Origin of the sequence: Klebsiella sp. Lac1, from assembly GCF_009825425.1 — a bacterium.
GTDB classification, from domain to species: domain Bacteria; phylum Pseudomonadota; class Gammaproteobacteria; order Enterobacterales; family Enterobacteriaceae; genus Klebsiella; species Klebsiella electrica.
Window position 1 is genome coordinate 171633 of record NZ_VJZJ01000002.1, and the last position, 112890, is coordinate 284522.

Annotated in this window: 110 protein-coding genes and 3 tRNA genes (1 of these 113 cut by a window edge); 68 read left to right on the top strand and 45 right to left on the bottom strand. The window is 57.1% G+C overall.

Annotated elements, in window-relative coordinates:
- Positions 1-336 precede the first annotated feature (336 nt).
- Positions 337-807: an FxsA family protein gene (locus FNY10_RS16210; protein WP_131049377.1), complete on the top strand. Its 471-nt coding sequence runs from the start codon at positions 337-339 to the stop codon at positions 805-807.
- 84 nt (positions 808-891) lie between these two features.
- Here the strand turns inward: FNY10_RS16210 and yjeH are convergent, their stop codons facing one another.
- Positions 892-2154: an L-methionine/branched-chain amino acid transporter gene (yjeH, locus tag FNY10_RS16215; RefSeq protein ID WP_160702517.1), complete on the bottom strand. Its 1263-nt coding sequence runs from the start codon at positions 2152-2154 to the stop codon at positions 892-894.
- Positions 2155-2384: 230 nt separating this feature from the next.
- Between yjeH and FNY10_RS16220 the strand changes: the two genes are divergently transcribed.
- The 3 genes from FNY10_RS16220 to FNY10_RS16230 all read left to right on the top strand — a co-directional run bounded on the left by FNY10_RS16220 (position 2385) and on the right by FNY10_RS16230 (position 4970).
- Positions 2385-2678: a co-chaperone GroES gene (locus FNY10_RS16220; protein WP_003855929.1), complete on the top strand. Its 294-nt coding sequence runs from the start codon at positions 2385-2387 to the stop codon at positions 2676-2678.
- Positions 2679-2717: 39 nt separating this feature from the next.
- Entirely contained in the window at positions 2718-4364 is a 1647-nt protein-coding gene (groL, locus tag FNY10_RS16225) for a chaperonin GroEL (protein ID WP_100685757.1), read from the top strand.
- 252 nt (positions 4365-4616) lie between these two features.
- The gene (locus FNY10_RS16230) at positions 4617-4970 is read left to right on the top strand and encodes a DUF4156 domain-containing protein (protein WP_100685756.1); all 354 of its coding nucleotides are present in this window, start codon (positions 4617-4619) and stop codon (positions 4968-4970) included.
- A gap of 107 nt (positions 4971-5077) precedes the next feature.
- Here the strand turns inward: FNY10_RS16230 and epmB are convergent, their stop codons facing one another.
- A complete protein-coding gene (gene epmB / locus FNY10_RS16235; protein ID WP_160702515.1) occupies positions 5078-6109 on the bottom strand; it encodes an EF-P beta-lysylation protein EpmB in 1032 nt (343 codons plus the stop codon).
- A gap of 40 nt (positions 6110-6149) precedes the next feature.
- On the opposite strand from epmB, the gene efp reads away from it, so the two are divergent.
- The 4 genes from efp to sugE all read left to right on the top strand — a co-directional run bounded on the left by efp (position 6150) and on the right by sugE (position 7702).
- The gene (efp, locus tag FNY10_RS16240) at positions 6150-6716 is read left to right on the top strand and encodes an elongation factor P (RefSeq protein WP_100685754.1); all 567 of its coding nucleotides are present in this window, start codon (positions 6150-6152) and stop codon (positions 6714-6716) included.
- A gap of 75 nt (positions 6717-6791) precedes the next feature.
- Positions 6792-6923 carry an entericidin A/B family lipoprotein gene (locus FNY10_RS16245; protein WP_100685753.1) on the top strand — a complete coding sequence of 44 codons (132 nt, stop codon included), beginning with the start codon at positions 6792-6794 and terminating at the stop codon, positions 6921-6923.
- A gap of 174 nt (positions 6924-7097) precedes the next feature.
- On the top strand, positions 7098-7244 hold the full coding sequence (gene ecnB / locus FNY10_RS16250) for a lipoprotein toxin entericidin B (protein ID WP_004097935.1): 147 nt from the start codon (positions 7098-7100) through the stop codon (positions 7242-7244).
- A gap of 140 nt (positions 7245-7384) precedes the next feature.
- Positions 7385-7702, top strand: a complete 318-nt coding sequence (sugE, locus tag FNY10_RS16255; protein WP_100685752.1) for a quaternary ammonium compound efflux SMR transporter SugE — start codon at positions 7385-7387, stop codon at positions 7700-7702.
- Here the strand turns inward: sugE and FNY10_RS16260 are convergent, their stop codons facing one another.
- The 5 genes from FNY10_RS16260 to frdA form a co-directional block, all read right to left on the bottom strand.
- On the bottom strand, positions 7703-8233 hold the full coding sequence (locus FNY10_RS16260) for a lipocalin family protein (RefSeq protein ID WP_100685751.1): 531 nt from the start codon (positions 8231-8233) through the stop codon (positions 7703-7705).
- 113 nt (positions 8234-8346) lie between these two features.
- Positions 8347-8706: a fumarate reductase subunit FrdD gene (gene frdD / locus FNY10_RS16265; protein WP_100685750.1), complete on the bottom strand. Its 360-nt coding sequence runs from the start codon at positions 8704-8706 to the stop codon at positions 8347-8349.
- 10 nt (positions 8707-8716) lie between these two features.
- Positions 8717-9112 carry a fumarate reductase subunit FrdC gene (frdC, locus tag FNY10_RS16270; protein ID WP_100685749.1) on the bottom strand — a complete coding sequence of 132 codons (396 nt, stop codon included), beginning with the start codon at positions 9110-9112 and terminating at the stop codon, positions 8717-8719.
- Between the two features lie 10 nt (positions 9113-9122).
- Positions 9123-9857, bottom strand: coding sequence for a fumarate reductase iron-sulfur protein (gene frdB / locus FNY10_RS16275; RefSeq protein WP_131049381.1), 735 nt, complete (start codon positions 9855-9857; stop codon positions 9123-9125).
- On the bottom strand, positions 9850-11640 hold the full coding sequence (gene frdA / locus FNY10_RS16280; protein ID WP_131049382.1) for a fumarate reductase (quinol) flavoprotein subunit: 1791 nt from the start codon (positions 11638-11640) through the stop codon (positions 9850-9852). The genes frdB and frdA overlap by 8 nt, the downstream gene beginning before the upstream one ends.
- 276 nt (positions 11641-11916) lie before the next feature.
- Here frdA and epmA point away from each other — a divergent pair, with 276 nt between their 5' ends.
- Complete coding sequence (gene epmA, locus FNY10_RS16285; protein ID WP_131049383.1) at positions 11917-12894, top strand: elongation factor P--(R)-beta-lysine ligase; 978 nt, start codon at positions 11917-11919, stop codon at positions 12892-12894.
- An 87-nt stretch (positions 12895-12981) separates the two neighbouring features.
- Here the strand turns inward: epmA and mscM are convergent, their stop codons facing one another.
- The 3 genes from mscM to rsgA all read right to left on the bottom strand — a co-directional run bounded on the left by mscM (position 12982) and on the right by rsgA (position 18415).
- Positions 12982-16308, bottom strand: a complete 3327-nt coding sequence (gene mscM / locus FNY10_RS16290) for a miniconductance mechanosensitive channel MscM (protein ID WP_131049384.1) — start codon at positions 16306-16308, stop codon at positions 12982-12984.
- A 24-nt stretch (positions 16309-16332) separates the two neighbouring features.
- A complete protein-coding gene (asd, locus tag FNY10_RS16295; RefSeq protein WP_131049385.1) occupies positions 16333-17259 on the bottom strand; it encodes an archaetidylserine decarboxylase in 927 nt (308 codons plus the stop codon).
- A 94-nt stretch (positions 17260-17353) separates the two neighbouring features.
- Complete coding sequence (gene rsgA / locus FNY10_RS16300) at positions 17354-18415, bottom strand: small ribosomal subunit biogenesis GTPase RsgA (protein ID WP_100685745.1); 1062 nt, start codon at positions 18413-18415, stop codon at positions 17354-17356.
- A gap of 160 nt (positions 18416-18575) precedes the next feature.
- Here rsgA and orn point away from each other — a divergent pair, with 160 nt between their 5' ends.
- The gene (orn, locus tag FNY10_RS16305) at positions 18576-19121 is read left to right on the top strand and encodes an oligoribonuclease (RefSeq protein ID WP_100685744.1); all 546 of its coding nucleotides are present in this window, start codon (positions 18576-18578) and stop codon (positions 19119-19121) included.
- Between the two features lie 38 nt (positions 19122-19159).
- Here the strand turns inward: orn and FNY10_RS16310 are convergent, their stop codons facing one another.
- Positions 19160-19894, bottom strand: coding sequence for a transporter substrate-binding domain-containing protein (locus FNY10_RS16310; protein ID WP_160702513.1), 735 nt, complete (start codon positions 19892-19894; stop codon positions 19160-19162).
- A gap of 285 nt (positions 19895-20179) precedes the next feature.
- Between FNY10_RS16310 and FNY10_RS16315 the strand changes: the two genes are divergently transcribed.
- The 3 genes from FNY10_RS16315 (at position 20180) to FNY10_RS16325 (ending at position 20454) form a co-directional block, all read left to right on the top strand.
- Positions 20180-20255: transfer RNA gene (locus FNY10_RS16315), tRNA-Gly, on the top strand.
- Positions 20256-20278: 23 nt separating this feature from the next.
- Positions 20279-20354 (top strand) — tRNA-Gly (locus FNY10_RS16320).
- Positions 20355-20378: 24 nt separating this feature from the next.
- Positions 20379-20454: transfer RNA gene (locus tag FNY10_RS16325), tRNA-Gly, on the top strand.
- A gap of 129 nt (positions 20455-20583) precedes the next feature.
- On the opposite strand, the gene FNY10_RS16330 is transcribed toward FNY10_RS16325, so the two are convergent.
- From FNY10_RS16330 to queG, 7 genes are all read right to left on the bottom strand, one after another.
- Positions 20584-21717, bottom strand: a complete 1134-nt coding sequence (locus tag FNY10_RS16330; protein ID WP_160702511.1) for a zinc-binding dehydrogenase — start codon at positions 21715-21717, stop codon at positions 20584-20586.
- 21 nt (positions 21718-21738) lie between these two features.
- Positions 21739-23211 carry a benzaldehyde dehydrogenase gene (locus FNY10_RS16335; protein WP_160702509.1) on the bottom strand — a complete coding sequence of 491 codons (1473 nt, stop codon included), beginning with the start codon at positions 23209-23211 and terminating at the stop codon, positions 21739-21741.
- Positions 23212-23318: 107 nt separating this feature from the next.
- Positions 23319-24332 (bottom strand): SphA family protein, encoded by a 1014-nt coding sequence (locus FNY10_RS16340; RefSeq protein ID WP_131049388.1) that lies wholly within the window; start codon positions 24330-24332, stop codon positions 23319-23321.
- Positions 24333-24375: 43 nt separating this feature from the next.
- The gene (locus FNY10_RS16345; protein ID WP_160702507.1) at positions 24376-25860 is read right to left on the bottom strand and encodes an AMP-binding protein; all 1485 of its coding nucleotides are present in this window, start codon (positions 25858-25860) and stop codon (positions 24376-24378) included.
- A gap of 98 nt (positions 25861-25958) precedes the next feature.
- On the bottom strand, positions 25959-26789 hold the full coding sequence (locus FNY10_RS16350) for a p-hydroxycinnamoyl CoA hydratase/lyase (RefSeq protein WP_100685549.1): 831 nt from the start codon (positions 26787-26789) through the stop codon (positions 25959-25961).
- 14 nt (positions 26790-26803) lie between these two features.
- The gene (locus FNY10_RS16355; RefSeq protein ID WP_131049390.1) at positions 26804-27289 is read right to left on the bottom strand and encodes a MarR family winged helix-turn-helix transcriptional regulator; all 486 of its coding nucleotides are present in this window, start codon (positions 27287-27289) and stop codon (positions 26804-26806) included.
- Positions 27290-27867: 578 nt separating this feature from the next.
- Positions 27868-29007, bottom strand: a complete 1140-nt coding sequence (gene queG / locus FNY10_RS16360) for a tRNA epoxyqueuosine(34) reductase QueG (protein WP_100685550.1) — start codon at positions 29005-29007, stop codon at positions 27868-27870.
- A gap of 13 nt (positions 29008-29020) precedes the next feature.
- Between queG and nnr the strand changes: the two genes are divergently transcribed.
- The 19 genes from nnr to rlmB all read left to right on the top strand — a co-directional run bounded on the left by nnr (position 29021) and on the right by rlmB (position 49896).
- Positions 29021-30532 (top strand): bifunctional ADP-dependent NAD(P)H-hydrate dehydratase/NAD(P)H-hydrate epimerase, encoded by a 1512-nt coding sequence (nnr, locus tag FNY10_RS16365; protein WP_160702505.1) that lies wholly within the window; start codon positions 29021-29023, stop codon positions 30530-30532.
- Positions 30525-30983 (top strand): tRNA (adenosine(37)-N6)-threonylcarbamoyltransferase complex ATPase subunit type 1 TsaE, encoded by a 459-nt coding sequence (gene tsaE, locus FNY10_RS16370; RefSeq protein WP_160702503.1) that lies wholly within the window; start codon positions 30525-30527, stop codon positions 30981-30983. The genes nnr and tsaE overlap by 8 nt, the downstream gene beginning before the upstream one ends.
- 11 nt (positions 30984-30994) lie before the next feature.
- A complete protein-coding gene (amiB, locus tag FNY10_RS16375; protein ID WP_100685553.1) occupies positions 30995-32329 on the top strand; it encodes an N-acetylmuramoyl-L-alanine amidase AmiB in 1335 nt (444 codons plus the stop codon).
- Between the two features lie 10 nt (positions 32330-32339).
- The gene (mutL, locus tag FNY10_RS16380; RefSeq protein WP_160702501.1) at positions 32340-34205 is read left to right on the top strand and encodes a DNA mismatch repair endonuclease MutL; all 1866 of its coding nucleotides are present in this window, start codon (positions 32340-32342) and stop codon (positions 34203-34205) included.
- The gene (gene miaA, locus FNY10_RS16385; protein ID WP_131049395.1) at positions 34198-35148 is read left to right on the top strand and encodes a tRNA (adenosine(37)-N6)-dimethylallyltransferase MiaA; all 951 of its coding nucleotides are present in this window, start codon (positions 34198-34200) and stop codon (positions 35146-35148) included. Before mutL ends, miaA begins: the two co-directional genes overlap by 8 nt.
- A gap of 92 nt (positions 35149-35240) precedes the next feature.
- Complete coding sequence (gene hfq / locus FNY10_RS16390; RefSeq protein WP_100685556.1) at positions 35241-35549, top strand: RNA chaperone Hfq; 309 nt, start codon at positions 35241-35243, stop codon at positions 35547-35549.
- A gap of 254 nt (positions 35550-35803) precedes the next feature.
- Positions 35804-37084 (top strand): ribosome rescue GTPase HflX, encoded by a 1281-nt coding sequence (hflX, locus tag FNY10_RS16395; RefSeq protein ID WP_100685557.1) that lies wholly within the window; start codon positions 35804-35806, stop codon positions 37082-37084.
- Positions 37085-37149: 65 nt separating this feature from the next.
- A complete protein-coding gene (gene hflK, locus FNY10_RS16400; RefSeq protein WP_141965508.1) occupies positions 37150-38403 on the top strand; it encodes an FtsH protease activity modulator HflK in 1254 nt (417 codons plus the stop codon).
- Positions 38404-38405: 2 nt separating this feature from the next.
- A complete protein-coding gene (gene hflC, locus FNY10_RS16405) occupies positions 38406-39410 on the top strand; it encodes a protease modulator HflC (protein ID WP_160702499.1) in 1005 nt (334 codons plus the stop codon).
- 219 nt (positions 39411-39629) lie between these two features.
- Positions 39630-39827 carry a DUF2065 domain-containing protein gene (locus tag FNY10_RS16410; RefSeq protein ID WP_004857046.1) on the top strand — a complete coding sequence of 66 codons (198 nt, stop codon included), beginning with the start codon at positions 39630-39632 and terminating at the stop codon, positions 39825-39827.
- Positions 39828-39929: 102 nt separating this feature from the next.
- A complete protein-coding gene (locus FNY10_RS16415; RefSeq protein ID WP_131049398.1) occupies positions 39930-41228 on the top strand; it encodes an adenylosuccinate synthase in 1299 nt (432 codons plus the stop codon).
- Between the two features lie 228 nt (positions 41229-41456).
- Complete coding sequence (gene nsrR / locus FNY10_RS16420; protein WP_100685597.1) at positions 41457-41882, top strand: nitric oxide-sensing transcriptional repressor NsrR; 426 nt, start codon at positions 41457-41459, stop codon at positions 41880-41882.
- A gap of 38 nt (positions 41883-41920) precedes the next feature.
- Entirely contained in the window at positions 41921-44377 is a 2457-nt protein-coding gene (gene rnr, locus FNY10_RS16425; protein ID WP_131049399.1) for a ribonuclease R, read from the top strand.
- 313 nt (positions 44378-44690) lie between these two features.
- Positions 44691-45707, top strand: a complete 1017-nt coding sequence (locus tag FNY10_RS16430; RefSeq protein ID WP_141965505.1) for a D-cysteine desulfhydrase — start codon at positions 44691-44693, stop codon at positions 45705-45707.
- The gene (locus FNY10_RS16435) at positions 45700-46407 is read left to right on the top strand and encodes an aspartate/glutamate racemase family protein (protein ID WP_160702497.1); all 708 of its coding nucleotides are present in this window, start codon (positions 45700-45702) and stop codon (positions 46405-46407) included. The genes FNY10_RS16430 and FNY10_RS16435 overlap by 8 nt, the downstream gene beginning before the upstream one ends.
- 73 nt (positions 46408-46480) lie before the next feature.
- Positions 46481-47488: a glycine betaine ABC transporter substrate-binding protein gene (locus FNY10_RS16440; protein ID WP_160702495.1), complete on the top strand. Its 1008-nt coding sequence runs from the start codon at positions 46481-46483 to the stop codon at positions 47486-47488.
- Positions 47485-48255 carry an ABC transporter permease gene (locus FNY10_RS16445; RefSeq protein ID WP_160702493.1) on the top strand — a complete coding sequence of 257 codons (771 nt, stop codon included), beginning with the start codon at positions 47485-47487 and terminating at the stop codon, positions 48253-48255. The genes FNY10_RS16440 and FNY10_RS16445 overlap by 4 nt, the downstream gene beginning before the upstream one ends.
- Entirely contained in the window at positions 48255-49031 is a 777-nt protein-coding gene (locus tag FNY10_RS16450; RefSeq protein WP_160702491.1) for an ABC transporter ATP-binding protein, read from the top strand. The genes FNY10_RS16445 and FNY10_RS16450 overlap by 1 nt, the downstream gene beginning before the upstream one ends.
- 133 nt (positions 49032-49164) lie before the next feature.
- A complete protein-coding gene (rlmB, locus tag FNY10_RS16455) occupies positions 49165-49896 on the top strand; it encodes a 23S rRNA (guanosine(2251)-2'-O)-methyltransferase RlmB (protein ID WP_160702489.1) in 732 nt (243 codons plus the stop codon).
- 81 nt (positions 49897-49977) lie between these two features.
- Here the strand turns inward: rlmB and FNY10_RS16460 are convergent, their stop codons facing one another.
- Positions 49978-51276 (bottom strand): MFS transporter, encoded by a 1299-nt coding sequence (locus tag FNY10_RS16460; RefSeq protein WP_131049405.1) that lies wholly within the window; start codon positions 51274-51276, stop codon positions 49978-49980.
- Between the two features lie 197 nt (positions 51277-51473).
- Here FNY10_RS16460 and FNY10_RS16465 point away from each other — a divergent pair, with 197 nt between their 5' ends.
- Positions 51474-53111 (top strand): isovaleryl-CoA dehydrogenase, encoded by a 1638-nt coding sequence (locus FNY10_RS16465; protein ID WP_160702487.1) that lies wholly within the window; start codon positions 51474-51476, stop codon positions 53109-53111.
- On the opposite strand, the gene yjfN is transcribed toward FNY10_RS16465, so the two are convergent.
- Both yjfN and bsmA read right to left on the bottom strand, forming a co-directional pair.
- The gene (gene yjfN / locus FNY10_RS16470) at positions 53102-53377 is read right to left on the bottom strand and encodes a DUF1471 family protease activator YjfN (protein WP_160702485.1); all 276 of its coding nucleotides are present in this window, start codon (positions 53375-53377) and stop codon (positions 53102-53104) included. The two genes, FNY10_RS16465 and yjfN, sit on opposite strands and share 10 nt — an antisense overlap.
- A 138-nt stretch (positions 53378-53515) precedes the next feature.
- On the bottom strand, positions 53516-53824 hold the full coding sequence (gene bsmA / locus FNY10_RS16475; RefSeq protein WP_227699445.1) for a biofilm peroxide resistance protein BsmA: 309 nt from the start codon (positions 53822-53824) through the stop codon (positions 53516-53518).
- A gap of 209 nt (positions 53825-54033) precedes the next feature.
- Between bsmA and yjfP the strand changes: the two genes are divergently transcribed.
- Positions 54034-54750: an esterase gene (gene yjfP, locus FNY10_RS16480; RefSeq protein WP_160702479.1), complete on the top strand. Its 717-nt coding sequence runs from the start codon at positions 54034-54036 to the stop codon at positions 54748-54750.
- A gap of 69 nt (positions 54751-54819) precedes the next feature.
- Here yjfP and FNY10_RS16485 read toward each other — a convergent pair whose 3' ends face one another.
- Positions 54820-55095 (bottom strand): DUF1471 domain-containing protein, encoded by a 276-nt coding sequence (locus tag FNY10_RS16485; protein ID WP_131049412.1) that lies wholly within the window; start codon positions 55093-55095, stop codon positions 54820-54822.
- A gap of 348 nt (positions 55096-55443) precedes the next feature.
- Here FNY10_RS16485 and rpsF point away from each other — a divergent pair, with 348 nt between their 5' ends.
- Genes rpsF through rplI form a run of 4 tightly spaced genes read left to right on the top strand, consistent with a single transcriptional unit; the run spans position 55444 to position 56882 of the window.
- The gene (gene rpsF / locus FNY10_RS16490; RefSeq protein ID WP_004098001.1) at positions 55444-55839 is read left to right on the top strand and encodes a 30S ribosomal protein S6; all 396 of its coding nucleotides are present in this window, start codon (positions 55444-55446) and stop codon (positions 55837-55839) included.
- A gap of 5 nt (positions 55840-55844) precedes the next feature.
- Positions 55845-56159: a primosomal replication protein N gene (priB, locus tag FNY10_RS16495; RefSeq protein WP_004857121.1), complete on the top strand. Its 315-nt coding sequence runs from the start codon at positions 55845-55847 to the stop codon at positions 56157-56159.
- 4 nt (positions 56160-56163) lie between these two features.
- Positions 56164-56391, top strand: a complete 228-nt coding sequence (rpsR, locus tag FNY10_RS16500) for a 30S ribosomal protein S18 (RefSeq protein WP_000135199.1) — start codon at positions 56164-56166, stop codon at positions 56389-56391.
- 41 nt (positions 56392-56432) lie between these two features.
- Positions 56433-56882: a 50S ribosomal protein L9 gene (gene rplI / locus FNY10_RS16505; RefSeq protein WP_015368607.1), complete on the top strand. Its 450-nt coding sequence runs from the start codon at positions 56433-56435 to the stop codon at positions 56880-56882.
- A 257-nt stretch (positions 56883-57139) separates the two neighbouring features.
- Here rplI and FNY10_RS16510 read toward each other — a convergent pair whose 3' ends face one another.
- The gene (locus FNY10_RS16510) at positions 57140-57817 is read right to left on the bottom strand and encodes a LysM-like peptidoglycan-binding domain-containing protein (protein WP_100685581.1); all 678 of its coding nucleotides are present in this window, start codon (positions 57815-57817) and stop codon (positions 57140-57142) included.
- Positions 57818-58169: 352 nt separating this feature from the next.
- Between FNY10_RS16510 and fklB the strand changes: the two genes are divergently transcribed.
- Both fklB and cycA read left to right on the top strand, forming a co-directional pair.
- The gene (gene fklB / locus FNY10_RS16515; protein ID WP_015585317.1) at positions 58170-58790 is read left to right on the top strand and encodes an FKBP-type peptidyl-prolyl cis-trans isomerase; all 621 of its coding nucleotides are present in this window, start codon (positions 58170-58172) and stop codon (positions 58788-58790) included.
- A gap of 307 nt (positions 58791-59097) precedes the next feature.
- Positions 59098-60501: a D-serine/D-alanine/glycine transporter gene (cycA, locus tag FNY10_RS16520; RefSeq protein ID WP_160702477.1), complete on the top strand. Its 1404-nt coding sequence runs from the start codon at positions 59098-59100 to the stop codon at positions 60499-60501.
- A gap of 110 nt (positions 60502-60611) precedes the next feature.
- On the opposite strand, the gene ytfE is transcribed toward cycA, so the two are convergent.
- The 4 genes from ytfE to FNY10_RS16540 form a co-directional block, all read right to left on the bottom strand.
- Complete coding sequence (gene ytfE, locus FNY10_RS16525; RefSeq protein ID WP_160702475.1) at positions 60612-61274, bottom strand: iron-sulfur cluster repair protein YtfE; 663 nt, start codon at positions 61272-61274, stop codon at positions 60612-60614.
- Positions 61275-61356: 82 nt separating this feature from the next.
- Positions 61357-62331 (bottom strand): DMT family transporter, encoded by a 975-nt coding sequence (locus FNY10_RS16530; protein WP_160702473.1) that lies wholly within the window; start codon positions 62329-62331, stop codon positions 61357-61359.
- Between the two features lie 75 nt (positions 62332-62406).
- A complete protein-coding gene (locus FNY10_RS16535; RefSeq protein WP_100685585.1) occupies positions 62407-63231 on the bottom strand; it encodes an AraC family transcriptional regulator in 825 nt (274 codons plus the stop codon).
- Between the two features lie 80 nt (positions 63232-63311).
- A complete protein-coding gene (locus FNY10_RS16540; protein WP_160702471.1) occupies positions 63312-64160 on the bottom strand; it encodes an SDR family oxidoreductase in 849 nt (282 codons plus the stop codon).
- Between the two features lie 84 nt (positions 64161-64244).
- Between FNY10_RS16540 and FNY10_RS16545 the strand changes: the two genes are divergently transcribed.
- On the top strand, positions 64245-64631 hold the full coding sequence (locus FNY10_RS16545; RefSeq protein WP_131049416.1) for a winged helix-turn-helix transcriptional regulator: 387 nt from the start codon (positions 64245-64247) through the stop codon (positions 64629-64631).
- Between the two features lie 106 nt (positions 64632-64737).
- Here FNY10_RS16545 and FNY10_RS16550 read toward each other — a convergent pair whose 3' ends face one another.
- Positions 64738-66681 (bottom strand): bifunctional 2',3'-cyclic-nucleotide 2'-phosphodiesterase/3'-nucleotidase, encoded by a 1944-nt coding sequence (locus FNY10_RS16550; RefSeq protein WP_160702469.1) that lies wholly within the window; start codon positions 66679-66681, stop codon positions 64738-64740.
- A 188-nt stretch (positions 66682-66869) separates the two neighbouring features.
- On the opposite strand from FNY10_RS16550, the gene cysQ reads away from it, so the two are divergent.
- The gene (gene cysQ, locus FNY10_RS16555; RefSeq protein ID WP_100685589.1) at positions 66870-67613 is read left to right on the top strand and encodes a 3'(2'),5'-bisphosphate nucleotidase CysQ; all 744 of its coding nucleotides are present in this window, start codon (positions 66870-66872) and stop codon (positions 67611-67613) included.
- Here the strand turns inward: cysQ and FNY10_RS16560 are convergent.
- Positions 67603-68160: a YtfJ family protein gene (locus tag FNY10_RS16560; protein WP_141965471.1), complete on the bottom strand. Its 558-nt coding sequence runs from the start codon at positions 68158-68160 to the stop codon at positions 67603-67605. The genes cysQ and FNY10_RS16560 overlap by 11 nt on opposite strands.
- 319 nt (positions 68161-68479) lie before the next feature.
- On the opposite strand from FNY10_RS16560, the gene FNY10_RS16565 reads away from it, so the two are divergent.
- Positions 68480-68686 carry a DUF1107 domain-containing protein gene (locus tag FNY10_RS16565; RefSeq protein WP_004857160.1) on the top strand — a complete coding sequence of 69 codons (207 nt, stop codon included), beginning with the start codon at positions 68480-68482 and terminating at the stop codon, positions 68684-68686.
- 74 nt (positions 68687-68760) lie between these two features.
- On the opposite strand, the gene FNY10_RS16570 is transcribed toward FNY10_RS16565, so the two are convergent.
- Together FNY10_RS16570 and msrA are read right to left on the bottom strand one after the other, a co-directional pair.
- Positions 68761-70104 (bottom strand): hemolysin family protein, encoded by a 1344-nt coding sequence (locus tag FNY10_RS16570; RefSeq protein WP_100685591.1) that lies wholly within the window; start codon positions 70102-70104, stop codon positions 68761-68763.
- A gap of 172 nt (positions 70105-70276) precedes the next feature.
- Positions 70277-70915, bottom strand: coding sequence for a peptide-methionine (S)-S-oxide reductase MsrA (gene msrA / locus FNY10_RS16575; protein ID WP_160702467.1), 639 nt, complete (start codon positions 70913-70915; stop codon positions 70277-70279).
- A gap of 209 nt (positions 70916-71124) precedes the next feature.
- Between msrA and tamA the strand changes: the two genes are divergently transcribed.
- The 4 genes from tamA (at position 71125) to FNY10_RS16595 (ending at position 78045) form a co-directional block, all read left to right on the top strand.
- On the top strand, positions 71125-72858 hold the full coding sequence (tamA, locus tag FNY10_RS16580) for an autotransporter assembly complex protein TamA (RefSeq protein ID WP_100685593.1): 1734 nt from the start codon (positions 71125-71127) through the stop codon (positions 72856-72858).
- The gene (gene tamB, locus FNY10_RS16585; protein ID WP_160702465.1) at positions 72855-76631 is read left to right on the top strand and encodes an autotransporter assembly complex protein TamB; all 3777 of its coding nucleotides are present in this window, start codon (positions 72855-72857) and stop codon (positions 76629-76631) included. Before tamA ends, tamB begins: the two co-directional genes overlap by 4 nt.
- Before the next feature lie 2 nt (positions 76632-76633).
- Entirely contained in the window at positions 76634-76978 is a 345-nt protein-coding gene (locus tag FNY10_RS16590; protein WP_004857174.1) for a gamma-glutamylcyclotransferase family protein, read from the top strand.
- A 110-nt stretch (positions 76979-77088) separates the two neighbouring features.
- Positions 77089-78045, top strand: coding sequence for a hypothetical protein (locus FNY10_RS16595; RefSeq protein ID WP_160702463.1), 957 nt, complete (start codon positions 77089-77091; stop codon positions 78043-78045).
- An 11-nt stretch (positions 78046-78056) separates the two neighbouring features.
- On the opposite strand, the gene ppa is transcribed toward FNY10_RS16595, so the two are convergent.
- The gene (gene ppa / locus FNY10_RS16600; protein ID WP_004857176.1) at positions 78057-78584 is read right to left on the bottom strand and encodes an inorganic diphosphatase; all 528 of its coding nucleotides are present in this window, start codon (positions 78582-78584) and stop codon (positions 78057-78059) included.
- Positions 78585-78988: 404 nt separating this feature from the next.
- Here ppa and ytfQ point away from each other — a divergent pair, with 404 nt between their 5' ends.
- From ytfQ to yjfF, 4 genes are all read left to right on the top strand, one after another.
- Complete coding sequence (gene ytfQ / locus FNY10_RS16605) at positions 78989-79945, top strand: galactofuranose ABC transporter, galactofuranose-binding protein YtfQ (RefSeq protein ID WP_100685394.1); 957 nt, start codon at positions 78989-78991, stop codon at positions 79943-79945.
- A 96-nt stretch (positions 79946-80041) separates the two neighbouring features.
- Entirely contained in the window at positions 80042-81544 is a 1503-nt protein-coding gene (ytfR, locus tag FNY10_RS16610) for a galactofuranose ABC transporter, ATP-binding protein YtfR (RefSeq protein WP_100685393.1), read from the top strand.
- 10 nt (positions 81545-81554) lie between these two features.
- Positions 81555-82580 (top strand): galactofuranose ABC transporter, ATP-binding protein YtfT, encoded by a 1026-nt coding sequence (gene ytfT, locus FNY10_RS16615; protein WP_100685392.1) that lies wholly within the window; start codon positions 81555-81557, stop codon positions 82578-82580.
- The gene (gene yjfF / locus FNY10_RS16620; protein WP_131049423.1) at positions 82567-83565 is read left to right on the top strand and encodes a galactofuranose ABC transporter, permease protein YjfF; all 999 of its coding nucleotides are present in this window, start codon (positions 82567-82569) and stop codon (positions 83563-83565) included. The genes ytfT and yjfF overlap by 14 nt, the downstream gene beginning before the upstream one ends.
- A 39-nt stretch (positions 83566-83604) precedes the next feature.
- On the opposite strand, the gene fbp is transcribed toward yjfF, so the two are convergent.
- Positions 83605-84603 (bottom strand): class 1 fructose-bisphosphatase, encoded by a 999-nt coding sequence (gene fbp, locus FNY10_RS16625; protein ID WP_131049424.1) that lies wholly within the window; start codon positions 84601-84603, stop codon positions 83605-83607.
- A gap of 174 nt (positions 84604-84777) precedes the next feature.
- Between fbp and mpl the strand changes: the two genes are divergently transcribed.
- Positions 84778-86151 (top strand): UDP-N-acetylmuramate:L-alanyl-gamma-D-glutamyl-meso-diaminopimelate ligase, encoded by a 1374-nt coding sequence (mpl, locus tag FNY10_RS16630; protein WP_100685389.1) that lies wholly within the window; start codon positions 84778-84780, stop codon positions 86149-86151.
- A 108-nt stretch (positions 86152-86259) separates the two neighbouring features.
- Here the strand turns inward: mpl and FNY10_RS16635 are convergent, their stop codons facing one another.
- Positions 86260-87468, bottom strand: coding sequence for an aldose 1-epimerase family protein (locus FNY10_RS16635; protein WP_160702461.1), 1209 nt, complete (start codon positions 87466-87468; stop codon positions 86260-86262).
- A 417-nt stretch (positions 87469-87885) separates the two neighbouring features.
- Entirely contained in the window at positions 87886-88437 is a 552-nt protein-coding gene (yjgA, locus tag FNY10_RS16640) for a ribosome biogenesis factor YjgA (protein ID WP_004857200.1), read from the bottom strand.
- A 95-nt stretch (positions 88438-88532) separates the two neighbouring features.
- On the opposite strand from yjgA, the gene pmbA reads away from it, so the two are divergent.
- The 12 genes from pmbA to FNY10_RS16700 all read left to right on the top strand — a co-directional run bounded on the left by pmbA (position 88533) and on the right by FNY10_RS16700 (position 99333).
- Positions 88533-89885, top strand: coding sequence for a metalloprotease PmbA (gene pmbA, locus FNY10_RS16645; protein WP_160702459.1), 1353 nt, complete (start codon positions 88533-88535; stop codon positions 89883-89885).
- A gap of 106 nt (positions 89886-89991) precedes the next feature.
- The gene (gene cybC / locus FNY10_RS16650) at positions 89992-90381 is read left to right on the top strand and encodes a cytochrome b562 (protein WP_100685385.1); all 390 of its coding nucleotides are present in this window, start codon (positions 89992-89994) and stop codon (positions 90379-90381) included.
- Between the two features lie 311 nt (positions 90382-90692).
- The gene (locus tag FNY10_RS27040; RefSeq protein WP_100685384.1) at positions 90693-91031 is read left to right on the top strand and encodes a glycine dehydrogenase; all 339 of its coding nucleotides are present in this window, start codon (positions 90693-90695) and stop codon (positions 91029-91031) included.
- A gap of 11 nt (positions 91032-91042) precedes the next feature.
- Positions 91043-91405, top strand: coding sequence for an SFCGS family glycine-rich protein (locus FNY10_RS16660; protein ID WP_004098072.1), 363 nt, complete (start codon positions 91043-91045; stop codon positions 91403-91405).
- Positions 91406-91407: 2 nt separating this feature from the next.
- Positions 91408-91707 carry a DUF4312 family protein gene (locus FNY10_RS16665; protein WP_131049426.1) on the top strand — a complete coding sequence of 100 codons (300 nt, stop codon included), beginning with the start codon at positions 91408-91410 and terminating at the stop codon, positions 91705-91707.
- Positions 91708-91728: 21 nt separating this feature from the next.
- The gene (locus FNY10_RS16670; RefSeq protein WP_100685382.1) at positions 91729-92505 is read left to right on the top strand and encodes a DUF4311 domain-containing protein; all 777 of its coding nucleotides are present in this window, start codon (positions 91729-91731) and stop codon (positions 92503-92505) included.
- A 13-nt stretch (positions 92506-92518) separates the two neighbouring features.
- A complete protein-coding gene (locus FNY10_RS16675; RefSeq protein ID WP_100685381.1) occupies positions 92519-93160 on the top strand; it encodes a DUF4310 family protein in 642 nt (213 codons plus the stop codon).
- Positions 93161-93202: 42 nt separating this feature from the next.
- Positions 93203-94336 (top strand): amidohydrolase/deacetylase family metallohydrolase, encoded by a 1134-nt coding sequence (locus FNY10_RS16680; RefSeq protein WP_131049427.1) that lies wholly within the window; start codon positions 93203-93205, stop codon positions 94334-94336.
- A complete protein-coding gene (locus FNY10_RS16685) occupies positions 94320-95438 on the top strand; it encodes a DgaE family pyridoxal phosphate-dependent ammonia lyase (RefSeq protein ID WP_100685379.1) in 1119 nt (372 codons plus the stop codon). Before FNY10_RS16680 ends, FNY10_RS16685 begins: the two co-directional genes overlap by 17 nt.
- Complete coding sequence (dagF, locus tag FNY10_RS16690; protein WP_141965463.1) at positions 95435-96175, top strand: 2-dehydro-3-deoxy-phosphogluconate aldolase; 741 nt, start codon at positions 95435-95437, stop codon at positions 96173-96175. The genes FNY10_RS16685 and dagF overlap by 4 nt, the downstream gene beginning before the upstream one ends.
- A 73-nt stretch (positions 96176-96248) precedes the next feature.
- Complete coding sequence (locus tag FNY10_RS16695) at positions 96249-97400, top strand: lactonase family protein (protein WP_100685377.1); 1152 nt, start codon at positions 96249-96251, stop codon at positions 97398-97400.
- A 22-nt stretch (positions 97401-97422) separates the two neighbouring features.
- Complete coding sequence (locus FNY10_RS16700) at positions 97423-99333, top strand: PRD domain-containing protein (protein ID WP_160702457.1); 1911 nt, start codon at positions 97423-97425, stop codon at positions 99331-99333.
- 6 nt (positions 99334-99339) lie between these two features.
- Here the strand turns inward: FNY10_RS16700 and nrdG are convergent, their stop codons facing one another.
- The 5 genes from nrdG to treR all read right to left on the bottom strand — a co-directional run bounded on the left by nrdG (position 99340) and on the right by treR (position 106830).
- A complete protein-coding gene (gene nrdG / locus FNY10_RS16705) occupies positions 99340-99804 on the bottom strand; it encodes an anaerobic ribonucleoside-triphosphate reductase-activating protein (protein WP_160702455.1) in 465 nt (154 codons plus the stop codon).
- Between the two features lie 195 nt (positions 99805-99999).
- Positions 100000-102135: an anaerobic ribonucleoside-triphosphate reductase gene (nrdD, locus tag FNY10_RS16710; protein WP_160702453.1), complete on the bottom strand. Its 2136-nt coding sequence runs from the start codon at positions 102133-102135 to the stop codon at positions 100000-100002.
- Between the two features lie 491 nt (positions 102136-102626).
- Positions 102627-104282 (bottom strand): alpha,alpha-phosphotrehalase, encoded by a 1656-nt coding sequence (treC, locus tag FNY10_RS16715; protein ID WP_160702451.1) that lies wholly within the window; start codon positions 104280-104282, stop codon positions 102627-102629.
- Positions 104283-104334: 52 nt separating this feature from the next.
- Positions 104335-105753, bottom strand: a complete 1419-nt coding sequence (treB, locus tag FNY10_RS16720) for a PTS trehalose transporter subunit IIBC (RefSeq protein ID WP_100685372.1) — start codon at positions 105751-105753, stop codon at positions 104335-104337.
- Between the two features lie 129 nt (positions 105754-105882).
- A complete protein-coding gene (treR, locus tag FNY10_RS16725; RefSeq protein WP_131049435.1) occupies positions 105883-106830 on the bottom strand; it encodes a trehalose operon repressor TreR in 948 nt (315 codons plus the stop codon).
- A gap of 179 nt (positions 106831-107009) precedes the next feature.
- On the opposite strand from treR, the gene mgtL reads away from it, so the two are divergent.
- The 3 genes from mgtL (at position 107010) to FNY10_RS16740 (ending at position 110463) form a co-directional block, all read left to right on the top strand.
- Complete coding sequence (gene mgtL / locus FNY10_RS27365) at positions 107010-107063, top strand: mgtA regulatory leader peptide MgtL (protein ID WP_155417144.1); 54 nt, start codon at positions 107010-107012, stop codon at positions 107061-107063.
- A gap of 143 nt (positions 107064-107206) precedes the next feature.
- Positions 107207-109915: a magnesium-translocating P-type ATPase gene (gene mgtA, locus FNY10_RS16735; protein ID WP_131049436.1), complete on the top strand. Its 2709-nt coding sequence runs from the start codon at positions 107207-107209 to the stop codon at positions 109913-109915.
- Positions 109916-110208: 293 nt separating this feature from the next.
- Complete coding sequence (locus FNY10_RS16740) at positions 110209-110463, top strand: family 20 glycosylhydrolase (protein WP_416309019.1); 255 nt, start codon at positions 110209-110211, stop codon at positions 110461-110463.
- 57 nt (positions 110464-110520) lie between these two features.
- On the opposite strand, the gene ridA is transcribed toward FNY10_RS16740, so the two are convergent.
- The 5 genes from ridA to FNY10_RS16765 form a co-directional block, all read right to left on the bottom strand.
- Positions 110521-110907, bottom strand: a complete 387-nt coding sequence (ridA, locus tag FNY10_RS16745) for a 2-iminobutanoate/2-iminopropanoate deaminase (protein WP_160702449.1) — start codon at positions 110905-110907, stop codon at positions 110521-110523.
- A gap of 168 nt (positions 110908-111075) precedes the next feature.
- Positions 111076-111537 (bottom strand): aspartate carbamoyltransferase regulatory subunit, encoded by a 462-nt coding sequence (pyrI, locus tag FNY10_RS16750; protein ID WP_100685369.1) that lies wholly within the window; start codon positions 111535-111537, stop codon positions 111076-111078.
- A gap of 13 nt (positions 111538-111550) precedes the next feature.
- Complete coding sequence (pyrB, locus tag FNY10_RS16755; RefSeq protein WP_131049437.1) at positions 111551-112486, bottom strand: aspartate carbamoyltransferase; 936 nt, start codon at positions 112484-112486, stop codon at positions 111551-111553.
- Between the two features lie 2 nt (positions 112487-112488).
- Positions 112489-112548, bottom strand: a complete 60-nt coding sequence (locus FNY10_RS27370) for a pyrBI operon leader peptide (RefSeq protein ID WP_112150686.1) — start codon at positions 112546-112548, stop codon at positions 112489-112491.
- Positions 112523-112627: a pyrBI operon leader peptide gene (locus tag FNY10_RS16765; protein ID WP_100685367.1), complete on the bottom strand. Its 105-nt coding sequence runs from the start codon at positions 112625-112627 to the stop codon at positions 112523-112525. Before FNY10_RS16765 ends, FNY10_RS27370 begins: the two co-directional genes overlap by 26 nt.
- A gap of 193 nt (positions 112628-112820) precedes the next feature.
- Here FNY10_RS16765 and FNY10_RS16770 point away from each other — a divergent pair, with 193 nt between their 5' ends.
- Positions 112821-112890: the start of a YhcH/YjgK/YiaL family protein gene (locus tag FNY10_RS16770; RefSeq protein WP_160702447.1), read on the top strand. Its footprint extends 383 nt past the window's final position; the window shows 70 of its 453 coding nt (coding positions 1-70); the start codon lies at positions 112821-112823; its stop codon lies beyond the right edge, outside the window.

Here is a 112890-nt window from a genome sequence, read left to right on the forward strand (position 1 = left end):
AACCTTCTTTTTCAAGCTGCCAATGAATTCACCAAACACGCAGAATTTATGGGGTTTTGCGCATTTTCTTGCCGAAGATTATTTCCTTAATCGGCCCGGTGCCCACGATCATATGCTGATGATAGCGAATGTCAGCAACCTTGATCACTTATTATGTCGAGAAGAGTATAAGAATTATTAATCTGTGAAATGAGTCACCGCTTTGCCGTTCGTGGAAAAAAATAAGCGTTTCTGCCGATTGAAATGTGCCGTTTTAGCCCAATATTAATGTGATGCGAAAAGCACACCGATGACTGCGGGGGCCGATAGTGAACCCCGCTAATGAAGGAGACGCCAGTGCGTTGGATTCCGTTAATTGCCATTTTTTTATACGTTTACATTGAGATATCGATCTTTATCCAGGTGGCTCACGTGCTCGGCGTTCTGTTGACGCTGATTCTGGTTATCTTCAGCTCGGTGGTCGGTATGTCGCTGGTGCGCAACCAGGGCTTTAAAAACTTTATGCTGATGCAGCAGAAAATGGCGGCGGGTGAAAGCCCGGCGGCAGAAATGATTAAAAGCGTATCGCTGATTATCGCTGGCCTGCTGCTCTTGCTGCCGGGGTTCTTTACCGATTTCCTCGGCCTGCTGCTCCTGCTGCCGCCGGTGCAAAAACACCTGACCCTGAAGCTGATGCCGCACCTGCGCTTTAGCCGGATGCCAGGCGGCGGTTTTAGCGCGGGAACCGGAGGCGGTGAGACCTTTGACGGGGAGTATCAGCGCAAAGATGAAGAGCGCGACCGTCTGGATCACAAAGACGACCGCTAAGCCTGCGGGCCGCGCTGACGCGGCGCTAATTAATAATGATGAGCCGGATTGCGTTGCGCTGTCCGGCTTTTTTTATGGCATGTTTTAGTGACGATGATGGTGGGGAAGCGCCGCCGTACGGCGCTTTGGCAGCCATAGCCACAGCGCCGCCATAACCAGCAGGGCGTAGAGGCTTTTCCAGCCGACCATCGCCAGCAACAGCAGACAGAGCAGGCTCCCGATGAGCGCCAGCATCCGATAGCGTCCCCGCAGCAACCGGCAGCCCGCCAGCATACACAGCAGATAAATCATAATGAAGATGCCGTTGGCATAGACGATCAGCGCATCAAGGTTGATATCCAGCCAGTAGATGCCGAGCGTGCTGATGACACAGCAGCCCAGCACGACGTTGAGCGCATTGCGTGGGATTTGCTGCGGCGAAAGGCGGGCGAGGTAGCTTTCCGGTTTGTACTGCGCCTGCGACCAGACCAGGCGGGCAAAGCTCTGGATATAGATATTGAGGCTGGCGAAGCAGGCGAGATAGCCAATGACGCAGGCGATCCACAGCGCCTGCACACCAAACAGGCGCACCACGATATTAGGCAGCGATGCGGCGGCGGCCATATGGTCGCCGAAGGCGTGAAAATGCAGGACCAGTACGGTACAGGCCCAGTAAACGGAGCCCGCCAGCAGCAGGCCTATCAACAATGCGCGGGGGAAATCGCGCTCCGGGCGTTTAAATTCCGCTGCCAGATGGGCAAAGGCTTCAAGACCGACAAAACACCAGAACATCACCGACAGGGCGGAGAAAAGCTGTGAACTATCGATGTCTTCCGGCGCCGGAAAAGGGATTTGCGCCGGGCTAATCCCGCCGCGCCACCAGATAGCGACGATCAGCGCGACGATGAGGGCCGCGACCAGCGTTTGTAGATTGGCGCTGGAGCTTGCGCCGCGCGACCCGACCCACCAGACGATGGCCAGCGTACCCAGCTCCGCAAGCAGCAGCTGGCTGTCGTGCCAGCCAAATAGCGCCTGGCCGAAGCCAGTAGCGATGTGCAGGGCGGCGGGTAACCCTACCGGGATAACCGACAAAAATAGCCAGCCGGTAACGCGTTCCATACGTGAACCAAACGCCATATTGACGAAGTGCGCCACGCCGCCCGCGCTGGGGAAATGGCGGCCAAGTACGGCAAAGACGATGGCGATCGGGAAGACCAGCAGAATGAGCGCGGGCCAGGCCCACAGACTGTTATCTCCCGCCACCAGCGCGGCAAGAGCGGGAACGGCGAAGACGCCGGTGCCGAGCAGCGACGTAGAAAGCAGCCCCACTCCCTGAGCCAGACCTAACTCCTGTTTTAAACCACTCATAATGCCATCCTGCCCTGACAAAAAAGCAATGGTATCACAATCGTTTTTGCTTATGACGGTGGGCAGACCCGCAGCTGTTTCTGTGCGTCAGCACACAAGGAAAAATTTTTTTTAACTTTCCCCCTTGAAGCGCGAAAACCCACCCCCATCTCTCAGGCACTAGCCGGAAAACCGTATACGGGCCGGTGTCACCCATAACTGATAATGACTTTCTCAAAGGAGAGCTATCAATGAGTATTCGTCCGTTACATGATCGTGTGATCGTCAAACGTAAAGAAGTTGAAACCAAATCTGCAGGCGGCATCGTTCTGACCGGTTCTGCGGCAGCCAAATCAACTCGTGGCGAAATCATCGCTGTCGGTAAGGGCCGCATCCTGGAAAACGGCACTGTGCAGCCGCTGGACGTTAAAGTTGGCGACATCGTTATTTTCAACGACGGCTACGGTGTGAAATCTGAAAAAATCGACAATGAAGAAGTGCTGATCATGTCTGAAAGCGACATTCTGGCAATTGTTGAAGCGTAATTCGCGCGCGAAACTGAACGAATTTGAGGAATAGAAAAAATGGCAGCTAAAGACGTAAAATTCGGTAATGACGCTCGTGTAAAAATGCTGCGCGGCGTGAACGTACTGGCAGATGCAGTGAAAGTGACCCTGGGCCCGAAAGGCCGTAACGTGGTTCTGGATAAATCTTTCGGTGCACCGACCATCACCAAAGATGGTGTTTCCGTAGCGCGTGAAATCGAGCTGGAAGACAAGTTCGAAAACATGGGTGCGCAGATGGTGAAAGAAGTTGCCTCTAAAGCGAACGACGCTGCAGGCGACGGTACCACCACTGCAACCGTACTGGCTCAGGCTATCATCGCAGAAGGTCTGAAAGCCGTTGCTGCTGGCATGAACCCGATGGATCTGAAACGCGGTATCGACAAAGCTGTCGTGGCTGCCGTTGAAGAACTGAAAACTCTGTCCGTACCGTGCTCCGACTCTAAAGCGATTGCCCAGGTGGGTACCATCTCCGCTAACTCCGATGAAACCGTAGGTAAACTGATCGCGGAAGCGATGGACAAAGTCGGTAAAGAAGGCGTGATCACCGTTGAAGACGGTACCGGTCTGGAAGACGAACTGGACGTGGTTGAAGGTATGCAGTTCGACCGCGGCTACCTGTCCCCGTACTTCATCAACAAGCCGGAAACTGGCGCTGTTGAACTGGAAAGCCCGTTCATCCTGCTGGCTGACAAAAAAGTCTCCAACATCCGCGAAATGCTGCCGGTTCTGGAAGCCGTTGCGAAAGCAGGCAAACCGCTGGTTATCATCGCTGAAGACGTTGAAGGCGAAGCGCTGGCAACTCTGGTGGTCAACACCATGCGCGGTATCGTGAAAGTCGCTGCTGTTAAAGCTCCGGGCTTTGGCGACCGTCGTAAAGCGATGCTGCAGGATATCGCGACCCTGACCGGCGGTACCGTTATCTCTGAAGAGATCGGTATGGAGCTGGAAAAAGCGACTCTGGAAGACCTGGGTCAGGCGAAACGCGTTGTCATCAACAAAGACACCACCACCATCATCGATGGCGTGGGTGAAGAAGGCGCAATTCAGGGCCGCGTTGCTCAGATCCGTAAGCAGATCGAAGAAGCGACTTCTGACTACGACCGTGAAAAACTGCAGGAGCGCGTAGCGAAACTGGCTGGCGGTGTTGCGGTAATCAAAGTCGGTGCAGCGACCGAAGTTGAAATGAAAGAGAAAAAAGCGCGCGTTGACGATGCCCTGCACGCAACCCGTGCTGCGGTAGAAGAAGGCGTGGTTGCGGGTGGTGGCGTAGCGCTGGTTCGCGTTGCCGCTAAACTGGCTGGCCTGACCGCTCAGAACGAAGATCAGAACGTCGGTATCAAAGTTGCGCTGCGCGCAATGGAAGCTCCGCTGCGTCAGATCGTGTCCAACGCCGGCGAAGAACCGTCTGTAGTTGCTAACAACGTGAAAGCGGGTGAAGGCAACTACGGTTATAACGCGGCAACTGAAGAATACGGCAACATGATCGACTTCGGTATCCTCGACCCGACTAAAGTGACCCGTTCTGCTCTGCAGTACGCCGCATCCGTTGCTGGTCTGATGATCACCACCGAGTGCATGGTTACTGACCTGCCGAAAAGCGACGCCCCTGACTTAGGCGCTGCTGGCGGTATGGGCGGCATGGGTGGTATGGGCGGCATGATGTAATTTAATCTTCATACTTCAAGCCGCAGGTGCGTTGGCTGCGTTTATTCACCCGGTCACTTACTCATGTAAGCTCCCTGGGAATCATAGACTTGCCGCTTGCCTGCGACCTGAATTATTCGATTAAATCAGCATCGCGCAAAAAATGAGAAACCCCCGGGCAGAAATGCTCGGGGGTTTTTCTTTTTCTCAGCTTTTTAGTATAAGGTGTACATCCGGGCCAGCGCGTCCAGCTCATTGATCATGGGGAATAACATGCAGGTAAGATATTTAGCAGGGATTGTCGGCGCAGCATTATTGTTAGCGGGTTGCAGTTCCAGCAACGAACTGAGCTCAGGCGGACAGAGCGTACGCTTTGTTGAAGATAAGCCGGGTGCGGATTGCCAGCTGTTGGGGACCGCGACGGGCAAGCAGAGCAACTGGCTGTCCGGGCATAACGGTGACGAAGGCGGCTCCATGCGTGGCGCGGCAAACGCGCTGCGCAACCAGGCTGCGGCGATGGGCGGCAACGTGATTTATGGCGTGAGCAGCCCGACGCAGAACCTGCTGTCGAGCTTTGTGCCGACCGACAGCGAAATGAACGGCCAGGTCTATAAGTGCCCGAACTGATTTGATTCCGGGCCTCTCCCGTCGAGGGTAAAAGGGACCCGGGCTATCTCCGCGCGTTCAGTCAGTCTGTGAATCGAAGGTCTGCCAGCTTTCCCCGGCAGACCTTTTCACGCATGTTGCTTTAAGCCCAAATCCAGCGGCGTCTTACTTGACTCACCGCCGATTTCCCGCGCCAGTCTTGGCACCATATAACCTGAAACCAGAGTCAGCAGTTCGCGCATAATCGCCCGGGCCTCTTCGTCTTCGACCATAAAATGGGCCGCGCCCTGGACTTTATCCAGCACATGCAGGTAATAGGGCATGACGCCCGCATCGAACAGGGCATTGCTCAGCGCGGCCAGCGTGTGTGCATTGTCGTTGACGCCGCGCAGCAGAACGCTTTGATTCAACAGCGTGACGCCGGCCTGGCGCAAACTCGCCATCGCGGCGCGGAAATCAGCGTCGATCTCATTGGCGTGGTTGATATGATTGACCAGCAGCACCTGCAGCGAGGAGCTGGCAAAGCGAGCGGCCAGCGCATCGGTAATCCGCGCCGGGATGACCACAGGCAGGCGACTGTGAATGCGCAGACGCTTAATGTGCGGGATCGCTTCCAGCTGGGTGAGCAGCCAGTCCAGCTCATGATCTTTTGCCATCAGCGGATCGCCGCCGGAAAAAATGATCTCATCGAGCTGCGGATGTTCGGCAATGTACGCCAGCGCCGCCTGCCAGTTACGCTTATTGCCTTGATTTTCGGCATAAGGGAAGTGTCTGCGGAAGCAATAGCGGCAATTTACCGCGCAGCCGCCCTTGACCAGCAGCAGCGCCCGGTTGCGGTATTTATGCAGCAGACCGGGTACGACGCTGTGCTGTTCCTCCAGCGGATCGGTGGAAAACCCCGGCGCTGAAATAAACTCATCTTGCGAGGTAAGTACCTGACGAAGCAGGGGATCGTTGGGGTTTCCCGGCTCCATGCGGGCGATAAATGCCCGCGGCACGCGCAGGGCGAAGAGGCGCTTTGCCTCGCGTCCCGCCAGCAAGTTCGCGTCAGCGTCTACATTTAAAAGATGCAGCAGTTCATCGGGACTGGTCACAACATCTGCAAGTTGCGTTAACCAATCTTCTCTGGATGGGGTATTTAGGGTTACAATATGCGCCATTTTGTGGCTTAGCTACCAATTAACAAATTTAGAGGGCCTTATGGCGACTTACTATAGCAACGATTTTCGTGCCGGTCTTAAAATCATGATGGACGGCGAACCTTATGCCGTTGAAGCCAGTGAATTCGTGAAACCAGGCAAAGGCCAGGCTTTTGCGCGCGTTAAGCTGCGCCGTCTGCTGACCGGAACTCGCGTAGAGAAAACCTTCAAATCTACCGATTCCGCCGAAGGCGCAGACGTTGTGGATATGAACCTGACCTACCTGTACAACGACGGTGAGTTCTATCACTTCATGAATAACTCCACTTTCGAGCAGCTGGCTGCCGATGGGAAAGCCGTAGGTGATAACGCAAAATGGCTGCTGGATCAGGCTGAGTGCATCGTGACCCTGTGGAACGGTCAGCCTATCTCCGTCACCCCGCCGAACTTCGTTGAGCTGGAAATCGTGGAAACCGATCCAGGTCTGAAAGGTGATACCGCAGGTACCGGCGGTAAACCGGCGACGCTGTCTACTGGCGCAGTGGTTAAAGTTCCGCTGTTCGTGCAGATTGGCGAAGTCATCAAAGTGGATACCCGCTCTGGCGAATACGTATCCCGCGTGAAGTAATTCATGCCATACAGAGTTGGCGCAGCACGCTGCTGCGCCTGCTATAAGCCGTTAAGCAAACCGCAGGCAGGGAAGATGAACAACGCGATAAAACTGCTGCTGCTGCTCTCTCTGAGCGCAATGTTGCTCACCGGATGCAATACCGCGCGCGGCGTTGGTGAAGACATCCAGGGGCTGGGACATGCGATTTCGCGTGCGGTCAGCTAAGCGCTTTTTTTCCCGTTCTTTTTGCTACATGGCCACCTTGCTGCACCGTTTCGCTTACACCTGCCGTGTCATCTTCTCTTTTTCTCTTAAAAAACGCTGAGATTCCGTCATCCTGGGTCAGGTTGTCTATGCTTATAGGGCACGATAACTAAAACTGGTAATAAGGATGACATTATGGTGAAAAAAGCAATTGCAGCGTTCTTTACGGTTTTGGCCCTCTCTTCTGTGCTGACCGCATGTAATACAACACGTGGTGTGGGCCAGGATATTTCAGAAGGCGGCAGTGCCATTTCTGGGGCTGCGACAAAAGCTCAGCAATAGACCCTGACGGTACGGTGACTGGCCGTACCGTTCTTTTCATCGTTCGTTCTGCTGGCTATAATCTCTGTGCTTTCATCCACACCTTACGGGACGACCTGTAAGCGTATCGCATTCGGGGACGGCCCCATCGAGGGAGTCCTGTGTCCTGGTTTATTTTGTTTATCGCCGGTCTGCTGGAAGTGGTCTGGGCGGTTGGTCTGAAATACACCCACGGTTTTAGCCGCCTGCTGCCAGGCGTGATCACCATTGTGGCTATGGTACTTAGCATGGCGCTGCTGTCATGGGCGATGAAAACGCTGCCTGTCGGCACCGCCTATGCGGTGTGGACGGGAATTGGCGCGGTAGGCGCGGCGCTCGCCGGCATAGTCCTGCTGGGCGAATCCGCCAGCGCCATGCGTATTGCCAGCCTGGCGTGCATCGTTGTCGGTATTATCGGGCTGAAAATCAGCGCGCACTGACTAATAGCGCTGGTTAACCCAGATAAGTTTGCTGACGTCGAAGCCCTGTCGGGTGGCAATGTCCAGCATCTGCTGTTTCACTTCCGGTGCTATTTTCGGCGTGCGCGCCAGCAGCCAGAGATAATCGCGGTCTGGCCCGCAGACCAGCGCATAGCGATAATCTTTATCCAGGGCTATCACGTTGTAGCCGCCGTAGAACGGGCCGAAAAAGGAGACTTTCAGCGCTGCGCGGGTCGGCTGGCCGGTGAAGTAGGCCACGCCATCGGTTTTCTGCCACACACCCCGGTCGGGGTTATAGCCTTTATTCACCACGTCCAGTCCGCCATCGTCGCGCAGGCTGTAGGTGGCGGTCACTTTTTCAAGGCCGCTTTCAAAATGATGGTCGAAGCGGGCTATTTCATACCAGGTGCCAAGATAGCGCTGGGTATCAAATGGACTGACTACCGTCACGCCTGGCGGCGGCGTTGGCGTGCTACAGGCAACAAGCAGAAACGAGGCGGCAACAACCGCAATCATGGGCAGCACACGCATAGCATTTTCCTTGCTGGTTTTTTAGCTAAGTGTAGATTCTGTCGGGAGAAAAGCGGGGGATATTTTCTGCAAAAGAGAGCCCGATAACAGAATGCTATCGGGCTTCAGGGAGGTTAAATAAATAACACGCCAATCAGCGTCACCACGGTCAGGATCGCGGCCAGGCCGTAGAAGACCCACTTACCATTCGGAACGTGAATTTTCAGGTCGTGCATGGCGTGATGGATGCGGTGTAGCCCACACCACAGCGGCAGGACGATCATCAGAAAGATAAACGCGCGGCCCACCAGGCTCTGGGCAAAGCCCAGCACGCGCTCGTAGCTGAATGCATCGCCTGGCGCCAGGCCTAGCGGCAGCAGAATGCCGACCAGCAGCACCATGACCGGCGCAACAATCGCGCCCCACATACCGCCTGCGCCAAACAGCCCCCAGAATACCGGTTCATCGGAACGTTTCGGGTTGGGATTGATCATTTCAGCCTCCTTACCACAACAGGGCAACAAACAGGATCACCACGGTCACCAGCGCGGTCACCACCCAAAGCCCTTTAATCACCGGCTCTGGCCCCATTTTTTCACCCTTAATAATGATACTGGCGGCTTTCGGCGCCAGCTCAAACCAGGTTTTCGTGTGCAGCAGCGCGGCGCCAAGAGTGATCAGATTCAGGATCACCACCACCGGGTTTTGCAGGAAACCGACATAGCCAGCCCAGCTTTCTGCGCCATTTTTCAGGGCAAACAGACCGTAAATCAGCACGATACTGAACCATACCGTTGGCACTGCGGTTCCTTCACGCACCATGTAGAAGCGATAAAACGGCAGTTTTTTCCACCAGGTGGACGTCATCGGCCGCACGTAGGGTTTGCGTTTAGTCGTCATCATGCACTCCTTAGCGTGGTTTCAGGGTCGCGATAAGAAAGTCTTTCGAGCTTTCTACCTTGCCCTGCTGAATGGCGGCTGCCGGATCGACATGCTTCGGACAGACTTCCGAGCAATAGCCTACGAAGGTACAGGTCCAGACGCCGTTCTGACCGTTAAGCTGCGCCATACGCTCCTTCTTGCCATGGTCGCGACTGTCTTCGTTGTAGCGATGGGCGAGGGTGATGGCCGCCGGGCCGATAAACTCCGGATTAAGACCAAACTGCGGGCAGGCGGCGTAGCACAGGCCGCAGTTGATACAGCCAGAAAACTGATGGTATTTGGCCATCTGCGCCGGGGTTTGTTTGTTTGGCCCCTGATCCGGTGTGCGCGGGTTGCCAATAATATAGGGCTTAATGGCCTCCAGACTCTCGATAAAGTGGGTCATATCGACCACCAGATCGCGCTCAATCGGGAAGTTGCCCAGCGCCTCAACCTTAATGCCCCTGGTGTATTCGCGCAGGAAGGTTTTACAGGCCAGCTTCGGCACTTTATTGACCATCATCCCACAGGAACCGCAGATAGCCATGCGGCAGGACCAGCGATAGCTGAGGTCCGGCGCGAGGTTATCTTTGATATAACCCAGTGCGTCGAGCAACGAGGTTTGTTCATCATAAGGCACTTCATAGAACGCGCTGTGCGGTGCGGTGTCCACTTCCGGGTTGTAGCGCACCACTTCAATTTTGAGGTTTTTCATCTCAGCCATTTGCCGTCTCCTTCTTCTCGGCTGCTTCCGCTTCTGCGCCATATACGCGTTTCGCCGGCGGCAGAGAGGTGATTTTCACCTCGCCGTATTGCAGGCGCGTAGTGCCATCCGCATCGCGGAAGGCCAGCGTATGTTTGAGGAAATTGACATCATCACGTTCAGTGCAGCCTTCATCCAGACGCTGGTGCGCACCGCGTGACTCTTTACGTGCAATCGCGGAGTGCGCCATACATTCAGCGACGTTCAGGCCATGGCCCAGTTCGATGGTGTAGAGCAGGTCGGTGTTGAAGACGCTGGAGTTGTCGGTAATGCGCACGCGCTTAAAGCGCTCCTGCAGTTCCGCCAGCTTATCGATGGTTTTCTGCATCAGCTCCGGCGTGCGATAGATACCGCAGCCTTCTTCCATCGACAGTCCCATTTCATCGCGAATTTTCGCCCAGTTTTCGTTACCTTCCTGATTGACGAGATGGTTAAGACGTTTTTCTACATCGGCAGCCTGCGCGTCCAGCGCATTGACGTTGGCTTCCCCGGCTTCTGCTGCACGTTTTATGGCTTGTTCACCGGCGAGGCGACCAAAGACCACCAGTTCCGCCAGCGAGTTGGAGCCGAGGCGGTTGGCGCCATGCAGGCCGACGGAAGAACATTCTCCAACCGCGAACAGGCCTTTAATCCGCGTTTCGCACTGCTGGTCGGTTTCAATGCCGCCCATGGTGTAGTGGGCGGTCGGGCGGACCGGAATCGGCTCTTTCACCGGGTCAACGCCGACATAGGCTTTAGCCAGCTCGCAGATAAACGGCAGGCGTTCAAGCAGTTTTTTCTCACCGAGATGACGCAGGTCGAGATAGACCACGTCGCCGCGCGGCGTCGGGATGGTGTTACCTTTACGCCATTCGTGCCAGAAGGCCTGGGAGACTTTGTCGCGCGGACCGAGCTCCATATATTTGTTTTTAGGCTCGCCCAGCGGCGTTTCCGGACCCATGCCGTAGTCCTGCAGATAGCGGTAGCCATTTTTGTTGACCAGAATACCGCCTTCACCGCGGCAGCCTTCGGTCATCAGAATGCCGGAACCCGGCAGGCCGGTGGGGTGATACTGGACAAACTCCATATCGCGCAGCGGTACGCCGTGGCTCAGCGCCATCCCCATTCCGTCGCCGGTGACGATGCCGCCGTTGGTGTTGTAGCGATAGACACGTCCCGCGCCGCCGGTCGCCAGCACCACCGCGTTGGCGCGGATTTGGACCAGCGAACCTTCCATCATGTTCATCGCCACCAGGCCACGGGCCTGCCCATCGTCGACCAGAATGTCGAGGACGAAGTGTTCATCGAAGCGTTGGATTTGCGGGAACTGGAGGGAGGTCTGGAACAGGGTATGCAGCATATGGAAGCCGGTCTTATCGGCGGCAAACCACGTGCGTTCGATTTTCATCCCCCCGAAGCGGCGCACGTTGACGCTACCATCCGGACGGCGGCTCCACGGACATCCCCACTGCTCAAGCTGGGTCATTTCCGTGGGGCAGTGGTGGACAAAGTAATCGACGACATCCTGCTCGCAGAGCCAGTCGCCGCCGGCGACGGTATCGTGAAAATGGTACTCAAAGCTGTCATGATCCTGTGCAACGGCAGCAGAACCTCCCTCGGCTGCAACGGTATGGCTGCGCATGGGATAGACTTTTGAAATCAGTGCGATTTTGGCATGTGGATTTGCCTGCGCCGCGGCAATAGCGGCGCGAAGACCCGCTCCGCCAGCGCCAATAACAGCAAGATCGGCTTGAAAAGTTTGCACGACATTCCTCCAGTTTTTGTTTATTTCGCCGCCGGACTGGCGAAAAAGTATCACTGCTCCTTTATAGGTAAAGGAGTATAGCCGTAGGGTTGGTGGGGAAAATTGATGTGTTCGATTTTTTTGTCAATATGTACGCTGGTTTATCAGCTCTGGTGATGAATTCTCTTCGGCAACAGGTTTCCCGTCTGCCGCAGGAGCGCCGGTTCGCACAAAATTTGTTTCACCCGACGGTTACGAGTAGACTTCGTGCCCTTGTATGAAATCGGAGAAAGTAACATGAGCGAGACGGCAACCTGGCAGCCGAGCGCGTCCATTCCCAACCTGTTGAAACGCGCGGCGATAATGGCGGAAATTCGCCGTTTCTTTAGCGATCGCGGCGTACTGGAGGTGGAGACGCCTTGCATGAGTCAGGCTACGGTGACGGATATTCACCTGTTTCCGTTCCAGACCCGTTTCGTCGGCCCTGGCTATTCCCAGGGGATGGATCTCTATCTGATGACCAGCCCGGAATACCATATGAAGCGCCTGCTGGCCGCGGGCTGTGGCCCGGTATTCCAGCTGTGTCGTAGCTTCCGCAATGAAGAGATGGGGCGGCACCACAATCCGGAATTCACGATGCTGGAATGGTATCGTCCGTGCTATGACATGTACCGTCTGATTAACGAAGTCGATGACTTGCTGCAGCAGGTACTGGAGTGCCAGCCGGCGGAAAGCCTCTCTTATCAGCAGGCGTTCCTGCGTCACCTTGAGCTTGATCCGCTGTCGGCCGATAAGACGCAGCTGCGCGAGGCGGCGGCGAAGCTCGATCTGAGTAATATTGCCGATACGGAAGAAGACCGGGATACCTTGCTGCAGCTGCTGTTTACCATGGGCGTCGAGCCACATATTGGTAAAGATCGCCCGACCTTTGTCTATCACTTCCCGGCCAGCCAGGCGTCTCTGGCGCAAATCAGCACCGAAGATCACCGCGTGGCGGAGCGTTTTGAGGTCTATTACAAGGGCATTGAGCTGGCGAATGGTTTCCACGAACTGACCGACGCGCGTGAACAGCAGCAGCGTTTCGAGCAGGACAACCGCAAACGCGCCGCTCGCGGTCTGCCGCAGCAGCCTATCGATCGGAATCTGCTGGATGCGCTGGCCGCCGGGCTGCCGGACTGTTCCGGCGTCGCGCTGGGGGTCGATCGCGTGGTGATGCTGGCATTGGGTGCCGAAAGCATCAGCGAAGTGATTGCCTTTACCGTCGATCGCGCCTGATTTGCCCGGCGGCTTCCCTTAGCAAACGGGCTAAGGGAAGCGCGGCGATGGGTTAACGGATAGCGCGCCGCACCGGCGCGATTCGTCTTACAGACTCCCTGCCGTGCGGCTGGATCTCCCTGCCGAGGTCAGCGCGCGGCTGCTTTTTCTGCCATCGATGCTTTCCAGACGCATCTGGAACGGCGGGAACGGCATATCGATACCGTGTTCGCGATAGCCGGCCAGAATCAGCTGGTGTAGCTCGTGGCGCAGCGGCATACGATGCCCCATCTCGGCGGCGTAGATACGCAGCTCGAAAATCTGAATCCCCTGCTGCAGGTCGACGAGGAACGCTTCCGGCGCTGGCGTGTCTATCACCAGCGAACAGCGGTGGGCGGCGGCTATCAGGATCTGCGTGACTTCTTCCGTACTCGCATCTGCCGGTGCCGGGATGGTTAACACCACGCGGGTGACCGAGTCAGAGAGCGACCAGTTGATAAACTGCTCGGTGATAAAGGCCTTGTTAGGCACGATAATTTCTTTACGGTCCCAGTCGCTGATGGTGGTTGCCCGGGTATTGATGCGGGTGACGCTGCCGGTCAGATCGCGGATCGTCACCGTATCGCCAATACGTATCGGCTTTTCAAACAGGATGATCAGGCCGGAGATAAAGTTGGCGAAGATTTCCTGGAGACCAAAGCCCAGCCCCACGCCGAGCGCGGCGACCAGCCACTGCAGCTTCGCCCATTCAATCCCAATCATCGAGAAGCCCATCAGGCCGCCAATCAGCATCAGCAGATATTTGGTAATGGTGGTGATGGCATACCCGGTCCCCGGGGTGAGATCGAGGTGTTGCAGGATAGCCAGCTCCAGCAGCGCCGGGAGGTTTCGCACCAGCTGGGTGGTGATAATCAGCACCAGGATGGCAATCAGCACGGCGCCGAGGGTAATCGGCTCCAGACTTTCAACGCCCTGCACCGTCGAGGTGACGTCCCACAACGAGATATTTTCGAGGAAACCGAAGGCGGAGTGAATTTCTGACCACAGGACGATCACCGAGACCAGCGCGACCAGCATCAGCAGCGAACGGACCAGGCGCAGGGACTGCGTACTGATAGCATCAAGATCGACTTCGCTCACTTCGATTTCCGCAGAACCTTCCGGGCTGCTGGAATGCACCACGTCATCTTCACCGCGAGCGCGCTGGGCAAGGATTTCCGCCCGGCGATGTTTGGCGCGATCGAAGGCCAGCCGGCGGCGCTGAATCAGCATCCAGCGGCGAATGATGTGGTAGACCACCAGCAGCAGGAACCAGATAGCAACGGAGGTTTCCAGCCTGGCCAGCAGCGCCTGAGCGGTGGCCAGATAGCCGATCGCCGCCGCCAGCATGGCGATTAACGGCGCGCCGAGCAGCAGGTTCCACAGCATGCGGTTAACCATATTATCGCCGCTGCCGCTTTTATCGAGATACAGCGGGATGCCGGCATGCTTCAGGCTCAGGGTGACCAGCGCCAGTGCCCCGCAAATCAGCAGGAAGCACAGACGGCCGAGCGAAGCGGAAAACTCGCGGTCGTTGAGATTATCAAACATGATCAGCGCGATAATCAGCGGGACGATCAGGCCGATGCTCATCAGGTAGTAGCGCATGGCTTTGCTGACGCGACTGCGCGGCCAGCCGAAATGCGCGATAAACAGGCCGTTTGGACGCGCGAAGGTGGCGCAAACCATCACCACCCACAGCAGCGGCACCGTGGCGGTGACGCTTTCGCCGATCGCGACCGCCAGCGGGTAGGGCCATGCCGATTGCAGACCGTAGCCCAGCGTCATCCACAGCACGGGGAGGGGAGAGGCCACCAGAATCGACCAGAACACCGTGCGCAGCGTGAGCCAGAAATGATCCTGCGTCACTTTACCGACGCGGGCGCTGGAGCGTTCGAGGAAGCGGGTAAAGTGGCGGCGCGAGCTGATGCTGAAGCCGACCAGGATTAGCGCGCCAAACAGCGGCAGCAGCGTCTCCTTGCTGGTTAACATCATGGCGCTGGCCTTGCCCAGCTGGCTTATCGTATCGAGAGAGACCAGACGGCGCAGATTATGGACGATATCCAGCGGCCATGAAAAATCAATCGGGCTGACATCCGACGTCCAGAACAGATAGCGGTGGGTTGCTTCGTTGATCTCTTTCAGCGCGTCTTCAAGCTGGCCGTTGGAGACTTTCAGCTTGGTCAGTTCCAGGATCAGCGTATCGCCGCCCTGCAGCAGCGAATTAAGCAACTCAGTTTGCGTGCGCAGCTGCGCTTCCAGAATGCGGTTTTGTTCGCTGGTGAGTGGTTCGCCGTCCGCCTGGTGAATCAGGCGTAGCTGCGGCTGGTTGCCAAGCAGATCCTCATAATGCAGACGCTGCACCCGCAGCTGCGCCATCTCGGTATCCAGCTGCTGCGGTTTCGGTATTTCCGGCAGACGGGCCACCTGGGCGCGCAGGGCTTCGCCCAGCAGATTGGAGGAGCCCAGCCACTGCGACTGCTCGCGCAAGGTATTCAGCGCCTGGCGCACCTGCAGCGTCTGGTTGGCCGCCTGACGCTGCTGCGAAGCTACCAGATCCATACGCTGGGCCTGCTGGTTCAGCGCCTGCGAGAGTTCGCGGTTGACTTTAAACTGGGCCACCAGCTCCGGCGGCAGGTTTTCACTGTTCTCCGCCAGCAGCTCGGTGCTTTCCAGCGCTTTTTCCGCTTCACGCTGACGCTGGCTATTAAGCTGATTACGCAGCGCCTGCAGATAGCCGTCGAGCAGCTTGCCCTGCTTCTGCGCCAGATCGCCGCGCATCCGCGACAGCTCCTGACGATTATTCGCTGACAGTTGGGCCAGATCCAGCTCGTTGACCAGCGCTTTCAGGCGCGCAGATTCCGCCTGCAGACCCAGATTCTGGGCCTGTGCCAGCGGCGTATTGCTGGTTTGCGCGCCGACGCGGCGCTCAACCTCATTGAGCTGGCGACGCGCGTCGCTCTGCTGCTGCGGAAGCTGGTTAAGCGAATCGGCGATATCGCGGGCGCGTTCTTGCTCCTGCTGGGCCTGGCGACTGGCTTCGAGCAGTTGACTGCTGACCTGCAGGATTTCCTGGTTCAGCGCATCCGTGGAGAGGCTGGTTGAGACCTGACGCGGTTCATCGGCCAGGTTATTGATTTGCGAACGCAGGGTCTGGAACAGCTTGGGGAAGTTATCAATAACCTGCTGATACTGGCGCGCGCGCTCAAGGGAGGCGCTGCGTTCCTCAAGCGCGTTCAGCGCAGATTGTAACGCTTCAACGGTACCAGGCTGAGCGGGTTTTGCCGCCTTCGCCTGTTCCAGTTCCTGAGCGATCTGTTTCGCATCGGGGGCTGTCGCTGCGTACGCCCCCAGACTGAGGCTCCAGGCCAGCAGGAAAATATATATCAGGCGCACGGCGTAACCTTTTTTTGTCAGCAATTAACCTTCGTCTTGCGTCGCGTCGCTCAGTGGGCTGACGTCGTCTGCGCTCGCGGACATGGTCTCTACGGCCGTCGCCAGCGGCTGGCCGAGTCGGGTAGCGGAGAGGCTGTGCAGCTGTTCAACCAGTTGCACTGTGCCCGGGGCAAACAGGTTGATTACCGTCGAACCGAGCTTAAAGCGGCCCATCTCCTGGCCTTTCAGCAGCGCGACGGAACCTTCGCTGTCGCCCGCCGGCCAGGTCCAGCGTTTGATGACGCCTTCACGCGGCGGGGTCACCGTACCGGACCACACGGTTTCAATGCTGCCAACAATTGTCGCCCCCACCAGAATTTGCACCATCGGGCCAAACTCAGTATCAAACAGGCAGATGACGCGCTCGTTACGGGCAAACAGATTCGGAACGTTCTGTGCGGTCAGGTGGTTAACGGAGAACAGATCCCCCGGAACGTAGATCATTTCACGCAGGATACCGTTGCACGGCATGTGCACGCGGTGGTAGTCACGCGGCGACAGGTAGGTGGTGGCGAAGGTGCCGTTGCGGAACAGATCGGCCATCTGGTAGTTCCCCGCCAGCAGCGCTTCCAGCGTGTAGTTGTGGCCTTTGGCCTGCAAAATTTTGTCGTCTTCGATAGCGCCCAGCTGGCTGATAACGCCATCGGCAGGCATGACCAGCACGTTAGGGTCCGTGTTCAACGGACGGGCATCTTCGCGCAGCGGGCGCACGAAGAAATCGTTAAAGGTACGGTAGCTGGCGGTATCGGGCTTTTGCGCCTCTTTCATATCGACCTTGTAGCATTTCACGAACAGATCGATGACCAGCTTTGTCAGCCAACCCGCCCGTTTGCTCGCACCCCAGCCTGCGAGGCGGGTGAGCCACAGTTTAGGCAGAATGTATTGCAGTGAAAGTTTAAGATCGTTTAACAAGGTAGCCTCCAGGCCATGATTTGTCGTTCCTGACCCCGTCAACGTGCGGGGCCCTGAAAAAAGGGGACGATTCTAACGATGCTCAGCTTAAATGTCAGTCATCGGATGATGAAAAGCTTTTACGCGTTTTTACCTGCACCTGAGTCATGCTTTCCAGAATACGGTGATAGTTTGCAAAACGGCTCTCGGCGATGTGGCCATTTTCTACCGCTTCACGAATGGCGCAGCCCGGATCGGTATCATGCTTGCAGTCGCGATATTTACAACGGCCTAAATAATCATGGAATTCGACAAAGCCGCGGGTAATTTGTTCCGCTTCCAGGTGCCACAGGCCGAATTCGCGAACGCCAGGGGAGTCAATGACATCGCCGCCGTGCGGGAAGTGATAGAGGCGCGCGGCGGTGGTGGTGTGCTGGCCCAGTCCTGAGTTGTCAGACACGTCATTGGTCAGGATCTGATCTTCATGCAGACCCAGCAGCGCGTTCAGCAGACTGGATTTCCCCACCCCGGACTGCCCGGCAAAGATACTGATACGGTCGGTGAGCGCTTCCTCAAGCGGCTTGAGGCCATCCTGAGTACGGCTGGAAACCATCAGTACGCGATAGCCGATGCCGCGGTAGATATCCATCTGCTCGTTCACGAAGGCCATGCCGTCGGCATCCAGCAGGTCGGTCTTATTGAGCACAATCAGCGGTTCAACGTCCAGCGTCTCGCAGGCGACCAGATAGCGGTCGATAATGTTCAGAGACAGCTCGGGCAGGATCGCGGAAACAATCACTATCTGATCGATATTGGCGGCGATAGGCTTAACGCCATCGTAAAAGTCCGGACGAGTCAGGACGGAAGTCCGCTCGTGTACCGCTTCGACAATCCCTTTCACATTGACGCCGTCGGCGGCATCTTTACCGGGTCTCCAGACGACGCGATCGCCGGTGACCAGCGAACGGATCGTGCGGCGAATGTTGCAGCGGTGAACGCTGCCATCGGCGGATTCGACATCGGCATGCATGCCAAAGCGGCTGATGACGATCCCTTCAGAGGTTTCACCAAACAGGTTGTCATCGTAATCGGCCTTCTCCGAAGTCGTTTTCAGGCGGCGCTGGTGGTTGGCCTTCACGCGGCGCTGTTGGCCTTTGGAGAGTTTATTTTTACTCAATCGAACTGGCTCCTGGTCGCCCTGAGTGGGCAAAACCTCTATGATACACGCTATCTAAGATGAATATCGACCCGTCATCTTGCAAGATGCTGGTACGTTGTTTTGCCTGCATCCTGAAGTTTTACGGGCCAGAATTGTAAAATTATGGGTGGAAAATAGCATGAGTGCAGATGAAAACAACCTGATTTGGATCGATCTCGAAATGACCGGGCTGGATCCTGAGCGCGATCGCATTATTGAAATCGCCACTCTGGTGACCGATGCGCACCTGAATATTCTGGCGGAAGGGCCGACGATTGCGGTTCACCAGTCCGATGCGCAGCTGGCGCTGATGGATGAGTGGAACGTGCGCACGCATACCGGAAGCGGACTGGTTGAACGCGTTAAGGCCAGCACCCAGGGCGATCGCGAAGCGGAACTGGCGACGATTGAATTCCTCAAGCAGTGGGTTCCTGCGGGGAAATCACCGATTTGCGGGAATAGCATTGGTCAGGATCGCCGCTTCCTGTTCAAATATATGCCGGAGCTGGAAGCGTATTTCCACTACCGCTACCTTGACGTCAGCACGCTGAAAGAGCTGGCGCGCCGCTGGAAGCCGGAAATCCTTAGTGGTTTTAAAAAGCAGGGTACCCATCAGGCGATGGATGATATCCGCGAGTCGGTAGCGGAGCTGGCCTACTATCGCGAGAACTTTATCAAGCTGTAATACCGGCACCGGGGTCCAATGGCCCCGGCGTCGCTAGCTTATTTAAACCACCTCTGTTCCATCGCCTGGAAGTCAGGCGATGCCTTAACCACCTCCAGCGCAGCGTTCATGGCATTGAGCAGCTCCGGATCGTCTTTACGTACCGCAATGGCATATTGCTTGCCGTAGTATTTCGGGTCGGTCGCGCGTTCATCCATCATGGCGTAATCCGGATTATCCTGCAGCCACGGGGCGAGGGTCGTCTGGTCGCCCATCACGGCATTCACGCTCCCGTCTTTCAACGCGGCCAATGCGCTGGCGTCATTGTCGTACCCGATGACGTTGACCCTTTTTTGTGTATCGTGCAGATAGTGCTGGTGGACAGTACCTTTCACGACGCCGAGTTTCTTGCCCTGCAGATCGGCGAAGCGATGGGCCGCCCCTTTTGCCGTCACCACCACGCCGGAGAGCGTCTGACGATAGGGCTGGGTAAAGGCGACCTGCTTTTCGCGCATGGGAATAACTTCAATGCCGGCAATGATGGCATCGAATTTTTTAAAACGCAGCGCGGGAATCAGGGTATTGAAGTCCTGAGGGGTAAATTTGCATTCGGCCTGAATCTGTTTGCACAGCGCTTTGGCCAGATCGATATCAAATCCCGAGGGCTGGTTTTTCGCATTCACGGTTTCAAAGGGCGGATTGGCCGTCGTGGTGCCGAAATGTAGCGTCGTCGCGGATGCTGCCCCTGCAGCAAGCAGCGTGGTCAGCAGCAGGACGGAAAGCGCTCTTGTCATCTGAATTTCCCTGTATGTCATGGTTATTGACCGTTAGCGGGTAGCGGACCCGCAAATCTGAGCGATTTTGCGCCTTTCGCCCGGCTGGAAAAAGTTATTTTGCCTTGTCAGATGCTTATTTGTACAATTTGGCAGTGTGTCTGGCGATAAAATGTCCATTCAGACAAAAAACGCAAAAAAGTGTTCGCTGGGGGGTTGCAGGTAAATCGAATTCTCGTATAATGCGCCTCCCGTGACGAAGCAGAAATGCACATCACGACGCCATAAAAATATGGCAAGAAGTACGCGGGAATAGCTCAGTTGGTAGAGCACGACCTTGCCAAGGTCGGGGTCGCGAGTTCGAGTCTCGTTTCCCGCTCCAAAATTTGAAAGCACCATACCCAAGCGGGAATAGCTCAGTTGGTAGAGCACGACCTTGCCAAGGTCGGGGTCGCGAGTTCGAGTCTCGTTTCCCGCTCCAAAATTTGAAAGTCACCACACCCAAGCGGGAATAGCTCAGTTGGTAGAGCACGACCTTGCCAAGGTCGGGGTCGCGAGTTCGAGTCTCGTTTCCCGCTCCAGATTTACTTCCATAAAATTCCACACAATCCATAGGCCACTGGAAACAGAGCATAACGCCTCTTTTCATCCATGCTGCGTCGACTAAAAACCCCTGTTCCTGTGATATTTACTATCCATTTTTAAGCTCATCAACACCGATGCGTCGGCACCGCCTGCGTGAAACAGGATGGCATGCGAACGATAGCCTTGACCGTTACGCCTCGTTCGGAATCGTGGATGGCCTGATTGATCTGTTCGAACGGGTAGAACGTCACCAGCTTATCGAACGGAAAACGCCCCTGGCGGTAAAGATCGATCAGGCGAGGGATAAGGACGTCCGGGGTACTTTCGCCCTCAACGATGCCCCGCACGCTGCGACCTGCCGACATCAGCCGGGTCAGGTCTAAGGTGACTTCCTGGTTTGATGCGCCGACAATGCCGCAGACTCCACGCGGAGCCAGTGATTCGACGGCCTGGCGTACGACAAGCGCGTTGCCGGTGGTATCCAGCGCATAATCCACACCGTAGCCGGTAATGGCGCGGATCTCTTCATCGGCATCCTTGTCACCGCCGTTGATCGTGTGGGTCGCCCCCAGTTCCCTCGCTAAGGCGAGACGGCTGTCATGCCGGTCTACAGCGATGATTGTGCCTGCGCCAACCAGCCGACAGGCCATAATCGCACTTAAACCGACGGAACCGACGCCGAACACCGCAATGCGTTCTCCGGCCTGAGGGCGCAATACATTGAGGATTGAACCGGCACCCGTCTGAATCCCACAGGCCAGGGGACCAAGGAGTTCCAGCGGCACATCGGCGGGGACCTTGACGATATTGCGCTCATCGCAGATGGCGAATGTCGCGAAGGAAGATTGACCAAAGAAATTTCCGTGTATCTTCTCGCCTGCGGCCGACAGAGTCGTGCTGCCATCCGGGCGGACGGCGAAGAAGTTCCGTGGAAAGAACTGGTGACAATAGGCCGCGGCATGATCCAGACAACTCGGGCAGTGACCGCAGGAAGCAAAGGTCATGACGACCGGATCGCCGGGCGCGACTTTGCTCACCGCGCTGCCGGTCTTCTCGACAATGCCGGCGCCCTCATGACCGAGGACCACCGGGAAGGGGACCGGTAATTGCCGATCGCGAGCGACCAGATCGGTATGGCAAACGCCAGTGGCCACCACTCGTACGAGGATCTCATTGGCGCGAGGCTCGTCGATAGAGAGGGTTTCCAGCGACAGTTCGCCACCCGGCATGCGGGCGACGGCAGCAAGGATGTCAGGCATAAACATGTCTCCTGGTTCAGGTCAGAACGGATATTGTGGGATCTGGTCCTGGATCGTGACCCATTGCCAGTGGGTATAGAGATCAAGATCCGAGCTCCCGCCGACGCTGGTACCATTACCGGAGGCACCGCTGCCGCCGAAAGGGTTAACCACTTCGTCAACAACGGTCTGGTCGTTGATATGCAGCAAGCCGGTATTCAGACGTTCGCTCAGCGCCAGAGCACGCCCGACCGAGCCGGAAAGAATGCCGACGGACAGACCATATTCAGTGTCATTGGCCAGCGCGATGGCCTCCTCATCGGTATCAAACGGGATAACGCTGACGACAGGCCCAAACACCTCTTCCTGATAGGCCCGCATGCCGGGAGCCACTCCCGACAACACCGTTGGCAGGTAAAATAAGCCTTCATACGTGCCGCCCGCCTCAACCACCGCCCCCTGCGCGACAGAATCACGAACCACCTCAACCACATGTTCGAGCTGACGTTTATCGATGACTGGGCCGAGCGCAGCCTGGCTTGTCGCAGGATCGCCAACGGATAATCGACAGGCTTTTTCGACCAGGCGACGGGTGAGTTCAGCAACCAGCGAGCGCTGTACAAGGACGCGACCGGTAGCCATACAGATCTGCCCTTGATGGAACCATCCGCCAAACGCCACCGCTGATGCCGCGCGATCGATATCCGCATCATCAAGAACAATCAGCGAATTTTTCCCCCCCAGCTCCAGCGAAACCTTCTTCAGGTGGCGACCGGCGAGTTCACCGATCTTGCGTCCTGCCGCCGTTGAACCGGTAAAGGCAATCATCGGGACCCCAGGGGCCTCCACAAGCGCTTGTCCGGCATCGGCTGCGCCGGGCAGCATATGCAGCAGCCCTTTGGGCAGTCCGGCCTGCTCCAGCGCAGCGGCGATCGCGACGCCGCCGCTGAAGGGGGTGCGGGGGTCCGGTTTGAGAATCACCGCGTTGCCAAGCGCCAGCGCTGGCGCGACGGAGCGTAGACCCAATACCAGCGGGAAGTTGAAAGGTGAGATCACGCCAACCACGCCAAGCGGCAGGCGTCGCGCGAGACTCAGCCGCCCCGATCGGCTCGGTAGGACCTCCCCTGATGGCTGCAGCGGAATGGCGGCCGCTTTCTGGAACTGGACGATGGCTTCGGCAACCTCCAGCTGACCCTTGGCGAAAACCCCGCCGGTCTCCCGCGCAATTAAGGCGGCAATTTCCGCGCGTTCGGCGTCGAGGGCCTGGGCGGCACGCAGCATGACCGCCGCGCGTTCACGCGGCGGTGTGGCCGCCCAGTCTCGTTGCGCCGCGCGAGCCGCGATAACGGCAGTTGCGACCTCTTCGGCCCCGGCGCGTCCGACAACATGCAGAGGCTGTCCGGTAGCGGGCTCTTGCACCTGCAGCGTACCGGACCCTGAGGCAATCCACTCGCCGTTGAAAAGGCATCCGTTCCAGCGGGCAACATTAACGATGGTAAGGGCGTGCTGATTCATGCTGATAGCTCCAGTTTTAAACAGGTGGCCAGTAACCCTTCCAGACGGGAAGCCTCTGTCCACGGATCGTATGATTGACCTGTATGCGCCGATCGCAGCGCCATTTTTTAAAAGGTATGAATGTACTGCACGTTCAGGCTGCTACCCGCGCTGGCGTTTTTGACCTCTATAGGGAAATACAGATTGACGTTAAGGAGATCACCGCTCTTCCACTTCCACGACGCCCCCGGCCCCAGGTAGAACCCGCTCTGGCGCGTTCCCTGCACGCGCTGACCGTTGGTTCGGTCATCGTGTAATTGTCTGAGGTAGTAACCGTTTATCCCCAGGCGTACGTCGGGAATGATCTCGCGGGAGGCGGCGAAGTTGACCCATGCCGCGTCGCCGGCCTGACCGTTGTGAAAGCGAAATCCGTTGAGTTCCGGTACATTCGCGGCCTTGCTGGTACGGAAATTGTAGATGTAGTTGAGACGGGTACTCAGTTCCCACTCCGGTGTGGGCAGTACGGTCATGGCCCACACTGCCGATGCCGACCACTGTCCGGAACTCTGGTTGAGGTTGCGGCTACGATCGAAGCTACCGACCGGCGCAATAGCGCTGAGTTCGAAACGCTGTGAAAACACCGGTCTTCCGTCGCGCATCACCGGTAACATCTGAATGTAAGGGCCGAAAGTGAAGTCTCCGACCCCGAAACCGTTATCGCTGAGCTTCGCCGGACTGTCATGGGCAAATGAACTGTCCAGATTCACCAGGGTGCCGATCATATTCAGACCGAGCACTCCGCCGAAGACTTTGCGATCGCTGGCGTAGATGAACTGGACCTGACCTGCCGTGACGTCGATCCGGGGATCGCGAAACGCGGGAGAGTCTTTGCCATCGCGGTCTTTGATCGCATTCGCATGGGTATGCCGCAGGTAAAGGGCCATTCCCCAGCCAGGCGTTGTGCGGGTGAAGCCATCCAGAAAACTGGTCCCTCCTGTGTTGATACCCGTCGGCATGGAGACGGACTGCGGGACGTCCTGGGCAAGCGCCGGGCAGGACGCCAGCGCCAGCGCTGACGGTAACCAGACATGCGGGTGAGGTATCATGGACCGTATCGAGCGGCGGCAGGCTGCTTGTTGCATGACAGAATCCTCCTGAGGCGTGGTGGCCGATCTGGTGTCGGCGTCAATGTTCCGCGTTGCGGAACAATTCTCTGAGCCGCGCTCTCTGTAGTTTTCCGGTCGCCGTGCGCGGGAGTTCGGCTACGATCTGGATATATCGGGGGATCTTGTAGCGGGCCAGACGTGCGCTCAGAAACGCTCGCACCTCGTCTTCCCGTAATTCGGACTGTGCGGCAACGACCGCCAGATACCCGGCCTCTCCCCACTGGGGATCGGGTACGCCGACGACCGCGCATTGGGCGATAGCCGGGTATTGTGCCAGTACCCTCTCGATTTCGGCCGGGTAGACGTTTTCTCCGCCGGAGATGTACATGTCCTTCTTGCGATCGACAATCCAGAAAAAGCCCTCTTCATCGCACAGAACAACGTCGCCAGTGGCAAACCAGCCATGGGCATCAAACGCCCTGTCGGTGGCTTGCGCATCCCGCCAGTAACCGGAAAAAAGATTAGGACCGCGTAGCCATAATTCGCCGGGCGTTCCGGGCGGGCAGTCATGCCCGTCAATGTCGACAATACGCGTCTGAACAGTCGGTCCTGGCAAGCCGACGGATCCAGGGCGGGTGCGAATGACCTCTTTCTCGACCGACATGCCGAATACCGTTCCGGCTTCACTCATGCCAAAGCCGGGTACCATTGCTACGCCGTCGTCCAGCCAGGCAACGAGGCTGTTGACCGGGTGGGGGGCGCCACCGGTCACCACAGCCGTCAGGCGGCGTAATGGGGCCGGGTCGAACTGGGGCTGGCTGCGGAATGCCTCCATCATTTGTGGGACGCCAACATAATGACTGACAGCAAGCTGCGGGTCCGACAGCCAGTTCAGGGTCCGTTCCGGCTCGAATCCATCTGACACAAGGATGGAACCGCCATGCATAAGCGCGGATCGGATATTGATGACCAGGCCAATGACGTGGAACATCGGGGCATCGCATAAAAAGCAGCTATCGGGCCCTACCCGGGTACAGGCGCTGAAATTGATCGCGCTCTGCCGTAGATTGTCTTCGGTCAGCATTACGCCCTTAGGCTGGCCTGATGTCCCGGAAGTAAACAGCAGCACGCTGAGGCGATCGGGCCCGGACGCAAAGCCCTGCGCTAAGGGCGCTCGTAAGCTGGCTTCGCGCACGAAACTGTCCAGCGCAATGGCGGCGGGAAAGCGTGCAGCCATGCCGTCACCCAGCAGCAGCCGGGGTTCAGCAAGCGCTATCAGCGACTGGAGTTCGCTATCGTTGAGTCGCCAGTTCAGCGGGGCATAGATGGCCCCGACACGCGAACAGGCAAAGTGGAGGGCGACCAGTGAAACGGAATTCCGCGCCAGAACCGCCACCCGATCGCCGGGCTGGCAACCCCGTTCACGCAGTTGCGCTGCCAGCAGATCGGTGAGGCCATTGAGGTCAGCATAGGTCCATGTTTGTCCAGTGCTTAGATCGCGCGCTGCCAACCGGGTCGGGGAGAGGCGCGCATGTAGCGAAATTGAATCATCGGGTAGAAACATGGTGCTGAGATCCTCATTATTGAACCACAGACATGGACTGGCGACGCGTCGCCAGGCTTCTGCACCCGCAGGTTTCTGGACACCTGCGGTAGACGGTATTACCCCGGTTTGTTTCTGCTCACGTCGTAGCCGCCGAGCCCCGGCTTGTAACTCTTCTCATCAATGAACTGGCGAATACCTTCCTTGCGGCCATCAGGGTCGAAGCTGTTGGCCGCTTCCTGCAGGCGAACCAGGTAGTCTTCCGCCTCGTCGTAGGTCATGGCACCGACGCGGCGTACCGCATCCTTGGCGTACTTGAGTGTGATCGGGTTTTTCTTCAACAGCAGTTCGGCAACCTCGCGGGTACGTTCCTTCAGCTGTTCCAGCGGTACGCTTTCATTGACCAATCGCCATTCGGCCGCCTTCCTGCCGTCGATTCGTTCTCCTGTGAGGGTCAACCACATCGCGTCGCGAAACGGGAGCAGTTCTACCGCGACTTTGGTGACGCCACCGCCGGGCAAAATTCCCCAGTTGATTTCCGATAAGCCGAACTGGGCTTCATCGGCCGCGATGGCAAGGTCGCATGCGAACAGGGGACCAAAGCCGCCGCCGAAGCACCAGCCGTTAACCATCGCGATGGTCGGTTTCTGAAACCAACGCAGACGGCGGAACCAGCCGTAGGACTCACGCTGGGACTGCCGGGTGCCGCGCAGCCCCTGAGCTTCGGTTTCCCTGAAGTACTCCTTCAGATCCATTCCCGCAGACCAGGCCGACCCCTCACCACCGAGTACAAGCACCCCGATCCGATCGTCGAATTCAATTTCATCAAGTACTTCCATCATGCGGCGGTTGAGCGTTGGACTCATGGCATTGCGCTTGTCGGGGCGGGCGAAATCGACCCAGGCGATACGATCTTCGATACGGACCGACACGACATCTTTCTCGTTCATAGCGTTCTCTCCTGTTACGGCAAGCTGGGAAGGGGGGTGGATACATCCTCAGTCTCCGGGGATTGAGCCATCTCCGACGGTCTTGAGGCATTGAGTTTCTGGAGCAGGTGTAGCAGTTGCTCACGCTCCTCTGCGGTCAAACCTTGACAGGTTCGATCGCTGGCTCGCGCAAGCCGGTGGGTGGCATCGGTGAGCACCTGTTTTCCGTGCGGCGTCAGAGTCAGGCCGCGGCTGCGACGATCGCGCCCTTCACTGCGCTCGATCAGACCGGCTTCAGCGAGTGCGTTTGCTATCTTCATCCCTGCCGCGCGATTAACGAGCAGCCGCTGGCCTAGCTCAGTCTGATCGCAGCCTGGTTGTTCGCGAATATGGACCAGGGCGGTGACGCGAGCGGGGGTCAGTTGTAGATCGACCAGCTCCTGCCTTGCCTCGTGATTGGACGTCAACGTCGCGAGCTGTAGCTGGTAACCGATGTCGTTGTTGAGTTGCGGTGACGGCATTGTGCATTCCCTATATTGTATCCAGTGGATACAATATAGGTGGAGGAAAACGAATATTGCAAGTTTATTTTTTGAACAATTAAGCGGGTTTTCTATCGACGACAGGGACTGCATCCGTCGCTTCTGGATTTGCTGCTGCGGTGGGACCTGTCGTGCGGGGTATCCGCTGGAGGGAAATTTTTCTGGCGTAAGGCTTGCTATCCGCGTGAAGCTAGTCCATAATCCTTACCTCTCTGCCGTCCGTATTTCAAAAAATATCGTGAAATCAAAAGGTTAGAGGCAAGCAGCCCGTTTATTTCCAGCATCCGCATTTCTCCACGAATTGAGTTTATCCACAGTGCAAAGTCGCACAGGGGATGCTTTCCACTGTCGAAAGAAAAATACTGTAAACAGAGTTATCCACAGATTAAACTCTCGCCGTCTGACGTCGAAAAACTTCAGTTTTTGAATGATATAAATATATCTATTTGATATTTAATAATAAAATTTCATTCCAAAGTGTTAATGCGATCACTTGACGAACGTCTGCGTGTTGAAACGCAATGTGTTTTTGTTTTTATTCACAGCCTGTGAATGAATCAGGCATCTCTCGGCAACCCTTTCTCAATCACCCGGACCAGACGCTGTTTCTTCGGCAATTGCACTTCGACGACGTTGGCATTGCGTTTGTCAATTTGTTGCGCCACCGCCCACTCAATGTGTTCATCGAGTAGTGGGTGCTCACCTCGGCGACTTTCCAGCGCGGTAAGATGTGCCTCATCCCAGGCCGCATTGCCCAATGCGACGGCAATATTGCGTAGCCAGCGCAGATGGCCAATCCGGCGGATGGCAGACCCCTCCGTCACCTTCAGAAAATGCGCCTCGCTCCAGGCAAACAGTTCTATCAGCGGCGGCGCATGCAGCGCCTGGCGTGGGCTGAAATCCGCTTCGTCGGTTAACTGCGAGAAGCGGTTCCACGGGCAAATCAGCTGGCAGTCATCGCAGCCGTAGATGCGGTTACCGATAAGCGGGCGAAGCTCCTCGGGAATGGCCCCTTCCAGCTCAATGGTCAGATAAGAGATACAGCGGCGGGCATCAACGGTATAGGGTTCGACAATCGCACCGGTGGGGCAGATAGTCATGCAGGCCACGCAACGGCCGCACTCTTCCGTCACCGGGCTGTCGATGGGCAGCGGAATATCAACGAGCAGTTCGCCGAGAAAAAAGAACGATCCGGCATCGCGGTTAAGGATCAGCGAGTGCTTGCCGGTCCAGCCAAGCCCCGCTTTTTCCGCCAAAGGGCGCTCCAGAATGGGCGCGGAATCGACAAACGGTCTAAAATTGAGCGAAGTACACTGTTCCTGAATCAGCTCTCCAAGTTTTTTCAGGCGGTTACGCAACAGCTTATGATAATCACGCCCGAGGGCATACCGGCTGACGTAACCCAGCGAGGGATCTTTCAGGGTGCGGGCAAAAGCGGCGTTGGCGGGGAGATAGTTCATCCGCACGCTGATCACGCGTAACGTACCGGGCTGGAGCTCATGGGGACGGGCGCGCATCATGCCGTGACGCGCCATCCATTCCATCTCGCCGTGGTATTGTTTATCCAGCCATGCCTGCAGTTTAGGTTCGCTGGCGCTGAGATCGGTATCGGTAATCCCGACCTGCTGGAACCCCAGTTCAGTGCCCCATTGCTTGATTTGCTGCGCTAACTTATTGAGATCGAGGGGCTGAGACATGATGGACCATACAATGACGAAAAACCCTGTAAGTATACCACACTTCATCTGGCTGGCGGATGCGCTGCGGCGCGCGGAAAAAGCGGCGGCGGACAGTCTGGGCCTGACGCTGTTTGAGCTGATGATGCGGGCCGGGGAAGCGGCTTTTCAGCGGGCGCGAGCCGACTATCCTGCCAGCCGGCACTGGCTTATCCTCTGCGGTCATGGCAATAACGGTGGTGACGGCTACGTGGTGGCACGCCTGGCGCAGGCCGACGGCATCGCCGTCACGCTGCTGGCCCTTGAGAGCGAAAAACCGCAGCCGGAAGAAGCCCGCGCCGCGCGTGATGCGTGGCTGAGCGCCGGTGGCACCATTCACGCCGCGGATATTCCCTGGCCACAGGATATCTCTCTGATTATCGACGGGCTGCTTGGCACCGGGCTGCATAGCGCTCCGCGGGAAAATATCGCGACCTTAATCCAGCGTGCGAATGCGCATCCTGCGCCGGTTTTGGCGCTGGATATCCCCTCGGGACTCAATGCGCAAACCGGTAGCACCCCCGGCGCGGTGATAGATGCGGCCTGCACAATCACCTTTATCGGCCTCAAGCCCGGGCTGCTGACGGGTAAAGCCCGGGATGTGGTTGGCCGCCTGTACTACCACGCGCTGGGACTCGAAAACTGGCTGGCCGCGCAGACGGTGCCGCTACGGCGTTTCGATGCGTCACAACTGGCCGACTGGCTCCCTCCCAGGCGTCCGACATCGCATAAGGGCGATCACGGTAAGCTGGTGATTATCGGCGGCGATCGCGGTACCGCCGGCGCTATCCGCATGGCCGGTGAAGCGGCATTACGCGCAGGCGCGGGTTTGGTGCGAGTGCTCACTCACAAAGAAAACATTGCCCCTGTTGTCGCCGCCAGACCTGAATTAATGGTCCACGAGCTGACGGCGCAGAGTGTTGATGACAGTCTGCAATGGGCCGATGTGGTGGCGATTGGCCCCGGCCTTGGGCAAAACGAATGGGGAGCCCAGGCGCTGCGCCAGGTACGGGATTGTCGCAAGCCGATGGTATGGGATGCGGATGCGTTGAACCTGCTGGCAATCAATCCCGATAAACGTCACAATCGTGTGCTGACGCCGCACCCCGGTGAAGCCGCCCGTATGTTGAACTGCAACGTAGCAGAAATTGAAAGCGATCGCTTACTTTCTGCGCAACGTCTGGTAAAACGGTACGGAGGTGTGGTCGTGCTGAAAGGTGCGGGCACGGTAGTGGCCAGCGAAGCAGGCGAGATGGCTATTATCGATGCCGGCAATGCCGGGATGGCCAGCGGCGGAATGGGCGATGTGCTGACCGGTATTATCGCCGCGCTGTCAGGACAACGGCTGACGCCGTATGATGCTGCCTGCGCCGGTTGTGTGGCGCATGGTGAAGCCGCTGATCGCCTGGCTGCCCGTTATGGCAGCCGCGGGATGCTGGCGACCGATCTCTTTTCCACGCTCAGGCGTGTTGTTAACCCGGATGTGATTGACCTGAACCATGATTAACCGAGTGATTTCTTTAGCCGATGAGCAGGCAACTTTAGACCTTGGTGACCGTATTGCGCAGGCCTGTACTGGCGCGACGGTTATCTATCTGTATGGCGATTTAGGGGCGGGGAAAACGACCTTCAGCCGCGGCTTTTTGCACGCGCTCGGCCATCGCGGGAATGTCAAAAGCCCGACCTATACGCTGGTGGAGCCCTACACGCTCGACAATCTGATGGTGTACCACTTTGACCTGTATCGTCTGGCGGACCCTGAAGAGCTCGAATTTATGGGGATCCGTGATTATTTTGCTAACGACGCCATCTGCCTGGTGGAGTGGCCGCAACAAGGTGCGGGTGTCTTGCCTGAGCCGGATGTCGAAATCCATCTTGCGTATCAGGCACAAGGGCGTGAGGCGCGCGTAACGGCGGTCTCTGCATTGGGTGAGTCTTTATTGACGCGTTTAGCCTGAAGGATAACGGGATGATCTATCGCATAACCAGTTGGCTGGCCGCGACGCTGATGCTGTTGAGCATTCAGGCCACAGCGGCAAGTTTATCCGATATCCAGGTTGCCAATGGAGATCAGCAGGCCCGTATTACGATTAGCTTTATCGGCGATCCCGAATACTCGTTCAGTCCGCAGGGCAAGCGTACCGTGGCGCTGGATATTAAGCAGAGCGGTGTGCTGCAGGGGCTGCCGCTGCTGTTTAGCGGCAACAATCTGGTGAAAAGCATTCGCGCGGGAACGCCGCAGGATACCCAGACTCTGCGCCTGCTGGTGGATCTGACGGAAGATGGTAAAACGCGCGCGGTGAAACAGCAAAACGGCTCAAACTACACCGTGGTTTTCACGATTAATGCCGATGCGCCGCCTCCGCCACCACCGCCGCCGCCGGTGGTGGCTAAACGGGTTGAAACGCCGGTGCAGCCATTACGTCCGGCTGAACCCGCGCGCAATCCGTTCAAATCGTCCGGTAGCGAACGACAAACGGCGATGACCAGCAGCCAGGGTACGGCGCGCCCGGTGAGCCGCGCGGTGGCGTCGGATGATAAGGTGATTATCGCCATCGATGCCGGTCACGGTGGGCAGGATCCTGGCGCGATTGGACCGAACGGCACCAAAGAGAAGAATGTCACGATTGCCATCGCCCGCAAACTGCGCGCGCTGTTAAATGCCGATCCGCTATTCAGGCCGGTGTTGACCCGCGATGGGGATTACTTTATTTCGGTGATGGGGCGTTCGGACGTGGCGCGTAAGCAAAACGCTAACTTCCTGGTATCTATTCATGCCGATGCGGCACCGAATCGCGATGCTACCGGCGCGTCGGTATGGGTGCTATCCAACCGTCGTGCGAACAGCGAGATGGCCGGCTGGCTCGAACAGCATGAGAAGCAGTCTGAACTGCTCGGCGGGGCGGGCGATGTGCTGGCGAACAGCCAGTCCGATCCCTACCTCAGCCAGGCGGTGCTGGATTTACAGTTCGGGCATTCTCAGCGCGTTGGCTATGATGTGGCAACGGATGTCTTAAGCCAGCTGCAGCGGGTGGGCGATCTGCATAAACGGCGTCCTGAGCATGCCAGCCTTGGCGTATTGCGCTCGCCGGATATCCCGTCGATCCTGGTGGAAACCGGCTTTATCAGCAATACCGGGGAAGAGCGTCTGTTGGGGAGCGACAATTACCAGCAGCAGATTGCCGAAGCCATTTATAACGGTCTGCGTAACTACTTTACGCAACATCCGCTTCAGTCGGCACCGCGCGGAGAGACAGCCCAGACCGCCAGCGCCACTTCGCCTGGCAGGACGTTGATTAATTAAGGAGTCAGTCATGCCGATTCAGGTTCTACCGCCGCAGCTCGCCAACCAGATTGCCGCAGGTGAGGTGGTGGAACGTCCGGCGTCGGTGGTGAAGGAGCTGGTAGAAAACAGTCTCGACGCTGGCGCGACGCGAATTGATATTGATATCGAGCGCGGCGGCGCAAAGCTTATCCGCATTCGCGATAACGGCTGCGGGATCAAAAAGGACGAGCTGGCTCTGGCGCTGGCCCGTCATGCCACCAGTAAAATTGCCACGCTTGACGATCTGGAAGCGATTATCAGCCTCGGTTTTCGCGGCGAAGCGCTGGCCAGTATCAGCTCGGTCGCCCGGCTGACGCTGACCTCCCGTACCGCGGAGCAGCAGGAGGCCTGGCAGGCCTACGCCGAAGGGCGCGATCAGGCGGTGACCGTCAAACCCGCGGCGCATCCGGTGGGAACCACGCTGGAAGTGCTGGATCTGTTTTACAACACGCCGGCGCGGCGCAAGTTTATGCGCACCGAAAAGACTGAGTTTGGCCACATCGATGAAATCGTCAGACGCATTGCGCTGGCGCGTTTCGACGTCACCATTAACCTCAGCCATAACGGCAAAGCGGTGCGCCAGTATCGTGCGGTGCCTGAGGGCGGCCAGCGCGAACGGCGGCTGGGCGCGATCTGCGGTATGCCGTTTCTCGAACATGCCCTGGCGATCGAGTGGCAGCATGGCGATCTGACCCTGCGCGGCTGGGTGGCCGATCCTTTACATACCAACCCGACGCTGGCGGAAATTCAGTATTGCTACGTCAATGGCCGCATGATGCGCGATCGTTTAATCAATCATGCGATTCGTCAGGCCTGCGAAGATAAGCTGGGGGCCGACCAGCAGCCGGCATTTGTGCTTTACCTGGAGATCGACCCGCACCAGGTGGATGTTAACGTCCACCCGGCGAAGCATGAAGTTCGTTTCCACCAGTCGCGTCTGGTGCATGACTTTATCTATCAGGGCGTATTGAGCGTGCTCCAGCAGCAGCTTAACGTCCCGCTGGCGGAAGAACATGAAGCCGAGCCGCTGCGCCCGACGGTCCCGGAAAACCGGGTGGCGGCGGGGGGGAACCACTTTGCCCAGCCGGCGGTGGCTCGCGAGCCCGCGGCGCCGCGCTATGGCAGCGAGACGCCGCGCCCGTCGTCGGGAGCCGCTGCTGCGGGTGCCGCCAGCTGGCCGCATGCGCAGCCCGGCTATCAGAAACAGCAGGGGGCGCTCTATCGCCAGCTGCTGGAAACACCAGCGGCGGAACGCAAAAGCAGCGTGCCAGCGCCTGCCGCGGACGGGCTATCCGGCCACAGTCAAAGCTTTGGCCGCGTACTGACTATCGTGGCGGGTGATTGCGCGCTGCTGGAGCGAGACGGCAAGCTGGCGCTGCTGTCGCTGCCGGTCGCCGAACGCTGGCTGCGGCAGGTGCAGCTGACGCCGGAGGTTGAAGCGGTGTGCGCTCAGCCGCTGCTGATCCCACTGCGGCTGAAAGCGTCCGCTGCGGAGAAAGCGGCGCTGGATAAAGCGCAGTCGGCGCTGGCGGCGCTGGGTATCGATCTGCAGTCTGACGCGCAACATTTGACGGTTCGCGCCGTGCCTTTACCCTTAAGACAACAAAATTTACAAATCTTGATTCCTGAACTGATAGGCTACCTGGCGCAGCAAAAGGCATTCGACGTCGGCAACATCGCGCAGTGGATCGCGCGTAATCTGGCGAGCGAACATGCGCAGTGGAATATGGCGCAGGCGATTACCGTGCTGGCCGACGTTGAACGTTTGTGCCCGCAGCTGGTAAAAGCGCCGCCGGGTGGTCTGTTACAACCTGTTGATTTACATTCGGCGATGACTGCCCTGAAAGATGAGTGATACCACCACGGCGAGCCTGCCTAAGGCAATATTTTTAATGGGCCCGACGGCCTCCGGTAAAACCGCCTTAGCGATTGCGTTGCGTAAAATTTTACCGGTAGAGTTGATTAGTGTTGATTCCGCCCTTATCTATCGAGGAATGGATATTGGCACTGCCAAGCCAGATGCCGCGGAGCTGAGCGCTGCGCCGCATCGGCTGCTGGACATTCGCGATCCGGCAGAGGCTTATTCCGCGGCGGATTTTCGCCGCGATGCGCTGGCTGAAATGGCGGAGATCGTCGCAGCCGGGCGCATTCCGCTGCTGGTTGGCGGAACAATGTTGTATTTCAAAGCGTTGCTGGAAGGGTTGTCGCCGTTACCGTCGGCGGATCCGCAGGTCAGGGCTAAAATTGAGCAGCAGGCAGCAGAGCAGGGGTGGCACGCGTTGCACCGGCAGCTACAGGAGATCGATCCCGTTGCCGCCGCGCGTATTCATCCAAATGATCCGCAAAGACTTTCCCGGGCACTGGAAGTTTTTTTCATTTCGGGTAAAACTTTAACGGAACTGACGCAAACGTCAGGAGACGCTCTGCCGTACCAGGTGCATCAGTTCGCCATCGCCCCGGCGAGCCGTGAACTGCTCCATCAACGCATAGAACAGCGTTTTCATCAGATGTTGGCTTCGGGTTTTGAAGCAGAAGTACGGGCGCTTTTTGCCCGCGGAGATTTGCATACGGATATGCCTTCCATTCGTTGTGTCGGATACCGCCAGATGTGGTCATATCTTGATGGCGAGATCCCGTATGATGAAATGGTTTATCGAGGTGTTTGCGCCACGAGACAGTTAGCAAAACGTCAGATGACCTGGTTACGCGGCTGGGAAGATATTCACTGGTTAGAGAGTGAACATCCTGAACAGGCGCTCAACAAAGTATTACAGGTAGTTGGTGCGAGCCAGGACTGAACGTGTACAATCAAACGGTATCGTGCGTAATTTTTTTTAAGAATCGTCAGGTTCTGAGTACAAAACAAGCATACATATAAGGAAAAGAGAGAATGGCTAAGGGGCAATCTTTACAAGATCCGTTCCTGAACGCTTTGCGTCGGGAACGCGTTCCGGTTTCTATTTATTTGGTGAATGGTATTAAGCTGCAAGGGCAAATTGAGTCTTTCGATCAGTTCGTGATCCTGTTGAAAAACACGGTCAGCCAGATGGTCTACAAGCACGCAATTTCTACTGTTGTCCCGTCTCGCCCGGTGTCTCACCACAGCAATAATGCTGGCGGCGGTACAAATAACTATCACCACGGTGGTAGCGCGCAGGGTTCATCTGCGCCGCAGCAAGACAGCGAAGACACCGAATAAGGTTGATGCTGTTTTTCCATGCCGGGGAGCCAGGTTCATTCGATGCGTTTCAGGTTGCAGAAAGGCGGCGCGTAGTGACTCCCCAGCCATTTGCGTAAGTAAATGACTGGGGTGAATAACAAATTTGCCAGGGGCAGATTTGAACGACGCGTGTGGCGGCCCGGCCAGAGTCGGGCAAGAAAGCCAACGTCCATGCGGCCTGAAAGACAACGGGTAACTGTGTTCCCCGCTGGTATTTTATAAGGGGTTTACGCTTGTTTGACCGTTATGATGCCGGTGAGCAGGCGGTGCTGGTACACATCTATTTTTCGCAAGACAAAGATATGGAAGACCTTCAGGAGTTTGAATCCCTGGTCTCCTCTGCCGGTGTCGAAGCAATGCAGGTGATTACCGGTAGCCGTAAAGCACCGCATCCAAAATATTTTGTTGGTGAAGGTAAGGCTGTCGAAATTGCGGAAGCCGTAAAAGCGACCGGCGCGTCAGTCGTGCTGTTCGATCATGCCCTGAGCCCGGCTCAGGAACGAAACCTGGAACGCTTATGCGAATGCCGGGTTATCGATCGCACCGGTCTTATTCTGGATATTTTTGCCCAGCGCGCGCGTACCCATGAAGGGAAATTGCAGGTTGAGCTGGCACAGCTGCGCCATATGGCTACGCGGCTGGTTCGCGGCTGGACCCACCTTGAAAGACAGAAAGGCGGAATTGGTTTGCGCGGCCCGGGTGAAACCCAGCTCGAAACTGATCGTCGACTCCTGCGCAACCGGATCATGCAGATCCTGTCGCGGCTGGAGAAAGTGTCAAAACAGCGTGAGCAAGGACGGCGGTCACGAGCCAAAGCCGATATTCCAACCGTCTCGCTGGTAGGCTACACCAACGCCGGAAAATCAACGCTGTTCAACCAGATAACGGAAGCCGAGGTCTACGCTGCGAACCAGCTGTTCGCGACGCTGGATCCGACGCTGCGCCGCATTGATGTTACCGATGTCGGCGAGACCGTACTTGCGGATACCGTTGGCTTTATTCGTCATCTGCCGCACGACCTGGTCGCGGCGTTTAAGGCCACTTTGCAGGAGACGCGTCAGGCGACGCTGCTGCTGCATGTGATTGATGCCGCCGATGTTCGGGTGCAGGAAAACATTGATGCCGTCAATACGGTACTGGCGGAAATTGAGGCCGATGAGATCCCGACGCTGCTGGTGATGAACAAAATCGACATGCTGGATGATTTTGAACCGCGTATCGACAGAGATGAAGAGAATAAACCGATCCGGGTCTGGCTCTCCGCCCAGACCGGGGTTGGCGTACCGCTGCTTTTTCAGGCTTTGACGGAACGGCTTTCCGGTGAAGTAGCGCAGCACACGCTGCGTCTACCGCCACGGGAAGGGCGGCTGAGAAGTCGGTTCTATCAGCTTCAGGCGATAGAAAAAGAGTGGCTGGAGGATGACGGCAGCGTGGGTCTGCAGGTGCGCATGCCGATCGTTGACTGGCGTCGCCTCTGTAAACAAGAGCCAGCGCTGGTTGATTACGTGATTTGACCTTGCAGCTTGCCTGAAGATATTAACCCCTGTGGGGATATCAAAAACAAATATGGAGCATATACATGGCGTGGAATCAGCCCGGTAATAACGGACAGGACCGCGACCCGTGGGGGAGCAGCAAACCTGGCGGCAACTCTGAGGGAAATGGCAATAAAGGCGGTCGCGAGCAGGGGCCGCCCGATCTGGATGATATCTTCCGCAAGTTAAGTAAAAAACTTGGCGGTCTCGGCGGCGGTAAAGGGGGCCAGGGGAGCGGTAGCGGCTCTCAGGGACCGCGTGGCCCGATGGGCGGACGCATTGTCGGCATCGTGGCGGCTGCCGCGGTTATTATCTGGGCTGCCAGCGGTTTCTATACCATCAAGGAAGCTGAACGTGGTGTGGTCACTCGCTTTGGTAAATTCAGCCATCTGGTTGAGCCAGGCCTTAACTGGAAGCCAACCTTTATCGATAACGTTCAGGCGGTAAACGTTGAGTCGGTACGTGAACTGGCGGCTTCTGGCGTCATGCTGACGTCTGATGAAAACGTCGTGCGCGTTGAGATGAACGTCCAGTATCGGGTGACCGATCCTGAGCGCTACCTGTTTAGCGTGGCCAGCGCGGACGATAGTCTGCGTCAGGCGACCGACAGCGCCCTGCGCGGCGTGATTGGCAAGTACACGATGGACCGCATCCTGACCGAAGGTCGTACCGTTATTCGTAGCGATACCCAGCGTGAGCTGGAAGAGACGATTCGTCCGTACAACATGGGGATCACCTTGCTGGACGTCAACTTCCAGACGGCGCGTCCGCCGGAAGAAGTGAAGGCGGCATTTGATGATGCGATTGCGGCGCGTGAGAACGAGCAGCAATACATCCGTGAAGCCGAAGCTTACACCAACGAAGTTCAGCCGCGAGCCAATGGTCAGGCGCAGCGTATCCTTGAAGAGGCGCGCGCGTACAAAACTCAGACCGTTCTCGAAGCACAGGGTGAAGTTGCGCGCTTTGCGAAGATCCTGCCGGAGTATAAAGCCGCGCCGGAAATCACCCGCGAACGTCTGTATATCGAAAGCATGGAAAAAGTGTTGAGCCATACCCGCAAAGTGCTGGTGAACGATAAAGGTGGCAACCTGATGGTTCTGCCTCTGGACCAGATGCTGAAAGGCGCCGGTGCCCCGGCGGCAAAGAGCGGTAGCAGTAGCGCGAGCGATCTGCTGCGTCTGCCGCCTGCATCCAGCTCAAGCAGTGCCAGCACCACGCCGACCACCACGGACGGCAGTATTATGGACCAACGCCGCGCTAACGCGCAGCGTAACGACTACCAGCGTCAGGGGGAATAACGATGCGTAAATCTGTTATTGCGATAATTGTCATCGTGCTGGTAGTGCTTTACATGTCGATTTTTATCGTCAAAGAAGGCGAGCGTGGGATTACGCTGCGCTTTGGTAAAGTTCTCCGCGATAGTGAAAACAAACCGCTGGTCTATTCGCCGGGTCTGCACTTTAAGATCCCGTTTATTGAATCAGTGAAAATGCTGGATGCGCGTATTCAGACCATGGACAACCAGGCCGATCGCTTTGTCACCAAAGAGAAGAAAGACCTGATCGTTGACTCCTACATCAAATGGCGTATCAGCGACTTCAGCCGTTACTACCTGGCTACCGGCGGCGGCGACGTCTCCCAGGCCGAAGTGCTGCTGAAGCGTAAGTTCTCTGACCGTCTGCGTTCCGAAATTGGTCGCCTGGATGTGAAGGATATCGTGACCGACTCCCGCGGTCGTCTGACGCTGGAAGTACGTGACGCGTTGAACTCCGGTTCAGCGGGCACAGAAGACGAAGTCAGTACGCCGGCGGCCGACGATGCTATCGCCAAAGCGGCAGAGCGCGTATCGGCGGAAACCAATGGTAAGGTGCCGGTCATTAACCCGAACAGTATGGCGGCGCTGGGTATTGAAGTTGTCGACGTACGCATCAAGCAGATCAACCTGCCGGCTGAAGTGTCCGAAGCGATTTACAACCGTATGCGCGCCGAGCGTGAAGCGGTTGCGCGTCGCCATCGTTCACAGGGTCAGGAAGAGGCTGAGAAGCTGCGCGCAGCGGCGGACTATGAAGTCACCAGGACGCTGGCTGAAGCGGAACGTCAGGGCCGTATCATGCGCGGTGAAGGTGATGCGGATGCGGCGAAGCTGTTTGCCGATGCGTTTAGCCAGGATCCGGGCTTCTATGCCTTTATCCGTAGCCTGCGCGCCTATGAGAATAGCTTCCAGAGCAATCAGGATGTGATGGTTCTCAGCCCGGACAGCGATTTCTTCCGCTATATGAAATCGCCAGATTCGGCTCGCAAGTAAGTTATCGCGTGAGTAAAAAGGCGCCTTGAGAAAGGCGCCTTTTTTATGGGCGAAGTTTAATAAATAACTTTTAACACAATAAGTTATAGGTTTTTTTGTGCGACACCCGTTCATAATGAACGTGAAATACCGGACAATGTCGCAGGGGTCTGTTTCCACATTACGCTGCCGCCGATGCCTGTCTGGGGCGGCGACGCGCTTTCTTTCTAAGGGTCCATAATGAACGCAACAATCTGGCTGGCACTGGCGCTGGTTTTAGTACTCGAAGGGCTCGGGCCGCTGCTTTATCCGCGCGCCTGGCGGCGGATGGTCGCGACCATGAGCCAGCTGCCGGATAATTTATTACGCCGTTTTGGCGGGGGGCTTGTGGTTGCCGGGTTTGTCATCTACTACATGTTGACGAAATCGATGACCTGATCAAAAAGTGGTCAGACTTGCCTGGAATTGAGTGCAAAAAGTGCTGTAACTCTGAAAAAGCGATGGTAGAATCCATTTTTAAGCAAACGGTGATTTTGAAAAATGGGTAACAACGTCGTCGTACTGGGCACCCAATGGGGTGACGAAGGTAAAGGGAAGATCGTCGATCTCCTGACTGAACGGGCTAAATATGTTGTGCGCTACCAGGGTGGCCACAACGCAGGCCATACTCTCGTAATCAACGGTGAAAAAACCGTCCTCCATCTTATTCCATCAGGTATTCTGCGCGAAAATGTCACCAGCATCATCGGTAACGGTGTGGTGCTGTCTCCGGCTGCGCTGATGAAAGAGATGAAAGGTCTGGAAGACCGTGGTATCCCTGTTCGTGAGCGTCTGCTGCTGTCCGAAGCCTGCCCGCTTATCCTCGATTATCATGTCGCGCTGGACGTTGCGCGTGAAAAAGCACGCGGTGCGAAAGCTATCGGTACCACCGGTCGCGGCATCGGCCCTGCTTACGAAGATAAAGTCGCACGCCGCGGTCTGCGCGTTGGTGACCTGTTTGATAAAGCAACCTTCGCCGTCAAACTGAAAGAAGTGATGGAATATCACAACTTCCAGCTGGTGAATTTCTACAAAGCAGAAGCGGTTGACTATCAGAAAGTGCTGGATGATGTCATGGCGATTGCCGACATTCTGACGGCGATGGTGGTGGATGTTTCCGATCTGCTGGACCAGGCGCGTAAGCGCGGCGACTTCGTGATGTTCGAAGGCGCGCAGGGGACTCTGCTGGATATCGACCACGGTACCTATCCGTACGTGACCTCGTCTAACACCACAGCGGGTGGCGTGGCGACCGGTTCCGGCCTGGGTCCGCGTTATGTGGACTACGTGCTGGGCATCATCAAAGCCTACTCGACTCGCGTCGGCGCAGGCCCGTTCCCGACTGAGCTGTTCGATGATATCGGCGAGTTCCTGTGCAAGCAGGGTAACGAGTTCGGCGCCACTACCGGCCGTCGTCGTCGTACCGGCTGGCTGGATATCGTGGCGATCCGTCGCGCGGTGCAGATCAACTCCCTGTCCGGCTTCTGCCTGACCAAGCTGGATGTTCTGGACGGCCTGAAAGAAGTGAAACTCTGCGTTGCCTACCGTCTGCCGGACGGCCGCGAAGTGACGACCACGCCGCTGGCTGCTGACAACTGGGAAGGCATTGAGCCGATTTATGAAACCATGCCGGGCTGGTCTGAAAGCACCTTCGGCGTGAAAACGCGCAGCGGTCTGCCGCAGACTGCGCTGAACTATATCGCGCGCATTGAAGAGCTGACCGGCGTACCGGTTGATATCATCTCTACCGGTCCCGACCGTTCTGAGACGATGATTCTGCGCGATCCGTTTGACGCATAATCATCCCCTGGGGCGCCGCTAAGGCGCCCCTTGTTTTTGCTGTTCACCCGCCCCATTTCAAATAAATTAGCGGCCTGAGCGCTGGCTGGTTTATCATCAATACAGTATCAATACGGTCATTACCCGAGGATCAATATACGCAAGCTTTCAGGATGTGTCCGATCGCACCACGCGGCAATGGCCTGAATGATGAGTGTATGCCGCTTTCCCCCTTACCCTGAGGTTGATGTGCAGTTAACGAGTTTCACGGATTACGGATTACGAGCGCTGATTTATATGGCCTCGTTGCCGGATGGAAGAATGACGAGTATCTCCGAAGTAACGGAGGTTTACGGCGTTTCCCGTAATCATATGGTAAAAATAATCAATCAGTTAAGTCGTGCTGGCTACGTGATGGCCGTGCGGGGTAAAAACGGGGGGATTCGCCTGGGTAAGCCGGCGAATACCATTCGGGTTGGCGATGTCGTCCGCGATCTGGAACCGCTGTCGCTGGTCAATTGCAGCAGCGAATTTTGCCACATTACACCCGCTTGCCGCCTGAAAAAGGCGCTGGCTGAAGCAGCGCAAAGTTTTCTCAAGGAACTAGACAACTACACGCTGGCTGATTTGGTTGAAGAAAATCAACCGCTTTATAAATTATTACTGGTGGAGTGACATAAACTTTCATCAGAGATGACAACGGAGGAACCGACATGTCACAAGATCCTTTCCAGGAACGCGAAGCTGAAAAGTATGCGAATCCCATCCCAAGCCGGGAATTTATCCTCGATCATTTAGCAAAACGTGAAAAACCGGCCAGTCGCGACGAGCTGGCGATAGAACTGAATATCGAAGGAGAAGAACAACTCGAGGGGCTGCGCCGTCGCCTGCGCGCCATGGAGCGTGACGGGCAGCTGGTCTTTACCCGCCGCCAGTGTTACGCATTGCCGGAGCGTCTCGACCTGCTTAAAGGCACGGTTATCGGCCATCGCGACGGCTATGGTTTCCTGCGCGTCGAAGGGCGTAAAGACGACCTTTATCTCTCCTCCGAGCAGATGAAAATGTGTATCCATGGCGATCAGATCCTCGCGCAGCCGCTGGGCGCCGATCGTAAAGGCCGCCGCGAAGCGCGCGTGGTGCGCATTCTGGTGCCCAAAACCAGCCAGATTGTCGGTCGCTATTTCACCGATGCTGGCGTGGGTTTTGTCGTACCGGACGACAGCCGCCTGAGCTTTGATATCCTGATCCCGCCGGAAGAGGTGATGGGCGCGCGAATGGGCTTTGTGGTGGTTGTGGAGCTGAGCCAGCGCCCGACCCGTCGTACTAAAGCGATCGGTAAAATCGTCGAAGTGCTGGGTGACAATATGGGCACCGGCATGGCGGTGGATATGGCGCTGCGTACCCATGAAATCCCTTACACCTGGCCGCCGGCGGTAGAGAAACAGGTTTCGGTGCTGAAAGAGCAGGTGCCGGAAGAGGCGAAAGCGGGCCGCGTGGATTTACGCGACCTGCCGCTGGTGACTATCGATGGTGAAGATGCCCGCGACTTTGATGACGCCGTGTACTGCGAGAAAAAACGCGGCGGCGGCTGGCGTCTGTGGGTGGCGATTGCCGACGTCAGCTACTATGTGCGTCCTGGTACGCCGCTGGACGCTGAAGCACGCAGCCGCGGTACTTCGGTCTACTTCCCGTCTCAGGTCGTACCGATGCTGCCGGAAGTGCTCTCCAACGGCTTATGTTCCCTGAACCCGCAGGTCGACAGGCTATGTATGGTCTGCGAGATGACCATTTCGTCTAAGGGACGTCTGACCGGCTACAAGTTCTATGAAGCGGTGATGAGCTCACACGCGCGTCTGACCTACACCAAGGTGTGGCATATGCTGCAGGGCGACCAGGAGCTGCGTGAGCACTATGCGCCGCTGGTGAAGCATATCGAAGAGCTGCATGCGCTTTATAAAGTGCTGGATAGCGCGCGCGAAGAACGCGGTGGGATCTCCTTTGAGAGCGAAGAAGCGAAGTTTATCTTTAACGCCGAGCGCCGCATTGAGCGTATTGAGCAGACGCAGCGTAACGATGCGCATAAGCTTATCGAAGAGTGCATGATCCTCGCGAACATCTCCGCCGCCCGCTTTGTTGAGAAGGCGCTGGAGCCGGCGCTGTTCCGTATCCACGATAAACCGAGCACCGAAGCGATTACCGCTTTCCGTTCCGTACTGGCGGAGCTGGGGCTGGAACTGCCTGGCGGTAATAAGCCCGAGCCGCGTGATTACGCTGAGCTGCTGACCTCGATTGCCGATCGCCCGGATCATGAAATGCTGCAAACCATGCTGCTGCGTTCGATGAAACAGGCGATATACGACCCGGAAAACCGCGGTCACTTTGGCCTGGCGCTGCAATCATACGCGCACTTCACTTCGCCCATTCGTCGTTACCCTGACCTGTCGCTACACCGTGCGATTAAGTACCTGCTGGCGAAAGAACAGGGCCATAAAGGCAACAGCACCGAAACCGGCGGCTGGCATTACAGCATGGATGAAATGCTGCAGCTGGGCGCGCACTGTTCGATGACCGAACGTCGCGCTGATGAAGCCACCCGCGAAGTCTCCGACTGGCTGAAGTGCGACTTTATGCTGGATCAGGTGGGGAACGTCTTTAAAGGTGTGATTGCCAGCGTGACCGGCTTTGGTTTCTTCGTGCGTCTGGATGAGCTGTTTATCGATGGCCTGGTGCACGTCTCCTCGCTGGATAACGATTACTATCGTTTCGACCAGGTCGGACAACGTCTGATCGGCGAATCCGGCGGCCAGACTTACCGTCTGGGCGATCGCGTGGAAGTCCGCGTGGAAGCGGTCAACATGGACGAACGTAAAATCGACTTCTCACTGATCTCCAGCGAACGCGGTCCGCGCAACGTCGGCAAGACCGCCCGGGAGAAGACGAAGAAGGCCAACGGCGCCAGCAATAATGCAGGCAAACCGTCCGGTCGTCGCCGTCAGACGGGCAAGAAGGTAAACTTCGAGCCAGACAGCGCTTTCCGTGGTGATAAGGGCCAATCGAAACCGGCGAAAGCGAAGAAAGAGAAAGGCGCGAAAAAGCCGTCGGCCAGGACGCAGAAAATAGCGGCGGCGACCAAGGCGAAGCGCGCGGCGAAGAAAAAAGCTGCTGAGTAAGCGCCCCTCAATCATGCGGGTTGCAGGAAATCCCCCGGTACATCAATAACGATGTTCCCGGGGACATGCGGATCGCCAACGTACAGGCAACCTGAAGTATGACGGGCATATCACCCCCTCCAGCCGGAGGGGGTTATTCTTTTTTGCCGTAAGTCATTCCACAACAGAATAGATATTTCTCCCTTCCCCGCGTATTTCCTGCTTAGTCTTTTTTCAGCAATCGTTATTTATTCTTTTTGATTAGCCCTGTTTTTTCACTGTGTATAGTGGATTTTACTTTTGCTTCCCCCCTTTTTATGTGCAAGGAGCATATATGCATCTGGCTCGTTTTCCTCGTGTGTCTCTTGGTCATTTCCCGACTCCGCTTGAGCCGCTGGATAATTTGTCGACATTATTAGGCGGGCCCAAAATATGGATAAAACGCGATGATGCGACCGGTCTGGCGAGCGGGGGGAATAAAACCCGTAAGCTGGAATTTTTGCTGGCGGATGCGCTGGCGAAAAATGCGGACGTGGTGATCACTCAGGGGGCCACGCAGTCTAACCATGTCCGTCAGACCATTGCCGGCGCGGCGCGACTTGGCCTGCAGGCTAAAGCGCTGCTGGAACGGCGGGTGACGGATTTTGGCGAGGATTATCAACGCTCCGGTAACGTACTGCTCGATGAGCTGCTGGGTGGGGAGATCGTTGCCCATCTGCCGGGCGGCAGCGATATGCAGCAGGCAATGGAGGAGTATGCCGCCACGCTGCGTGAACAAGGACGCAATCCGTACATCATCCCCGGCGGCGGTTCTAACCCCATCGGCGCGCTGGGTTATGTCGCCTGTGCCGAAGAGCTGCTGTATCAGTCATCCCAGCTACGCCTGCGCATCGACCACGTGGTTCACGCTACGGGCAGCACCGGTACCCAGGCGGGACTGGTGGCGGGCTTTACGGCGACCAACAGCCACGTTCCGGTGCTGGGCATCAGCGTGCGTGCGCCGAAGGCGAAGCAGGAAGAGAACGTCTGGAATCTGGCGGCGAGAACGCTCAGCCTGCTGGGCGTGGCGGGCGAGCTGCCGCGTAGCGCCGTGGTGGCCAATAGCGATTACGTCGGCGAGGGCTACGGCCTGCCCACCGCGGGAACGCTGGAAGCGCTGACGCTGCTGGCCCGCCACGAGGGGATTCTGCTGGATCCGGTCTACTCCGCGAAAGGGATGGCGGGGCTTATCGATCTGATTCGTCAGGGCCACTTCCGTCAGGATGAGAATATCGTCTTTATCCATACCGGCGGTTCTGCCGGACTGTTCGGCTACCGCCAGTTGTTAGAGGCGCAGACCCGCCATGACTAAACCGTTTCTGCTCGGCGTGCTGGGCGGGATGGGGCCGCTCGCCACGCTGGACTTTCAGCGACGCCTGCTTGACGCCACGCCGGCGCAGAACGATCGGCAACAGCTCCCTTCGGTGGTGTGGAACGTCCCGCAGATCGCGGACCGACAAAAGGCGCTGGCGGGAAGCGGGCCGTCGCCGCTGCCGCAGCTTATCCACGGTATTGAAAAGCTTAATCAGGCGGGGGCCAGCCATATCGCCATCCCTTGTAATACGGCGCATCACTGGTATGACGCCCTCAGCCAGGTGAGCGATGCCCCGATTTTGCACATCGTTGATGCGACACTAGCCGCGCTGGCGCAGCAGGCGGACAAACCGCAGCGGGTAGGGATTATCGCCACGCAAGGCACGCTGGAGGCGGGCTGGTATCAGCGCAAACTGGCGGTGCAGGGCGTGGAGGTGGTTGAACCGACGCAGGAGGAGCTGGCCCGCTGGTTTGTCCCCGGCTGTTACGCGGTCAAACGCGGCGCGTTGGAAGAGGGGGGCGAGCTGCTGGCGTGTCAGGCCAACGCGCTGTTTGCACGCGGCGCGCAAAAGCTGATTCTGGCCTGCACCGAGGTCCCCGTTGCGCTTACGGCGGTGAAAGCGCCGTTTTATGACTTAACGTTCGATCCGGCCCAGGCGCTGGCCGAGCGATGTTCGCAATTATGGCAGGCCCGTTAAAACATCACTGAATACGATTGAGTCCGGTTATTTTCCGGGCATGAAATTTCTGAACTTTCGAAGGGTAAATATAATGAAAAAAATTCTCTGCTTATTCCTTGCAGCGGGTGGCTTATGGGCCAATGTCAGCTTTGCAGATACCCCGGGCGAAGTCCGGGTGGCGTATAGCGGCGGCTCTCAGGTATTAATGCTGGCGAAAGCCGACGGCTCTCTGGATAAAGCGTTAAACAGTAAAGTGAAGTGGGTGCAGTTTGCCTCCGGCGCCGATGCGTTAAATTATTTCGCCAGTAATGCTATCGATATTGCTAACTTCGGCTCCAGCCCGGCAGCGGCAGGGATTGTCAGAAAACTGCCGGTAGAGATTATTGGCGTTTCCGGCGTCATCGCCAGCTATGAGCGGCTGATTGGCAAGGAGGGCATCAGCAGCATTAAAGATATCGAAGGCAAGCGCGTGGCCTACCCGCCGAATTCGACGGCGCAGTACGCCCTGGAAGCCGCCATCGACGTCAACAAACTGGATCGCAGCAAGATAACCCTGCTGCCGCTGCGCCCGGCCGAGATGGTCGCCGCCTGGAAGCGCGGCGATATCGATGCCGGCTACGTCTGGGCGCCGTTTGCCCAGGAGCTGGAGTCCTCCGGCGGACACCAGGTGTTCGCCACCAAAGATCTGCAAAAAGAGGGCTACCTGATTTACAACAACTACGTGGTGCGTAAAGCCTTTGCCGAGCAATATCCCCAGGTGGTGACCGCCTTCCTGCGCGTGCACCAGCAAAAGGTTGACGAATTTAAGCAAGACCCGGAGCGTGCGGCGGCGATCGTGGCGCAAGAAGTTGGTGCCCCGGTGACCACCGCGGCGAATACGCTCGGCGGCCTGGAATACCCCACGCTGAGCCAGCAGGGGACCGCGGCATGGCTGGGTAACGGGACGCAAACCTCCGACAGCGGCATCGGCAAAGCGTTGAGCAAAACCTCCGGCTTCCTCGCGGCGATTGGCGAGATTCGCAAACGCGATATTCCGGCGAACTGGGATACCGCGATTAATTCACGCTATATCCGCGAAGCGGCGGTAGCCGCGCAATGAGATTGAGCCAGCATATCGCTATCAGCACTGTCTCGGTGGCGGTTTTCTTTATCGTCTGGCAGGTGGCGGCGACGCGGCAGTGGGTTGACCCGCTGCTGCTGCCCTCCCTGACGGATATCGGCCTGACAACCGAAGAGCTGCTGGCGGAGGGCTATCGTCAGGTGCCGCTGTGGGAGCATATCGCGATGAGCCTCGCGCGCGCCCTCAGCGCCTTTGCGGTAGCGATTATCATCGGCATTCCGCTGGGGCTGCTGATGGGGCTGTCGGATGGCCTTGCCGCCGTGTTAAATCCGTTCGTGCAGTTCCTGCGTCCGCTGCCCAAAATCGCCCTGATCCCGCTGGCCGTGGTCTGGCTGGGGATCGGCGAAGCCTCCAAATTCTTCCTGATATTTATCGCCACCTTTTTAAGCGTGGTGGTCGGGGCCTCCGCCGCCGTCGAGCGGATTGGCCGCTCGCGCATTCGCGTGGCGCAAACCCTCGGCGCCTCGCGTAAGCAAATTTTCCTGCGGGTGGTGTTGCCGGATGCGCTACCCGATCTCTTCACTACCGTCAGGCTGTCGATCGGTATCGGCTGGACCTCGCTGATTGCGGCGGAGATGGTGGCGGCCAGCTCGGGCCTGGGCTGGATGGTGATTAACGCCAGTTCCTATCTGCGTACCGATATCGTCATGCTCGGCATTCTGCTGCTGGGCGGCATTGGCTATCTGCTGGATTTATTGCTGCTGGGGCTGCAACGCCTGTTTGTGCCCTGGGCGGGGAAAGAATAATGAGTGCCATCACGCTGGAAAATGTCTCGCTCTCCTTTGCGGCCAGGCCGCAGCCGTTCACGGTGCTTGAGGATATTAGCCTGTCACTGCATAAAGGGGAGTTTGTCGTTCTGCTCGGTCCTTCGGGCTGCGGAAAATCGACCATTCTCAACCTGGTGGCCGGGTTTACCCAACCGGACCGGGGACGCATCGCGGCGGGCGGCAAACCGGTACGCGCGCCGGGGCCGGATCGCGGCATGATTTTCCAGCAGCCGAATCTGTTCCCGTGGCTGTCGGTGCTGGATAACGTCACCTTTGGCCCGCGGCTGGGCAAATACCGCAAACAAGAGGTCAATGCGCGAGCGCTGGACTGGCTGGGGCGCGTGGGCCTGAAAGGGTTTGAGCATCATGCCCCCTGGCAGCTCTCCGGCGGCATGAAACAGCGCGTGGCGCTGGCGCGCGCCTGGCTGCCCGGCCCGGAGGTGCTGCTGCTGGATGAACCTTTCGGCGCGCTGGATGCGCAAACCCGGCTGATGATGCAGGAGCTGCTGCGCGAGGCCTGGCTTACGACCGGCACCACGCTGCTGTTTGTGACCCACGATGTCGAAGAGGCGCTGTTCCTCGCCGACCGCATTCTGATTATGTCAGCGAAGCCGGGAAAAATCGTCGAAGAGCTAGCCCTGCCCTTCGGCCGCGAACGGGATATCGAAACCCTGGCCGAACATCCGCGCTACAGCGAGATTAAGCATCACGTTTTGCACCGGGTGCGCCAGGAGGCAAAACGGCATTTAGGTTAAACGCGACGCCCGGCGGCGGGCAGTTTAATCGGACAAGAGTCGATTTGAACGCCATGTCGGTTATAATAGGCGCAAGTGAAGTGGTTCACGGCCCTATTAACCCGGCGCATACCGCCCCAGATGAGTACCTTTAATGAGTGAAATGATTTACGGCATCCACGCGGTGCAGGCCCTGCTCGAGCGCGCTCCAGAGCGTTTTCAGGAAGTTTATATTCTGAAAGGCCGCGAGGATAAACGCCTGCTGCCGCTGATCCATGCGCTGGAAGCGCAGGGCGTGGTGATTCAGGTGGCTAACCGTCAGTTTCTTGACGAGAAAAGCGAAGGTGCCGTGCATCAGGGGATTATTGCCCGGGTGAAGCCGGGGCGTCAGTATCAGGAGAACGATCTCCCGGACCTGCTTGCCTCGCTCGAGCAGCCGTTCCTGCTGATCCTCGACGGCGTCACCGATCCGCACAACCTCGGCGCCTGTCTGCGTAGCGCCGATGCGGCTGGCGTACACGCGGTGATTGTACCGCGCGACCGTTCCGCCCAGTTGAACGCGACCGCGAAAAAAGTGGCCTGCGGCGCGGCGGAAAGTGTCCCGCTGATCCGCGTCACCAACCTCGCGCGCACCATGCGCCTGCTGCAGGAAGAGAATGTCTGGATCGTCGGCACCGCGGGTGAAGCGGACCACACGCTGTTCCAGAGTAAAATGACCGGCCCGATGGCACTGGTTATGGGAGCGGAAGGGGAAGGGATGCGTCGGCTGACCCGCGAGCACTGCGATGAGTTAATCAGTATCCCGATGGCCGGCAGCGTCTCTTCACTGAACGTCTCTGTCGCGACCGGGATTTGCCTGTTTGAAGCGGTGCGTCAGCGTAGCTGATATGTTTGCCGGGTGGCGGCTGCGCCTTACCCGGCCTACAGAAGCGTAGGCCCGGCAAGCTCGCGCCGCCGGGCAATGTTGTCACTCATCCAGCGACCGCAGATGGTCGTTTTTCTTCAGCGTCATCAGCGCGAAAATACTCACCACCGCCGTCGCCATCACGTAATAAGCCGGAATATCGAGATTCCCCGTCTGCTTAATCAGACCGGTGATAATCAGCCCTGCGCATCCCGAGAAAATCGCGTTCGACAGTGAATACGCCAGCCCAAGCCCGGTGTAACGTACTTTGGTCGGGAACATCTCTGACAGCATCGCGGGTCCTGGGCCCGCCAGCATGCCGACTAATCCCCCGGCCACCAACACGACCAGCGCTTTTACCAGCAGTGTACTGGATTCCGCCTGCAGAATTTTCAGCAGCGGGAGCGCCAGGATAAGCAGCAACACGGCGGCCATCACCATCACGTTGCGGCGTCCCCATTTATCGCTGAGCATTCCGGCGGGCAGAATCGTTATGGCGAAACCAATATTAGAGATAACCGCAATCAGCAATGCCTGATGAAAACCGGTATGCAGCGAGGATTGCAGATAGGCGGGCATAATCACCAGATAGGTGTACCCCGCAGCGGACCAGACCATCAGGCGACCAATGCCGGTCAGAATAGCCTTCAGCGTCTGGCCGACGTTCGCCGTGGGCTGCGGATACTGTTGTTGCTGCTTCTGCTGGCGGAGAAAGCCCGGCGTCTCCTCCATCTTCACCCGTAGCCAGAGCGCCACGCCCCCCATCGGGATGGCGAGGAAGAAGGGCAGGCGCCAGCCCCAGGCGTACAGCTCCTCCGGGCTCAGAATGGCGGAAATCAACGCCACGACGCCCGCCCCCGCCAGCAGCCCTAATGCCACGGTAAAGGATTGCCAGGCACCATACAGCCCGCGCTTGCCGCGTGGGGCGAACTCGGTCATCAGCGACACCGCGCCGCCATATTCACCGCCGGCAAACAGGCCCTGAAGAATACGCAGTCCCGTCAGAATCAGCGGCGCGGCAATCCCGATGCTGGCATAAACCGGCACCAGGCCAATGGCTGTGGTCGCCAGGGTCATCATTACCAGCACGATAATCAGCGTGGGTTTACGGCCAATACGATCGCCGATCCGGCCAAAAATAATGGCGCCCAAAGGGCGGAAGAAGAAAGCGATCGCGAACGACGCATAGGTCAGGATCAGGCCCGTCAGCGGCGCTTCCCCGGCAAGCTGAAAGAAGTTGCGGGCGATAACCGTCGCCAGAAAGCCATATACCGCGAACTCGTACCACTCAATAAAGTTGCCGATAGAGCCGGCGATCAGCGCGCGTTTATGCGCGCCCATAGTCGTTGTTACGGTCTGCATAAATCATCCCGGCATGAGCAAAAAAGTCACAATTGAATAAACTATTCCATACATTTTCCATTATGAAATTTAAAATTCTTGTGGCTGTGATGGGCTTCACGAAGGGGGGCGATGGTTTTTTTGTGACCGGACTCGCGGGCGATGTCCGGCGAGGGTAGCCATACTGAATAATCATGCCGATGACGCAAGGAGACAGTATGGTCTGGCAAACGCATACCGTGTTCAATCAGCCTGCGCCGCTGATGAACAGCAATTTATTTCTCTCGGATAGCGCGCTGCGTGAGGCCGTAACGCGCGAAGGGGCCGGATGGGACAGTGATTTACTGGCCAGTATCGGCCAGCAGCTGGGGGCGGCGGAGTCGCTGGAGCTGGGGAGACTGGCGAACAGTAATCCGCCGGAGCTGCTGCGCTACGATGCGACCGGTAGCCGGCTTGATGATGTCCGGTTTCATCCTGCCTGGCACCTGTTGATGCAGGGGCTGTGCGCCAACCGGGTGCATAATCTGGCCTGGCAGGAGGATGCGCGCGCAGGCGCCTTTGTCGCGCGCGCCGCCCGCTTTATGCTGCATGCGCAGGTAGAAGCGGGGACGCTGTGTCCGATAACCATGACCTTTGCGGCGACGCCGCTGCTACAGCAGGCGCTACCGAAACCTTTTAGCGACTGGCTGTCCCCTTTGCTGAGCGACCGCTACGATCCGCATCTGGCGCCGGGCGCTCAGAAACGTGGGCTGTTAATTGGCATGGGGATGACGGAAAAGCAGGGGGGATCTGACGTCCTGATCAATACCACCCGGGCGGAAAAAACCGCCGAAGGTTTTTATCATCTGGTCGGTCATAAATGGTTTTTCTCGGCCCCGCAAAGCGATGCGCACCTGGTCCTGGCTCAGGCGGCGGAAGGTCTCTCCTGCTTTTTCGTGCCCCGTCTGCTTCCCGACGGGCAGCGCAATGCCCTGCATCTGGAGCGGCTGAAAGATAAGCTCGGCAACCGTTCGAACGCCAGCAGCGAAGTCGAGTTTTTTGCAGCCCGCGGCTGGCTGGTGGGCGAAGAGGGCGATGGCGTTCGGCAAATCCTCAAAATGGGCGGGCTTACGCGTTTTGACTGCGCGCTTGGCAGCCACGCATTAATGCGTCGGGCCTATTCGGTGGCGCTCTATCATGCGCTGCAGCGCCAGGCATTCGGTAAGAATCTGGTCGATCAGCCGCTCATGCGTCAGGTGCTGGGCCAGATGGCGCTGCGCCTTGAAGGGCAGACCGCTTTTCTGTTCCGGCTGGCGCGGGCGTGGGAGAGTCGTGATGACGCCAGAGAGGTCCTCTGGGCCCGCCTGTTTACGCCAGCGGCGAAGTTTGCCATCTGCAAATCCGGGGTCCCGTTTGTCGCTGAGGCGATGGAGGTACTGGGCGGGATTGGCTACTGTGAAGAGAGTGAGTTGCCGCGCCTGTATCGTGAGATGCCGGTCAATAGTATCTGGGAAGGCTCGGGCAATATCATGTGTCTGGACGTGATGCGGGTGCTGGGTAAACATCCGGCGGCGCTGGAGCTGCTGGCGGCGGAGTGCGCGGAGGTGAAAGGGCAAAACCGCCATTTCGACCGGACGTGGCGGCAGTTGCAACAGCTGCTGCGGCGGCCCGCAGAAGAGCAGGGCAGAGAGATAGCACGCCGGGTTTATATGCTCGGCGTTGGCGCGCAGATGCTGCGCTACGCCTCGCCGCCGCTGGCGGAGGCCTGGTGTCGTATGATGCTCGACACGCGCGGCGGTATGCGGCTGGATGAGCCGACGCTGGAGGATTTGCTGCTACGTGCGATGGGGCGTGGACGTCAGGCGCCTCAGGCGTAAAGAATGGCCTGGACTCGCCAGTTATCCGGCTGCTGATCCTCGTACATCTGTACGATGCGATACCACGACGCGCCTTGTTCATCGGCCTTTACGGCGATGGCGCGTTCAACGTCCTGCTGGCTGCCGGCAATATTATTGACGGAGATCAGGCCAATTTCATTCAGACCGGTAACGCAGTCCGCGCTGGCGAATTCCGCCGACTGCGCGGAGGTGTTTGCTGTCGCTGTGGTCAGCAGCAGAGCGGGTAGGGTAAAAGATCGTTTCATCGTCAGCTCCATTTCACGTAGTCCCGAGGGCAGTCCGTTGCTAACGTCCTGCCAGGTTGGCTGGCCGAACGTTATTATGCACAGGAGAACGTGAATGGACGCAAAGCAGTGTAAAGCTGGCTAAAAGATGGTGTACCGCTATTTACGGTACAGAATCGCTTGCGAATACCACTGGCCGGGAACCATGGTGTCATCAATCATGATGATGACGTAGTAATCCGCTTTAGCCGTTTCTGCCTTCGTTTTCAACGCCGCTTCGACATCCATTGGCGAACCGTACATCAACACGCTCACCGTCCACATTTTCTGTAGCCCTGTCGTCTGGTTACGGTGAATCTCTTGCGGATGGTCGGTTGCGGGTGGCGGTGCTTCTGGCGTCCCCTGCAGGGCACTACAACCGCTCAGTGCGATAGCCAGAAACCACGGTGTTAACCTGCGCATAACCATATCTCGTTTCCTGATAGTCATAGTGTAGTGGTAGCCTGAATGTCATTTCCGGGGAATGTTCCCGAAGTGTTATCTCTGACGCGATTTTCGGATGAAAATATCGTGAAAGCGTAACCAAGTTCTCAACATTATGAATCATGGTGAACCTGGTTTCTTGCTGAATATATCAGCCCATGACACACCGCGACCTGAGTGAAAGGAGAGGGTCAATGATTACTCTTGAAATACGTCGTCTGGCGGGCGGCGAAGTCCTGCATGCCTGCCCGCAATATGCGCTGGATAAGCCGTTGCCCAGTATCATCTTTTATCACGGTTTTACCTCCTCGAAGCTGGTATACAGCTACTTCGCCGTGGCGCTGGCAGAGGCCGGGTTTCGCGTCATTATGCCCGATGCGCCGGAACATGGCGCACGTTACGATGGCGATGAAGGCGGGCGGATGCAGCGCTTCTGGCCGATTTTACTGCAAAATTTTGCCGAGTTTCCGGCCTTGCGCGCGGCGGTTATCGACCAGGGCTGGGTTGAGGGGGGCAGGCTGGCGGTCGCCGGGGCATCAATGGGCGGCATGACGGCGCTGGGAATGATGACCCATCATCCGGAGATAAAAAGCGTGGCCTGCCTGATGGGCTCCGGCTATTTTACCCAGCTGTCACAGAGCCTGTTTCCTTCGCCCGGTGCCAGTGCCGAACAGCTGGCAGAATGGGACATCACCGGGCAACTCGACACCCTGGCGAATCGACCGCTTTTGCTCTGGCACGGCGATGAAGACGATGTGGTTCCGCCAGATGGCACGTTCCGGCTCCAGCAGGCGCTGCGGCAAAACGATCGGGATACTCATCTGACCTGCGTCTGGCAAAAAGGGGTTCGCCACCGGATAACGCCGGAGGCATTAGCAGCGACGGTGGCATTTTTTCAGCAAAATCTTTAAACGTGAGGCTGACGCTGGCCCTAAGGCAGGGGGAGCGCCTCCGCTCGGGAGGCGCAGGGAAACCTGGGATTAGCGATAAATGGCTGCACTGGCATGAATCACGCCGTTGCTTTCCGGTTCGTGAATCAGGATCGGCTGAAAATATTTTGCGCCTTGCGCATCGCTCAGCTGATTAAGTGCCTTGTCGGCCTCTTGCTCAGTCGCCATATTATGGTTGATATAGATAACGCCCAGGCTCTGCACATCGTCCATGTTGCGTGCCTGGCGCCCATCGATCTTGATGGCTGCGAGCGCGTTGGCGCTTAGTAAAAGCGCAGCCGTAGCGGCAATGATGATGTATTTCATACTCTACGCTCCTGACGTTCTGTCGACCATGCTGGCGTTAAATACGGGATCCTCCGGGGTTATCGATAGCTCTGATTTAAGTGTAATCTCTGGCGACGGTGGGTATCGTGACCATTTCTGATGAAGTTGTTCAAAAAAGTGTCGCTGGTGTCGTTGATTAATTTTAAATCACTGACCTGGCGCGGCTTTACCGTTAGTGCGAATTATTTGCGCAATTCGCTTGTCTTCCCAGAGCGACGAAAGTAGAATGACGCGTCAATTTTTCGGCCGCCCTTTAACACGTTCCTTGCCTCCATGGGCCGCGGCTGACCCAGACAGGAGGCTGAATAATCCGTAAGGAGCAATTCGATGCGTCATTACGAAATCGTTTTTATGGTCCATCCTGACCAGAGCGAACAGGTTCCGGGTATGATCGAACGTTACACTGGTGCAATCACTGCAGCAGAAGGTACGATCCACCGTCTGGAAGACTGGGGCCGCCGTCAGCTGGCTTACCCGATCAACAAACTGCACAAAGCTCACTACGTTCTGCTGAACGTTGAAGCTCCGCAGGAAGCGATCGATGAGCTGGAAACTAACTTCCGCTTCAACGACGCCGTTATCCGCAGCATGGTAATGCGTACTAAGCACGCTGTTACCGAAGCATCTCCGATGGTTAAAGCGAAAGACGAGCGCCGTGAGCGTCGCGAAGATTTCGCAAACGAAACCGCAGATGATTCTGAAGCTGGGGATTCTGAAGAGTAATCCTGATGACCAATCGTCTGGAGCTGTCCGGCATTGTTTGCAGGACGCCACTGCGTAAGGTCAGCCCGTCAGGAATTCCACACTGCCAGTTCGTGCTTGAGCATCGTTCAGTGCAGGAGGAAGCCGGTTTTCACCGGCAGGCATGGTGTCAAATGCCCGTAATTATTAGCGGACACGAGAACCAGGCCATTACTCACAGTATAACGGTCGGTAGCGCAGTGACCGTTCAGGGGTTCATCTCTTGCCACAAGGCAAAGAACGGCCTGAGCAAAATGGTTCTGCATGCCGAGCAGATTGAATTGATAGATTCTGGAGACTAGCCAAATGGCACGTTATTTCCGTCGTCGCAAGTTCTGCCGTTTCACCGCGGAAGGCGTTCAAGAGATCGACTATAAAGATATCGCAACGCTGAAAAACTACATCACCGAAAGCGGTAAGATTGTCCCAAGCCGTATCACCGGTACCCGTGCAAAATATCAGCGTCAGCTGGCTCGCGCTATCAAACGCGCACGCTACCTGTCCCTGCTGCCGTACACTGATCGTCATCAGTAATCGGTCACGGTCCATTAATACGACTTTGAGAGGATAAGGTAATGCAAGTTATTCTGCTTGATAAAGTAGCAAACCTCGGTAGCCTGGGTGATCAGGTTAACGTTAAAGCGGGCTATGCTCGTAACTTCCTGGTACCACAGGGCAAAGCTGTTCCTGCTACCAAGAAAAACGTTGAATTCTTCGAAGCGCGCCGCGCTGAACTGGAAGCCAAACTGGCTGACGTTCTGGCCGCTGCTAACGCACGTGCTGAAGCAATCAACGCACTGGGCACCGTTACCATCGCGTCTAAATCTGGCGACGAAGGTAAACTGTTCGGTTCCATCGGTACCCGCGACATCGCTGACGCTGTATCTGCAGCTGGCGTTGCTGTTGCTAAGAGCGAAGTTCGTCTGCCGAACGGCGTTCTGCGCACCACCGGTGAGCACGAAGTGGACTTCCAGGTTCACAGCGAAGTCTTCGCGAAACTGGTTGTTAACGTTGTAGCTGAGTAATTTTTTTACTCAGTTTGCGTCGAGACGCCGGCCTTGTGCCGGCGTTTTGCTTTTCTGCCTCCCCCTTCTGTTGTTCTCTCCTGACAAAATGGCCATATCAGGCCGTCGATGACCCATCCTTTGAGTGGGAGGCATTGCTATAAGCGGACGCGACGCGATACATAATGAAGCAGGATCAAGGACGCGGGAGCGGGAGAGGGTGTCTCTGCACGGGCCGGGCATGATACCCGGCATGACCAGTGGATTTTTTCCGACGATTAGCGCGCGCGAATAAAACTGCCGTTCGCCTGACGGGTGAACAGCACCTGCTGTCCGCTATCGGTATCAATTGTCAGGCCGGTCACGACGCCATTGGCATTCTGCCGAATTTGCACCGTCTGCCCGGTTTGCAGCGAACTGAGCGGTTTGCCCGGACCTTCTACCTGGGCCATCGCATAGACGTCGGTGGGCGGCAGATTATGGTCGCGGAACAGCTGGGCCAGGGTTTTACCCGCTTCTATGCGGTAGGTGCGCCACTGCTGCTCAATCCCCGCAGCCGAATGTTGCTGTTGTTGTCGCGGTTGCGGCTGAGAGGGCTGAGAGTAAGCCTGGCTCTGTCCCTGATCCACCGGCTCGTCCTGAACCGGCTCCGGCGCTACCGGCGCCATCTGATCGGCGTCATTGACCGTCGGCGTGGTGGTAATCGGCGGCAGCGGCATGGCCTGTTGGGAAGATGGCGGCTGGGACTGCGATTGCAGGTCGATACTGGCTTCGCGGCCACTCTGTCGTGGGCTACCGCTGTCCTCTGACGGGAGCAGTATGCCGATAATCACCAGCAACGCGCCGGCAATGATGCCCCGGCGATGCATGGGCGGCAGCGGATCCATAATGCGAATATGATCCGGGGCGTGCCAGATCTTCGCCAGGGTAGTTGTGATGTCAAAGCGCCCGGGCATGGCTTTCCTCCTGCTCCGCATATTTTTATCCTGCTCCGTAGAGTATAGATGGCTAACTTCCTGATGGCCGAGACAAAGATATGTTTCGTGAGGTTAACCTGATATCCCTATTGTTTCTGTTTCCCTCAGATTTGTCATCATCTCCGCGACAAAGTTTTACCCATCGGACGATGGCTGATATGCTGCCCACCACTTTATACTCGTCGTCTTTCGAGTCGCTGATGCGCTGGCTGCGCCTGCCTGCACTGGTCACACTGTGGCCTGTCCTGCCGGTGAATCATCTGCATGCCGCCTTCTTGCTGTCTGGAATCCGTCGAGTGTGAAATTTCCCCCCGAAAAATAAGGAAAGAAGATGGCAACCCCGACTTTTGACACTATTGAAGCACAGGCAAGTTACGGTATCGGCTTGCAGGTTGGACAACAGCTGAGCGAATCCGGCCTGCAGGGGCTGCTGCCTGAAGCACTGGTTGCCGGCATTGCCGATGCGCTGGAAGGCAATCAGCCACAGGTGCCGGTGGAAGCCGTTCACCGCGCGCTGCGTGAAATCCACGAGCGTGCTGACGCGGTACGTCGCGAGCGTTTCCAGGAGATGGCGGCCGATGGTCAGAAATACCTCGATGAAAACCGCGAGCGTGAAGGCGTGAACAGCACCGAATCTGGTCTGCAGTTCCGCGTTCTGACCCAGGGCGAAGGCGCGATCCCGGCGCGTACCGACCGCGTCCGTGTACATTACACCGGTAAACTGATCGACGGTACCGTATTTGACAGCTCTGTAGCCCGCGGCGAACCGGCTGAGTTCCCGGTGACCGGCGTGATCGGCGGCTGGATTGAAGCGCTGACCCTGATGCCGGTGGGTTCCAAATGGGAACTGACCATTCCGCACAACCTGGCCTATGGTGAGCGCGGTGCAGGAGCTTCTATTCCTCCGTTCAGCACCCTGATTTTTGAAGTTGAACTGCTGGATATTATCTAATCAGCAGGTGCTTCCTCTCCCTTAAGGGGGAGGAAGCGACTAAAAATAGCGCAAAATACTTAAGTTGGAAATTTGCTGGAATTTTATGTTGCACTCAGGCTTTTTAGGTGTATTTTTGTGAGCTGTTTCGCGCAGCGGGAGTGATATAACACTCACTTTAAACATAAAATTAACATTATATCTAAATCATAGTATTCATCCCTCCGATTCTTACCTAATATCGATAAACCCTTTTTTCAGGGTAATGACGAATGACGGGCCATCAGAGCCTGAACAACACAGACAGGTACAACAGGAAGAAAATCACATGGTAGATCAGGTTAAAGTCGCTGCCGAAGAGCAGGCTCCGACTGAACAATCGCTACGGCGAAATCTCACGAATCGACATATTCAGCTTATTGCTATCGGCGGCGCCATCGGGACCGGACTGTTTATGGGCTCCGGCAAAACCATCAGCCTCGCCGGGCCATCCATTATTTTTGTTTATATGATTATCGGCTTTATGCTGTTTTTCGTGATGCGCGCGATGGGCGAATTACTGCTGTCGAATCTGCAATATAAGTCGTTCAGTGATTTTGCCGCTGACCTTCTGGGACCGTGGGCGGGCTATTTTACCGGCTGGACCTACTGGTTTTGTTGGGTGGTGACCGGGATGGCCGACGTGGTGGCGATTACCGCCTACGCCCAGTTCTGGTTCCCTGGACTTTCCGACTGGGTCGCTTCGCTGGCGGTTATCCTGCTGCTGCTGAGCCTTAACCTTGCCACCGTGAAAATGTTCGGTGAGATGGAGTTCTGGTTCGCAATGATCAAAATCGTCGCCATTGTGGCGCTGATTGTGGTCGGCCTGGTGATGGTGATGATGCATTTCAAATCGCCGACCGGCGTGGAGGCGTCTTTTACCCATCTGTGGAGTGACGGCGGCTGGTTCCCGAAAGGGATCAGCGGATTCTTTGCCGGCTTCCAGATAGCGGTCTTCGCATTCGTCGGTATTGAGCTGGTAGGGACCACCGCTGCAGAAACCAAAGATCCGGAAAAATCCCTGCCGCGCGCGATTAACTCGATCCCGCTGCGTATTATTATGTTCTACGTCTTCGCGCTGATCGTGATTATGTCGGTGACGCCGTGGAGTTCCGTGGTGCCGACTAAGAGCCCGTTCGTTGAGCTGTTTGTGCTGGTGGGGCTGCCGGCTGCGGCCAGCCTGATTAACTTTGTGGTACTGACTTCGGCTGCCTCTTCGGCTAACAGCGGCGTGTTCTCAACCAGCCGTATGTTGTTCGGTCTGGCGCAGGATGGCCAGGCGCCGTCGATGTTCGCCAAACTGTCGAAACGGGCGGTACCGGCGAAAGGGCTGACCTTCTCCTGTATGTGCCTGCTGGGCGGCGTGGTGATGCTGATGGTCAACCCGAGCGTGATTGCTGCCTTCACCATGATTACCACGGTATCGGCGATCCTGTTTATGTTCGTCTGGACTATTATCCTGTGCTCGTACCTGGTCTACCGCAAAAAGCGTCCGCATCTGCATGAGCAGTCAAAATATAAGATGCCGCTGGGTAAGCTGATGTGCTGGGTCTGTATGGCGTTCTTCGTCTTCGTGCTGGTGCTGCTGACCCTGGAAACCGACACGCGCGAAGCGCTGATCGTCACCCCGCTGTGGTTCGTTCTGCTGGCGGCAGGTTGGTTCTTTGCCGGTAAGAAGCGTCTGGCGAAATAAAAAATCTTCGGCAGAGATTTTTAACGTTGCCTGCAACGGCCCGTCATAAAAAAGGCCACCGGAGTGGCCAATCAGACTGACAATGTCGAGGGCGCCTGCGGGCGCCTTTTTTATTTTCCGGCGAGGGCACGCGGAAACAGAACGTTATTCTCCAGGCTGATGTGTTCCATCAGGTCGTCAATCAATTCGTTAATGCCGTTGTACATCGCTTTCCACGTGGTGCAGGCTTCCGGCGGCGGGGTGACATTGTTGGTGACATGCTTAATCACTTCCAGCAGCTCGCCCGCTTCGTCGTGTTCGCTTTCCATCACGCTGATGGGACCGGCGGCCTGAGTCCCCATGCCCTGTTTGATCATCGGGAACAGGATCTGCTCCTCTTTCATCATATGGCTGGAGAGCTCCTGGTGCAGCATGGTCAGGTATTTGGTTAAGCCGTTCGGCACATTGGGCTTATCGGCATGCACGCGCTCCACTTTGCTGGCCTGCAGGATAAGCTCCGGCAGCTGCTCGCGATGCCTGTCGTGATAGCGAACGATGATATGGTCGATGATCTCCGCATACGGCGCGACGCGCCACTCTTTCTCTATCGGCTCTTCCGCCAGTCTGGCCAGTTCGGCTTCAATCACCGTGACGTCCAGTTCCTTACGCGATGCGGCGCGTTCCAGCGTCTGTTTGCCGCCGCAGCAGTAGTCCATATCGTATTGACGAAAGAGTGCGGAGGCGCGCGGAATCGTCAACGCCAGCTCGCCTAAAGGTTGGTCACGAAAAGCCATAGCGGATACCTCGTCTTTAAAAATATAAGATGTATATTAAATGCATCTTATGGATAAGGAAATACCCCTTTCGGATAGCAGGCTATTTTTTAGTCTCACAGGCCCGCGCCACAACCATCGGTTTTTGTGGCCGGGAACAGACCGCGTAGACCACACCAACAACCAGCAGCAGGATGCCGCTGAGCGTCAGCAGCGACGGCATGCTTTGCCGCAACAGGAAGGTATACAGCAGGCCAGCCAGCGTTTCGAAGACGATGAGCGGCCCGAGAATCACCGTCGGCAGCTTCTGGCTGGCGATATTCCAGCACAATGCGCCGACCCAGGAGCAGAGGACGGCAATGGTCAGCATCAGCGTCACAAAGAGCAGGGGACGTGGGCCAAAGGGCAGCGGGAAGCCGACCTGCTGAACATGCAGCCATCCGCAGGCAATCAGATAGCCGGCCAGCGAGACCGGTAGCGTCACCAGCGCCTGCGCCGTCGCCCACATCATCGGATGCTTATCCGGGTTTTCCCGCAGCCAGCGGGCATTGCGCAACGCGTACCAGGCCCAGCAGGCCACCGATACCAGTGCCAGACCCATACCGCCGCCGTAGCGCCAGATACTGAAATTGGGCAACCCCTGGCGCAGCTCGGCAATATTGACGCACACCAGGCCGACGGCGATAAAGGAGAGCGCCGGAAAGAGGCGTCGCCACGGCAGCTTACCGTCACGCTGGCTGTAGAGCAGGTTAGCCATCACCGGCAGCACGACCGGAAGCGTGCCAATAATCATGGTGGAAACCGGGGCGCCGGTACGCTGGATAGCGCTGGCAAGACATACGTAATAGATCAGATTGCCCGTCATGGTCAGCACCAGCGCCGTCCACCAGTCTCGCCCGGAAAGCTGCCGCAGTCGCGCGCGACCGAGCCAGGCCAGCGGCAGGGCAATCAGCCCCAGGGCCAGATAGCGCCCCATGGATTGCAGGACCGCCGGGTATTCCGGCACCAGCACCGGGCCGACGAATATGAGCCCCCACATCATCCCTGCCAGCAGGGCATACAACACACCACTAATCATTACGCCATCCGCGCCGCTTTTCGTTGGCTAAAGTGTAGAAGAGGCCGCGTCGGGAATATTGTATGAGATTGCGCTTTAGCGCCGGGCGACCTGCTTTTGATAGCGCACCGGGGTGATGCCGTAGCGGCGGGTAAAGGCGCGGGTCAGGTGCGACTGGTCGGTAAGGCCGGTGGCGGCAGCCACTTCGGCGGCGGGCATTCCGTGGGTGAGGAAGGCTTTGGCGCGCCACAGGCGAATGGCCATCAGCATCTGATGGGGCGTGACGTGGAAATGAGCCTTAAACTGGCGCTGAAAGTGATACGGGCTCAGGGCGGCAACCTGCGCCAGCTGATCAAGGGAGACGGCATGCATATAGTTGTCATGCAGGTAGTCGCGCACGCGCTCGAAACGGTGGGCGGCTTCCGCGATAACCGGGGCGTGATGGGCCAGCGGGCGAAAGGTATCGATCACGTCGAGCAACAGACCTTGCTGCGCCAGCGGATCGTCGGTATGCCATAAGCCATAAATAAGCTGACAGAGCCGCTGCGAGCGCTGCGGATCCTGGCGTACCACCTCACTGAACCACCAGTGGCGCACGCCGGTGACCTCTTCCAGCATCTGCGGTTCCAGATAGACCATACGGTAGCGCCAGCCGTCGGCGGTGGCCGCTTCTCCGGTGTGCAGTTCGTCAGGGTTCATGGTAACGACGGAGTTAACCGGAGCGACATACTGGCTGCCGCGATAGCGAAAACGCTCGGCGCCGAGTTCTATCGCACCGATGCCGAAGGCTTCATGGGTATGGGGTTCGAAGGCGTAGCGGGAGATATGGGCATGGTACAGCTCAACGCCGGGCAGCTGCGCCGGATGGCGAAAGCGTGCGCTGTCTCTCTCATCGCTGAACTGTTCCGGTACGCCCTGCATTGCGTTTCTCCCGACGGATATCCTGTTATTATTGGGGATGGTCCGTCGGGAAGCTACAAAAATTAACCTTTTTGTAACCGTTACAGAATGCCTTTGATGCTCTCAGCCAGCGGTGTCGTCGGGCGGCCAATCAACGCGCTCAGGGTGCGGCTGTCGTCAAACAGACCGCCTTTGGCGGCGCCGACATCGGAGTCGGCGAGCATGTCCGCCAGCCCTGCCGGCAGGCCTACGCTCTTCAGCGCAGCGGCGAAGTCGGCTTCGCTCAGGTTCTGATACACCACATTTTTACCGCTCTGCTTGCTCAGTTCAGCGGCAAGTTCACTCAGGGTCCAGGCTTCATCGCCGGCCAGTTCATACACCTTCCCGGCATGGCCCTCTTCAGCGATAACGCGGGCGGCGGCGGCGGCATAGTCGGCGCGGGTCGCCGAGGCGATTTTGCCCTCACCGGCAGCACCGATAAACACGCCATGCTCAAGCGCCGGTGGCGCGCTGGCGAGATAGTTCTCGGTGTACCAGCCGTTGCGCAGCAGAGCATAGGGGATAGCGGAATCGGCGAGCATTTTCTCGGTTTCAACATGCTCAACGTGCAGGCCAAGCGGGGATTTATCGGCATGCAGCAGGCTGGTGTAGGCGATAAATTTAACCCCGGCGGCTTTGGCGGCGTTGATAACATTACGATGCTGCGACGCACGCTGACCGACTTCGCTGGAAGAGATCAGCAGCAGCTTATCCACGCCCTGTAGGGCCGCAGTGAATGCCGCTTCATCAGTATAATCAGCCTGACGCACGACAATGCCCTGTTGGCTTAGGGATTCGGCTTTTGCCGGGTTACGCACAATGGCCACAATCTGGCTGGCGGCGGTGGTTTTTAACAAATTTTGTAGGACGAGGTGGCCAAGCTGGCCGGTCGCACCGGTAATTGCGATCATCAGTCTTCTCCTTCGTGTTGCGTGACAGTTGTGGTAAGCTAACACCTTAACTAACTTTTAGTAAGTACGTACAAAAAGGTAAGTGTGAAAATGGCGAAGTTGACGCTGAGCGAAAAAATGCGCGACGGTAATTTGTTTGCCGAGCAGTGCCCGTCACGCGATGTGCTGAAGCACGTGACCAGTCGCTGGGGGGTATTAATCCTGGTGGCGCTGCGCGGGGGAACCCATCGCTTTAGTGAGCTACGCCGTAAAATGGGCGGCGTCAGCGAAAAGATGCTGGCTCAGTCGCTGCAGGCGCTGGAGCAGGATGGCTTTATCAACCGGGTCTCGCGACCGGTCGTCCCGCCGCATGTAGAGTATAGTCTGACGCCGCTTGGCGAGCAGGTTAGCGCGAAAGTGGCGGCGCTGGCGGACTGGATTGAGCTGAATCTGCCCGCGGTTCTGGCGAACCACGAGCAGGCCGTCGCCTGACGGGAGAAGCCGGATCGCGGCGGCAGTATCTGATCCGGCCTGTCGCCGCGCGTGGAACGTCTGCTTTGCGCCCCGCTAAGCGTCGCGCGAGCGGGGAAGGCAATCGTTATTGACTCAAATCCACCTGGTAAATCGCGAAGCCGATATCATCGGTGGCCACCTGATGCATCGGATACTGCGCTTTCTCTTTAATAAATGCCGCCGCTTTTTCACCCGGAGAGGTCTCAAAGCGGATATCCAGCGGCACCTTGCTATGGACAGGGGCCAGACGCCAGTTGTTGTCGGCGGCCGGGTGGATTGCGCCCGCTTTTTTCGACTCCGCGCCGATCCATGCCGCCAGCACCGCACGGTTCTCGTCGGGGGAGGCAAAAGCAATGTGGCTATCGCCGGTTCCGGCAAATTTACCGCCGTAGGCGCGGTAGTTATTGGTGGCGACGAGGAAGGTGGCTTTGGGGTCAACAGGTTTGCCGTTAAAGGTCAGATCCCGAATCCGTTCAGCCTGCGGGTGAATCATCTGACACTCGCCGTCGTAACGCGCCGGCTGGGTGACGTCAATCTGGTAGTTTACGCCGTCAATCACATCAAAGTTGTAGGTGCGAAAACCGTCCCAGTTAATTAACGACTGCGGTTTGCTGCTGGCGGGGTCAATCTGGTTAAACTGCCCGGCGGAACACTCCAGCCACTCTTTCACCTCTTTACCACTGACCTTCATCACCACCAGGGTGTTCGGGTAGAGATAGAGGTCGGCGGCATTGCGGAAGGTGAGCTGGCCTTTCTCCACCTCGACGAAGCTGGCCGGGTCGTTTTTGCGGCCGCCGACTTTAAACGGCGCGGCGGCAGAGAGCACCGGCAGTTTAGCCAGGTCAGGATCGCCCTGAATGTAGTGCTCAACGTAGGCCTTCTGCGCCATATTCACCACCTGCACGGTCGGATCATCCTGTACCAGCGCCAGGTAGCTGTACATGTTGTCTGAGGATTTGCCGATCGGCTTGCTGACGAATTCACGGGTGGCATCATGATCGGTTTTCAGCACCGCCACCATCTTCGCATCTTCCGCCGCCAGCGATTTCTTAGCGACCGCGTCATAGATCGGGCGAGCTTCCGCTTTTGCCTGGCTGACCTGCCATTTGCCGGTATCGTTATTCAGCACCAGATCGACGACGCCGAGATGATCGCCCCACATGCCGGGCATCACCGCCGGAATGCCGTTAAGGGTGCCTTTCGCAATATCAGCGCCTTTAATACTGGCAAAATCTTTCCCCGGAAATACCGCATGCGCGTGGCCGAACATGATGGCATCCACGCCGGGAACCTGGCTTAAGTAGTACACCGAGTTTTCCGCCATCGCCTGGTATGGATCGGCGGAGAGACCGGAGTGGGCAATGACCACCACCACATCGGCGCCTTTTTCACGCATTTCAGGAACGTATTTGCGCGCGGTTTCGGTGATGTCGTTGACGGTGACTTTGCCGCTGAGGTTTGCTTTATCCCAGGTCATAATTTGCGGCGGCACAAAACCGATATAGCCGATACGCAGGGTCTGCGTTTTGCCGTCGTTATCCTGCACCGTGGTCTCTTTAATCAGGTACGGCGTAAACATCGGTTGGCCGGTTTTGGTATCGATAATATTGGCGTTGACGTAAGGGAATTTCGCCCCGGCGAGCGCCTTGTGCAGGAAATCAAGACCGTAGTTAAACTCGTGATTGCCGAGGTTACCTACCGCGTAATTCAGCGTATTCATCGCCTTGTAGACCGGGTGGACATCGCCGCTGTTGAGCCCTTTGGCGGCGATATAGTCACCCAGCGGACTTCCCTGAATAACATCGCCGTTATCGACCAGCACGCTGTTTTTGACTTGCAGGCGGGCTTTTTCAATCAGCGTAGCGGTGCGCACGAGGCCAAATTTTTCCGTTGCGGCGTCTTTGTAATAGTCGAAATCCATCATATTGCTGTGCAAATCGGTGGTTTCCATAATCCGCAAATCGACCGTCGCGGCGTTCACGCTGGCGGCAACCAGCGTGGCCAGTAACGTTGCGCTAAACTTAATCATCAGAGGCGTCCTTTTATGAGCAATGACACAGAAGAAAATGTATGTACATCCTGTTTCTTACAGAAATGTGAATCATGCCGAAAAATGGTTTATGAAACCGCCATCGTTATCACAGATAGCGGAACTCGCACCGATGCGATATAACTAAAACAACGAGTTAACGCCACTGTAATCAGATGAGGTGGAGAATGTTAGAACAAGTATGTCAACTTGCCCGGATTGCAGGTGATGCCATTATGGAAGTCTATGATGGAAAGCAGCCGATGGACGTGGCCAGCAAGAAGGATGATTCTCCGGTCACTGCGGCGGATCTCGCCGCGCACAAGGTGATTATAAGCGGCCTGCTGGCGCTGACGCCCGATATCCCGGTGCTCTCTGAAGAAGATCCCCCCGGATGGGAGGTGCGCCAGCACTGGCAGCGCTACTGGCTGGTGGATCCGCTGGACGGCACCAAAGAATTTATTAAACGTAACGGTGAATTTACCGTCAATATCGCCTTGATTGAAAAAGGAAAACCGGTACTTGGCGTGGTTTACGCGCCGGTCTTAAAGGTGCTGTACAGCGCGGAAGGTGGAAAGGCGTGGAAAGACGAATGCGGTATGCGTAAGCAGATTCAGGTACGGGATGCCCGGCCACCGCTGGTGGTCATCAGTCGCTCCCACGGCAACGATCCGGAACTGCAGGAGTATCTGGAACATATTGGCGAACATCAGACCACGTCGATCGGTTCGTCGCTGAAATTCTGCCTGGTGGCGGAAGGTCAGGCCCAGCTTTATCCGCGCTTCGGGCCGACCAGCACCTGGGATACCGCCGCCGGTCATGCCGTCGCGGTGGCTGCCGGGGCGCACGTTCACGACTGGCAGGGGCGCACTCTGGACTATACCCCGCGTGAATCGTTCCTCAACCCCGGCTTCCGGGTTTCTATTTACTAAGCAGCTTGTGCAGCAGGGCGACCACCTGCTGCACTTCATCCTGGGTGAGCGCGCCGTCTTTGGCCCACTGAACGCGACCGTCTTTATCCAGCACCACAATCGCCGAGCCCTCCTCTTGCAGCTGCCAGGCTTTCCGGGCCAGGCCGTTGCTGTCGACAATAAACTGCGACCACGGGTAGAGCTGTTTGTTGCTCTCAATGCTGCTGCGCACGAACATACCGGATCCCGGAATGGCGTCGTCGGTATTAACGATGGTGGTGGTCTGGTAACGGTCGTGCGGGAATTTGGCTGCCTTAATCGCCTCGATCAGGGCGGCATTTTTCTCTTTTGCCGACGTGCGTCCGGCGATGTGTTGCACCACGCGAACTTTTCCTGCCAGCTGCGAGCTATTCCAGTTTTTATAACTAAACTTATCATTATCCAGAATTAATTCTCCCCGGTCGGCAATGCCAACCGGCGCGACGCGCTGACCATCGACAAAATTATGCGCTGAGGCCATCAGCGGGAACAGGAGGCAGGAAACCGCCAGTAGCTTACGTAGGGTCATGATGAGTCCTTATTTTTATGCAGGTGATCCGACCACTTGGTCTCGTTTAAGCATAAATGCGATCTCCCGGCATTACACGCAATCAGGGTGCCAGTTTGCGTGATAACGCACATATTCGAAGGAAATCGGCGGCTTATACTAGTTTCTACGTATGTTTGAAAAGAAAGTTCTTAATTATTGTCATCAAAAGGTAAATAAACTTATGCATGCTGGGTATTACAGAAGTTCTGGACTATAGTTTCAGGGCATCAAAATTTGCGCTCCCGAATCGTGGGCCAAGTGTGGCACCACAAGAGCGTAACCCTGGCAGGAGACAACAATGAAAATTTTCCAACGCTACAATCCGCTGCAAGTAGCGAAGTACGTGAAGATCCTGTTCCGTGGACGGTTATACATCAAGGATGTTGGCGCTTTTGAATTTGATAAGGGCAAAATCCTTATCCCGAAGGTTAAAGACAAGCAGCATTTGTCTGTGATGTCTGAAGTCAATCGTCAGGTTTTGCGTCTGCAAACAGAGATGGCTTAACCTGAATAACGATATAGCTATGCGGTAAAAAAACGGCTCCTGATGGGAGCCGTTAGTGTTTCAGACCTCAAGCGCTACGCTACGCCTTGCTCATCTTCAGCAGCGTCCGTCTGCTTGGGCACCAGCACGGTCGGTTTGTTGTCGATGCGGGTAACCAGCAGCTGGTCGATTCGGTAGTTGTCGATATCCACCACCTCAAATTTGTAGCCGGAGAATTTCACCGCATCGGTGCGTTTCGGGATCTTACGCAGCATAAACATCATAAAACCGCCGATGGTCTCGTAGTTGCCGGACTGCGGGAATTCGTCGATATCCAGCACGCGCATGACGTCGTCAATCGGTGTGCCGCCATCAATCAGCCATGAGTTCTCATCGCGAGCGACAATCTGCTCCTCCAGCCCCTGACCAACCAGATCGCCCATCAGAGTGGTCATCACGTCGTTGAGGGTGATAATCCCCACCACCAGCGCATATTCGTTCATGATCACCGCGAAGTCTTCCCCGGCGGTTTTAAAGCTTTCCAGCGCCTCCGACAGCGTCAGCGTATCCGGAACAATCAGCGTATTGCGAATCTGTACGCCGCCGGTCAGCACCAGGCTTTGGTTCGCCAGCACGCGATTAAGCAGATCTTTAGAGTCAACGTAGCCGATGATGTGGTCGATATCTTCGTTGCAGACCAGGAATTTGGAGTGCGGATGTTCCGCCACCTTGTTCTTCAGGCTCTGCTCGTCTTCGTGCAGATCGAACCAGATGATATTTTCACGCGAGGTCATGGACGACGGAACGGTACGTGACTCCAGCTCGAAGACGTTCTCAATCAGCTCATGTTCCTGCTTACGCAGCACCCCGGCCAGCGCGCCGGCTTCTACCACGGCGTAAATGTCGTCGGAAGTAATATCGTCCTTACGCACCATCGGTATTTTGAACAGGCGGAAGATGTTGTTGGCCATGCCGTTGAACAACCACACCAGCGGGCGGAAGACAAACAGGCAGAAGCGCATCGGGTTGATGATACGCAAAGCAACGGCTTCTGGCGCAATCATACCGATGCGTTTCGGGGTCAGGTCAGCGAACAGAATGAACAGGCTGGTGACCAGGGTAAAGGAGATGATAAAGCTCAATTGCTCGGAAAGCTCAACAGACATGTACTGGCTCAGCAGGCTGTGAAACGCTGGCGAGAATGCTGCGTCACCGACGATACCACCAAGAATGGCGACGGCGTTGAGGCCTATCTGCACGACGGTAAAGAAAGTGCCTGGGTTTTCCTGCATTTTGAGAACACGCTGGGCGTTCACGTTGCCGTCATCGGCCAGCAGTTTGAGTTTGATCTTACGTGAAGCGGCCAGCGAGATCTCCGATATCGAAAAAAACGCGCTGACAGCAATCAGACAAAGTATAACTAAAATACTGTTTAACATAGTTTATCCAGCCGTTGAGGCCAGATCCTCGGAAGGGAAGTTGATAACGCTATAGTGGAATACATAAAAAACCGGTCCGAAGGCTCTGGACCGGCTATAACACCAGCTAGTATAGCGTAAGCGACTGTAAAGCCGCCAGAGCGTTAATTATTCACCTTAGTGCTAAACGGTATTATGCCTGCGGCGGCAAGCAGACGCCAATGCCTCCGATACCGCAGTAGCCGTACGGGTTTTTGTGCAGGTACTGCTGATGATCGTCCTCAGCGTAGTAAAACGGCTTCGCCGGGGCAATTTCCGTGGTGATGACGCGCGTGTCGTTGGCATCGCGCATAGCGGCCTGGAAACGCGCCAGACTGGCCTTCGCCGCTTGATCCTGCTCTGGAGTCAACGGATAGAGGGAGGAGCGATACTGGGTGCCATGATCATTGCCCTGCTGCATGCCCTGGGCCGGATCGTGATTTTCCCAGAACACCTGCAACAGCTGCGCGTAGCTGATGATCTGCGGATCGTACACGACGCGTACGGCTTCGGCATGGCCGGTATTGCCGGTACAGACTTCACGGTAGGTCGGGTTCGGCGTATAGCCGCCGGTATAGCCCGCGGCGGTGCTGTAGACGCCAGGCAACTGCCAGAACAGACGCTCAACGCCCCAGAAACAGCCCATCGCGAACAGGGCAACCGCCATCCCGTCCGGGACGTTGGTCATGGAGTGGCCATTGACAGCGTGGAGTGTTGCCACTGGCATAGGGGTGTTGCGTCCTGGCAGCGCATCCGCCTGGGCGACAAGATGCGTTTTATCAAATAGACTCACGGTTGGCCTCTCAAAACATAAGTCGTGGTTAAGGTTGTAACGAAGCGTGTCTTTTTACACAATAAACATGCCCGATACGTCTAGATTTAAACATAAGAATTATTTGGTTTAGCGTTTCTTTTTCAACCCTAAGTCGTTGGGGGTTTATTAAGCCGTGGAACGGCGCTTTCGTTTCCTTCGGGGGGAAACAAGGATATTCAGGAGAAAACGTGCTACAAATCCGCCAGTTATGTATCACCAGCCTTTTGCTGGTCAGCGGGATCGCTAGCGCCGCGAGCGTGCGTTTGCAGGTTGAGGGGTTATCCGGGGAGCTGGAAAAAAACGTCCGGGCTCAACTTTCTACGATCCAGAGCGACGAAGTCACGCCGGATCGCCGCTTTCGTGCGCGCGTTGATGATGCGATTCGCGAAGGGTTGAAGGCCCTGGGGTACTACGAACCGACAATCGTTTTCGACCTCCGTCCGCCGCCGAAAAAAGGCCGACAGGTGCTGATTGCCAAAGTCACGCCAGGTGAACCGGTACGTATTGGCGGCACGGAAGTCATTCTGCGGGGCGGTGCGCGCACCGACCGCGACTACCTGGATTTGTTAAAAAACCGCCCGGCTATCGGCACCGTCCTCGATCATGGCGATTATGACAGCTTCAAGAGCTCGCTCACGCGGGTTGCGCTGCGTAAGGGCTACTTTGACAGCGAATTCATTAAAAGCCAACTTGGCGTTTCTCTCGACCGCCATCAGGCCTTCTGGGATATCGACTACAACAGCGGCGAACGCTATCGCTTTGGTCCGGTCACTTTTGAAGGCTCGCAAATTCGCGACGAATATCTGCAAAATCTGGTGCCATTCAAACAGGGCGACTACTACACCTCGCAGGATCTGGCGGAACTCAACCGCCGGCTGGCGGCAACCGGCTGGTTCAGCTCCGTGGTTGTGGCGCCGCAGTTTGAAAAGTCTCGACAGACTAAAGTTCTGCCTTTGCAGGGCGTAGTCTCCCCGCGTAAAGAGAATACCGTTGAAACCGGGGTCGGCTACTCAACCGACGTCGGGCCGCGCATCAAAGGGACGTGGAGAAAGCCGTGGATGAACTCCTACGGGCATAGCCTGACTTCCAGTCTCAGCCTTTCCGCTCCTGAACAGCAGCTTGATTTCAGCTATAAAGTGCCGCTGTTAAAAAGCCCGCTGGAGCAATACTACCTGATGCAGGGCGGCTTTAAACGTACGGATCTTAACGATACGAAAGCCGACTCCACGACCCTCGGGGTATCACGTTTTTGGGAGATGTCGAGCGGCTGGCAGCGCGCGCTGAACCTGCGCTGGAGCCTCGACCACTTTACTCAGGCTAACGTCACCAACACCACAATGCTTATCTATCCCGGGGTGTCGGTCAACCGTACCCGCTCCCGCGGTGGCCTGATGCCGACCTGGGGCGACTCCCAGCGCTATTCGGTGGACTACTCCAACACCATGTGGGGCTCGGATATTAACTTCATCGTCGCCCAGGCGCAGGATGTGTGGATCCGCACGCTCTATGACCGCCACCGTTTTGTGGTGCGCGGCAACCTCGGCTGGATTGAAGCCGATAATTTCAACAAAGTCCCGCCGGATCTGCGTTTCTTCGCCGGTGGCGACCGCAGTATTCGCGGCTATAAATACAAATCGATCTCGCCGAGGGATGACGATGGCAAACTGATGGGGGCCTCGAAGCTGGCGACCGGTTCGCTGGAGTATCAGTACAACGTCAGCGGAAAATGGTGGGGCGCAGTCTTTGTCGACAGCGGCGAAGCGGTGAGCGATATCCGTAAAAGCAATTTTAAAACCGGCACCGGCGTCGGCGTGCGCTGGCAGTCACCGGTTGGCCCGATCAAGCTGGATATTGCCGCGCCGGTCGGCGACAAAGATGAGCACGGTTTACAGTTTTACATCGGTCTGGGGCCTGAATTATGAGTTTATGGAAGAAGATAAGCCTCGGGGTACTGATCTTTTTGGTCCTGCTGCTGGGGACGGTCGCATTCCTCATCGGCACGACCAGCGGCCTGCATCTGGTGCTGAAGGCGGCGGACCGCTGGGTTCCCGGACTGGAAATCGGCAAGGTGACCGGTGGCTGGCGTGATCTGACGCTGCAAAACGTACGCTTTGAACAGCCGGGCGTCGCGGTCACCGCTGGTCAGTTCCACCTCGGCGTCAGGCTGCGCTGCCTGTGGGACAGCAGCCTGTGCGTCAACGATATTTCGCTGCGCGATATCTACGTGGCGATCGACACTAGCAAGATGCCGCCGGCGGCGCCGGCTAAAGAAGAAGATAGCGGCCCGCTGAATCTCTCCACACCTTATCCCATCACTCTGAGCCGGGTGGCGCTGCATAACGTCAACGTCAAAATTGACGATACCGCCGTTTCGCTGCGCGACTTCGCCACCGGTCTGAACTGGCAGGAGAAGAATCTGACCCTGACGCCAACCTCGCTGCAGGGGCTGCTTATCGCATTGCCGAAAGTAGCAAAAGTGGCGCAAGAGCAGGTCGTTGAACCGAAGATCGACAATCCGAAACCGGAAGAAAAACCGCTCGGCGAGACGATGAAAGCGCTGTTCTCCCGGCCGGTGCTGCCGGAGATGGCCGACGTGCATCTGCCGCTGAACCTGAATATCCAGTCGTTCCGCGGCGAGCAGCTGCGCGTCACCGGCGATACCGATATGACTGTCTACAACATGCTGCTGAAAGTCAGCAGTATCGACGGGAAAATGCGGCTGGATACCCTGGATATCGACTCCGATCAGGGCAAGATCACTGCATCGGGCACCGCGCAGCTGCAGGACAACTGGCCGGTGGACATCACCCTCAACAGTACGCTGAACATCGATCCGCTGAAAGGCGAGAAGGTGAAGCTGACCGTCGGCGGCGAAGTGCGTAAAAAACTGGAGATCGGCGTGGATTTAGCCGGTTCCGTGACGATGACATTACGCGCTGACGCGCAGCTGGCGGAAGCCGGACTGCCGTTGAATATGGAACTGAAGAGTAAACAGCTGTACTGGCCGTTCAGCGGCGAAAAACAGTTCCAGGCCGACAATGTGCTGCTGAAGTTTAACGGCAAGATGACCGACTACACCATGGCGTTCAGTACCGCGGTGAAGGGGCCATCGCTGCCGCCAGCGAAAATCACCCTCAACGCCAAAGGGAACGAACAGCAGGTTAACCTCGATAAGCTGACCGTTGCGGCGCTGGAGGGGAAAACTGAACTGAAAGCGCTGCTGGACTGGCAGCAGGCCATCAGCTGGCGCGGCGAGCTGACGCTTGACGGTATCAACACCGCCAAAGAGGTCCCGGACTGGCCGTCGAAGCTGAACGGGATGATTAAAACTCAGGGCAGCCTGTACGGTGGAAGCTGGCAGATGTCGGTACCGGAGCTGAAAATCACCGGTAACGTTAAGCAGAATAAGGTCGATGTCAGCGGTTCATTGCAGGGTAACAGCTACATGCAGTGGAAAATCCCCGGGCTGCACCTGGCGCTGGGTAAGAACAGCGCCGAGGTGAAAGGCGAGCTGGGGGTTAAAGATCTGAATCTTGATGCCACCATCGATGCGCCTAATCTGGACAATGCTCTGCCAGGCCTTGGCGGCACGGCGAAGGGGCTGCTGAAGGTGCGCGGCACCGTTGATGCACCGCAGCTGCTGGCGGATATCACCGCCCGCGCCCTGCGCTGGCAGGAGCTGGCCATCGCTCAGGTCAACGTCAAGGGTGATGTGAAGTCCAGCGACCAGATCGGCGGCAATCTTGATGTGCGCGTTGAGCGGATCAGCCAGCCGGGCGTCAATATCAGTCTGGTGCAGCTCAATGCCAAAGGGAACGAGAAGCAACACGACCTGCAGCTGAAAGTGCAGGGCGATCCGGTTTCCGGGCAGCTGTCGCTGGCCGGGAGCTTCGATCGTAAAGAGGAACGCTGGAAAGGGACGCTGAGCAATACCCGCTTCCAGACGCCGGTTGGTCCGGTCTCCCTGACGCGTGCCATCGCGCTGGATTACCGTAATCGCGAGCAGAAAATCAGTATCGGGCCGCACTGCTGGACTAACCCGAATGCTGAGCTATGCGTGCCGCAGGCCATCGATGCTGGCGCCAGCGGACGGGCGCTCGTCAATCTTAACCGCTTTGATCTGGCGATGCTGAAGCCGTTTATGCCGGAGGCGACCCAGGCCAGCGGCATATTCAGCGGCAATGCGGATGTCAGTTGGGACACCACCAAAGAGGGGCTGCCGCAGGGTAAAGTGACGCTGAACGGTCGCAATGTCAAAGTCACCCAGACGGTCAACGATGCGCCGCTGCCGGTGGCCTTCGACACGCTGAACCTGACGGCCGATCTGCATAACAACCGTGCGCAGCTCGGCTGGCTGATTCGCCTGACCAACAACGGTCAGTTGGATGGGCAGGTTCAGGTTACCGACCCGCAGGGGCGCCGCAACCTCGGCGGTAATGTGAATATCAATAACTTCTCGCTGGCGATGATTAACCCGATCTTCGCCCGGGGAGAGAAGGCGCAAGGGAAGCTCAATGCCAACCTGCGCCTCGGCGGCGATGTACAGAGCCCGCAGCTGTACGGTCAAATGCAGCTGAACGGTGTGGAGGTTGACGGCAACTTTATGCCGTTTGATATGCAGCCGAGCCAGCTGGCGATGAATTTCAACGGCACCCGCTCAACGCTGCAGGGTACCGTGAATACCAAACAGGGCCAAATCAGCCTGAGCGGCAACGCCGACTGGACCCAGATCGACAACTGGCGGGCGCAGGTAGCCGCCAAAGGTAGCCGGGTGCGGATTACCGTGCCGCCGATGGTGCGTCTGGACGTGTCACCGGACGTCGTCTTTACCGCTACGCCGAGTTTATTTAGCCTGGATGGTCGCGTTGATGTCCCCTGGGCACGTATCGTGGTTAATGAAGTGCCGGAGAGCGCCGTTGGGGTCTCTTCTGATGAAGTGATGCTGGATAAAAATCTGCAGCCTATCAAGCAGCAGAGCGCCGGTATCCCTATCAACAGTAACCTGACGATTCACGTTGGCAACGACGTTCGTCTCGACGCCTTTGGTCTGAAAGCGCGTCTGACCGGCGATTTAAAAGTGGCTCAGGATAAACAGGGGCTGGGCCTGAACGGGCAGATTAACATCCCGGAAGGTCGCTTCCATGCCTACGGTCAGGACCTGATTGTGCGTAAAGGCGAGCTGCTGTTCTCCGGTCCGCCGGATCAACCGCTGTTGAATATCGAAGCCATTCGCAACCCGGATGCGACAGAAGACGACGTGATCGCTGGCGTTCGCGTGACCGGCTCGGCCGATCAGCCGAAAGCAGAGATTTTCTCTGACCCGGTTATGTCGCAGCAAGAAGCGCTTTCTTACCTGCTGCGAGGGCAGGGTTTAAGCAGCGGACAGAGCGATAGCGCCGCAATGACCTCAATGCTTATTGGTATGGGGGTTGCACAAAGTGGTCAGGTTGTGGGTAAAATCGGCGAGACTTTTGGCGTAAGCAATCTGGCGCTGGATACCGAGGGAGTGGGCGACTCCTCCCAGGTGGTGGTCAGCGGCTATGTGCTGCCGGGTCTGCAGGTAAAATATGGGGTAGGGATCTTTGATTCCCTGGCGACGTTGACGTTACGCTATCGCCTGATGCCTAAGCTATATCTGGAAGCGGTGTCTGGCGTAGGCCAGGCTCTCGATTTGCTCTATCAGTTTGAGTTTTAGCAATGCGAATATTTGTTTACGGCAGTTTACGACGCAAACAAGGCAACAGCCACTGGATGACCAACGCTCAGTGGCTGGGCGATCATAGTGTCAACGATTATCAGCTGTACAGCCTGGGCCACTATCCAGGCGCGGTGCCGGGCGAAGGCACAGTACATGGTGAAGTGTATCGTATTGACGCATCAACGCTGGCCGAACTGGACGCGCTGCGCACCAAGGGTGGTGAGTACGCACGTCACCTGATCCAGACGCCTTATGGCAGCGCATGGATGTATGTCTATCAGCGCCCCGTTGAGGGCTTTACCCTGATAGAGAACGGCAACTGGTTAGACAGAGACCAGTATTAACCACGGCAACGCCACCTTCGGGTGGCGTTGTTTTTATGTCTGTCATTCACCCGGTACAGGTCAATGGCAGACATAAAAAAGCTTATTGACCGGGCTGGTAGGGCGGGCCTGTGGCACTGGCGCCGTTTGCTCCCCGGTGGCACTGGCGTTGTTTGTTCCCCGGTGGCGCTGCGCTTACCGGGGCTACGGGTGGGTGCGGTGTCTGGCTTGATCGCCTGGCGTATTGCCTGCGGGCGGGCCTGTGGCACTGGCGCCGTTTGTTCCCCGGTGGCGCTGCGCTTACCGGGGCTACGGGTGGTGCGGCGCCTGGCTTTATCGCCTGGCGCATTGCCTGCGGGCGGGCCTGTGGCACTGGCGTTGTTTGTTCCCCGGTGGCGCTGCGCTTACCGGGGCTACGGGCGGGTGCGGTGTCTGGCTTGATCGCCTGGCGCATCGCCCTGCGGCGGGCCTGTGGCACTGGCGTCGTTTGTTCCCCGGTGGCGCTGCGCTTACCGGGGCTACGGGCATGGTGCGGTGTCTGGCTTTATCGCCTGGCGTATTGCCTGCGGGGGGCCTGTGGCACTGGCGTTGTTTGTTCCCCGGTGGCGCTTTGCTTACCGGGGCTACGGGTGGGTGCGGTGTCTGGCTTGATCGCCTGGCGCATTGCCTGCGGGCGGGCCTGTGGCACTGGCGCCGTTTTGCTCCCTGGTGGCGCTGCGCTTACCGGGGCTACGGGCGGGGGCGGTGCCTGGCTTGATCGCCTGGCGCATCGCCTGCGGGGGGCCTGTGGCACTGGCGCCGTTTGTTCCCCGGTGGCGCTGCGCTTACCGGGGCTACGGGTGGGTGCGGTGCCTGGCTTGATCGCCTGGCGTATTGCCTGCGGGCGGGGCTGTGGCACTGGCGTCGTTTGCTCCCCGGTGGCGCTGCGCTTACCGGGGCTACGGGCATGGTGCGGTGTTGGGGATTTTCACCTGACGTATCGCCTGTGGGGGATTTGTAGCCCGGGTAAGGCGTTAGCCGCCACCCGGGAGATGGCTCCGGGCCATAAGCAAAAACACCGCCCTGAGGCGGTGTTTTCGATAATCTGAGTGCGGCAGAATTACTTCTTAGCGCGCTCGAAGGAAGCAATGATTTCAGCTTTAGCCGCTTCAGCATTGTCCCAACCGTCAACTTTCACCCATTTGCCTTTTTCCAGGTCTTTGTAGTGCTCGAAGAAGTGGGTGATCTGTGCTTTCAGCAGTTCCGGCAGGTCGTTCACATCTTTGATGTGATCGTACTCTTTGCTCAGCTTGGTGTGCGGTACGGCAACCAGTTTCGCATCTTCACCGGATTCGTCGGTCATCTTCAGTACGCCAACCGGACGGCAGCGGATCACAGAGCCTGGCTCCAGCGGATACGGCGTCGGGACCAGTACGTCAACCGGGTCGCCGTCCAGAGACAGGGTGTGGTTGATATAGCCGTAGTTGCACGGATAGAACATCGCAGTGGACATGAAGCGATCAACGAACAGCGCGCCGCTCTCTTTGTCGACTTCGTATTTGATTGGGTCTGCGTTAGCCGGGATCTCGATCACGACGTAGATATCTTCCGGCAGATCTTTACCCGCAGGTACGTTGAGTAAGCTCATGTCTGTTTCCTTTAAAATGTATGGCAAACAAGTGCCTGGTATTATAGCCAACTCGCATCGAATGTCTTCGCTTCTTTTCATTTTGCCCGCCGCTAATCACTCAGAATTTACCCTCAAAAAACAACCTGAAAATCCATAAACATAGCCACATCCTGAATAAAACAATGTAACCGTTTACATTGCATCTGTTTGATTTCTCAACATGCGAAAAATTTCACCTCATGCGTCGGCAAACGCGAGCTACGGGAAGCCTTATCTGCTCTCAGCTGGATTAAATCGCGGTAATTAACATTTAATTTACTTTTTCGAAGTGTGATGTAACGCATTCAGTTACATCACGAGTTGTCTATAGTTTGTTCGCAGATGACGATTTAACCCAAAGCAACCCGACGAGGACCTTTTTTATGTGGAAGCGCTTACTTCTTGTCACAGCAGTTTCCGCAGCTATGTCGTCTATGGCAATGGCTGCCCCTCTGACCGTAGGATTTTCGCAGGTCGGATCTGAATCCGGCTGGCGTGCGGCCGAAACCAACGTTGCGAAGGAGGAGGCCGCGAAACGCGGAATCACTCTGAAGATTGCCGACGGCCAGCAAAAACAGGAAAACCAGATTAAAGCCGTCCGCTCCTTTATCGCCCAGGGCGTCGACGCCATCTTTATCGCCCCGGTTGTCGCGACCGGCTGGGAACCGGTGTTGAAAGAGGCCAAAGAGGCCAAAATTCCGGTATTCCTGCTCGACCGCTCGATTGATGTGAAAGACAAAGATCTCTACATGACCACCGTCACCGCCAACAACGTGCTGGAAGGTCAGCTGATTGGTGACTGGCTGGTGAAAACCGTCGACGGCAAGCCGTGTAACGTGGTTGAGCTGCAGGGCACCGTTGGGGCGAGCGTGGCGATTGACCGGAAGAAAGGCTTCGCTGACGCCATTGCCAAAGCCCCAAATATCAAAATTATTCGCTCTCAGTCTGGCGACTTTACCCGCAGTAAAGGCAAAGAGGTGATGGAGAGCTTTATCAAAGCTGAAAACAACGGCAAGAACATCTGTATGGTCTACGCCCATAACGATGACATGGTGATTGGCGCCATTCAGGCGATTAAAGAAGCCGGGCTGAAGCCAGGCAAAGATATCCTGACCGGTTCGATTGATGGCGTACCGGATATCTATAAAGCCATGATCGCCGGAGAAGCGAATGCCAGCGTTGAATTGACGCCGAATATGGCGGGTCCGGCGTTTGATGCGCTGGAAAAATATAAGAAAGACGGCACGTTGCCTGAAAAACTGACCATTACCAAATCGACGCTTTATTTACCGGATACGGCGAAAGAAGAGCTCGAGAAGAAGAAAAACATGGGCTACTGAGTGAATTAACCCTCTCTCCGGAGGGGGAGGGTTATCAGACCGCAAGGTTGCATTCCCTCTCCCCCTGTGGGGAGAGGATTAGGGGAGGGGGACATCATGAACGGCGAAGCACACCAGGAGATCCTGCGTACCGAGGGACTGAGCAAATTTTTCCCCGGTGTGAAGGCGCTGGATAACGTCAATTTCAGCCTGCGGCGTGGTGAAATCATGGCGCTGCTGGGCGAAAACGGAGCGGGTAAATCCACACTGATTAAAGCCCTTACCGGCGTTTATCACGCCGATCGCGGGGCTATCTGGCTGGAGGGGCAGGAAATATCGCCGAAGAATACCGCTCATGCCCAGCAACTGGGCATCGGGACGGTTTATCAGGAGGTTAACCTGCTGCCGAACATGTCGGTGGCGGACAATCTGTTTATCGGCCGCGAACCCCGCCGTTTTGGCCTGCTGCGGCGCAAAGAGATGGAAAAGCGCGCCACCGCGCTGATGGAGTCCTACGGTTTTTCCCTCGACGTCCGCGAACCGCTGAACCGCTTTTCGGTGGCGATGCAGCAGATCGTCGCTATTTGTCGGGCCATCGACCTGTCCGCAAAAGTGTTAATTCTTGATGAGCCTACCGCCAGCCTGGATACCCAGGAAGTGGAGATGCTCTTCACCCTGATGCGTCGGCTGCGCGATGAAGGCGTCAGTCTGATTTTCGTCACCCACTTCCTCGATCAGGTGTATGCCGTCAGCGACCGGATTACCGTTCTGCGCAACGGCGGTTTTGTCGGTTGTCGGGAAACCCGCGAACTGCCGCAGATCGAACTGGTGAAGATGATGCTTGGCCGTGAGCTGGAGCATGATGCCCTGCATCGCGCGGGCCGGACTTTACTGAGCGACAAACCGGTCGCCGCCTTTGAGGGTTTTGGCAAGAAAGGCGTTATCGCGCCGTTTAACCTCCAGGTGCGCCCCGGCGAGATAGTCGGCCTGGCGGGGCTGCTCGGCTCCGGACGCACGGAAACCGCCGAGGTCATTTTCGGCATCAAACCGGCAGACAGCGGCACCGCGTGGATCAAAGGTAAAGCGCAGGGGCTGCGTTCTCCGCACCAGGCTTCATGCCTGGGCATTGGCTTTTGCCCTGAGGATCGTAAAACCGACGGGATTATCGCCGCGGCATCGGTGCGGGAAAATATCGTCCTCGCGCTACAGGCCCAGCGCGGCTGGCTGCGGCCGATTCCGCGACGCGAGCAAAATGATATTGCCGATCGCTTTATCCGCCAGCTCGGTATTCGCACTCCCAGCGCCGAACAGCCGATCGAATTTCTCTCCGGCGGTAACCAGCAGAAGGTGCTGCTCTCCCGCTGGCTGCTGACCAAACCGCAGTTCCTGATCCTCGATGAACCGACGCGCGGGATTGACGTTGGCGCGCATGCGGAGATTATCCGCCTGATTGAAACCCTGTGCGCCGATGGTCTGGCGCTGCTGGTTATCTCCTCGGAACTGGAGGAGCTGGTGGGCTATGCCGACCGGGTAATTATCATGCGCGATCGTAAGCAGGTAGCGGAGATCCCGCTAGCCGAGCTTTCTGTCCCGGCAATCATGAACGCTATTGCGGCATAAGGAGTAACCCATGATGCCCCGATCAGTTCCACAAACCGGCCAGCCAAAGCGGCGCTTCAACTGGCCGAAAGGTATGCCGCAAATTATCGCCCTGATCCTCGTGCTGGTGGTGGATAGCTTTGTGGCGCCGCACTTCTTTCAGATTGTGTTACAGGACGGGCGCCTGTTCGGCAGCCCGATTGATATTCTCAACCGCGCGGCGCCGGTGGCGCTGCTGGCGATAGGCATGACGCTGGTCATTGCCACCGGCGGAATCGACCTGTCGGTTGGTGCGGTGATGGCGATTGCCGGCGCGACGGCGGCCTCGATGACCGTTGCCGGACACAGTCTGCCGGTGGTGCTGCTGGCCTCGCTGGCGGCGGGGGCGCTGGCGGGCTTATGGAACGGGATTCTGGTGGCTATCCTGAAGATCCAGCCTTTTGTGGCCACGCTGATTCTGATGGTCGCCGGGCGCGGCGTCGCGCAGCTGATCACCTCCGGGCAGATCGTGACCTTCGATTCGCCGCACCTGGCCTGGCTCGGCAGCGGTTCGCTGCTGCTGTTTCCAACGCCGGTGCTGATTGCCGCTGCGACGCTCCTGCTGTTCTGGCTTTTTACCCGCAAGACGGCGCTGGGGATGTTTATCGAAGCGGTGGGGATCAACATCCGCGCGGCGAAAAACGCCGGGGTGAATACCCGGATTGTGGTGATGCTGGCCTATGTGCTGAGCGGTATCTGCGCGGCCATTGCCGGGATTATCGTGGCGGCGGATATTCGCGGCGCCGATGCCAATAACGCCGGGCTGTGGCTGGAGCTGGATGCCATCCTGGCGGTGGTGATCGGCGGCGGATCGCTGATGGGCGGGCGCTTTAACCTGTTACTTTCGGTGGTCGGGGCCCTGATCATTCAGGGGATGAATACCGGGATCCTGCTGTCGGGCTTCCCGCCGGAGATGAATCAGGTGGTGAAGGCGGTGGTAGTGCTGTGCGTACTGATCGTCCAGTCGCCGCGCTTTATTGGCTTACTGAAAGGAGTACGCGGCCATGATAAAACGTAATTTACCGTTGATGATAACCCTGGCCGTCTTTGTGCTGGGCTATCTGTACTGCCTGACCCAGTTTCCCGGCTTTGCTTCGACGCGGGTGATTTGCAACATTCTGACCGACAACGCCTTTCTGGGCATCATTGCCGTCGGGATGACCTTTGTGATCCTCTCCGGCGGGATCGATCTTTCGGTCGGGTCGGTGATCGCCTTTACTGGCGTGTTCCTGGCGAAGGCCATTGGCACCTGGGGCATCGATCCGCTGCTGGCGTTCCCGCTGGTGCTGGCGATGGGCTGCGCGTTTGGCGCACTGATGGGCTGGTTTATCGATGCGCTGAAAATCCCGGCGTTTATTATTACTCTCGCCGGGATGTTCTTTCTGCGCGGCGTCAGCTATCTGGTGTCCGAAGAGTCGATTCCTATCGATCACCCGGTGTACGACACCCTCTCCGGGCTGGCGTGGACGATTCCCGGCGGCGGGCGTCTGAGCGCAATGGGGCTGCTGATGCTGCTGGTGGTGGTGGCGGGTATCTTTATGGCCCATCGCACCCGCTTCGGCAACCAGGTGTACGCCATTGGCGGCAGCGCCGTTTCGGCAAACCTGATGGGGATTTCAACGCGCGGGACCACCATTCGTATTTATATGCTGTCTACCGGGCTGGCGACGCTGGCGGGGATTGTGTTTTCTGTCTATACCCAGGCCGGGTATGCCCTTGCCGGCGTTGGCGTTGAGCTGGATGCGATTGCATCGGTGGTCATTGGCGGCACGCTGTTGAGCGGCGGCGTCGGGACGGTGCTCGGCACCTTGTTCGGGGTAGCGATTCAGGGGCTGATTCAGACCTACATTAACTTCGACGGGACCCTGAGTTCGTGGTGGACAAAAATTGCCATCGGGATTTTGCTGTTTGTTTTTATCGCGTTGCAGCGGGGTCTGACGGTGCTGTGGGAAAACCGACAGAACTCACCGGTTACCCGGGTCAGCGGAACGGCGCATCGTTAGCGGAAAATTCCCCTCCCGGGCGGGAGGGGAAGGGAGGCGTTACGCGTCCGGGAACTCTTTAATGAAGTTCTCGACGTCTTCAACCATATGGTTGTTGCCGACGAAGAAAGAACGACGCTGGTGCAGGCTGGTCGGGATGATATCGAGAATACGCTCTTTACCGTCGCTGGCTTTACCGCCCGCCTGTTCGGCGAGGAACGCCATCGGGTTGCATTCGTACAGCAGGCGCAGCTTACCGTCCGGATGGCTGGCGGTGCTCGGATACAGATAGATGCCGCCTTTCAGCAGGTTGCGGTGAAAGTCCGCCACCAGGGAACCGATATAGCGCGAGGTGTAGGGGCGCTGGGTTCCGGTATCTTCTTCCTGACAGTACTTGATGTACTTCTTCACCCCCAGCGGGAACTTGATGTAGTTACCTTCGTTAATGGAGTAGGTGTTGCCTTTCTCCGGGAAGCGCATGCGCTCCTGAGAGAGGCAGAAAACGCCAAGAGAAGGATCGTAGGTGAAGGCGTGCACGCCGCAGCCGGTGGTATAGACCAGCATGGTGGAAGAGCCATAAACGACATAGCCTGCCGCGACCTGCTGACTGCCCGGTTGCAGGAAATCTTCAACGGTGACCGGTGTTCCAACCGGAGTTATGCGACGGTAGATGGAGAAGATAGTCCCGACGGAGACGTTAACGTCGATGTTAGAGGAGCCATCCAGAGGGTCCATGAGCACTACATATTTCGCGTGTTCACAGCCTTCAAAGACAACGATCTCATCTTCTTCTTCAGAGGCGATCCCAGCCACGATATCGCGCGCTCGCAGTGCAGCTTTCAATTTTTCATTGGCGAACAGGTCGAGTTTTTGCTGTACCTCACCCTGGACGTTTTCAGCACCGCTGGCACCCAGGATATCGACCAGACCGGCCTTATTGATATCGCGGTGGATGATCTTGGCGCCTAACTTTATCGCCGACAACAAAGCAGTAAGTTCGCCGGTTGCGTGGGAAAACTCGTGTTGCTTTTCGACAATAAATTCACCTAACGTTTTCATAACCCGTTCCCTGCATGTTTATGTGAAGTAAAACGAACGCAACAATCTTAACAAAGAATAAAAAAAAATCGCACAGGTGAATCGCACCAGCAAAAAACGGATTAACCTGAAATACATTTCTCTGATGCATACATACGGGTAAAATGTATCGCAGATTAAAGAGGGAAGGGACGAATGCGCATTCATATTTTAGGTATCTGTGGCACGTTTATGGGGGGGCTGGCAATGCTGGCGCGTTCCCTCGGTCATGAGGTAACGGGGTCGGATGCTAACGTCTATCCGCCAATGAGTACCCTGCTGGAAAACCAGGGGATCGATTTAATTCAGGGCTATGATGCCAGCCAGCTGGAACCGCGGCCGGATCTGGTGATCATCGGTAATGCGATGACTCGCGGCAATCCGTGCGTCGAAGCGGTGCTGGAAAACAATATTCCGTATATGTCCGGCCCGCAGTGGCTGCATGATTTTGTCCTGCGCGACCGCTGGGTACTGGCCGTGGCGGGGACCCATGGTAAGACGACGACCGCCGGAATGGCCACCTGGATCCTCGAAGCCTGCGGCTATCAGCCCGGTTTTGTGATCGGCGGCGTCCCGGGCAATTTTGATGTCTCCGCGCGTCTGGGCGGCAGCCCGTTCTTTGTTATCGAAGCCGATGAGTATGACTGCGCCTTCTTCGATAAGCGTTCCAAATTTGTCCACTACTGCCCGCGTACGCTGATCCTCAATAACCTTGAGTTCGATCACGCGGATATCTTTGACGACCTGAAAGCCATTCAGAAACAGTTCCATCATCTGGTACGTATTGTGCCGGGCAAAGGTAAAATTATCCTGCCGGAAAACGATATCAATCTGAAACAGACGATGGCGATGGGCTGCTGGAGCGAACAGGAACTGGTGGGCGAGCAGGGCCACTGGCAGGCGAAGAAGCTGAACACCGATGCCTCGCAGTGGGAAGTCTGGCTGGACGGCGAGAAGGTCGGGGAAGTGAAGTGGGAGCTGGTCGGCGAACACAACATGCATAACGGCCTGATGGCGATTGCCGCGGCGCGTCATGTTGGCGTGCTGCCGGCCGATGCCGCTAATGCGCTGGGCGGCTTTATCAACGCCCGCCGCCGCCTTGAGCTGCGCGGCGAAGCCAACGGCGTCACCGTGTATGACGATTTCGCCCACCATCCGACGGCGATCCTCGCGACCCTGCAGGCGCTACGCGGTAAAGTCGGTGGTACTGCCCGCATTCTTGCGGTGCTTGAGCCGCGCTCGAACACCATGAAAATGGGCGTCTGCAAAGACGATCTGGCGCCGTCCCTGGGCCGCGCCGACGAAGTGTTCCTGCTCCAGCCGCAGCACATTCCGTGGCAGGTGGCGGAAGTGGCGGACGCCTGCGTGCAGCCGGCGTACTGGAGTGCCGATGTTGATACGCTGGCCGATATGGTGGTGAAAACCGCGCACCCGGGCGATCATATCCTGGTGATGAGCAACGGCGGTTTTGGCGGCATTCACCAGAAGCTGCTGGATAAGCTGGCGAAAAAGGCAGAGGCGTCCAGATAACTCTTCGCCCTGGGGGCTACGCTGGCCGGGCTATGGGTCAGCGCGGCCTGGTTTTGTCGCCCGGGTCGGGCGCTGACGCTGCAACCCGGGTAGGCTTAGCGCGTTAAATTACTCCTTCGCGATCGGCGTTTCGTTTTCCGCCACTTTCGTATCGCCCTGAATTGCCGCAATTTTCTTCTCAACGTCGGCAACCTGTTCGCTGCTGTGCAGCAGCGTATAGGTCAGGTCAAACTGCGTGCTGGCCCCTGGCTGAAGCTGCTTCACGCGTTTTTGTTCGCGCTCAATGGTGACCGGATAGGCATAGCTGGTGCCCGGCTCAATACCGGTGACATAGCCCTGTTTTTCGGTATCGGTATTTTTCCACAGCGTCAGTACCGGCAGCTGGCGGGTATCGAACTGGATAGATGCCCCTTTATCTCCCGCCTTGTTGACCACGGCGGCCAGCGTCTGGTGGTTGCTATCTGCCAGCGGCTGAATATTGAATACCATCTCGTCGAAACCTTTGGTCGGACCGGCGTAGGTTTGCCAGGTTTTCAAACCCGCTTTAGCGTAGTCGTTGAACGGACTGATGCTGGACATGGGGGCCAGAAAACGTGCCCCCTCTTCCAGAATCGGTTTCCCGAAGTTGCTGTGATAAATGATCTGGTAGTCATGCGGGTAATCCGCGTGGTTGGTTAAGACATCATGCAGGCTGAAGCTGTTGCTGCCGGGGACATAGCGCAACTCGGTCATGGTCTGCAAATCAGCTTTCTTAAAGGTACTCTCCTTCACCAGCCCACGGATACGAATTTCATATGGCGCGGTATCGGCAACCTCGACTTCCACTTGCGATGCTGGCGTGTTGCCGGCTTTGCCATGCAGAGTATAAATCTGTCCATCGGCGGTCACCGGGTGGCCGGTCCATTCGTAGCCGCAGCGCACCATCATTTCATTGAAACCTTCCAGCCAGCCCAGGCCGTTCCGGCTTTCGAGGTTGATAAAGGCCGGGTTGACCACCTCTTTCACCGGTGAATCCCAGCCCATTCGCGTACCGAAGCCTTCAATTTTCAGCAGATTCATACCACGGGTCGGGCTGAGGGTAATAGTCAGGCCATCTTTACTGCGGATGACGAGAATTTTACTGCCTTCCTGTTTGCCGCCGTGGAGGACTTTTTGCTCGATGCTGAAGTTATGATCTTTTATCTTCAGCTGATCGCTGTCTATTTGCCAGTTTCCTTTATCTGTGCCGTTTTCAGCGCTTGTCAGCACCCAGGTTTTTGCTGCAACAGGCCCTGAAATCATCATCGCGATTGCCGTTAAAGCGAATACTTTTTTCATTTTTCATCCCTTTTTGCTGAATCGATTGTGTTGCTAATGAAGGGAATCTAATTGTAAGCGGTTGATGAAAATGTGAAGTGCCTCACCTGGTGAGTAAATGCGCATTTTTAAACTTTTAAATGCGATAAAGATCGCTTTTTATAAGCAAAATGCAATTAATCCTACTTTAAAAATGTGAATTTAAACGTTATTAGCTTTAACGATTCAGCTTTTTGTCGACTCATAAAGAGCGGGCACACGGCAGGGCGCGAATCAGGAAACAGGAATGAGGAATCAGGAATGAAGGTGGGGGAGCGCGTAGAGAGCGGATATTCCCGGCGAGGCTATCGCTTGCCGGGCTACAGGTACAGCGTTATCCGGTAGCCCGGACAGGCGCACAGCGCCGCCTGCGGGAAAATCTGGCGGGCAAACGCGGAGTTAGCTTTCGCCTTCAGCCAGTTCACGCAGATACTGGAAGATAAGACGCGCGGATTTCGGCGGCTTGTTGCCTTCTTTCTCTTTTTTGGCGTTACGGATAAGCGAACGCAGCTGCTGACGATCGGCGTCGGGCCACAGGTTTAACACTTCCGGTACCGCATCATCACCTTCTTCAATCAGGCGGTCGCGAATCATTTCCAGCTTATGGAACAGCGCAACCTGCTGGTTGTGGCGGTTCTTCAGCTTGTCCAGCGCCTGGCGAATCGGATCGACATCGCGGCTGCGCAGCATTTTACCAATCAGCTGCATCTGGCGGCGGCGACCCTCTTTCTTGATACGCTGGGCCAGTTCAATGGCGTCGCGCAGGTCGCTATCGAGCGGGATTTTATCCAGCGCGTTTTTTCCCAGCTCAACCATTTCAGCGCCAAGACGCTTCAGTTCTTCTGCGTCACGTTTAATTTCACTTTTACTGACCCAGATAATTTCATCGTCTTCATCTTCAACGTCATCACCGGGCACGTCGTCGAGCCAGTCATCGGGCTGCTTAGTCATCTCAGGCTCCTTAAAAAAAGAGGCTAATGTTACCAGTTAAGGCGCGCACTGAAAAACGGTTCTCTGTTAGACTTCACTTAACACCTTCCTACATTATGGCATTAGCGATGAAAGTCATCTCTCAAGTTGCACAACAGCGCAAGACGCTGGAAGAGGCCGTGACCACGGCGCTGGAACTGGCGGCAGGCAAATCAGACGGTGCGGAAGTCTCCGTCAGCAAAACCACCGGCATCAGCGTCAGCACCCGCTACGGCGAGGTGGAGAACGTAGAATTTAATAGCGATGGTGCGTTAGGCATCACCGTTTATCATCAGAACCGCAAGGGAAGCGCCTCCTCAACCGATCTGAGCCCGCAGGCGATTGCCCGTACGGTGCAGGCGGCGCTGGATATTGCCCGCTATACCTCCCCGGACCCGTTCGCCGGCGTGGCGGATAAAGAGCTGCTGGCCTTTGATGCCCCGGATCTTGACCTGTTCCATCCGGCGGAAGTGACCCCGGATCAGGCGATCGAGCTGGCCGCGCGCGCGGAACAGGTCGCCCTGCAGGCGGATAAACGCATTACGAATACCGAAGGCGGCAGCTTCAATAGCCACTACGGCATTAAAGTGTTCGGCAACAGCCACGGCATGTTGCAAAGCTACTGCTCAACCCGCCATTCGCTCTCCAGCTGCGTTATCGCGGAAGAGAACGGCGATATGGAGCGCGATTACGCTTACACCATTGGCCGCGCGCTCGAGGATTTGCATACCCCGGAGTGGGTCGGCGACGAATGTGCCCGCCGCACCCTATCGCGCCTGGCGCCGCGTAAACTTGCGACAATGAAAGCACCGGTTATCTTTGCCAACGAAGTGGCCACCGGGCTGTTTGGGCACCTGGTCGGCGCTATCGCCGGCGGCGCGGTCTATCGCAAATCGACGTTCCTGCTCGACTCCCTCGGCCAGCAGATTCTGCCGGAGTGGCTGACGATTGAAGAGCATCCGCATCTGCTGAAAGGGCTGGCCTCGACGCCGTTCGACAGCGAAGGCGTGCGCACGCAACGTCGCGACATTATTAAAGACGGCGTGCTGACGCAGTGGCTGCTGACCAACTACTCGGCGCGTAAGCTGGGGATGCAGAGCACCGGGCATGCGGGCGGCATTCATAACTGGCGGATTAACGGCCGCGGCCTGAGTTTTGAAAAGTTGCTTAAAGAGATGGGCACCGGACTTGTCGTCACCGAATTGATGGGCCAGGGTGTCAGTGGCGTGACCGGCGATTATTCGCGCGGCGCTTCTGGCTTCTGGGTTGAGAATGGCGAGATTCAGTATCCGGTAAGCGAAATCACCATCGCAGGAAATCTGAAAGATATGTGGCGTAATATTGTCACTGTGGGTGACGATATCGAGCTGCGCAGCAACATTCAGTGCGGTTCCGTACTGCTGCCTGAGATGAAAATCGCCGGACAGTAATTGCGGATTATCCCCACTATTCAAGATGCAGTTTGCAGAATAACCTGTACAGAAGGGCGCTCCTTGCAGCGCCCGTTTGCTTAAATAATAAAAAAGGATGTGAGCAATGCGTAAAAAACTGTTAGCAATGCTGGCTGTCTCCGCCCTGACTATGGGGTCTGTTTCGGCGTTCGCCGCTGAGCTGGGCGAAGATATGGATACCATCGCGAAAAACCTGCAGGTGGTGCAGAAAACCTCCGATGCCGGCGAACTGAAAGCGGCATTGACGAAGATGCGCGGTGCCGCCGTGGATGCGCAGAAAGCGACCCCGGAGAAGCTGGAAGGCAAAGCGGCGGACAGTGCGGAAATGAAAGACTATCGTCACGGTCTGGATATTCTGATTGGTCAGATTGACGGTGCGCTGAAGCTGGCGGAAGAAGGTAAAGTGAAAGAGGCGCAGGCTGCCGCTGAAGGGTTCAAAGCGACCCGTAACACCTACCATCAGAAATACCGCTAATGCCTGTTGCAGGAGGCTGCTGTCGAGGCCTCCTGCACATCCCCCCACGATAAAACCCTGCTGGCATCACACTTTTTCCTTTTTCTTTTCCGCTTCTTCAGGCAACGGCAACCGCCAGCGCCATGATTTCTTGTGATGCTCATCACGCGATTTCGTCCAAAACATCCTCTTCTCGTCAGTTTCACGCCGATTATGTGCAATGGATCACGCAAGCCGTCCGCCTTTCCACTTCGAAGTGGAAAACAACTCGCTACAAACTCCTCCCTCCCGGCGCTAGTTTTATCCTCAGAGACATCAACGGGGTAACACTAGTGAATAACGGAGCGGTAATAAACGACGTAGGGGAACAGGCAAAGCAAACCGAGCTGCTGGCTGAGAAGATGCTGCCGCGGGTTTATGCGCTGTTAAGCCGTCGCAATATCATCCCCAACGCCGTCCAGCAGCAGATGCTGACCTCCCACGTGCGGGCGATGGCCCACCGGTCGATTAGCGGCGAGCCGCTGCCGGAAGTGGATGCCAGCCTGTTTGAAGAAATTTCAGAAGATTCAATGATGCTTGCCCGCGAAGTGGTCGCGGAATTCGGCAACCTGCCAGAAGAAGAGTCCTGGTTGCTGTCGGTCCACTTCGAAGTAGCAAAAGACAACCTGTAAGGAGCAATAAAATGGAACAGATTACTGTGGTTATTGGCGACCGCCTGGGTAAAGGGCAAAAAGTGGCCGCTGGCGCGGAAAAAGCCGGTGCTCGTGCGGTTGTTGTACCGGGGGTTGCCGCCGATATGAAGCTGGGCGACATGATGAAAGCAGAAAATGCCACCTTCGGCATCTCCTTCTGCGGCAGCGGCGGCGCAGGCGCCATCACCGCGCAGAACAAGCACGGCTACAAGGCAAAATATGGCATGCGCTCCGTTGATGAAGGCGTGACCGCTATCAACGAAGGCTACAACGTTCTGGGTTTCGGCTTTATGGATAAAGAAGAGCTGGGCGAGCGCCTGGTGGAAGCCTGGAAAAAGAAATACGGCGCGTAAGCATGAAAGAACAATTCACCACCACGGTGAGCGTGAAGGGGAAAGGCGAAAGCAAAGCACGGGCCTTCGCCGACGCCCTGAACCATGTACAGGCAGCGGTGATGAAAACCTCATCGCATATCTTACTGCGTATTGAGCCACAGGATGTGAAGGTTGTTCGTGCGCATGAAGCGACGCGTAAAGAAGCGTTTCTGTTCTTCTTTTTACGTCGTGAACGACGGACCTACAGCGTGGAGCTGGATGTCACCGTCAACGTGACGGCCATTGATGTCGAGAAAGTGGATTTCGTCACGCAAACCTGAATTTCATCATAGGGTTAAACTATGTTCCTGATAATTTTAATAAAATCGCTCATTATCGGCGGCCTGGTCGGCGTCGGAGTGGGCGCCGGAGCGGCACGCATGTTTCATGCGCCTACCACTCAGGGGATGGGGGCGTTTCGTACCCTGGGCGAGCTGAATTCCTGCGAAGGCGATCCGGCTTCCCACTTCTCCTTTGGTCTGGGATTCTTCTTTAACGCCTGGGCCTCTTCCGTTGCAGCGGGCTCATTCACTCAGGACGTCGATCACCGCATTATCCCGAACTGGGGCGCCGCGGCATTGATGTTGAAAAACCGTAACGTCGGCGAAACGCTGCACGATCCGAAGAAAATGGCGATTGCCTGCGGCATCATCGGCATGCTGGTGGTCGCCTTCTTAAACCTGACCGCCTCTTCCGTACCGGAAGCGCTGCAGGTCACCGCGGTTAAGGTGCTGGTCCCGGCGGCTAACCTGCTGGTTAACACCGTGATGCCGGTAATCTTCTGGCTGGCGGCCATCGATGCCGGTAAAAAATCGGGCTTCTGGGCCACCATTTTCGGCGGCGCAGCGCAGCTTATCATGGGCAACGCCGTACCGGGCCTGGTGCTGGGGATCTTGATCGGTAAAGGCGTAGAAGAGAGCGGCTGGAACCGCGTCACCAAAGTGATGATGTCGGCCATTGTCGCGCTGTTTGTCCTGAGCGCCTTCTTCCGCGGCTTCGACATTAAGACACTGCAATCCTTCCATCTGACTGTGCCGAACTGGTTGGATCTGATCCACAACTCGCTCAGCGGCAAATAACAGGAGCCTCGACATGGAACAGAATAAAGGTTTTTGGTATGCCGACTGGTCGTTTCCGATCTTTGTTGGTCTGCTCTCCTCCGGCGTTTTCGCCGGGACCCACATGTATTACCTCTACGGTATCGGCGCGTTTAACGAAGTGGCTTTCGTGGCCATGCTGAAAGCGGGCATTGATACCGGCGCTTATGGCGCGGTGGCCGCGTTTGGCGCCAGCTTCCTCTTCGCCCGTATTATCGAAGGCTCGCTGGTCGGGATCCTCGATATCGGCGGCGCCATTCAGACCGGCGTGGGTCTTGGCGTTCCGGCGCTGCTGCTCGGGGCTGGCGTTGTCTTTCCGGTGGCGAACTTTGCCGCCTCGCTGGCGACCGGTCTCGCGCTGGGCCTGGCGATTGGCTACATCATCATTCTGGCGCGTAAGTTCACCATCAATCAGAGCGACTCCACCTACGGCGCCGATGTGATGATGGGGGCCGGTAACGCCTCAGGCCGCTTCCTCGGGCCGTTGATTATCCTCAGCGCCATGACCGCCTCGATTCCTATCGGTATCGGTTCTTTGGTCGGCGCGCTGCTGTTTTACATCTGGCAGAAGCCTATCACTGGCGGTGCCATCCTCGGCGCCATGATTTTAGGTTCACTATTCCCGGTAGCGCTGTGACACCAACGGGCGCGTATGCGCCCGCCTTAACAGGAGATACCTATGTTTGATCTACTCCTGCGCCGTGCGCGCCTCGTCGACGATACCCTGACCGATATCGCCATCCACGACGGAAAAATTGCCGCGCTGGGCGAGATTAGCGCGTCAGCGCGTAAAACCGTTGATCTGCACGGCAATTATTATGTCAGCGCCGGCTGGATTGATTCCCACGTTCACTGCTACCCGAAGTCGCCAATTTATCATGACCAGCCGGACAGCGTCGGTATCGCCACCGGTGTCACCACCGTTATCGATGCCGGGAGCACCGGCGCGGACGATGTCGATGACTTTTATCAGCTGACCCGCCAGGCCACCACCGAAGTGTATGCGCTGCTCAATATCTCCCGCGTCGGGCTGATTGCCCAGAACGAGCTGGCCAATATGGCCCATATTGACGCGGATGCGGTGAAGCAGGCGGTCACACGCCTCCCGGACTTTATCGTCGGCCTGAAGGCGCGCATGAGCAGCAGCGTTGTCGGCGAGAACGGGATTACGCCGCTGGATCGAGCGAAAGCCATCCAGCGGGAAAACGGCTTTCTGCCGCTGATGGTGCATATCGGCAACAACCCGCCGAATCTCGACGACATCGCCGGGCGGCTCAGCGCAGGCGACATCATTACCCACTGCTATAACGGCAAACCGAACCGCATCCTGACGCCGGAAGGCGAGCTGCGCAGCGCGATTACCCGCGCCCTGCAGCGCGGTGTGCGGCTTGATGTCGGCCACGGTACCGCCAGCTTCAGCTTTGACGTGGCCCGACGGGCCATTGCGATGGGCATTCTGCCGCACAGCATCAGTTCCGATATTTACTGCCGCAACCGCATTGACGGCCCGGTTCGCTCGCTGGCGCTGGTGATGTCGAAGTTTCTCGCCATCGGCATGACGCTGCCGCAGGTCATTGACTGTGTCACCGTGAACGCCGCCGGTGGGCTGCGCCTGAAGAGCAAAGGGCAGCTGGCCGTGGGCTATGATGCCGATTTAACGCTGTTTAGCGTGCAGCATGCGCCGACGGTGCTGGTAGACGCGGAAAAAGAGAGCCTGCAGGCTGACAAAATTCTGGTGCCGCTTGCCGCGATTCGCGCAGGCAAGGGCTATCTGACCGAACAAGGGAGCGCGGAAAATGCCTTCGATTTTTGAAAAATACCATCTCAAGCAAGTCATCAACACCTCCGGTCGCATGACGGCGTTAGGCGTCTCCACCCCGCGCCCGGAAGTGGTGGAGGCGGTGATGAGCGGCATGAATCACTACTTCGAAATGAAAGACCTGGTGAACAAAACCGGGGAATACATTGCCCGGCTGCTGGATGTGGAAGGGGCGACCGTCGTCTCCTGCGCCTCGGCGGGGATTGCGCAGTCGGTGGCGGCGGTGCTGGTGAAAGACAGCAACTGGCTGCTGGAAAACCTGCATGTCACGCCGGTTGAGAACAACGAAATCGTGCTGCCGAAAGGCCACAACGTCAATTTCGGCGCGCCGGTGGGCACGATGGTCGCGCTGGGCGGCGGCAAGCTGGTGGAGGCGGGCTACGCCAACGAATGTTCCGCTGACCAGCTGGCGGCAGCGATTACCCCGCGTACGGCGGCGATTCTGTATATCAAATCTCACCACTGCGTGCAGAAAAGCATGCTCAGCGTAGAGCAAGCGGTGGTTGTGGCGCGTAAACATAATCTGCCGCTGATCGTCGATGCGGCGGCAGAAGAAGACCTGCAATGCTACTACCGCGCCGGTGCTGATCTGGTGATTTACAGCGGCGCGAAAGCGATTGAAGGGCCGACCAGCGGTCTGGTGGTGGGCAAAACTCAGTACGTTGAGTGGGTGAAACGCCAGTCGGCAGGCATTGGTCGGGCGATGAAGGTGGGTAAAGAGGGGATCCTCGGCCTGACCTGCGCGATTGAACATTATTTGCTGGCGCGCAAAGAGAGCGGCGATGAGATGGTCGCCAAAATGACGCCGTTCCTTAACCAGCTGAATACGCTTAATGGCGTCACCGCTCGCGTGGTCTGGGATAGCGCCGGCCGTGATATCGCCCGTAGCGAAATCAAATTTGATGAAGCCGTGACCGGTATCGCCACCGGCGAACTGGTGGACGCGCTGAAACAGGGCGAATACGCCATCTACTTCCGCGGCTATAAGGCCAACGAAGGGATTATTGAAGCCGATGTCCGCAGCGTGAACGCGCAGCAGCTGGAGATTGTCTCTCGTCGCATCGCCGAGGTTCTGAACAAGGAGAAAAACGCATGAAACTGACCCCCAACTTTTATCGCGACCGGGTATGCCTGAACGTCCTGGCGGGCAGCAAAGACAACGCCCGTGAGATCTACGAGGCGGCGGAAGGTCACGTCCTGGTCGGCGTGCTCTCCAAAAACTATCCGGACGTGGCGAGCGCGGTGGCGGATATGCGTGAATACGCGCAGCTGATTGATAACGCACTCTCGGTAGGACTGGGAGCGGGCGATCCGAACCAGTCGGCCATGGTCAGCGAAATCTCGCGTCAGGTACAGCCGCAGCACGTTAATCAGGTGTTCACCGGCGTCGGCGCCAGCCGCGCGCTGCTCGGGCAGAACCAGACCGTGGTCAACGGCCTGGTGTCGCCGACCGGCACGCCGGGTAGGGTTAAGATCTCAACCGGCCCACTGAGCAGCGGCGCGCCGGACGGGATTGTACCGCTGGAAACCGCCATCGCCCTGCTGAAGGACATGGGCGGCAGCTCCATCAAATACTTCCCGATGGGCGGCCTGAAACACCGCGATGAGTTCGTCGCCGTGGCGCAGGCCTGCGCCCGCCATGATTTCTGGCTGGAGCCGACCGGCGGCATCGATCTGGAAAACTACAGCGAAATTTTGCAGATCGCGCTCGACGCGGGGGTCAGCAAAATTATTCCGCACATCTATAGCTCGATCATTGATAAAGCCAGCGGCAATACCCGCCCGGCGGACGTTCGCCAGCTGCTGGAGATGACTAAAGCGCTCGTCAAATAGGTTGCTTGTCCCCGCCGCGCGCGTTGCTCTGCAAGACGCGTGCGGACCCCCATTGAACCATCAAGGAGTCACTATGCCCACCGCTCGTCACCTGCTTGTTGCTTCACTTTCTCTGCTGGCCGCCGCCGCCAGCGCGCAAACGCATTATGCCTGGGTCGGCACCTATAACCCGAATGGCGAAGGGCTTTACCGCTTTACCGTCGACGGTAAAACCGGCGCGCTGCGCGATAAGGCGCTGGTCAGCTCGCTGCCGAACGTTGCCCAGCTCACCGTCGCGCATGACGGGAAAACCCTGTATGCCGCCAGCGAAGTGGAAAAAGGGGTGGTGCAGGCGTGGCGGATTGAAGCCAACGGCGAGCTGACCGATCTTAACCAGGTCTCCTCTGCGGGGGCCGGGCCGGTCTATCTGTCGCTGACGCCGGATGGTCGCCATCTGCTGGTGGCGAACTATGTCAGCGGAACGGTGGCGGTGCTGCCGATCAAAGACGACGGCAGTCTCGGTGAGGCGGTTGATAGCCATCAGGATCAGGGCCCTGCCGGCGCAGAACGGCCGGCGGCAGCCGCTGAGGGGAGCTTTGCCATCAGCGATCATAACGGTCCGCATGCCCATATGATCGCCGCCGATCCGAGCGGGAAATATGTCTATTCTACCGATCTGGGGCTGGATCGGATCTATCAGTACCGGCTGGACAACGGCAGCGGCAAGCTGACGCCGAACGATCCGCCGTTTATCGCCGCCTCTTCTGCCGGCGCCGGGCCGCGGCACTTTGTCTTTACGCCGAAAGGGGACGGCCTGTGGCTGATTAATGAAGAATCCTCGACGCTGACGTTCTATCATCTTGATAAGCAGAGCGGGCTGTTGCGCGAGGGCAAAACGGTCTCCGCGTTGCCGAAAGGGTATAAAGGCACCAGTTTCGCGGCGGGCCTGGCGCTGAGCGCCGATGGAAAACAGCTGTATGTCGCCAACCGTTTACATAACAGCATTGCGCATTTTAGCGTGATGGCCGATGGCAGCCTGAGCCATCAGCAAGATATCTGGACCCGCGGTGACTACCCCCGCACGCTGACGCTGGATACTCAGGGGCGGTGGCTGTACGTCATGAATCAGCGTAGCGATAATATTACCCGTTTTAGCGTGGCGCCACGGAGCGGCAAGCTGACCTTTGCCCCGGATTACACCCCGGTAGGCAGCCCATCACAGATGGTTATCTCCGCTCAACCGTGAGCCGTAAGATGAAGGAACCGACATGCGATTTCCCAACCAACGTTTAGCGCAACTGTTTACTTTGCTGCAAAACGAAACGCTGCCGCAGGATGAGCTGGCGCAGCGGCTGTCGGTTTCTACTCGTACCGTGCGCGCCGACATTACCGCGCTTAACGCGTTGTTAGTGGAGTATGGCGCGCAATTCATGCTGACTCGCGGCAGCGGTTATCAGCTGAAAATCGACGACCCGCTGCGCTACCGGACCCTGCAGGAGCATGCGCCGAAGCCGCAGCAGATTCCGCGTACGGCGACGGATCGCATCAACTTTCTGCTGGTGCGCTTTTTAACCTCCGCGTTCTCCATCAAGCTCGAAGATCTGGCGGACGAGTGGTTTGTCAGCCGGGCGACGTTGCAAAGCGATATGGCCGAAGTGCGTGAGCGCTTTCAGCGCTATCAGCTGACGCTTGAGACCCGTCCACGGCACGGCATGAGGCTGTTTGGCAGCGAAGTGTCGATTCGCGCCTGCCTGACCGATCTGTTATGGCAACAGGCGCAGCAGGGGGGGATAAACCCGCTGATGGATGAGGAAGCGCTGAACTCGGATGTGCAGGAGCAGCTTGGCGATGTGTTGCAGGAGATCCTGACCCGCCACCATGTGCGCCTCACCGATGAAGGCGAGCGCTTTATCCGGATGTACAGCGCAGTGACGGTGCGTCGCGTCAGCCGGGGCTATCCGCTGGCGGAATTCAGCGCGGAGGATGTCGCGCAAAACGTGCGGGATGCTGCGCGCGATCTGGCCGGCGTATTGCAGCAGCTGGCGGGCAAGGCTCTCTCTCCGGCAGAAGAAGCGTGGCTGTGCGTGCATCTTGCCGCCCGTCAGGTTCAGGACGTCGATCCGGGCACTATCAGCGCCGACGATGGCGAAGCGCTGGTGAACTACATCCTGCGCTACATTAACAGCCAGTATAACTACAACCTGCTGGACGACGCCCAGCTACATGCCGATCTGCTGACCCACGTTAAAACCATGATCACCCGGGTTCGCTACCAGATAATGATCCCCAACCCTCTGCTCGATAATATTAAGCAGCACTACCCGATGGCGTGGGATATGACCCTCGCGGCGGTGACCAGTTGGGGGAAATACACGCCCTATGCCATCAGCGAAAACGAGATTGGTTTCCTGGTGTTGCATATCGGCGTCGGACTGGAACGTCATTACAACATTGGCTATCAGCGGCAGCCGCGGGTGCTGCTGGTGTGCGATACCAGCAATGCGATGGTGCGGATGATCGAAGCCATTTTGCAGCGTAAATATCCGCAGTTAGAAATCGCTGCCACCCTGTCGCAGCGGGAGTATGAGCAGCAGACGGCGGTCGCTGAAGATTTTGTCATCTCGACCGTGCGGATTGGCGAAAAGGATAAGCCGGTGGTGACCATTGCGCCATTCCCGACCGATTATCAGCTGGAGCAAATCGGCAAGCTGGTGCTGGTGGACAGGACCCGTCCGTGGGTGCTGAATAAATATTTCGATGCGGCCCATTTCCAGGTTATCGATGCGCCTCTCGACCGCCAGACGCTGTTTGCCGGGCTGTGCCAGCAGCTGCAGCAGGAAGGATTTGTCGATGCCGGGTTCCATGACTCGGTGGTCGAACGCGAGGCCATCGTCAGCACCATGCTGGGCGACGGTATTGCGCTACCTCACGCCCTTGGCCTGCTGGCGCAAAAAACCGTGGTCTATACCGTCATTGCGCCGAACGGTATCGCCTGGGGCGATGAAACCGCCCATATCATCTTCCTGCTGGCGATCAGCAAAAGCGAGTATGAAGAGGCGATGGCGATCTACGATATTTTTGTCACCTTCCTGCGCGAACGCGCGATGGCCCGGCTTGCCGCGACGCGCAGTTTCGAGGAGTTCAAAGCGGTGGCGGTGGAGTGCGTCAGCCGTTTTTGATTACCGTTATCTTAAGCGGTGGACGACCTGATTGCTGCTGCCGCGCCAGATCAGCGCCGGATCTTTTAAATCCTGCACAAACTTACCGTCGACCAGCACGTTAATCAGATCAACCACTTCCCGCTGCGCGTCGTTCAGCTCGTCGAGCTTATAACCGGTCCAGACCCAGATATCCTTCCCGGGGCATTCGGCGAGGATGCGGCGCACCAGCACGAGGATCTCCGGCACGTTCTGCGGATGCAGGGGATCGCCGCCGGAAAGGGAGATCCCCTGGCGTTTGATTCGCGTGTCGTTGAGATCGGCAATGATACGGTCGGCCATCGCGGTTGTGAACGGTAGCCCGGAGTTGAGTCGCCAGGTGCTTTTGTTATAGCAGCCGGGGCATTCGTGGACGCAGCCGGAGACGAACAGGGTGCATCTTGTCCCTGGCCCGTTGACGATATCGACGGGGTAGTATTGGTGATAATTCATTGTTTCCTCTTCTCATTTGACGCTGCAGCGGCGTTGGCTGCGCTCGCTCGCCCGGGTCACTTACTACAGTAAGTTCCCCGGGACTGACTCGTTTGCCGCCTTGCTACAACGCCAACTGATTTGAGGAAACCTACGCTGGTGCGTTGTAGCCCGGACAGGCCGCTGGCGGCGCTATCCGGGATGACGGTGGCGAGATTAGCCGAGTTGACCGTTGCCGAGATGTTTGACCCGGCGTTTCACCTCTTCCTGCTTCCCGGCGTTGAACGGACGGGCGTCCGGGCTGCCGAGATAGCCGCACACGCGACGGGTCACCGACACCCGTGCCGCATCGTGGTTGCCACATTTCGGGCAGGTAAAGCCTTTACTGGTACATTCGAACTCGCCGGTAAAGCCGCACTCATAGCACTCGTCGATCGGCGTGTTGGTTCCGTAATAGGGGACGTGCTGGTAGCTGTAATCCCAGACATCTTCCAGCGCCCTCAGGTTATGCTGGATATTCGGGTACTCGCCGTAGCAAATGAAGCCGCCGTTGGCCAGCGGCGGATACGGCGCTTCGAAGTCAATCTTGTCGTACGGATTAACCTTTTTTTCCACATCGAGGTGGAAACTGTTGGTGTAGTAGCCCTTATCCGTTACGCCCTCAATGACGCCAAATTCGGCGGTATCAAGACGGCAGAAGCGATCGCAGAGGTTTTCGCTCGGCGTGCTGTACAGGCTGAAGCCGTAGCCGGTCTCTTCTTTCCAGCGGTCGACGGCGTCACGCAGACGCTGGACGATGGCGACGCCTTTTGCACGCAGCGCATCGCTGTCGTACATGTGCTGATTACCTGACAGCGCGTTGATGGTTTCGTGGATGCCGATATAGCCCAGCGAAATGGAGGCGCGACCGTTTTTAAAGATCTCTGACACCTCGTCGTCGGCATTCAGGCGTACGCCGCAGGCGCCTTCCATGTACAGGATCGGCGCCACGCGAGCTTTCACCCCTTCCAGGCGAGCGATGCGCGTCATCAGCGCTTTGTAAGCCAGATCCAGACGGTTATCCAGCAGCTTCCAGAACGTCGCTTCATCCCCTTTGGCTTCCAGCGCAATACGCGGCAGGTTCAGGCTGATCACGCCGATATTGTTGCGGCCATCGTGGATCTGCTCGCCGTTTTCTTCATACACGCCGAGGAAGCTGCGACAGCCCATTGGCGTTTTAAACGAACCGGTGACTTTCACCACCTGATCGTAGTTGAGGATGTCCGGGTACATCCGTTTGCTCGCGCACTCCAGCGCCAGCTGCTTGATGTCGTAGTTCGCATCGCCGAACTTGTGGTTCAGGCCGTCGCGAATGGCGAACACCAGTTTCGGGAACACCGCGGTTTTGCGGTTTTTGCCAAGGCCAGCGATGCGGTTACGCAGAATCGACTGCTGAATCAGGCGGGATTCCCAACTGGTGCCGAGACCAAAGCCAAAGGTGACGAACGGCGTCTGCCCGTTGGCGGTATGCAGAGTATTGACTTCGTACTCCAGCGACTGGAAGGCGTCGTAGCACTCTTTCTCGGTGCGCGAGCGGGCATAGCCTTCCGCATCAGGGATCTGCCACTGTTCGGCGATTTTACGGTGCTTGTTGCAGCTTTCTTTGACGAACGGCGCCAGCACTTCATCGATGCGGTTAATGGTGGTGCCGCCATAAATATGGCTGGCGACCTGGGCGATAATCTGCGCCGTCACCGCCGTGGCGGTGGAGATCGATTTCGGCGGTTCAATCTCCGCGTTGCCCATTTTAAACCCGTGGGTCAGCATACCTTTCAGATCGATAAGCATGCAGTTGAACATCGGGAAGAACGGCGAATAGTCGAGATCGTGGTAGTGAATCTCACCGCGCTCGTGGGCAAGCACCACATCGCGCGGCAGCAGATGCTGACGGGCATAGTGTTTGGCGACGATCCCGGCCAGCAGGTCGCGCTGGGTCGGGATGACTTTACTGTCTTTGTTGGCGTTTTCGTTGAGCAGGGATGAATTGGTTTGTTCAACCAGACCGCGAATCTCCTGGTTCAGGCGGCCGCGTTTTTCACGCTCGATATCGCGGTCGTGGCGATATTCGATATAGGCGCGGGCCAGCTGTTTCCACGGCCCTGACATCAGCTGGTTCTCAACGGCGGTCTGAATCTCGTTGATATCAACCTGGCTACGGCCCTGCATCTGCTGGCTAACGACTTCTGCGACGGTGGCGCAATAGTCTGCGTCATCGACTCCCGCTGCTTTAGCTGCACGCAGAATTGCTTCTTGAATGCGCTCAGATTTGAACGGCACTTTACAGCCATCACGTTTCATCACATGCGGTGTCATGATCACTCCATACTTTATAAAACAGGTTATCCACAGAGGCGGAAGAATCACCGGCGTCGCGGGGGCTATACCTGCCGCCGTTTTACGTCGGTTCCGGCCCTTTTTATCCACATCCCACCACCGCCACAGAACGATGGGATGTGCTGACATAATAGACGATTAATACAAGATGTAGGGCCGAGATGCATTCTAAATTCTATATGTAGTGATTTGCATCAAAGATGTTTGCGATTTTATTGATGCAGAACAAAGTAAAAAGGTGAGAGTACGGATGGTGGGCGCTGGGACTTATGTAAATTTATCTGACTATAAAATAAGCAAAAATTGGCCTGGAGGGTGGAAGTATTCAGGCCGGAAATACCGTGCCTCAAACCATCACGGTGGCGCTGAGTCAATCGACCTGCTGCGGCAGGGGATAGCGTGCCGGTTGCGGGCTACGGGCCCGGCAAAGTTGGCCGACCCGTAGCCCGGTAAGCGCAGCGCGCCAGGGCTTATTCCTGTAACCACCATACCGCTTCAAACGGCCGCAGGGTCATGGCGGCAGGGCGATTCGCCGCTTCCGCGTAATTGCTTATCAATACCTGCCAGTCGCCGTCCGCCTCCTCCGGCTGCCAGCCCTGGAACTCGCGGCTCAGGTTTGCCGCGACGACCAGCGTTTTCCCTTGCCACTGGCGGCGATAGCACCACAGCGACGGATGCTCAGGCAGCAGATCCTGATAGTCGCCCCAGGTCAGCACCGGCGTGGTTTTACGCAGCGCAATCAGCTGCTGATAGGTGTAAAAGACCGAATCCGCATCCGCCAGCGCCGCCTCGACGTTGATCGTCTGATAGTTATCGCACAGCGCAATCCACGGTTCACCGGCGGTAAATCCACCCTGCTCGCGAGCGTTCCACTGCATCGGCGTGCGGCTGTTATCGCGCGATTTACTCGCCAGAATCGCCAGCAGCTCGTCGGGTGCCTGGCCCTGCGCCGAGCGCTCAATAAACATGTTATGGCTCTCGAGGTCGCGATACTCGTCGATCTGCGAGAAGTGCGGATTGGTCATGCCAATCTCTTCGCCCTGATAAATGTAGGGAGTGCCCTGCATGCCGTGCAGGACCATCGCCAGCATTTTTGCCGCCGCTACCCGATATTCGCCTTCATCGCCAAAACGCGACACGATGCGCGGCTGATCGTGGTTACACCAGAACAGCGCATTCCACGCCCGGTTGTGCATGCCCTGCTGCCAGTGGCTGAACAGCGCTTTCAGCGCCACGTAGTCCGGGCGCGCGAGGGTCCATTTTTCACCGCCGGGATAGTCCACCTTCAGATGGTGGAAGTTAAAGGTCATCGACAGCTCGCGACCGTCCTGTGCGGCATATTGCTGGCAATGTTCCAGTGAGGTGGAGGACATCTCGCCGACCGTCATCAGATTACGCGGCGTGAAGACATCGCGGCTCATCTCCTGCAGGAATTCGTGGACCCGCGGACCGTCGGTATAAAAACGGCGGCCATCGCCCTGGGTATCCGAGGGGAAGGTTTGATCTTTCGAAATCAGGTTGACCACATCGAGCCGCAGGCCGTCGACGCCGCGGTCGGCCCAGAACTCGCACACCTTTTTGAGTTCCGCGCGCACGGCCGGGTTTTCCCAGTTGAGATCCGCCTGTTCCGGCGCGAACAGATGCAGGTAGTACAGCCCGCTCTCTGCGTGCCACTGCCAGGCGTTGCCGCCAAACTTCGAGCGCCAGTTATTGGGCGGCGTCGTCGGTTCGCCATCGCGCCAGAGATAAAACTGGCGGTACGGGCTCTCTTTGTTTAACGACTCGCGAAACCAGGCATGGGCGGTAGAGGTATGGTTGAAAACCATATCCAGCACGATGCGGATGCCGCGGGTTTTCGCCTCGGCCACCAGTTCGTCGAAATCATCCAGCGTGCCGTAAGCGGGGTCGATGGCGGTATAGTTCGCCACATCATAGCCGTTATCGACCTGCGGAGAGACGTAGAAGGGCGTCAGCCAGATGGCGTCCACGCCAAGTTTTTGCAGATAGTCGAGGCGCGAGGTGACCCCACGCAGATCGCCGGTCCCGCTGCCGGTCGTGTCCTGGAAACTCTTCGGATAAATTTGATAAATAACGCCGTTTTGCCACCAGTGGGGGAGGGTATTCATATCGCTTTCCTGCTACAACGAAGGGGGCGCCAGCGCGCCCCGGAAGAAAAAATCAGACAATCTGTAACGTGCCCTGACGGAACTTACGCTGATAGACGACGGTGGTGAGCACAATCGGTACCACGACCGCGATGACCATCGCTAAACCGTACACCTGCCAGTAAGTCGGCTGAATAGAGAGGATGCCCGGCAGGCCGCCGACGCCAATCCCGTTCGCCATCACGCCGTTCAGGCCGCACAACAACCCGGCAAGACCAGAGCCGATCATCGCGCAGAGCATCGGGAAGCGGTATTTCAGGTTGATCCCGTACATCGCCGGTTCGGTGACCCCGAGGTAGGCCGAGATAGCGGCCGGGACCGAGATCTCGCGTTCGTTCTGTTTGCGGCTGGCGATAATAATGCCGACCACGGCAGACGCCTGGGCGATGTTGGACAGCGCAATCAGCGGCCACACCGGCGTACCGCCCATGCTTTGAATCATCTGCATATCGATAGCCAGCGTGGTCTGGTGGACCCCGGTAATGACCAGCGGTGCGTAGAGGAAGCCGAACAGCGCGGCGCCAATCGGCGCGAAACTGCCGGTCATCAGGTGGCGCACGGCAAAGGCGACGCCGTCGCCGATCATCCGGCCAAACGGACCGATAAAGGCGTGGGCGAGGAATACCGCCAGAATCAGCGAGCAGACCGGCACCACCACCAGATACAGATAATCAGGGACCATGCGTTTCAGGCGCGTTTCGATAAAGCCGAGCGCCAGACCCGCCAGCAGCGCCGGGATGACCTGCGCCTGATAGCCGACCTTCGCAATCGTAAACAGGCCGAAGTTCCACACTTCCGGCACCTGCTGGCCCAGTAGATAGGCGTTCATCAGTTGCGGAGAGACCAGCGTGACGCCGAGCACGATGCCGAGGATCGGCGTGCCGCCCATTTTCTTCACCGCGGACCAGCAGATACCGACCGGTAGATAGAAGAAGATGGCTTCGCCAATCAGCCACAGGAAGTCATAAAGGGTTTTCAGCGACGGGTGCATTTGCGCCAGCGTCTGCCCGTTGCTCATCGGCAGATCGCCGATCACGTTACGGAAACCGAGGATCAGACCGCCGCTGATCAGCGCCGGCAGCAGCGGGAAGAAGATCTCGGCAAAGTGCGAAATCAGCTGCTCGTGCCACTTCATGTTTTGCCGCGCGGCCTGTTTCGCCTGCTCTTTATCGGCAGAGGCTTTGCCGGTGGTGGCCAGCAGGGCTGTGTAGTAATCGCCGACGTCTGTGCCGATCACCACCTGGAACTGCCCGGCGTTGGTAAAGCAGCCCTTCACCATACGCAGTTGTTCAATTTCTTTCGGTCTGGCGATGGCCGGGTTATTCAGCACAAAGCGCAGACGGGTAATACAGTGACTGACGGTGGCAATGTTATCGCGCCCGCCGACCAGTTCGATTAATTTATCGATGTCCTGCTGATTTACTTTACTCATGATGAGGCCTCAAAACAGAGGGGAGAGATTGCGTAATGACCTGAGACGAATCCTAACCGCTCCGTTCAACTTTCAAAATGGGAACGTTCCCGAAACGCAGCAACGATCACATAAATCCCACAAACGGGCTTAAATCAGCGCGGCGGGGATGACGATTTGACGAGGTTCAGCGTGGCCGCCGATCTGGGCGATCAGCTGCTGGGCCGCCTGGCGACCGGCCTCGGCGTAACCGGGATTCACGGTGAGGATTTCCGGATGGAGGAACTTCATCAGCGGCGTACTGCCGACGCTGGCGACCTGCAGATGTCCAATGCGTTGCTCTTGCAAATACTTGCTGGCGCCGAGGGCGAGGGTATCGGTCGCGCACACCAGCGCGCTGGTATCGGGGGTCAGAACGCTGGCGACATTTTCATAACCCTGTTTCATGGCCAGGCCCGGCAGGGCGGCGGACGGAGTCAACCGATGCTGCTCACAAAAATTGAGGTACGCCTGATGGCGGCGCTGCCCGGTGGTGACGTCGCTATGCGGCACCCCGAGGAAGCTGATATGCCGATGGCCGTCATCGTACAGGCGCTGCATCAGCATGTTCACCGCGCCGTTGTCATCGTAGCAGACGGAGGCGAACCCCGGCGCATCGCGGGCCAGCAGCACCATCGATTCCCGCCACGGCGTCAGCATCTCTTCGCTAATACCGGTAAAGCCGAACAGCACCACGCCGTCGATATGGCGGCGGGCGAGGATCCCCAGGTGTTCGTTGACCAGCGCGGGAGAAAACTGGCTTTCCATCATAATCGGATCGTAGCCCTGCTCGTAAAAGGCGGGCAGCATCGTCTGTACGGCAAGGTTTTCCGACAGCGAGTCCAGACGGGTGACGATAATGGCAACCACTTTGTCGCTTTGACCCCGCATCGCCCGCGCTGAACGGGAGGGCGAGAAGCCGTGCTGCTGCATAACCGCCTCGACCCGTTCACGGGTGCGCTCATTGACGCCGCTTTCGTTATTGAGCACGCGGGATACCGTCGATTTCCCGACGCCGCTTAAGCGCGCGATATCTTTGATGGTCAGCCGGTTTTGCATGCAGAGGTCTCGTCGTAGTCCGCCAGAAGTGAGCCTAATGCTACTCAACCAAACCGCAATGAGCAAAGTCTGGTTTACGTCTTGTTTAGTTACGCGGGGTTATCATTCCGACAGTGGCGATAAAATGCCTGTTGCTCGCGGTTCTCTCGCGCCGCTTTTACTCACTTACCGGAGATTATATGGACCCCGATCCCACTCCTCATCCTCGATGGAGTTACATCCTTTTCCGGTAAGCCTGCTTAACACTGCTTTACCGGAAGCGTAAAGCAGTGACGTCCTTGATGTCCCTGCCATAAAAAAATAATACCTGACGGGTAAGGTTCTCGTACCTGTCTGTTTTGCCGCGTTCGCCTGTGCGAGCGTGGAGGGACTGTTTATGCTGAAAAATATCACCCGGCAGCTGTTTACACAGCTCAGCCGCCATTTGCCGCGCCGACTGGTTCAGCGCGATCCGTTACCTGATGCCCGCAATCTGGCCACTGCGCCGATTCCGGATTCGCTGGGTAAGCACTGCCTGAACGTCGCGGCGATGGACGAAAATGAAATCTGGCGCGCCTTCGAAAGCCACCCGGAAGGGCTTAACGACGCCGACGTAGCGCAGAAAATTGCCCGCTATGGCGATAACCAAATTCCGGCGCAAAAACCGGCGCCGTGGTGGGTGCATCTCTGGACCTGCTACCGCAACCCGTTCAACCTGCTGCTGACCGTGCTGGGCATCGTCTCGTATTCGACGGAAGACCTGTTTGCCGCGGGAGTGATTGCGCTGATGGTGGGGATCTCCACGCTGCTCAACTTCATTCAGGAAGCCCGCTCGACCAAAGCGGCGGATGCGCTGAAGGCGATGGTCAGCAACACCGCGACGGTGCTGCGGGTGGTCAACGAACAGGGCGAAAGCCGCTGGTGCGAACTGCCGATTGACCGCCTGGTGCCAGGCGATATCGTCAAGCTGTCGGCCGGGGATATGATCCCGGCGGACCTGCGTATTCTCCAGGCGCGGGATCTGTTCGTGGCCCAGGCGTCGCTGACCGGTGAATCGCTGCCGGTTGAAAAAGTGGTGCGCAGCCGCGACCCGCAGCAGAGCAACCCGCTGGAGTGCGATACCCTGTGCTTTATGGGCACCAACGTGGTGAGCGGATCGGCGCAGGCGATGGTCTTCGCCACCGGCGGCAACACCTGGTTTGGTCAGCTGGCCGGACGGGTTAGCGAGCAGGAGAGCGAACCTAATGCGTTCCAGAAAGGCATCAGCCGCGTCAGCATGTTGCTGATCCGCTTTATGCTGGTGATGGCGCCGGTGGTGCTGTTGATTAACGGCTATACCAAAGGCGACTGGTGGGAAGCCGCGCTGTTTGCCCTTTCGGTAGCGGTGGGCCTGACGCCGGAAATGTTGCCGATGATTGTTACCTCAACCCTGGCGCGCGGGGCGGTAAAGCTGTCGAAACAGAAAGTCATCGTGAAGCACCTCGACGCGATTCAGAACTTTGGCGCGATGGACATCCTGTGCACGGATAAAACCGGCACCCTGACTCAGGATAAAATCGTACTGGAAAACCATACTGATATTTCCGGTAAGGTCAGCGAACGAGTTCTGCATTGCGCATGGCTGAACAGCCACTATCAGACCGGGTTGAAAAACCTGCTCGATAAGGCGGTGCTGGAAGGGGTGGATCTGGAGGCGGCACGCCAGCTTTCTGAACGCTGGCAGAAAGTCGATGAGATTCCGTTCGACTTCGAACGTCGCCGTATGTCGGTGGTGGTGAGTGAACAAGACGGCGTGCATCAGCTGATCTGCAAAGGCGCGCTGCAGGAGATCCTCAACGTCTCGACCCAGGTGCGCCACAACGGTGAAATCGTGCCGCTGGACGATACCATGCTGCGCCGTATCAAACGCGTCACCGATACCCTCAATCGCCAGGGGCTGCGCGTAGTGGCGGTGGCGACCAAATATCTGCCCGCGCGTGAAGGCGACTATCAGCGCATCGACGAGTCCGATCTGATTCTCGAAGGCTACATCGCCTTCCTCGACCCGCCGAAAGAGACCACCGCCCCGGCGCTGAAAGCGCTGAAGGCCAGCGGGATTACCGTCAAAATTCTCACCGGCGATAGCGAGCTGGTGGCGGCGAAAGTGTGCCATGAGGTGGGGCTGGACGCCGGCGAGGTGGTCACCGGTAGTCAGATTGAAGGCATGAGCGATGACGAGCTGGCGACGCTGGCTAAACGCACGACCCTGTTTGCACGTCTGGCGCCGTTACATAAAGAGCGCATCGTCACGCTGCTTAAACGCGAAGGCCATGTGGTCGGCTTTATGGGCGACGGCATCAACGATGCTCCGGCGCTGCGCGCGGCGGATATCGGTATCTCCGTGGATGGCGCGGTAGATATTGCGCGCGAGGCCGCGGATATCATCCTGCTGGAAAAAAGCCTGATGGTGCTGGAGGAGGGGGTGATCGAAGGTCGCCGCACTTTCGCCAACATGCTGAAGTACATCAAAATGACCGCCAGTTCGAACTTTGGTAACGTCTTCAGCGTGCTGGTGGCGAGCGCCTTCCTGCCGTTCCTGCCGATGCTGCCGCTGCACTTACTGATCCAGAACCTGCTGTACGATGTATCCCAGGTGGCGATCCCGTTTGATAACGTCGACGACGAGCAGATTCAAAAGCCGCAGCGCTGGAACCCCTCGGAACTGGGGCGCTTTATGGTCTTCTTTGGCCCGATAAGCTCAATTTTCGATATCCTGACCTTCTGCCTGATGTGGTGGGTGTTCCATGCCAACGTGCCGGAAGCCCAGACGCTGTTCCAGTCGGGCTGGTTTATTGAAGGGCTGCTGTCGCAAACGCTGATTGTGCATATGATCCGTACGCGGCGGATTCCGTTTGTGCAGAGCCGCGCCGCGTGGCCGCTGTTTGCCATGACGATGGTGGTGATGCTGATTGGTATCGCCCTGCCGTTCTCGCCGCTGGCGGGCTATCTGCAGCTGCAGGCCCTGCCGCTGAGCTACTTCCCGTGGCTGATTGCCATTCTGGCAGGCTACATGACGCTGACGCAGATGGTGAAAGGCTTCTACAGCCGTCGCTACGGCTGGCAATAACCCGTCTTTGTGCCGACCGCTCTCCCTCAAGGGAGGGCGGTCTTTTTGGCCTTTATCTTAAATCTCAGAAAGTTGTGAACCCCGCCGTCCCCTTGGCTTGACGCTCTTTTGCACGCATGTTAACCCAATGTTTTGCTTTTTTTGGCCCGCCATCAACAGGAAAACTTATGCTGAACTCTGTGCGTTATGGCCTGCTGACCAGTTGATGCAGAACGGCGCTGAAATACGACGATTCCTGACGTCACGATTGATGGCGCGCCTGCGGGCTGCTGCTGGATTCCGCTCGCCACGTCATGCCGCTGGAGGCGATCAAGCGCCAGATTGACGGCATGGTAGCGGCCAGGCTGAACGTCTTCCTCTGGCATCTGACCGACGATCGGGGCTGGCGCTTTGCCTCCACGCGCTATCTGAAACGGCAACAGAAGGCCAGCGACGGGCTGTTTTATACTCAGGCGCAGCTGGACGAGGCGGAGAAAACGCGGGATGAGCTGGCGATCGCGGCGGTGTATTCGCTGGAGAAACGGCTGCGGGCGACGAAGGTCGAGTAGTAAAACTCCCTCACCCGGCGCAGGGGGAAAAGCGTATGGGTGAGGGGGAAGCGAGGATTAGCGACGGATAGCGATCGCTTCGATCTCGATCTTCACATCTTTCGGCAGGCGAGCCACTTCAACGCAGGAGCGCGCCGGGAAGGTCGCGTGATGTTCGGTGAAGAACGCTTCATAAGCGGCATTCACGGTGGCGAAGTCGTTCAGATCTTTAACGAACACGGTGGTTTTAACAATATCGCCGACTTTCAGGCCAGCGGCTTCAACGATAGCTTTGACGTTGTCCAGAGACTGACGCGCCTGAGCGGCGACATCTTCCGGCACGCTACCGGTTTTCGGATCGACGGGGATCTGGCCGGAAGTGATGATCATGCTGCCCAGATCGACACCCTGAATATACGGGCCGATGGCTGCCGGTGCATTTTCCGTCGCGATAGTTTTAGACATGAGTTCTCCTGAATAACAGCATTATTAAATGGGGAGGCAAAATCCTTCGAGTTGCATCGACGCGACAAGGGGCGAATCGCCCGCACGGCCGACAAAGAAGCAGCTTGAAGGATAGCGCGTATGGAACCCGGCCATTATAGGGAGCCGGGTTGTCAATACCAACCTCAATTAGTTGGCCAGAACGACATAGTGCGAAAACTCTTTTTCGCAATATTTGCACTTCAGCGCGATATCGTTTTCGCGCTTTTTCACCGCAAAACTGGAGGAAACCGGCTCGGCGTGGCTGATGCAGTTACTGTTCGGGCAGACCAGTACGCTGTTAATCCGATCCGGCAGATTCGGGCGTGACTTACCGACTACTTCATAATCATCGATGCGGTTGACCGTCGCCTGCGGCGCATACAGGGAGAGCTGGTTGACCTGCTCGTCGGTGAGGAAGGTGTTTTCGATTTTGATTAAATCTTTGCGGCCCATCTCGCCTGACGGCAGGTTCAGGCCGATGGTGATACGCTGATCGGTCTCGGTCAGTTTGAACAAGGTCAGCAGTTTAAAGCCCACCTGCGCCGGGATGTGGTCGATAACGGTGCCGCGTTTAATGGCTTCTACCTGTAATTTATTGTCGTGTGTCATCTCTTTTTCCCCCTTAGAGTGCCAGATCGCGATTTAGTACCAGCGCCAGTAACGCCTGGCGGGCGAAGATGCCGTTGCCGGCCTGCTGGAAGTACCAGGCGTGCGGCGTTTTATCGACATCGGTGGTGATTTCATCAATGCGCGGCAGCGGGTGCAGCACTTTCATATTGTCACGGGCGCCTTCGAGGTCGGCGGCGCGCAGGACAAACTGCGCTTTCACGTTGGCGTATTCCGACGGGTCAAGACGCTCTTTCTGCACACGGGTCATGTACAGAATATCCACCTCTGCCATCACCTCTTCAAAGGTGCTGTGCAGGCTCCAGGCAATCCCTTGTTCATCCAGCATATCGAGGATGTACTGCGGCATCGCCAGCGCGTCCGGGGCGATAAAGTAGAAGCGGTTGCCGTTAAATTTCGCCAGCGCCTGGGTCAGCGAATGGACGGTGCGGCCATATTTCAGGTCGCCGACCATCGCGACGTTGAGGTTTTCCAGACGGCCCTGCGTTTCCTGGATGGTGAAGAGATCCAGCAGGGTCTGCGTCGGGTGCTGGTTAGCGCCATCGCCGGCGTTGAGTACCGGGATGCCGCCGGAAAATTCGGTCGCCAGGCGCGAAGCCCCTTCCTGCGGGTGACGCATGACGATGGCGTCAACGTAGGTGCTGATAACCGAAATGGTGTCGGCCAGGGTTTCGCCTTTTTTGCCCAGCGAAGTGTTGCTGCTGTCGGAGAAGCCCACCACGCTGGCGCCGAGGCGGTGCATCGACGTTTCAAACGACAGGCGGGTACGGGTCGAGGCTTCAAAGAAACAGCTGGCGATAACCTTATGCTTCAGCAGTTCCGGCTGTGGGTTGGCTTTCAGTTTTGCAGCGGTCGCCAGGACCAGTTCGAGGTCTTCTCGGCTGAGATCGTTTATGGAAATGATATGTTTTTGATATAGCGGGTTAGCCATGTTTATCTCCTGACGCCTGGGCAAAAAAAAAGCCCCTTAAATAAGGGGCTTCGAGAATTTATTGAGCAACGGAAAGAAAAACGCTACGCCAGCGCCTGTGTTCAGACGCGGTAAAACAGAATGTCGTACGCAGTAGACCATGCTTCCTCCCGGCAAATCGACCGGCATTATACGCAGCTCAAATTTCGGATCAAGCGATTAGTACACAAACAGGTAAACGATTGCTTCGATAAGTCTGCGTCAGTGCAAAAAACCGCAAAAAATATGTGGTATGGTAGTGTCAAGGGGCGTATAAAACAAAAAATGAAAAGCTGTTTTATCTTTGAGGGGTATTATGTTCGTTGGTCACATTCACCATCTGCAGGCCTGGCTGCCGGACGCGTTGCGCCAGGCGATTGAGCACG

Bases quoted from the DNA above. Each gene is read 5' to 3' on its own strand.
- FNY10_RS16550 (WP_160702469.1), bottom strand. From the start codon at position 66,681: ATGATTAAGTTTAGCGCAACGTTACTGGCCACGCTGGTTGCCGCCAGC.
- treB (WP_100685372.1), bottom strand. From the start codon at position 105,753: ATGAGTAAAGTAAATCAGCAGGACATCGATAAATTAATCGAACTGGTC.
- FNY10_RS16765 (WP_100685367.1), bottom strand. From the start codon at position 112,627: ATGGTCTACTGCGTACGACATTCTGTTTTACCGCGTCTGAACACAGGC.
- pyrI (WP_100685369.1), bottom strand. From the start codon at position 111,537: ATGACACACGACAATAAATTACAGGTAGAAGCCATTAAACGCGGCACC.
- orn (WP_100685744.1), top strand. From the start codon at position 18,576: ATGAGTGCAGATGAAAACAACCTGATTTGGATCGATCTCGAAATGACC.
- FNY10_RS16680 (WP_131049427.1), top strand. From the start codon at position 93,203: ATGTTTGATCTACTCCTGCGCCGTGCGCGCCTCGTCGACGATACCCTG.
- dagF (WP_141965463.1), top strand. From the start codon at position 95,435: ATGAAACTGACCCCCAACTTTTATCGCGACCGGGTATGCCTGAACGTC.
- cybC (WP_100685385.1), top strand. From the start codon at position 89,992: ATGCGTAAAAAACTGTTAGCAATGCTGGCTGTCTCCGCCCTGACTATG.
- tamB (WP_160702465.1), top strand. From the start codon at position 72,855: ATGAGTTTATGGAAGAAGATAAGCCTCGGGGTACTGATCTTTTTGGTC.
- FNY10_RS16535 (WP_100685585.1), bottom strand. From the start codon at position 63,231: ATGCAGGGCGTACCGGAACAGTTCAGCGATGAGAGAGACAGCGCACGC.
- FNY10_RS16445 (WP_160702493.1), top strand. From the start codon at position 47,485: ATGAGATTGAGCCAGCATATCGCTATCAGCACTGTCTCGGTGGCGGTT.
- FNY10_RS16415 (WP_131049398.1), top strand. From the start codon at position 39,930: ATGGGTAACAACGTCGTCGTACTGGGCACCCAATGGGGTGACGAAGGT.
- priB (WP_004857121.1), top strand. From the start codon at position 55,845: ATGACCAATCGTCTGGAGCTGTCCGGCATTGTTTGCAGGACGCCACTG.
- yjeH (WP_160702517.1), bottom strand. From the start codon at position 2,154: ATGAGTGGTTTAAAACAGGAGTTAGGTCTGGCTCAGGGAGTGGGGCTG.
- frdC (WP_100685749.1), bottom strand. From the start codon at position 9,112: ATGACGACTAAACGCAAACCCTACGTGCGGCCGATGACGTCCACCTGG.
- FNY10_RS16345 (WP_160702507.1), bottom strand. From the start codon at position 25,860: ATGTTTCTACCCGATGATTCAATTTCGCTACATGCGCGCCTCTCCCCG.
- FNY10_RS16670 (WP_100685382.1), top strand. From the start codon at position 91,729: ATGTTCCTGATAATTTTAATAAAATCGCTCATTATCGGCGGCCTGGTC.
- FNY10_RS16340 (WP_131049388.1), bottom strand. From the start codon at position 24,332: ATGCAACAAGCAGCCTGCCGCCGCTCGATACGGTCCATGATACCTCAC.
- FNY10_RS16310 (WP_160702513.1), bottom strand. From the start codon at position 19,894: ATGACAAGAGCGCTTTCCGTCCTGCTGCTGACCACGCTGCTTGCTGCA.
- epmB (WP_160702515.1), bottom strand. From the start codon at position 6,109: ATGGCGCATATTGTAACCCTAAATACCCCATCCAGAGAAGATTGGTTA.
- nnr (WP_160702505.1), top strand. From the start codon at position 29,021: ATGACGAAAAACCCTGTAAGTATACCACACTTCATCTGGCTGGCGGAT.
- amiB (WP_100685553.1), top strand. From the start codon at position 30,995: ATGATCTATCGCATAACCAGTTGGCTGGCCGCGACGCTGATGCTGTTG.
- FNY10_RS16685 (WP_100685379.1), top strand. From the start codon at position 94,320: ATGCCTTCGATTTTTGAAAAATACCATCTCAAGCAAGTCATCAACACC.
- FNY10_RS16540 (WP_160702471.1), bottom strand. From the start codon at position 64,160: ATGATCGCAATTACCGGTGCGACCGGCCAGCTTGGCCACCTCGTCCTA.
- ytfQ (WP_100685394.1), top strand. From the start codon at position 78,989: ATGTGGAAGCGCTTACTTCTTGTCACAGCAGTTTCCGCAGCTATGTCG.
- cycA (WP_160702477.1), top strand. From the start codon at position 59,098: ATGGTAGATCAGGTTAAAGTCGCTGCCGAAGAGCAGGCTCCGACTGAA.
- yjgA (WP_004857200.1), bottom strand. From the start codon at position 88,437: ATGACTAAGCAGCCCGATGACTGGCTCGACGACGTGCCCGGTGATGAC.
- bsmA (WP_227699445.1), bottom strand. From the start codon at position 53,824: ATGGTTATGCGCAGGTTAACACCGTGGTTTCTGGCTATCGCACTGAGC.
- treC (WP_160702451.1), bottom strand. From the start codon at position 104,282: ATGAATACCCTCCCCCACTGGTGGCAAAACGGCGTTATTTATCAAATT.
- FNY10_RS16510 (WP_100685581.1), bottom strand. From the start codon at position 57,817: ATGCCCGGGCGCTTTGACATCACAACTACCCTGGCGAAGATCTGGCAC.
- fbp (WP_131049424.1), bottom strand. From the start codon at position 84,603: ATGAAAACGTTAGGTGAATTTATTGTCGAAAAGCAACACGAGTTTTCC.
- FNY10_RS16460 (WP_131049405.1), bottom strand. From the start codon at position 51,276: ATGCAGACCGTAACAACGACTATGGGCGCGCATAAACGCGCGCTGATC.
- pyrB (WP_131049437.1), bottom strand. From the start codon at position 112,486: ATGGCTAACCCGCTATATCAAAAACATATCATTTCCATAAACGATCTC.
- FNY10_RS16565 (WP_004857160.1), top strand. From the start codon at position 68,480: ATGAAAATTTTCCAACGCTACAATCCGCTGCAAGTAGCGAAGTACGTG.
- FNY10_RS16355 (WP_131049390.1), bottom strand. From the start codon at position 27,289: ATGCCGTCACCGCAACTCAACAACGACATCGGTTACCAGCTACAGCTC.
- fklB (WP_015585317.1), top strand. From the start codon at position 58,170: ATGGCAACCCCGACTTTTGACACTATTGAAGCACAGGCAAGTTACGGT.
- yjfN (WP_160702485.1), bottom strand. From the start codon at position 53,377: ATGAAACGATCTTTTACCCTACCCGCTCTGCTGCTGACCACAGCGACA.
- rnr (WP_131049399.1), top strand. From the start codon at position 41,921: ATGTCACAAGATCCTTTCCAGGAACGCGAAGCTGAAAAGTATGCGAAT.
- FNY10_RS16675 (WP_100685381.1), top strand. From the start codon at position 92,519: ATGGAACAGAATAAAGGTTTTTGGTATGCCGACTGGTCGTTTCCGATC.
- FNY10_RS16660 (WP_004098072.1), top strand. From the start codon at position 91,043: ATGGAACAGATTACTGTGGTTATTGGCGACCGCCTGGGTAAAGGGCAA.
- nrdG (WP_160702455.1), bottom strand. From the start codon at position 99,804: ATGAATTATCACCAATACTACCCCGTCGATATCGTCAACGGGCCAGGG.
- yjfF (WP_131049423.1), top strand. From the start codon at position 82,567: ATGATAAAACGTAATTTACCGTTGATGATAACCCTGGCCGTCTTTGTG.
- epmA (WP_131049383.1), top strand. From the start codon at position 11,917: ATGAGCGAGACGGCAACCTGGCAGCCGAGCGCGTCCATTCCCAACCTG.
- hflK (WP_141965508.1), top strand. From the start codon at position 37,150: ATGGCGTGGAATCAGCCCGGTAATAACGGACAGGACCGCGACCCGTGG.
- ppa (WP_004857176.1), bottom strand. From the start codon at position 78,584: ATGAGCTTACTCAACGTACCTGCGGGTAAAGATCTGCCGGAAGATATC.
- FNY10_RS16485 (WP_131049412.1), bottom strand. From the start codon at position 55,095: ATGAAATACATCATCATTGCCGCTACGGCTGCGCTTTTACTAAGCGCC.
- rlmB (WP_160702489.1), top strand. From the start codon at position 49,165: ATGAGTGAAATGATTTACGGCATCCACGCGGTGCAGGCCCTGCTCGAG.
- rplI (WP_015368607.1), top strand. From the start codon at position 56,433: ATGCAAGTTATTCTGCTTGATAAAGTAGCAAACCTCGGTAGCCTGGGT.
- FNY10_RS16570 (WP_100685591.1), bottom strand. From the start codon at position 70,104: ATGTTAAACAGTATTTTAGTTATACTTTGTCTGATTGCTGTCAGCGCG.
- FNY10_RS16560 (WP_141965471.1), bottom strand. From the start codon at position 68,160: ATGACCCTACGTAAGCTACTGGCGGTTTCCTGCCTCCTGTTCCCGCTG.
- FNY10_RS16350 (WP_100685549.1), bottom strand. From the start codon at position 26,789: ATGAACGAGAAAGATGTCGTGTCGGTCCGTATCGAAGATCGTATCGCC.
- FNY10_RS16665 (WP_131049426.1), top strand. From the start codon at position 91,408: ATGAAAGAACAATTCACCACCACGGTGAGCGTGAAGGGGAAAGGCGAA.
- miaA (WP_131049395.1), top strand. From the start codon at position 34,198: ATGAGTGATACCACCACGGCGAGCCTGCCTAAGGCAATATTTTTAATG.
- FNY10_RS16440 (WP_160702495.1), top strand. From the start codon at position 46,481: ATGAAAAAAATTCTCTGCTTATTCCTTGCAGCGGGTGGCTTATGGGCC.
- FNY10_RS16590 (WP_004857174.1), top strand. From the start codon at position 76,634: ATGCGAATATTTGTTTACGGCAGTTTACGACGCAAACAAGGCAACAGC.
- pmbA (WP_160702459.1), top strand. From the start codon at position 88,533: ATGGCATTAGCGATGAAAGTCATCTCTCAAGTTGCACAACAGCGCAAG.
- FNY10_RS16530 (WP_160702473.1), bottom strand. From the start codon at position 62,331: ATGATTAGTGGTGTGTTGTATGCCCTGCTGGCAGGGATGATGTGGGGG.
- FNY10_RS16700 (WP_160702457.1), top strand. From the start codon at position 97,423: ATGCGATTTCCCAACCAACGTTTAGCGCAACTGTTTACTTTGCTGCAA.
- mpl (WP_100685389.1), top strand. From the start codon at position 84,778: ATGCGCATTCATATTTTAGGTATCTGTGGCACGTTTATGGGGGGGCTG.
- FNY10_RS16330 (WP_160702511.1), bottom strand. From the start codon at position 21,717: ATGCCTGACATCCTTGCTGCCGTCGCCCGCATGCCGGGTGGCGAACTG.
- treR (WP_131049435.1), bottom strand. From the start codon at position 106,830: ATGCAAAACCGGCTGACCATCAAAGATATCGCGCGCTTAAGCGGCGTC.
- mutL (WP_160702501.1), top strand. From the start codon at position 32,340: ATGCCGATTCAGGTTCTACCGCCGCAGCTCGCCAACCAGATTGCCGCA.
- groL (WP_100685757.1), top strand. From the start codon at position 2,718: ATGGCAGCTAAAGACGTAAAATTCGGTAATGACGCTCGTGTAAAAATG.
- frdB (WP_131049381.1), bottom strand. From the start codon at position 9,857: ATGGCTGAGATGAAAAACCTCAAAATTGAAGTGGTGCGCTACAACCCG.
- FNY10_RS16230 (WP_100685756.1), top strand. From the start codon at position 4,617: ATGCAGGTAAGATATTTAGCAGGGATTGTCGGCGCAGCATTATTGTTA.
- FNY10_RS16410 (WP_004857046.1), top strand. From the start codon at position 39,630: ATGAACGCAACAATCTGGCTGGCACTGGCGCTGGTTTTAGTACTCGAA.
- FNY10_RS16260 (WP_100685751.1), bottom strand. From the start codon at position 8,233: ATGCGTGTGCTGCCCATGATTGCGGTTGTTGCCGCCTCGTTTCTGCTT.
- hflC (WP_160702499.1), top strand. From the start codon at position 38,406: ATGCGTAAATCTGTTATTGCGATAATTGTCATCGTGCTGGTAGTGCTT.
- rpsF (WP_004098001.1), top strand. From the start codon at position 55,444: ATGCGTCATTACGAAATCGTTTTTATGGTCCATCCTGACCAGAGCGAA.
- FNY10_RS16465 (WP_160702487.1), top strand. From the start codon at position 51,474: ATGGTCTGGCAAACGCATACCGTGTTCAATCAGCCTGCGCCGCTGATG.
- rpsR (WP_000135199.1), top strand. From the start codon at position 56,164: ATGGCACGTTATTTCCGTCGTCGCAAGTTCTGCCGTTTCACCGCGGAA.
- FNY10_RS16695 (WP_100685377.1), top strand. From the start codon at position 96,249: ATGCCCACCGCTCGTCACCTGCTTGTTGCTTCACTTTCTCTGCTGGCC.
- FNY10_RS16245 (WP_100685753.1), top strand. From the start codon at position 6,792: ATGAACAACGCGATAAAACTGCTGCTGCTGCTCTCTCTGAGCGCAATG.
- FNY10_RS16435 (WP_160702497.1), top strand. From the start codon at position 45,700: ATGACTAAACCGTTTCTGCTCGGCGTGCTGGGCGGGATGGGGCCGCTC.
- FNY10_RS16430 (WP_141965505.1), top strand. From the start codon at position 44,691: ATGCATCTGGCTCGTTTTCCTCGTGTGTCTCTTGGTCATTTCCCGACT.
- frdD (WP_100685750.1), bottom strand. From the start codon at position 8,706: ATGATCAATCCCAACCCGAAACGTTCCGATGAACCGGTATTCTGGGGG.
- ecnB (WP_004097935.1), top strand. From the start codon at position 7,098: ATGGTGAAAAAAGCAATTGCAGCGTTCTTTACGGTTTTGGCCCTCTCT.
- ytfE (WP_160702475.1), bottom strand. From the start codon at position 61,274: ATGGCTTTTCGTGACCAACCTTTAGGCGAGCTGGCGTTGACGATTCCG.
- FNY10_RS16450 (WP_160702491.1), top strand. From the start codon at position 48,255: ATGAGTGCCATCACGCTGGAAAATGTCTCGCTCTCCTTTGCGGCCAGG.
- FNY10_RS16220 (WP_003855929.1), top strand. From the start codon at position 2,385: ATGAGTATTCGTCCGTTACATGATCGTGTGATCGTCAAACGTAAAGAA.
- cysQ (WP_100685589.1), top strand. From the start codon at position 66,870: ATGTTAGAACAAGTATGTCAACTTGCCCGGATTGCAGGTGATGCCATT.
- hfq (WP_100685556.1), top strand. From the start codon at position 35,241: ATGGCTAAGGGGCAATCTTTACAAGATCCGTTCCTGAACGCTTTGCGT.
- ridA (WP_160702449.1), bottom strand. From the start codon at position 110,907: ATGTCTAAAACTATCGCGACGGAAAATGCACCGGCAGCCATCGGCCCG.
- FNY10_RS16335 (WP_160702509.1), bottom strand. From the start codon at position 23,211: ATGAATCAGCACGCCCTTACCATCGTTAATGTTGCCCGCTGGAACGGA.
- nrdD (WP_160702453.1), bottom strand. From the start codon at position 102,135: ATGACACCGCATGTGATGAAACGTGATGGCTGTAAAGTGCCGTTCAAA.
- yjfP (WP_160702479.1), top strand. From the start codon at position 54,034: ATGATTACTCTTGAAATACGTCGTCTGGCGGGCGGCGAAGTCCTGCAT.
- efp (WP_100685754.1), top strand. From the start codon at position 6,150: ATGGCGACTTACTATAGCAACGATTTTCGTGCCGGTCTTAAAATCATG.
- ytfR (WP_100685393.1), top strand. From the start codon at position 80,042: ATGAACGGCGAAGCACACCAGGAGATCCTGCGTACCGAGGGACTGAGC.
- queG (WP_100685550.1), bottom strand. From the start codon at position 29,007: ATGTCTCAGCCCCTCGATCTCAATAAGTTAGCGCAGCAAATCAAGCAA.
- FNY10_RS16635 (WP_160702461.1), bottom strand. From the start codon at position 87,468: ATGAAAAAAGTATTCGCTTTAACGGCAATCGCGATGATGATTTCAGGG.
- mgtA (WP_131049436.1), top strand. From the start codon at position 107,207: ATGCTGAAAAATATCACCCGGCAGCTGTTTACACAGCTCAGCCGCCAT.
- tsaE (WP_160702503.1), top strand. From the start codon at position 30,525: ATGATTAACCGAGTGATTTCTTTAGCCGATGAGCAGGCAACTTTAGAC.
- ytfT (WP_100685392.1), top strand. From the start codon at position 81,555: ATGATGCCCCGATCAGTTCCACAAACCGGCCAGCCAAAGCGGCGCTTC.
- FNY10_RS16740 (WP_416309019.1), top strand. From the start codon at position 110,209: ATGCCGCTGGAGGCGATCAAGCGCCAGATTGACGGCATGGTAGCGGCC.